Origin of the sequence: Pandoraea oxalativorans (genome assembly GCF_000972785.3) — a bacterium.
Taxonomy (GTDB): domain Bacteria; phylum Pseudomonadota; class Gammaproteobacteria; order Burkholderiales; family Burkholderiaceae; genus Pandoraea; species Pandoraea oxalativorans.
This window is the reverse complement of sequence record NZ_CP011253.3, coordinates 2,700,508-2,815,850: the sequence shown is the minus strand read 5'-3', so window position 1 is coordinate 2,815,850 and position 115,343 is coordinate 2,700,508. Positions and strand designations below refer to the sequence as shown.

General features: G+C 63.4%; 74 protein-coding genes and 3 pseudogenes (2 of these 77 only partly in view). 50 read left to right on the top strand and 27 right to left on the bottom strand.

Going from position 1 to position 115,343, the window contains the following annotated elements; genetic code table 11:
- Positions 1 to 138, bottom strand: the beginning of a protein-coding gene (locus MB84_RS12510) for an ISL3 family transposase (protein WP_046289972.1). Its footprint begins 1,083 nt before the window's first position; 138 of the gene's 1,221 nt are visible here — the first part of the coding sequence; its start codon is at positions 136 to 138; the stop codon falls past the left edge of the window.
- Positions 139 to 288: 150 nt separating this feature from the next.
- Between MB84_RS12510 and epsC the strand changes: the two genes are divergently transcribed.
- Positions 289 to 1,230: a serine O-acetyltransferase EpsC gene (epsC, locus tag MB84_RS12505; protein WP_046292012.1), complete on the top strand. Its 942-nt coding sequence runs from the start codon at positions 289 to 291 to the stop codon at positions 1,228 to 1,230.
- 24 nt (positions 1,231 to 1,254) lie between these two features.
- Here the strand turns inward: epsC and MB84_RS12500 are convergent, their stop codons facing one another.
- On the bottom strand, positions 1,255 to 2,277 hold the full coding sequence (locus tag MB84_RS12500) for a MerR family transcriptional regulator (protein WP_046292011.1): 1,023 nt from the start codon (positions 2,275 to 2,277) through the stop codon (positions 1,255 to 1,257).
- A gap of 218 nt (positions 2,278 to 2,495) precedes the next feature.
- Here MB84_RS12500 and MB84_RS12495 point away from each other — a divergent pair, with 218 nt between their 5' ends.
- The 3 genes from MB84_RS12495 to MB84_RS12485 all read left to right on the top strand — a co-directional run bounded on the left by MB84_RS12495 (position 2,496) and on the right by MB84_RS12485 (position 10,708).
- Positions 2,496 to 5,180, top strand: a complete 2,685-nt coding sequence (locus MB84_RS12495; protein ID WP_084009754.1) for a penicillin acylase family protein — start codon at positions 2,496 to 2,498, stop codon at positions 5,178 to 5,180.
- 360 nt (positions 5,181 to 5,540) lie between these two features.
- Positions 5,541 to 8,807 carry a deaminase domain-containing protein gene (locus MB84_RS12490; RefSeq protein WP_157122707.1) on the top strand — a complete coding sequence of 1,089 codons (3,267 nt, stop codon included), beginning with the start codon at positions 5,541 to 5,543 and terminating at the stop codon, positions 8,805 to 8,807.
- 164 nt (positions 8,808 to 8,971) lie between these two features.
- On the top strand, positions 8,972 to 10,708 hold the full coding sequence (locus tag MB84_RS12485) for an ABC transporter ATP-binding protein (RefSeq protein WP_084009753.1): 1,737 nt from the start codon (positions 8,972 to 8,974) through the stop codon (positions 10,706 to 10,708).
- 86 nt (positions 10,709 to 10,794) lie between these two features.
- On the opposite strand, the gene MB84_RS12480 is transcribed toward MB84_RS12485, so the two are convergent.
- Positions 10,795 to 12,015, bottom strand: a complete 1,221-nt coding sequence (locus MB84_RS12480) for an ISL3 family transposase (RefSeq protein WP_046289972.1) — start codon at positions 12,013 to 12,015, stop codon at positions 10,795 to 10,797.
- 338 nt (positions 12,016 to 12,353) lie between these two features.
- Here MB84_RS12480 and MB84_RS12475 point away from each other — a divergent pair, with 338 nt between their 5' ends.
- The 18 genes from MB84_RS12475 (at position 12,354) to MB84_RS12390 (ending at position 37,549) form a co-directional block, all read left to right on the top strand.
- On the top strand, positions 12,354 to 12,929 hold the full coding sequence (locus MB84_RS12475; RefSeq protein WP_046292009.1) for a Pvc16 family protein: 576 nt from the start codon (positions 12,354 to 12,356) through the stop codon (positions 12,927 to 12,929).
- 14 nt (positions 12,930 to 12,943) lie between these two features.
- A complete protein-coding gene (locus MB84_RS12470; RefSeq protein WP_046292008.1) occupies positions 12,944 to 13,876 on the top strand; it encodes a hypothetical protein in 933 nt (310 codons plus the stop codon).
- Positions 13,877 to 13,898: 22 nt separating this feature from the next.
- The gene (locus tag MB84_RS30960; protein WP_046292007.1) at positions 13,899 to 15,653 is read left to right on the top strand and encodes a phage tail sheath family protein; all 1,755 of its coding nucleotides are present in this window, start codon (positions 13,899 to 13,901) and stop codon (positions 15,651 to 15,653) included.
- Between the two features lie 133 nt (positions 15,654 to 15,786).
- Entirely contained in the window at positions 15,787 to 16,245 is a 459-nt protein-coding gene (locus MB84_RS12460) for a phage tail protein (RefSeq protein WP_046292006.1), read from the top strand.
- Positions 16,246 to 16,397: 152 nt separating this feature from the next.
- Positions 16,398 to 16,862: a phage tail protein gene (locus tag MB84_RS12455; RefSeq protein ID WP_052653264.1), complete on the top strand. Its 465-nt coding sequence runs from the start codon at positions 16,398 to 16,400 to the stop codon at positions 16,860 to 16,862.
- 31 nt (positions 16,863 to 16,893) lie between these two features.
- Positions 16,894 to 17,088, top strand: coding sequence for a DUF5908 family protein (locus tag MB84_RS12450; RefSeq protein ID WP_046292005.1), 195 nt, complete (start codon positions 16,894 to 16,896; stop codon positions 17,086 to 17,088).
- A gap of 3 nt (positions 17,089 to 17,091) precedes the next feature.
- Positions 17,092 to 17,775 carry a CIS tube protein gene (locus MB84_RS12445; RefSeq protein WP_046292004.1) on the top strand — a complete coding sequence of 228 codons (684 nt, stop codon included), beginning with the start codon at positions 17,092 to 17,094 and terminating at the stop codon, positions 17,773 to 17,775.
- A 4-nt stretch (positions 17,776 to 17,779) separates the two neighbouring features.
- The gene (gene vgrG / locus MB84_RS12440; RefSeq protein WP_046292003.1) at positions 17,780 to 19,570 is read left to right on the top strand and encodes a type VI secretion system tip protein VgrG; all 1,791 of its coding nucleotides are present in this window, start codon (positions 17,780 to 17,782) and stop codon (positions 19,568 to 19,570) included.
- Between the two features lie 49 nt (positions 19,571 to 19,619).
- Positions 19,620 to 19,916 (top strand): PAAR domain-containing protein, encoded by a 297-nt coding sequence (locus tag MB84_RS12435; RefSeq protein WP_240493581.1) that lies wholly within the window; start codon positions 19,620 to 19,622, stop codon positions 19,914 to 19,916.
- A 15-nt stretch (positions 19,917 to 19,931) separates the two neighbouring features.
- The gene (locus MB84_RS12430) at positions 19,932 to 20,375 is read left to right on the top strand and encodes a GPW/gp25 family protein (protein ID WP_046292001.1); all 444 of its coding nucleotides are present in this window, start codon (positions 19,932 to 19,934) and stop codon (positions 20,373 to 20,375) included.
- A gap of 60 nt (positions 20,376 to 20,435) precedes the next feature.
- Positions 20,436 to 24,281, top strand: coding sequence for a baseplate J/gp47 family protein (locus MB84_RS12425; RefSeq protein ID WP_046292000.1), 3,846 nt, complete (start codon positions 20,436 to 20,438; stop codon positions 24,279 to 24,281).
- Positions 24,253 to 25,086, top strand: coding sequence for a hypothetical protein (locus tag MB84_RS12420; protein WP_157122706.1), 834 nt, complete (start codon positions 24,253 to 24,255; stop codon positions 25,084 to 25,086). Before MB84_RS12425 ends, MB84_RS12420 begins: the two co-directional genes overlap by 29 nt.
- On the top strand, positions 25,083 to 25,433 hold the full coding sequence (locus MB84_RS12415) for a hypothetical protein (RefSeq protein ID WP_046291998.1): 351 nt from the start codon (positions 25,083 to 25,085) through the stop codon (positions 25,431 to 25,433). The genes MB84_RS12420 and MB84_RS12415 overlap by 4 nt, the downstream gene beginning before the upstream one ends.
- A complete protein-coding gene (locus MB84_RS12410; protein WP_046291997.1) occupies positions 25,430 to 28,012 on the top strand; it encodes a hypothetical protein in 2,583 nt (860 codons plus the stop codon). Before MB84_RS12415 ends, MB84_RS12410 begins: the two co-directional genes overlap by 4 nt.
- A 2-nt stretch (positions 28,013 to 28,014) precedes the next feature.
- Positions 28,015 to 32,109: a contractile injection system tape measure protein gene (locus MB84_RS12405; RefSeq protein WP_046291996.1), complete on the top strand. Its 4,095-nt coding sequence runs from the start codon at positions 28,015 to 28,017 to the stop codon at positions 32,107 to 32,109.
- Positions 32,106 to 33,479: an ATP-binding protein gene (locus MB84_RS12400; RefSeq protein WP_211279371.1), complete on the top strand. Its 1,374-nt coding sequence runs from the start codon at positions 32,106 to 32,108 to the stop codon at positions 33,477 to 33,479. The genes MB84_RS12405 and MB84_RS12400 overlap by 4 nt, the downstream gene beginning before the upstream one ends.
- Positions 33,480 to 33,513: 34 nt before the next feature.
- Positions 33,514 to 36,549 (top strand): hypothetical protein, encoded by a 3,036-nt coding sequence (locus tag MB84_RS12395; protein WP_157122705.1) that lies wholly within the window; start codon positions 33,514 to 33,516, stop codon positions 36,547 to 36,549.
- Positions 36,550 to 36,862: 313 nt separating this feature from the next.
- On the top strand, positions 36,863 to 37,549 hold the full coding sequence (locus MB84_RS12390) for a hydrolase (RefSeq protein ID WP_046291993.1): 687 nt from the start codon (positions 36,863 to 36,865) through the stop codon (positions 37,547 to 37,549).
- A 114-nt stretch (positions 37,550 to 37,663) separates the two neighbouring features.
- Here the strand turns inward: MB84_RS12390 and MB84_RS12385 are convergent, their stop codons facing one another.
- A complete protein-coding gene (locus MB84_RS12385) occupies positions 37,664 to 38,956 on the bottom strand; it encodes an MFS transporter (protein WP_245725547.1) in 1,293 nt (430 codons plus the stop codon).
- A 223-nt stretch (positions 38,957 to 39,179) separates the two neighbouring features.
- Positions 39,180 to 40,118 (bottom strand): LysR family transcriptional regulator, encoded by a 939-nt coding sequence (locus MB84_RS12380; protein ID WP_046293732.1) that lies wholly within the window; start codon positions 40,116 to 40,118, stop codon positions 39,180 to 39,182.
- Positions 40,119 to 40,240: 122 nt separating this feature from the next.
- Here MB84_RS12380 and MB84_RS12375 point away from each other — a divergent pair, with 122 nt between their 5' ends.
- Together MB84_RS12375 and MB84_RS12370 are read left to right on the top strand one after the other, a co-directional pair.
- Positions 40,241 to 41,380 carry an iron-containing alcohol dehydrogenase gene (locus tag MB84_RS12375; RefSeq protein WP_046291991.1) on the top strand — a complete coding sequence of 380 codons (1,140 nt, stop codon included), beginning with the start codon at positions 40,241 to 40,243 and terminating at the stop codon, positions 41,378 to 41,380.
- Between the two features lie 80 nt (positions 41,381 to 41,460).
- Positions 41,461 to 42,906 (top strand): NAD-dependent succinate-semialdehyde dehydrogenase, encoded by a 1,446-nt coding sequence (locus tag MB84_RS12370; RefSeq protein WP_046293731.1) that lies wholly within the window; start codon positions 41,461 to 41,463, stop codon positions 42,904 to 42,906.
- Positions 42,907 to 42,982: 76 nt separating this feature from the next.
- On the opposite strand, the pseudogene MB84_RS31715 reads toward MB84_RS12370, so the two are convergent.
- The 8 genes and pseudogenes from MB84_RS31715 to MB84_RS12340 form a co-directional block, all read right to left on the bottom strand.
- A pseudogene (locus MB84_RS31715) lies at positions 42,983 to 43,102 on the bottom strand (phosphonate metabolism transcriptional regulator PhnF); the annotation flags it as partial.
- A gap of 22 nt (positions 43,103 to 43,124) precedes the next feature.
- On the bottom strand, positions 43,125 to 45,860 hold the full coding sequence (locus MB84_RS12365; protein WP_169835003.1) for an RHS repeat-associated core domain-containing protein: 2,736 nt from the start codon (positions 45,858 to 45,860) through the stop codon (positions 43,125 to 43,127).
- Between the two features lie 41 nt (positions 45,861 to 45,901).
- On the bottom strand, positions 45,902 to 48,409 hold the full coding sequence (locus tag MB84_RS28975) for a toxin TcdB middle/N-terminal domain-containing protein (RefSeq protein ID WP_245725570.1): 2,508 nt from the start codon (positions 48,407 to 48,409) through the stop codon (positions 45,902 to 45,904).
- Positions 48,390 to 50,393: a SpvB/TcaC N-terminal domain-containing protein gene (locus MB84_RS30955; RefSeq protein WP_245725546.1), complete on the bottom strand. Its 2,004-nt coding sequence runs from the start codon at positions 50,391 to 50,393 to the stop codon at positions 48,390 to 48,392. Before MB84_RS30955 ends, MB84_RS28975 begins: the two co-directional genes overlap by 20 nt.
- Positions 50,394 to 50,426: 33 nt before the next feature.
- Positions 50,427 to 53,108 (bottom strand): Ig-like domain-containing protein, encoded by a 2,682-nt coding sequence (locus MB84_RS12355; RefSeq protein WP_046291990.1) that lies wholly within the window; start codon positions 53,106 to 53,108, stop codon positions 50,427 to 50,429.
- A 51-nt stretch (positions 53,109 to 53,159) separates the two neighbouring features.
- On the bottom strand, positions 53,160 to 57,596 hold the full coding sequence (locus tag MB84_RS12350; RefSeq protein ID WP_046291989.1) for a Tc toxin subunit A-related protein: 4,437 nt from the start codon (positions 57,594 to 57,596) through the stop codon (positions 53,160 to 53,162).
- A gap of 94 nt (positions 57,597 to 57,690) precedes the next feature.
- On the bottom strand, positions 57,691 to 62,487 hold the full coding sequence (locus tag MB84_RS12345) for a Tc toxin subunit A (RefSeq protein ID WP_046291988.1): 4,797 nt from the start codon (positions 62,485 to 62,487) through the stop codon (positions 57,691 to 57,693).
- A gap of 281 nt (positions 62,488 to 62,768) precedes the next feature.
- Positions 62,769 to 63,623 (bottom strand): AraC family transcriptional regulator, encoded by an 855-nt coding sequence (locus MB84_RS12340; RefSeq protein WP_046291987.1) that lies wholly within the window; start codon positions 63,621 to 63,623, stop codon positions 62,769 to 62,771.
- A gap of 298 nt (positions 63,624 to 63,921) precedes the next feature.
- Between MB84_RS12340 and MB84_RS12335 the strand changes: the two genes are divergently transcribed.
- The 3 genes from MB84_RS12335 (at position 63,922) to MB84_RS29890 (ending at position 66,437) form a co-directional block, all read left to right on the top strand.
- Entirely contained in the window at positions 63,922 to 64,845 is a 924-nt protein-coding gene (locus MB84_RS12335; RefSeq protein ID WP_046291986.1) for a PhzF family phenazine biosynthesis protein, read from the top strand.
- 149 nt (positions 64,846 to 64,994) lie between these two features.
- The gene (locus MB84_RS12330) at positions 64,995 to 66,095 is read left to right on the top strand and encodes an asparaginase (protein ID WP_046291985.1); all 1,101 of its coding nucleotides are present in this window, start codon (positions 64,995 to 64,997) and stop codon (positions 66,093 to 66,095) included.
- Positions 66,096 to 66,134: 39 nt separating this feature from the next.
- Positions 66,135 to 66,437, top strand: coding sequence for an inositol monophosphatase family protein (locus MB84_RS29890; RefSeq protein WP_046291984.1), 303 nt, complete (start codon positions 66,135 to 66,137; stop codon positions 66,435 to 66,437).
- Here the strand turns inward: MB84_RS29890 and galE are convergent.
- Positions 66,434 to 67,453, bottom strand: a complete 1,020-nt coding sequence (gene galE, locus MB84_RS12320; protein WP_046291983.1) for a UDP-glucose 4-epimerase GalE — start codon at positions 67,451 to 67,453, stop codon at positions 66,434 to 66,436. The genes MB84_RS29890 and galE overlap by 4 nt on opposite strands.
- Before the next feature lie 326 nt (positions 67,454 to 67,779).
- Between galE and MB84_RS12315 the strand changes: the two are divergent.
- The 9 genes and pseudogenes from MB84_RS12315 to MB84_RS12275 form a co-directional block, all read left to right on the top strand.
- Positions 67,780 to 69,570 (top strand): annotated as a pseudogene (locus MB84_RS12315) (ABCB family ABC transporter ATP-binding protein/permease); the annotation flags it as partial.
- A 115-nt stretch (positions 69,571 to 69,685) separates the two neighbouring features.
- The gene (locus MB84_RS12310) at positions 69,686 to 70,183 is read left to right on the top strand and encodes a hypothetical protein (RefSeq protein WP_046291982.1); all 498 of its coding nucleotides are present in this window, start codon (positions 69,686 to 69,688) and stop codon (positions 70,181 to 70,183) included.
- Between the two features lie 287 nt (positions 70,184 to 70,470).
- Positions 70,471 to 71,235: an SDR family oxidoreductase gene (locus MB84_RS12305; protein ID WP_046291981.1), complete on the top strand. Its 765-nt coding sequence runs from the start codon at positions 70,471 to 70,473 to the stop codon at positions 71,233 to 71,235.
- Positions 71,232 to 71,846: a D-glycero-alpha-D-manno-heptose-1,7-bisphosphate 7-phosphatase gene (locus tag MB84_RS12300; protein ID WP_157122898.1), complete on the top strand. Its 615-nt coding sequence runs from the start codon at positions 71,232 to 71,234 to the stop codon at positions 71,844 to 71,846. Before MB84_RS12305 ends, MB84_RS12300 begins: the two co-directional genes overlap by 4 nt.
- On the top strand, positions 71,843 to 73,033 hold the full coding sequence (locus MB84_RS12295; RefSeq protein WP_046291979.1) for a glycosyltransferase family 9 protein: 1,191 nt from the start codon (positions 71,843 to 71,845) through the stop codon (positions 73,031 to 73,033). Before MB84_RS12300 ends, MB84_RS12295 begins: the two co-directional genes overlap by 4 nt.
- 1 nt (position 73,034) lies before the next feature.
- Positions 73,035 to 74,870 (top strand): carbamoyltransferase family protein, encoded by a 1,836-nt coding sequence (locus MB84_RS12290; protein ID WP_046291978.1) that lies wholly within the window; start codon positions 73,035 to 73,037, stop codon positions 74,868 to 74,870.
- A complete protein-coding gene (locus MB84_RS12285) occupies positions 74,867 to 75,871 on the top strand; it encodes a glycosyltransferase family 2 protein (protein WP_046291977.1) in 1,005 nt (334 codons plus the stop codon). Before MB84_RS12290 ends, MB84_RS12285 begins: the two co-directional genes overlap by 4 nt.
- A 74-nt stretch (positions 75,872 to 75,945) precedes the next feature.
- Positions 75,946 to 77,040 (top strand): glycosyltransferase family 9 protein, encoded by a 1,095-nt coding sequence (locus MB84_RS12280; protein ID WP_046293728.1) that lies wholly within the window; start codon positions 75,946 to 75,948, stop codon positions 77,038 to 77,040.
- A complete protein-coding gene (locus MB84_RS12275) occupies positions 77,028 to 77,972 on the top strand; it encodes a glycosyltransferase family 4 protein (protein ID WP_046291976.1) in 945 nt (314 codons plus the stop codon). The genes MB84_RS12280 and MB84_RS12275 overlap by 13 nt, the downstream gene beginning before the upstream one ends.
- A gap of 20 nt (positions 77,973 to 77,992) precedes the next feature.
- Here MB84_RS12275 and MB84_RS12270 read toward each other — a convergent pair whose 3' ends face one another.
- Positions 77,993 to 78,961, bottom strand: a complete 969-nt coding sequence (locus tag MB84_RS12270) for a sigma 54-interacting transcriptional regulator (protein ID WP_046291975.1) — start codon at positions 78,959 to 78,961, stop codon at positions 77,993 to 77,995.
- 242 nt (positions 78,962 to 79,203) lie between these two features.
- Here MB84_RS12270 and MB84_RS12265 point away from each other — a divergent pair, with 242 nt between their 5' ends.
- Positions 79,204 to 80,577, top strand: a complete 1,374-nt coding sequence (locus MB84_RS12265) for a sigma-54-dependent transcriptional regulator (protein ID WP_046291974.1) — start codon at positions 79,204 to 79,206, stop codon at positions 80,575 to 80,577.
- A gap of 10 nt (positions 80,578 to 80,587) precedes the next feature.
- Here MB84_RS12265 and MB84_RS12260 read toward each other — a convergent pair whose 3' ends face one another.
- Both MB84_RS12260 and MB84_RS12255 read right to left on the bottom strand, forming a co-directional pair.
- Positions 80,588 to 81,532, bottom strand: a complete 945-nt coding sequence (locus MB84_RS12260) for a glycosyltransferase family 2 protein (protein ID WP_046291973.1) — start codon at positions 81,530 to 81,532, stop codon at positions 80,588 to 80,590.
- Positions 81,511 to 82,281 (bottom strand): PIG-L family deacetylase, encoded by a 771-nt coding sequence (locus MB84_RS12255; protein ID WP_046291972.1) that lies wholly within the window; start codon positions 82,279 to 82,281, stop codon positions 81,511 to 81,513. The genes MB84_RS12260 and MB84_RS12255 overlap by 22 nt, the downstream gene beginning before the upstream one ends.
- Positions 82,282 to 82,304: 23 nt before the next feature.
- On the opposite strand from MB84_RS12255, the gene MB84_RS12250 reads away from it, so the two are divergent.
- On the top strand, positions 82,305 to 83,918 hold the full coding sequence (locus tag MB84_RS12250) for a hybrid sensor histidine kinase/response regulator (protein ID WP_052653258.1): 1,614 nt from the start codon (positions 82,305 to 82,307) through the stop codon (positions 83,916 to 83,918).
- Positions 83,919 to 84,078: 160 nt separating this feature from the next.
- Entirely contained in the window at positions 84,079 to 85,887 is a 1,809-nt protein-coding gene (locus tag MB84_RS12245; RefSeq protein ID WP_046291971.1) for a thiamine pyrophosphate-requiring protein, read from the top strand.
- Here MB84_RS12245 and MB84_RS12240 read toward each other — a convergent pair.
- On the bottom strand, positions 85,785 to 86,813 hold the full coding sequence (locus MB84_RS12240; RefSeq protein ID WP_046291970.1) for a UDP-glucuronic acid decarboxylase family protein: 1,029 nt from the start codon (positions 86,811 to 86,813) through the stop codon (positions 85,785 to 85,787). The genes MB84_RS12245 and MB84_RS12240 overlap by 103 nt on opposite strands.
- Positions 86,810 to 88,147 (bottom strand): glycosyltransferase family 4 protein, encoded by a 1,338-nt coding sequence (locus MB84_RS12235; RefSeq protein ID WP_084009748.1) that lies wholly within the window; start codon positions 88,145 to 88,147, stop codon positions 86,810 to 86,812. Before MB84_RS12235 ends, MB84_RS12240 begins: the two co-directional genes overlap by 4 nt.
- A gap of 498 nt (positions 88,148 to 88,645) precedes the next feature.
- Between MB84_RS12235 and MB84_RS29885 the strand changes: the two genes are divergently transcribed.
- The 8 genes from MB84_RS29885 to MB84_RS12195 are packed head-to-tail and all read left to right on the top strand — an operon-like array spanning position 88,646 to position 95,043.
- Positions 88,646 to 88,864, top strand: coding sequence for a hypothetical protein (locus MB84_RS29885; protein ID WP_157122704.1), 219 nt, complete (start codon positions 88,646 to 88,648; stop codon positions 88,862 to 88,864).
- Positions 88,861 to 89,892 (top strand): SDR family oxidoreductase, encoded by a 1,032-nt coding sequence (locus tag MB84_RS12225; protein WP_046291969.1) that lies wholly within the window; start codon positions 88,861 to 88,863, stop codon positions 89,890 to 89,892. Before MB84_RS29885 ends, MB84_RS12225 begins: the two co-directional genes overlap by 4 nt.
- 35 nt (positions 89,893 to 89,927) lie before the next feature.
- Complete coding sequence (locus tag MB84_RS12220) at positions 89,928 to 90,227, top strand: DUF2795 domain-containing protein (protein ID WP_046291968.1); 300 nt, start codon at positions 89,928 to 89,930, stop codon at positions 90,225 to 90,227.
- Between the two features lie 36 nt (positions 90,228 to 90,263).
- Positions 90,264 to 90,830 carry a hypothetical protein gene (locus MB84_RS12215; protein WP_046291967.1) on the top strand — a complete coding sequence of 189 codons (567 nt, stop codon included), beginning with the start codon at positions 90,264 to 90,266 and terminating at the stop codon, positions 90,828 to 90,830.
- On the top strand, positions 90,827 to 91,693 hold the full coding sequence (locus MB84_RS12210; RefSeq protein ID WP_046291966.1) for a glucose 1-dehydrogenase: 867 nt from the start codon (positions 90,827 to 90,829) through the stop codon (positions 91,691 to 91,693). Before MB84_RS12215 ends, MB84_RS12210 begins: the two co-directional genes overlap by 4 nt.
- A gap of 33 nt (positions 91,694 to 91,726) precedes the next feature.
- Positions 91,727 to 92,368, top strand: a complete 642-nt coding sequence (locus tag MB84_RS12205) for a DUF4142 domain-containing protein (protein ID WP_052653254.1) — start codon at positions 91,727 to 91,729, stop codon at positions 92,366 to 92,368.
- Between the two features lie 19 nt (positions 92,369 to 92,387).
- Positions 92,388 to 94,817, top strand: coding sequence for a catalase (locus MB84_RS12200; RefSeq protein ID WP_084009747.1), 2,430 nt, complete (start codon positions 92,388 to 92,390; stop codon positions 94,815 to 94,817).
- 1 nt (position 94,818) lies between these two features.
- Positions 94,819 to 95,043 carry a hypothetical protein gene (locus MB84_RS12195; RefSeq protein WP_046291964.1) on the top strand — a complete coding sequence of 75 codons (225 nt, stop codon included), beginning with the start codon at positions 94,819 to 94,821 and terminating at the stop codon, positions 95,041 to 95,043.
- Between the two features lie 11 nt (positions 95,044 to 95,054).
- Here MB84_RS12195 and treY read toward each other — a convergent pair whose 3' ends face one another.
- Genes treY through MB84_RS12160 form a run of 7 tightly spaced genes read right to left on the bottom strand, consistent with a single transcriptional unit; the run spans position 95,055 to position 112,952 of the window.
- Positions 95,055 to 97,667: a malto-oligosyltrehalose synthase gene (gene treY, locus MB84_RS12190; protein ID WP_046291963.1), complete on the bottom strand. Its 2,613-nt coding sequence runs from the start codon at positions 97,665 to 97,667 to the stop codon at positions 95,055 to 95,057.
- Between the two features lie 23 nt (positions 97,668 to 97,690).
- A complete protein-coding gene (gene malQ / locus MB84_RS12185; RefSeq protein WP_046291962.1) occupies positions 97,691 to 99,886 on the bottom strand; it encodes a 4-alpha-glucanotransferase in 2,196 nt (731 codons plus the stop codon).
- Complete coding sequence (gene treZ / locus MB84_RS12180; protein WP_046291961.1) at positions 99,883 to 101,667, bottom strand: malto-oligosyltrehalose trehalohydrolase; 1,785 nt, start codon at positions 101,665 to 101,667, stop codon at positions 99,883 to 99,885. The genes malQ and treZ overlap by 4 nt, the downstream gene beginning before the upstream one ends.
- Before the next feature lie 52 nt (positions 101,668 to 101,719).
- On the bottom strand, positions 101,720 to 103,840 hold the full coding sequence (gene glgX / locus MB84_RS12175) for a glycogen debranching protein GlgX (protein WP_084009746.1): 2,121 nt from the start codon (positions 103,838 to 103,840) through the stop codon (positions 101,720 to 101,722).
- A gap of 3 nt (positions 103,841 to 103,843) precedes the next feature.
- Positions 103,844 to 106,159: a 1,4-alpha-glucan branching protein GlgB gene (gene glgB, locus MB84_RS12170; RefSeq protein WP_084009745.1), complete on the bottom strand. Its 2,316-nt coding sequence runs from the start codon at positions 106,157 to 106,159 to the stop codon at positions 103,844 to 103,846.
- On the bottom strand, positions 106,156 to 109,536 hold the full coding sequence (gene treS / locus MB84_RS12165) for a maltose alpha-D-glucosyltransferase (protein WP_046291960.1): 3,381 nt from the start codon (positions 109,534 to 109,536) through the stop codon (positions 106,156 to 106,158). The genes glgB and treS overlap by 4 nt, the downstream gene beginning before the upstream one ends.
- Positions 109,533 to 112,952: an alpha-1,4-glucan--maltose-1-phosphate maltosyltransferase gene (locus MB84_RS12160; protein WP_052653250.1), complete on the bottom strand. Its 3,420-nt coding sequence runs from the start codon at positions 112,950 to 112,952 to the stop codon at positions 109,533 to 109,535. Before MB84_RS12160 ends, treS begins: the two co-directional genes overlap by 4 nt.
- 307 nt (positions 112,953 to 113,259) lie before the next feature.
- On the opposite strand from MB84_RS12160, the gene MB84_RS12155 reads away from it, so the two are divergent.
- The 3 genes and pseudogenes from MB84_RS12155 to MB84_RS28960 all read left to right on the top strand — a co-directional run.
- On the top strand, positions 113,260 to 113,889 hold the full coding sequence (locus MB84_RS12155; protein ID WP_245725545.1) for a hypothetical protein: 630 nt from the start codon (positions 113,260 to 113,262) through the stop codon (positions 113,887 to 113,889).
- Positions 113,890 to 113,976: 87 nt separating this feature from the next.
- On the top strand, positions 113,977 to 114,561 hold the full coding sequence (locus MB84_RS12150) for a hypothetical protein (RefSeq protein WP_052653248.1): 585 nt from the start codon (positions 113,977 to 113,979) through the stop codon (positions 114,559 to 114,561).
- A gap of 18 nt (positions 114,562 to 114,579) precedes the next feature.
- A pseudogene (locus MB84_RS28960) lies at positions 114,580 to 115,107 on the top strand (malate:quinone oxidoreductase); the annotation flags it as partial.
- A gap of 63 nt (positions 115,108 to 115,170) precedes the next feature.
- Here the strand turns inward: MB84_RS28960 and MB84_RS12140 are convergent.
- A protein-coding gene (locus MB84_RS12140) for an acetyl-CoA carboxylase biotin carboxylase subunit (RefSeq protein ID WP_046291958.1) crosses the window boundary here: on the bottom strand, positions 115,171 to 115,343 show its final stretch. It continues 1,180 nt past the right edge of the window; 173 of the gene's 1,353 nt are visible here — the last part of the coding sequence; its start codon lies off the right edge, out of view; it ends in the stop codon at positions 115,171 to 115,173.

The window sequence follows — 115,343 nt, the reverse complement described above, 5'->3', positions numbered from 1 at the left end:
CTGCTCGCACAGCATCACCTTGGCGGTTGGCTTCAAATAGATCGACAGCGTGCGCCCTGTGCCCTCGGGCCACTCCACGCGTTCGACGGCATAGCCCTGCCAGCCTCCCAGCGACTCCAGCAGCTTGCGATCCAGCATCTCCACGCACTCCTGATGGCAAATTCCTGCCATCAAGAGTACGAAAACTTGTCAAATCCCTCCACGCTATTGCGCGATGAACCAAAAAAACACCGTGCCGGTGGCGGCTCAGGTTCGCCCCGCATCCCAAGCTTCTCAGGAGTCCCCCTCGTGGCAGCGTTCGACATCGACGATATCGTTTCTTCATTGCATTCGGCCCGCCTGCGCTGGCGCGACGGGCAGCGACGCCTGCTCGAACCCGGTGGCCGCGATCTGCCGTCGCGCGAACGTCTTGCGGAGATCGTCGTGCAACTCAAGGGGGCGCTGTTCCCCATGCGTCTCGGCCCGCTGGACCTGCACCAGCAAGGCGAAAACTATTACGTCGGCCATACGCTGACGAGCGCACTGAACGGTCTGGCCGAGCAAGCGCGCCTCGAATGGCGCTACAAGGCGCGTCACGACAACGCCATTACGGCAACGCTCATCGAAGAGCGCGCGCATTCCGCCATTCAGCAATTCGCAGGCAAGCTGCCGGAGATTCGCGACCTGCTCGATCAGGATGTGCTCGCCGCCTATCAGGGCGATCCGGCGGCGGGCAGCGTCGACGAAGTGCTGATCTGCTATCCGGGCATCCACGCGATGATTCATCACCGCATCGCCCACGAGCTGTACCGACTCGAACTGCCGTTGCTCGCGCGCATCATCGCCGAGCAGGCGCACTCCGAAACCGGCATCGATATCCACCCGGGCGCGCGTATCGGCGCGGGCTTTTTCATCGATCACGGGACCGGTGTGGTCATTGGCGAGACGGCCATTCTGGGCCAGCGTGTGCGCGTGTATCAGGCCGTCACCCTCGGGGCCAAACGCTTCCCGGCCGACGAGGACGGCAATCCGCGCAAAGGCCTTGCACGTCACCCGATCGTCGAAGACAACGTCGTCATCTATGCAGGTGCGACGATTCTGGGCCGCGTCACCATCGGCGAGGGCTCCGTCATTGGCGGCAACGTGTGGCTCACGCAAGACGTGCCGCCGTTCAGCAATATCACGCAGGCACGCTCCCGCACCGAAGCTGGCTCGCCGCCGGTCTCCGGCTGCGATAACGATCGCTCCTGATCCGAGGGACGGGGAGGCGCCCCGTCAGGCGACGGCCGGCGGCGCGGCGATGCGCGAGCGCACCTCGGGCGACGCGAGGCACGTCGCCACCGCTTCAAAGCCCGGCGCGCCCGCATACGGCGCGACGCGCACCGGCGGACTGTGATTTGCCGGGCAAAGGACGATGGCTTCGTCGCCGCCGACGGCGCTCAGATCGAGAATCGACGACGAGCGCGTCATCATGAAAAGCGGGTGTGCATGCGTGCGCGCACGCAAGCGCAGATAGCGAATCAGCGCCTCTTGCGTCGGCTGCGCCAGATTCTGCTCGATCATGTCGACGACCAGCGCACCTGCACGATCGGCTTCCAACGCCGTCAGCAGAATCGTCAGTGCATCGGAGGTTTCGGCCCCGTCGTCCGTTAGCCATGTCAGCGCCTGATCGACACGTCGTTGCAGCGCGACGTCGTTCGAAGCCGAGGGACAAGCCGCCGCGTGCAGCGCGTCCAATCGGTCCAGTCCAAGAAACCTTCCGTTCGGCAAGGCTTGCGCCAGACGCATCGCCAATCGTGTTTTCCCGCTACCCAGCGAGCCGATAATGTAATTCAGCGGACGAATGTCGCGCATTTCGAACCACTCACCGCCCCAAGGCCAGGGGAGCTCGAAGGCTACGCTCGGCGCCGCTTGCTCGATGAGGCTTGGCAATTCGCCCTGAGGGGGCATTCTGCCGCGCTCGAGCCCGGCGCGAAGGCTTCGCACCGTCTCCAGTCGACGCAGTCGCTCTCGGATCTCGACGTCGAGCGCGCGTTCGTGCACCTCAAGGGCGCTCGACAACGTTTGCGCGTTGCCCTTCAATACGCTCGCCACCTGCGCGAGGCTCAAGCCCAATGCCCGTAGCGCGACGACCTCGGACGCGCGCGTCATCTCGGCACTGTCGTACGCGCGATAACCGGCCGAGGTTCGTTTCGGCGACAACAGACCGTGCTGCTCGTAAAGTCGAAGCGCCTTGTTCGAGACGCCAAGCCGCCGGGCCGCCTCGGACGCATTCAGGCTCACCGCAGAATCCTTCATCGTTCACCTCTTGATATTGATCGGGGTGACGCCATCGTCGAGCCGTCCCCAGGGGGCGGGTCAAGCCCTTGCGATTTGTCGTGACGATCCACGACCGCTCCATACGCTACGCAAACCCCAGATCAGTGTCGAGTTATCTTCTGAATAATTAACCGACCGGTCGGTTTTTATCATGTTAGGCTTCAATGCGCTTCCTCATAAAAACTACGGAGACATTGATGACTTTGATTTTTCGCTCGCCTGTTTCGGTGAATGCAACATCGACTGGCATTCGACATCAAGCTGCGCGTGCCGGTCGTCGTCGGATTTCGCTGGTGTCTGCAAGCGTCTCGGCGGCGCTGCTGAGTCTGACGCTGGTCGCGCCGGGCGTTGCGACTGCCGCGCCGGGAGTGCCGGTAACGCCGGCGGCCACCGCCGTCGACAAAGTGCCGGGACGCACAGACGTCACCATCAAGCGCGACGAATTCGGCGTGCCGCACATCTACGCGTCGACGACGTACGCATTGTTTTACGGTTACGGCTATGCCATTGCGCAGGATCGTCTGTTCCAGATGGAGATGGCGCGACGCAGCACGCAGGGCACCGTGGCGGAAGTGCTGGGCGAGAAGTTCGTGGACTTCGACAAGTCGATTCGCGGCAACTACTGGCCCGCGTCGATCCGTCGCCAACTGGCCGATCTGCCGCAACGCGAGCGGGATATTCTCGACGGCTACGCCGCTGGGATGAACGCGTGGATCGCGCGGATCCGCGCGCAGCCGGACAAGCGCATGCCCAGGCAATTCAACGACTTTGGTTTCCAACCGACGAACTGGGACGCGTTCGACGTTGCGATGGTCTTCGTCGGCACGATGGCGAATCGTTTCTCCGATGCGACCAGCGAGATCGACAACCTTGCGTTGCTCACCGCACTCAAGGACAAGTACGGCGCGCAGAAGGGCATGGCGCTGTTCAACGAGCTGAAGTGGGTCGTCAATCCGGACGCGCCGTCGACGGTACCCACGTCGGAAGGCACCTACGCAGTGAAGGTCGGCCCGGCCACCGGCGCGCCCATGCAACCGCTCGCACGCTATGACGGACCGGCACCGATGTTCGCGCGTCTGGCACGCGGCAGCGACGGTGTGCTCCTGCATCAGGACACCGAGGCCAATGCCGCGACGATGCTCGCGCAATTTGCCGCGTCGGGCCAGCCGGGTCTGGCCGGTTTCCCCACGACGAGCAACATGTGGATCCTCGGCAAGAACAAAGCGCGCGACGCTCGCGCAATCATGCTCAACGGCCCGCAATTCGGCTGGTTCGCACCGGCCTACACCTACGGCATCGGTCTGCATGGCGCGGGCTTCGATCTCGTCGGCAATACACCGTTCGGCTACCCGTGCATTCTGTTCGGTCATAACGGCAAGGTGTCCTGGGGCTCGACGGCGGGCTTCGGCGACGACATCGACATCTATGCCGAAAAGCTCGACCCGGCCAATCCGAACCGCTACTTCCACAACGGTCAGTGGCGCGACATGGAAAAGCGCGTCGAGATCATCAAGGTAAAGGGCGCTCAGCCGGTCGTGCAGGCGGTGTATCGCACTGTGCACGGCATCGTGATGCAACGCGACGCCAGGCAGCCGATCGCCTACGCCAAAGCGCGCGCGTGGGATGGCCTCGAGGTGCAGTCGCTGCTCGCGTGGACGCATCAGGCGCAGGCGCAGGACTGGAAGTCGTGGACGGCGCAGGCCGCGCGTCACGCGTTGACCATCAATTGGTACTACGCCGACGTGTCCGGCAATATCGGCTACGTCCATACGGGTGCTTATCCGGCGCGTCAGCCCGGTCACGATCCGCGTCTGCCGGTGCCCGGCACGGGCGAGTGGGACTGGAAGGGGCTACTGCCGTTCTCCACCAATCCGAAGGTCTACAACCCGAAGCAGGGGTGGATCGCCAACTGGAACAATTCGCCGCAGAAGGGTTACCCGGCGAGCGATCTGTTCGCGTTCCTGTGGGGCGGTGCAGACCGCGTGGTCGAGATCGATAAACGCATCGAAGCACACGACAAACTCGGTGTCGACGAGATGTGGCAGATCCTCAAGGATACGAGTGCGGTGGACGTCAATCGCAGTCACTTCCTGCCGTTCATCGAACGCGCGACGGCGAACCTCGCGGCCAGCGACGCTCGCCGTCAACTCGCGATGCAACTGAGCGCATGGAATGGCCTGAGTCGCGATGAGAAGCACACGGGCCATTACGACACGGCAGGTCCGGCTGTCATGGACGCCTGGCTGAGCGCCATGCTCAAACGTACGCTCGGTCAGGTGGTGCCCGCCCCGTACGACAAGTGGTTCCTGGCGAGCGGTTACGCCGCCCCGCAGGACGGCCCGACGGGTTCGCTGAACATCGGCAACGGCAGCAAGGTGTTGTACGAAGCGCTGCGCGGCGACAAGGCGGGCGTGCCGCAAACGTTCGACATCTTCGACGGCAAGCGTCAGGACGACGTCATTCTGGCGGCGCTGGACGACACCATCGCGTCTCTCAGGACGAAGCTTGGTCCCGACATGGCGGCCTGGCGCGCGCCCACGGTGCCGCTGACGTTCCGCGCGAGCAACTTCTTCGGCGTGCCCCAAGCCAACGCGACGGAAGCGGTGCGTGCACCCGTCTACATGAACCGGGGCACGGAGAACGACCTGATCGTGTTCGGACCGAAGGGCCGCGCCGCAAAGGTCGAGGCGTTCGACATCGTCGCGCCGGGGCAGAGCGGTTTCATCGCGCCAGACGGCACGCCCTCGCCGCACTACGCGGATCAGGTGGAGATGTACACGTCGTTCGGCCGTAAGCCTCTGTGGCATGACACGGCGGACGTGAACCGGGCGACGAAGTCGGTGGAGCATCTGCGTGTCGAGCGCGTGCCGGAGGGGCAATAAGCCGCACTAGCGGATCAGACAAGCCCCGTCGCGCCGGCGATCACGCACAACGCGACGCCGGCCAGCGGCGGGGTTTTCCACCAAAAATCAGCACGGAGGCGACGAAGGCGAGCGCGACATAGGTAGCGGCATCGGTCCTGGCGGGGAGATGCACCTGCTTCTGGTCGCCGCGATTCGTCGGGGCGTTCCCAATCTCGCAACGAGGTTGGGGCAATCGTCTATTCCGGCACAGTCGCCGGTTCGTTTTAGCAATCGTAGGGCGTGTCGGCGCGATAGCGTTGGTTCCCGTGCCGCGCGCGGCGATCTGTCGTGCCTTCGCACGGCGGCCGCTGGCGGCCCGACGCTCAGGAGAGACGTTCCATGACTCGCATGCACCCATCGACGCCACATCATGCCCATCGTCCCACCACCCACGTACGCGATGCGCCACCGCGCAGGCGCTGCCATGCCCTTGTGCACGATTGGCGTGCCGGGTGCGCATTGCCTCGCCGACATGCGCACAACAGCGCACGCGCACAACGTGGCAACGTCGAGTCGTCGCGTACGACGCATGCCAAAACGCGCAATCAGACGGCCGCCGCCGCTTTCGCCGTGACGCTGCTGGCGGTCGCGAGTGTCGCAAGCGTCGCCAATCTGGCCGCAGCGGGTGCGCCGAGAGGGCCATTCAGCGGTTTGCGGGCGATGGGCAGAAGCCGGACGGCGTCGCCCATCGTCAGCACAGAACGCCCTGTGACACTGGCGCACTCACAGGCCATCGCAGGCATTCGCACGCTGCTGAAGTTGCGCCCTGCACGCGAGCATAACGGCGGTGTTGCCCCGCAATGCCTGCCGTCGCGGAGCCTGTCGGCGATTGGCATTTCGCCAACTGCAGCCGACGGCGACGCTGCGCTGCGCTTGGGACTGTCCGTCTATCGCGAGGACTTGCAGCGGGTCGTCGTCGCCATGATCCGTGATGCCGTGGCCAACGCCGACGCCGACACGCGCGAAGCCTTCGCGAACGCCGAGGTGCTGCGTCCCCGATACATGACGCTACGTGTCGGCCACAAGGGTGCGAAGGGCTGGCCGCCGCCCAGCATCTTCTTCGCGTCGTCCGGCATCACGCTCAACCTGCGCGACGAACAGGGCCGCTGGCGACCCTTCGCGCTCACGCTCGCCGCGCAGGCGCCTGCACTCGTCGTGCCGCTCTCGACCTGCCGGGTGCGTAGTCCGTCCGACGCGGACTGTATCAAGCGAACACTGGGCCCGTTGTTCTGGGGGGATCGCTGGGCGTCGATTGCCGAGAAGATCGACGACACCGACACGTTACGGTTCATATCGATGCGTGCCGGCGCAACGGTGTCGCCGGGATGGCCGTCGCCCGACACGTCCGTGCTTGAATCGCCCGATATGGACGAGGTCGCCGAAATCCTGCTGGAGACGGTGATTCGTGGCGAGCCGTCGAATGAAAGGCTCGGGTCACGTCCCCGGCGAAGTGCGATGAACGACGCGGGCGGCGCGCGGGCACTGGCGACGCGGTTGAGCGCGTCCGGCCTGGAGTGCCTTGCTGCGGTGATCGGTGCGGGCACGCTCGACGACGATGCCGTGGCTTTGCTGCGGCATCTCTGGCCTGCGAGTCCCGTACAGGTTTCCGACGTCGTCGCGCGGCCGCAGCCCCACGCGCTGGCGACGTTCCCGCACGAATCGTTCAGCGGCCCGCTCGGACGTGGCGTGCAATGGATCTTGCCCGCGAACGTCTATGTCGAGTATCGGCCTGACCTCACGCAGAACGGCGTGAAGGTCTTCAACATCGACGGCACGCTGTATGGCACAACCGTTGCGCGCACGCGCAAGCACGCTTCCGACCTGCGTCCGCTAGACCAAATGCGCAATGAACTCGGACCGCTCGCGTTGTGCCGCATTTCGCGCGGCGTCGGCATCGATGTCGACGGCATGTGTCTGGAGTGCCACACGGAGCGGGACGGCGACGTGTCCGTCACAGAGCAGGGGGCGACGGTGGCGCAGCACCAGGTGCTTGAGGCATCGCCGCTGGCGCGTCTACGTGTCGCGGTGTATTCGCAACCGTTCGAAGCAGAGGACGGACGTCGGCAGTTCTTCGCTTTCGGACGTCTGGGCGAATTCGACGCGCAGGGCATCCCCCGGGTGACGTCGAACTCTCCATTGGTGGCGGGTGACGTCTATGCAAGAGAATTGGATGGCGAACTCGGCTACTTCGAGCAGGCGACGACTTCCGGACCGGTGGGCGGACGCCGCGTACGTCTCACGCTCGGAAACATGCATGTCGCGGCGCCATTCGGCACGTATCGCGACCGTCACGAGGTGTTGCACGGCGTGGTGCAGTTGTCGCGTGAGGTCTATTACCGCTTCACGTTGTCCGACGCGGAGGGGGAAGGTGCAGGCGGCATGCCGCAGCGCGTGCGTTTGCAGTATCGCCACGCCGGGAACCGCGATATCCGCGAGTACTGGATCGCACAGCATCATCGCGCGGCGGCGGAGAACGCGAGCGTTCTGCCAACGATCTCCTACGGGGAGACGCGCACACTGTTGCAACTGTATCTGCGCATGTGGGAGCGGGCACCATCGCCGTCCGAGGTGTGGCAGGGTCTGGAGGACATTCCGCTGTCGGTCGCCGACGCCCGCCAGGCGGTGGGGCAGCTTACGCACGCCATCGAGTGGCACGTGGCTTCGGCGAGAGGCGCAGGCGGCGACGAAGTGGACGGTTCCCCCGTGCGCTCATCTCCCGACGTCGATCCTGCATTGCTGCCGGCGTTCAATCGTCTCTGGTCGCATTGGCAGCGCTATCCCGGTCAGGCGGACGCTTTCATTGGCGCCGTGGTACGTGACTTCGTCTCGCGCCCGGCGCCGCTGGCCGTATGGTCGCAACTGCCGTTCACCGCCGACGTGCAAACGACGCGCGATGTCCTCGCCCTGTTCGAGGAGGTCTTCCCCGGCATGCCGGACCTTCAATCGTTGGTCTCGGGCGAGGCCCGGGCCGCGCGTGAGGTCGACAACCATATGCGCCTCGTGTCTCTGAATGCCAACATCGCCCTCGCGGAAGTCACGCTGGCAGATGGCACGCGTACGATCTACTACTGCCTTTCCGGACTCCAGCGGCGTGTGCTGCCGACGAACGCTCCGACGGTGCGATTCGTCGACGCCGGTCGGGCCTATCTGGAACGGGAAAACAACGTCATCACGCAGCAAGGCGACGGTCCGCGCTCGCGAGCGCAGGCGTACCCGACCGAGCCGCCCGAATTACGGTTTGTCGTCGCCGACGCCAACCTGCCGACATTTCACGCGGCGTCCGGCATGGCGAAGTCGCGCACGCTCGACACCGAGCGCCTGATTCTGGCGCAGATCTATGCGGACCATCCGGCGGGCGAGGGCGTCGTTCGCTCCATCGTCATGTGCTCGCGCCTGCCGTTCTGCGACTCTTGTGCGGTAAATCTGGCGATGGTGCCGTATCACTACCCCGATGCGGCGTTGCGCTTCTATTACGTTGCGTCCGGGCCTCTCACCCGGACACCGTCCGAGGAAGCGCCAGCGGTCACGCAGGCTTCGGCGACCGCACTTCCGCCGGACCGAACAGTTGTTCGCGCCAACGACGCACACGTGCATTCGACCCTGTAAGCGCGACGTCTGCGGGTTTTTCCCCTATATTGACCGGTCACGCTGTCGATCGCGGCGTGTGATGCTTTCCCGGGTCGCCAGCACGTGTTGCGGCCCGGCTGCATGACACCTGCATCACGCTTGCATCGCACAGCGATATCTCGGCATTAAGGAGCGAAGAACGCATGACGGCGCCACAGGCTTCCCCGCGCAAACCCGCCATCGGGCTCGGTAGTGCCGCCCGTGATCTTTATCGCGCGCTGTGGCGACATGCGCAGGGTGTGCGCATGCATTTGCTGGGCGCAGCAGGGTTGCTCTCTGCGGCGCAGTTGCTCCGGCTGACCATGCCGTGGCTTGCCGCGCAGGCCATCAATGCGCTTCAGCAGGGCGATATGACGGTCGCGGGACGCTGGATCGTCTACCTCGTCGGCATCTATCTTCTGTCGTGGTTGCTGCATGGCCCGGGGCGAATTCTGGAGCGCAACGTCGGCGTTCGGGTGCGCGTGCGTCTGGCCGATCAGCTGTATGCACGCACTGCCGCCGCGCCGCTGGCGTGGCGAGACGGTCGACATTCGGGCGAGTTGCAGCATCGCATCGTGCAGTCAAGTCGCGCATTGTCGGACTTCGCGCAGAACCAGTTCGGTTATCTGCAAAGCGTCTTCAATTTCGTCGGTCCGCTGGTCGCACTGGCGCTGCTGTCGCGCACCAGCGGTGCGATTGCGGTGACCGGTTACGTTCTCATCGCCATCATCATCCTTCGATTCGACCGTGTGCTGATGCAGCTTGCGCGTGCGGAGAACGATGCGGAGCGTCGCTATGCAGCGGCGCTGCTCGATTTCGTCGGTAACGCGGGCACGGTGATCGGTCTTCGCTTGCAGGCGGCATCGCGCAAACTGCTCGGTCATCGGATGGACGCCGTGATGCCGCTGCGACGCACGGTGACGGTCAACGAGGGGAAGTGGTTCGCCGTCGACATCCTCGGCATGGGCCTCACGTGGATACTCGTCGTGGTCTACGTGCTGCAGTCACGCGAGCCGGGACAGGCGGTGATGCTCGGTACGGTGTTCATGATCTACCAGTATGCGCAACAGGCGGCGACGGTGGTCGGCGCGATGGCGTCGAACTTCCAGAGCTTCGCGCGCATGCACACGGACTACGGCAGCGCCGAGCCGATCTGGGACGCCCCGAGCGATCCGGATGCCGTCGTTGCGGCGGTCATTGCCGACGCACCGTGGCAAACACTGACATTGCGCAACGTCTCGTGGCGCTATGCCGACAATGCGCGCGGCGGGCTGCGTGGCGTCGACCTTACGCTTCGGCGCGGGTCGCGCGTGGCGCTCATCGGTCCCAGCGGCGGTGGCAAAAGCACATTGCTGCGAACGCTGGCTGGTCTGTATCTTCCACAACATGGCGAACTGCTACGCGATGGCAACGTCATCGATTGGTCGGACCTGCGCACATTGGCGACGCTGATTCCCCAGGAAGCCGAAGTGTTCGAGGCCAGCGTCGAAGAGAACCTGACGTTCGGCGAACCCGCCGATGCGCAAGCGCTCCACACCGCCGTGCATGCGGGTGTGTTCGACGATGTGCTGCAACATCTCCCGGATGGTCTGTCGAGCACGCTCAACGAGCGCGGTAGCAATCTCTCCGGCGGTCAGCGCCAACGGCTTGCGCTCTCGCGCGGTGCGTTGGCGGCGCAGGGCAGCTCGCTGTTGCTGCTGGACGAGCCGACGAGCGCACTCGACCCATTGGCCGAAGCGCGCGTGTTCGACCGCATGTATGACGCGTTTCCGACGGCGTGCATCGTGGCGTCCGTGCATCGGCCGAGTCTGCTGAGCCGTTTCGACACTATCGTGGTCATGGAAAGCGGCCGAGTCGTCGATGCCGGTCCGCGAGACGAAGTGCTCGCCCGACGCACGTGATCGCGCGGCGGTAACCCCACGTGCCACGTGGGGGGATGGCGAATGCGCAGCCCGCCGGTCTGATCGCCGACGGGCTTTTTTCAGGTTCATTGAGCATTACCGGGGAAGGCGGCGCGGATTTTGAGGAAGAAGTATTCCTGGTCTCGGTAGCCGTAGGCGCGCCGCTTAATGACCTTGATAGTGTTGTTAATGCCCTCAACGATGCTGGTGTTTAGACGATGTCGGCATCTGGCCAGGATGCCATGCAGATAGCCTTTCAGACGCTGAGCGAAGGTGTTCAAGGGGGCTATTCCGCTTTGCTCGGCCTGCTCGCACCAGTGGTGCCAGGCTTGTTTTGCCCAGGCAGGTCTTCGGTAGAACCAGAGCCGCTTGAGTTCGTCCCTCAGGACATAGACCGTCAGCAGCGGCTGGTTGGCTTGCAGCAATTCGTCGAGCCGGACGGCCTGCTGCCGGTCTAGCTTGTCGCGGTTGCGCAATAACAGCCAGCGGCTCGATTTGATGACCCGGCGCGCGGGACGGTCCTGGCGCAGTTGGTTGGCCTGATCCACGCGCACCCGATCAATGACCTCTCGTCCGTACTTGGCCACGACATGGAACAAGTCATAGACGATCTCCGCCCGTGGGCAGTGGGCCTGGATTTCTAACTCGTAGGCCGTAGTCATGTCGATGGCTACGGCCTTGATGCGTTGGGCGACCCCACGCGGCAATTGCTCGAAGAACGCCCGAGCCGTCTCGCGTGAGCGTCCTGGGCCGATCCACAGCACCTGCCTGCTGATCGGATCGACGACTACCGTCGCGTACCGATGCCCTTTATGCAGGGCGAACTCGTCCATCGCTAAATACTCGATCCTGGACCAATCCGGTTCGCGCACTGACGCTCGGAGCCGGGCCTTGTCCAGCGTCTTGACGGTATGCCAACCCAGCTCGAAGAACCTCGCCACCGCCTGCACGTTGCTCGATTGCAGCAATTGGCTGCAGGCCGCCGCAAGCCGATCCGTCACCCGCTGGTAGCGACCCAGCCAAGTAAGCCGCTCCAGGCGCGGGCCACCGCATTGCTCACACAACAAGCGCCGGCGTGGAACATGAAGAACAACCCGGTACTCAAATAACGGCAGATCTCGCACCCGGCGCACCGTGGTCTCATGGACCTGGCGACATCGTGCGCCGCACTGCTCGCACAGCATCACCTTGGCGGTTGGCTTCAAATAGATCGACAGCGTGCGCCCTGTGCCCTCGGGCCACTCCACGCGTTCGACGGCATAGCCCTGCCAGCCTCCCAGCGACTCCAGCAGCTTGCGATCCAGCATCTCCACGCACTCCTGATGGCAAATTCCTGCCATCAAGAGTACGAAAACTTGTCAAATCCCTCCACGCTATTGCGCGATGAACCTTTTTTCATTGGAAGGCGGTGCAATTCATTACGAATTTTCTCGAGCGCGCTATTCTCCACGCGCTTGTGCTACAGTTCCGCAGCAAAAATCAAAAGCCAACATCCCGGGCGGCGCAAGAACGCTCAGGAATCCAGATCGTCGTGTTTCGCCATACGACACGATGTAAGAAATTTTGCGACACGCCAGTTCCAGTAGTCGAAAGTGCTGTACCGAATCAGATTTTGCAACCGCATTGCGAAAGGGTATCGGGGACCATGATTAACGCTGCTGTGGGGCACCTTGCGGGGCGGCTCAACGAACACTTAAAACAGACGTATACGCTCGACGGCGACATCGTGACGATGTCCGGACTTGTCGACGTGAACGGCCAGGCTGTCGCCAACACCAGCAATCGTCTGGTCGTGATGCTCACGCACATCGAGCGCGACGCCGGTCCGGTGCGCAAGGGCATTCCGGGCGACGCGGGCGCATCGAGCCTGTCGCTCGGCGTGGCACCGTTGTATCTCAATCTCTATGTGATGGTGGCGGCCAATTTCACGGGCGGCCATTACCAGGATTCGCTCAAGCTGATCTCGGCGGCCATCGCATTCTTTCAGCGCAATCCCGTATTCGATCATCGCTCGTCGCCGTCGCTCGATCCGCGCATCGACCGGCTGATGCTCGAGATCGAGAATCTGGATATCCGCGAACTCAGCAACCTCTGGACGATGCTCGGCGGCAAGTATTTGCCGTCCGTGTTGTACAAGGTTCGCCTGATGGCGCCGGATACCGGCGACATTACCGGCACCGTGCCGACCGTGCGTGCGCCGGTTCCGGCGATCAGTCACTGAGCGGACCTGAGGGGATGCCTACCTCTGCTTCCACGCCGGTGGTGCCGGGTTATACACGCCTGTTTACCATCGACGTCACTCACACCTATTGGACGGTGCCGCACCTATGGCTGCGCCATGAAGCCACGCAGGATACCGCCGAGTGGGTTCGCCGTCGCGACCTGCTAGTGCGCCCGCATCGTCAGGGATTGGCGGTCTTCTGCGCTACCGAGCGTCGCGACGTTCTGCTCGACGACCTCCGACGCGGCGACGCAGTGGCAACCTTCAAGTGGTACGCGCAGGACGTCGCATTTTCCCTTTACACGTCGCCGACACCCCCGGTCGCGCAGCAAGGCGCTTCGGTGTGCTTCGTCACCAGCGAAGGGAGCGTGCCCGTCGATGGGCAGACGTCGACACGTCGGTTGCATGCACAGCCTTATGTCGACGCAAGCGACGGCGTGCCCGTCGACGCACCATCGCTCACGCCGTATCTCGCACGCACCGATCGCGTGAATCCGCCGGTGCTCGTCGTCAAGATCGACCTCGCCGATCAGGTGGCGGGCGGCGAGCCGGGAGGCGTCGATTACGTGGCGAATTTCGCCGCCCGAGAGAGTTGCTGGCGTTACTACTACGTGTGTACTGAGGCAGACGAAGGGGCGGACGCGCTGAACATCGTCGATCTGGACGAGAAGGTGAGTTTCGTCACGGCAGGCCGCGAGGCGCGCGCGGGCGGGCGTCACGCCGTGATCTTCGTGAGTGAGCAAGCGATTGCAATGCAGCAGCAATACCCGCAGCGATTTCAGTTGCGGGAACGGGGCCGGTCGGGTGAACGCGTGTTGATCCGGAGACTGCCCAATGCCGACATCGGCAGCCTGACGCAGAAGACGCCGAAGGTGCACAAACCGCAGGACGCTGAACTAGCGGCGCAAAGCCGGGCAGTACTGGTATCCGAGATCTACATCAATTGACATCGATGACCGAGGTGAACACATGGCGCAATACAAAACACCAGGCGTATACGTAGTCGAGCAAAACGCGTTTCCCAATTCCGTGGTCGAAGTCGCCACAGCCGTACCTGCCTTCATCGGCTACACGCAGTTCGCCGATAACAAGGGCACGCCGCTGGCCGGCACGCCGTGGCGTATCAGCTCGATGGCCGAATTCCTCATGTACTTCGGCGGCCCGCCGCCGACGACTTACTCGCTCGACGCGGTGGCCGCAGCGAAGGCACCGGCCAAGCCTGCGGCCGATGCCGCAGCGGGTGATGCCGCCGCTGCACCTGCTGCTGGCGATGCTGCCGCCGCGCCCCCCGCACGTCCTGTCGTCACCGACCTCTTCATCGGTGTGCAGGGCGCGCGCAAGCCGTTCAAGTTCACGCCGCAAGGCATCGAGTACCTGCTGTACTACAGCATGTTGCTTTTCTTCCAGAACGGCGGCGGCCCGTGCTACATCGTGTCGGTCGGCACGTACGATAGCGGCAGCGTCAGCTCCGACGACCTGATCAAGGGCATTCAGTCGCTCGTGAAGGAACAGGAACCGACGATGGTCCTCGTACCCGACGCGGTGCGCCTGTCGCGTCAGGACTGTGCCTCGGTGCAGAAGGAAATGCTCATGCACTGCGGTTACACAATGCGTAATCGCTTTGCGATTCTCGATGTGTTCGGCGGTGCGTGGGACCGTCAGGCGCCGGGCGGCGACTGCATCACCGACTTCCGCGACGACGTCGGTTCCTCCTTCCTCGACTTCGGTGCGGGCTATTACCCGTGGGTCAACACGTCGATCGTGACGGAGAAGGATCTCGACTTCACGAAGCTCTCCAACCTCGACCAACTCCAGGCGCTGATTACGACCGAACTCGATTCGGTGCTCAACCCGCCGGCGCCCGTATCACCGGCCGCGCAAGCCAAGGCCGCACAGGTCAAGTCCGTCCTGGCGAAGCTCACGGGCACAGACGCAGCGAAGACGGGGGCCGCACCGGCGGGTGCAGCGGACGCCGCCGCAGCACCCGCTGCCGAGGGTGACGCAGCCGCCCCTGCGAAGGCGGACGCCACGGCCGCCGCCAAGCCCCCGGCCATGACGAAGGCCGCCATCGCCGATCTGCACAAGACGCTGAGCGTCATCAGTGCGGTCTATGTGCAGGTGCTTCAGGCGCTTCAGAAGAAGATCAACCTGATGCCGCCCGCTGCAGGCATGGCCGGTCTTTACACGCTCGTCGACAACACGCGCGGTGTGTGGAAAGCCCCGGCCAATATCAGCCTGAACGGCGTCGTGTCGCCGTGCGTGAACATCTCGAATGCCGATCAGGAAGACCTGAACGTGCCGACGACCGGCAAGTCCGTCAACGCCATTCGCAGCTTCATCGGCGAAGGCGTGATGGTCTGGGGCGCACGTACGCTCGACGGCAACAGTCTCGACTGGCGCTATCTGAGTGTGCGCCGCACGATGATCATGATCGAAGAGTCGCTGCGCCTCGCGTGCAAGGCCTATGTGTTCGAGCCGAACACGGCCAATACCTGGGTGACGATCAAGAGCATGGTGCGCAACTTCCTCACCAGCGTGTGGAAGCGCGGCGGGCTGGCGGGCGCGAGCCCGGACGATGCCTTCCAGGTCTTCGTGGGCCTGGGCGAGACGATGACCGGCGAGGACATCCTTGAAGGCATGCTCAAGGTGACGGTGCTGGTGGCGGTGAGCCGTCCGGCCGAATTCATCGAGCTGACGTTCCAGCAGCAGATGCAGAAGTCCTGAGCGCGCTCGGGCGCGATCCGCTTGGCCGGACGATAGCCGCTGCGCACAGAGGCGATCGACAGGTGTCGATAGATGCGCGAAACGTGGGCACGGTCCGGCATTTTCCGCATGCAATCAATAGACGAGGTGTGTGATGGCAGACGATGGTTCGAAACAATCCACCACGGTTTGGCCCCTTCCCAAGTTCTACTTTCAGGTGAAGTGGGACTCGCAGGTCATGTCGTTTCAGGAAGTGAGCGGCCTGGACGTGCAGTCCGAAGAAATCAAATACCGTCATGGCGATAGCCCCGAGTTCGCCGTGATCAAAATGCCGGGCATGAAGAAGTACGGCAACGTAACCATGAAGAAGGGCGTGTTCAAGTCCGATAACAAGTTCTGGGACTGGTTCAACCAGATCAAGATGAACACGATCAAGCGGGTGCCGGTGACGATCAGCCTGCTCGACGAAGCCGGCAAGCCGACGATGGTCTGGACGCTCGCCAACGCGTGGCCGACCAAGATCACGGGCACCGATCTGAAGTCCGAAGGTAACGAAGTCGCCATTGAGACCATCGAGATCGTGCACGAAGGGCTGACCATCGCCAATAGCTGACGCGCGCGTGCCGCACTGGTGCGCTCGCCTGGCGGGCCGCCAGCGCCGACCGTCGTCGTGCATGTCCGGGGGATGCGTTCGACGCCGCTCGTGCGCATTTTTCCCCATTTTTCCGATTGTCCCTGCCGTTCCGATTACCAAGCGTGTGCGCTATGCCGTCATCGCCGTTCGATCTCTACCCACCGTCAGCCTTTCATTTTCGCGTGATGTTCGCGTCCACCGCTGGCGCGATGGATGCTTCGTTTCGCGATGTGTCGGGTATCGCGACTGAACTTGATACGGAAGCGGTGCCCGAGGGCGGCGAGAACCGCTTCGTGCATACGTTGCCGAAGGGCGTCAAGCATCCGCATCTGGAGCTCAAGCGGGGGATCGCTTCAATGACGTCGCCCTTGGTGATGTGGTGCCGGTCGGTGTTCGAGGGCGAGTTCATCGTGCCGATCCGGCCGCAGTCGCTGATGGTGCAGTTGCTCGACGAATTGCACCTGCCGATTCGCATCTGGACGTTCGCGAACGCTTTTCCGGTGAAGTGGGAAATCGAGAGTTTCGGTTCGACGAAAAACGAAGTGGCCATCGAGAAGATCGTACTGAGCTACACCTACTCGAACCGCATGGCGTAAAGACAAGTCAAGCGTACAAGGGGATTCGCCGATGCCAATCGAAATCGGTCATCTGAGCATCAAATCGACGGTCGTGCAGCGTGCCTCCGACACCATCGGCGCACTGACGGCGCCGACCGACGAGCCGGGCGTGTCGCGTAGCTTCGACGAACAGGCGCGAGCCGATTTGCTCGCCGAATGCCGTTCGCTGGTGCTCGACCTGCTCGAACGGGCGAAGGAGCGCTAAACCGTGGCATCCAGTCTCACCCGTCGCAAGTTCAGCATTGCGCCGTGCACCGTGTCGGGCGGCCAGATCGCCGTGGAAAACAGTCGCACGCCGTTCGAGGCGCTGATCAATCCGGTCGGCTACAAGCGCAAGCTGAGCATCGAGTACAACAAGAAGCAGACGCTCGGACAGCCGAGCGCGACGCCGCGCTTTAGCGCCGTGCGTCCGGAGACCATCAGCATCGACAACCTGGTGCTCGACAGTACCGGCGTGGTGGAGGGCACCGGCTCGCGCAGCGTAAAAGACATGATCGACGCCATGCTGGCGGTGATCTACAAGTACGACGGCAAGAAACACGAGCCGAATTACGTGCGTCTGTTGTGGGGCACGTTCATTTTCTTTGGACGTGTCGAGTCCATCGGGCTCGACTACACGATGTTCAAGCCCACCGGCGAGCCGCTGCGCGCCCGCGTGTCGCTGGGCGTCGTGGGCTGGGTGAGCGCAACCGAGAGTTCGCTGCGTGCGAATCTCAGCTCACCGGACCTGAGTCACCTCGTGGAAGTCACGGCGGGCGACACGCTGCCGCTGCTGTGCAACCGCATCTATAACGATCCCTCGTATTACCGGGAAGTTGCGCGTATCAACAATCTGACCGGATTTCGCAAGCTGGAGCCGGGCATGATGCTGCGCTTCCCGCCGCTGGTCTGACGCTATGGCCGACTCTCCCGCACTGAACACCAGCGGCGTGCTCAAGCTGACGATCACCAGCAACGGCGCGCCCCTTGCCGATACGATCCGCGTAATTTCGGTCGATATCGAGCGCGCCGTCGGGCGCATATGTCAGGCCCGCATCGAGATCCTCGACGGCGATATGCCCGACAACGACTTTCCGGTGAGCGACATGGACACGTTTGCGCCCGGCGCGGCCATCGTGATCAGCGCCGGCTACGGATCGAATGCCACCCAGATTTTCGACGGCGTGCTGATCCGTCACAGCATCCGTATCACGGGCGGCAACGAAGCCCGGCTCGTGCTGGAATGCCGCCACAAGGCCGTGAAGATGACGATTGGCAGTTACAACGCCAACTACATCGACATGAAGGACAGCGACATCATCAGCCAGTTGATCGGCAAGGCGGGGGCGACGTCCGACGTCGCTGCGACTACCACCCAGCACAAGGAAATCGTGCAGTTCTACAGCACGGACTGGGACTTTATGCTGCTCAGGGCCGAGGCAAACGGCGCGCTGGTCATCGCCGACGACGACGGCAAGATCTCGGTGAAAGCGCCGCAAACCAGCGCAGCCGCCGTGTTGAAAGTGACTTACGGCATAGATCTCATGTCATTCTCGGCCGACATCGATGCGCGCACGCAATTGCAGAGCGTCGTGGCCGCGGCGTGGGACCCGTCCACGCAGGCGATGGTGCAGCAAACGGCGGGGGCTGCGTCGCTCTACGAGCAGGGCAACTTAAGCGCATCGACGCTGGCGAGCGTCGCAGGGCCCGCCACGTTCCGTCTGCAATCGACGGTGCCGGTGCCGTCCGACGATCTCAAGTCCTGGAGCGACGCGACGCAAATGCGCGCCGCACTCGCCCGCATTCGCGGACACATGTCGTTTCAGGGCAGCGCGTTGGCCAAGCCCGGCACGATGATCGAGGTTGACGGCGTAGGCAAACGCTTCAGCGGCAGCGTGTTCGTGAGCGCCGTGCAGCATCGTATTGTCGACGGCAACTGGATCTCCGAAGTTGACTTCGGCATGTCGCCGGAGCGGTTCTCCGAGCGCCGGGGGGCGGGGGACGTCATGGCGTCGGGTCTTGTGCCGGGTGTCGGCGGCTTGCAGATTGGCGTCGTCACGAAGCTCGACGCCGACCCCGAAAGCCAGTACCGGATTCAGGTTGCGGTGCAGGTATTGCAGGCGGAGACAGTCGGTGTCTGGGCGCGGCTCGCGAGCTTCTACGGTTCGTCGGGTGTCGGAGCGTTTTTCATCCCGGAGATCGGCGACGAGGTCATTCTGGGATACCTCAACGGCGACCCGTCTTATCCCGTGGTGCTGGGTAGCGTCTACAGCAGTCAGCACAAAATGCCTTATGAGCTGAGCGCCGAGAACTTCACCAAAGCGTTCTGGACGAAGGGCCTGCTCAAGGTCATCTTCGACGACGACAAGAAGGTCATTACGCTCGTCACGCCGCAGAAGAACACGATCGAGATGAGCGACGACGCCAAGTCGATCTGCCTGACCGATCAGAACGACAACAAAATCCAGATGACACCGGACGGCATCACCCTCGACAGTCCCAAGGACATCGTCATCAACGCGAAGGGCAAGGTCAGCATCAGCGCGGTGGGAAATATCGAGCAGACCGCGCAGGCAGACATCAAGAGTCAGGCGCTCAACATTACCAGCACTGCGAACGTCGGCTTCACGGCCAAAGGATCGGCCACGGCCGAGCTTTCTGCCAGCGGTCAGACGACCGTCAAGGGCGCGCTCGTGATGATCAATTGATCCGCGCCTCACGCGGCAGGAAAACGACACAGGAGATAACGACATGCCCATGGCCGCCAGACTGACCGACATGCACACCTGCCCGATGCAGACACCCGCCGTGCCTGCGCCGATCCCGCACGTCGGCGGTCCGATCATCGGTCCGTGCGTGCCCACGGTGCTGGTCGGCAAGCTGCCTGCCGCCGTGGTCACGGACAACTGCATTTGCGTCGGTCCGCCGGACAGCATCGTCATGGGCTCGACGACTGTGATGATTGGGGGAAAACCGGCCGCGCGCGTGGGCGACACGTGCGCGCACGGTGGCGCAATCGTGATGGGATGTCCCACCGTGATGATCGGCGGCTGAGCGCGGGAGGCACGTTTGAGCACAGATAAATCGTTTCTCGGCACCGGCTGGGCGTTTCCGCCGCGCTTCGGCGACAGCGCGGGCAGCGGCCGCACGCAGATGGTCGAAGCCGAGGCCGATATTCGCGAAAGCCTCGGCATCATCCTGTCCACGGTGCCGGGCGAGCGCATCATGCAGCCGACGTTCGGCTGCGGCATCAAGGCGTACGTCTTCGAAGAAATCAGCGAAAGCGTGATGACCGAGATGCGCGACGCCATCGACCGGGCGATTCTGTTTTTCGAGCCACGCGTCACGGTGGAGCGCATCGAGATCGACGCGTCGAACGCGATGGAAGGGCGCGTCGATGTGCTGATCGATTACACGGTGCGTGCCACGAATACCCGCAGCAACATGGTCTACCCGTTCTATTTCCTCGAAGGCACCAATGTGCCGACGGCGCAGATCGAGCCGCAGCGATAAATCGGCCCGATGTCCCGATAACAAGAAACGTCACGATCCGCGCAACGACAACACGAACCGATGCACAACCTCATCATTCGAGATGGCACCAGTCAGGCGATGCGGGCGCTGCCCCCGTTGCAGGACGGGTATTTCCATCTCGACGAGATGACGTTTCACGAATTGCTCGATGTCGTGGTCGAGTTCGCGGCACTGGTGCGCTTTCATAACGCCGAGGACAAGCCTGATGGCGATTGGTCGCCGTTCTTCCGGGCCGACGAAACCGTCGTCATGAGTCGCATTCTGGCGTTCGATTTGTCGCGCGAGACGGAGCGGTTCGCGCAGTGGTGGCGCGACACCCCGGAATATGACGGCGTGCGCGGCAACGGTGCGGGCATTCGCGCGATGATCGGCGCGTCGCCGGTGCCGGAACTCGTCGCCACGCTCAACGGCTGGTACGTGGCGCTCTCGCAAGCGCAGACGGACAACGGACTGGCGCTGCGCACCGTGCTGCGGGCAGTCATCATGCAACTGAGCCGACGGGCTTCCGGCGTGCCGGACGTGATCGAATCGATGTCGTTGCGCGAACCGCTCGACCCCGTCTGGTCCGAAGCGGAACGCTCGCCCCATGCGCCTGCGGGCACCACCGCTGCGCCTGAACCTGACACTGTGCCGGGCAAGGCCGACGTGCGCGCGGATTTTCACGCGTACATGAAAGCCATCGAGATGGTGCGCAACGAGGCGCTGGCCCGCTTGCCTGCGTCGCTCCAGAGCGGTCATCACGATCCGGCCGTCGGCTTGCTGATCGCGTTCGTCAAACAGTTCGAAAAGCTCCAGAACAAGCTCAACGGGTACACGCAGAAGTTCATCGATTTCTACTACGAACGCATGCTCGGCAGCACGCCGCGCGGCGTGGTGCCCGATCGGACGTGGCTGGTATTGCGTCGCAATCCCGACGCCCGGGACGTCACGGTCCCCGCAGGGACGGCATTTCCTGCCGGGATCGACGCGCACGGTCAAGACATCGTCTACGAGTCGGAAGACGAACTGCGCGTGAGCGGTGCGCGCGTGAGTCGTGTGCAGACGCTGTATCTCGACCACAACGGCTACAGCATGCCGGAGAATCTGCTGGCGGAGGATCCGGACAACGGTGCGACGGGGCGCAAGTGGCCCACAGCGGCGTGGTTCGAAGACGTGCCGTGTGGGCCACCCGGTGTCGAACACCCGCATGCCTGGCCGGTGCTTGGCGCGCCGAAGCCCGGTGCGGGTAACAGTCCGCATAGTGCCGCGCGTGTCGGCTTTGCGCTGGCGAGTAAGGTGCTATTGCTCAAGGAGGGCGAGCGCGTCATCCGGCTGACGATTACGTTTGCCGATGAGCGGCTGGTCACGCAACTCGGGCACATTGCCGACGCCGTATTCAATACGCCGGTCGAAGGTGCTCGCCTGAACGTTGACGGCAGCGACCAAGGACGAGAGGCGGCGAACGATAACCACCTGCGCCGTCAGGATCTTTACCTCAAGATTCTGCGCAGCTTGTTCTCCGTCTCACTGACCGGAGAGAAGGGGTGGATCGATATTGCGGGCTACGTACCGGGACTGCTGGGCAACCAGATGACGCTCAGCTTCGTGCTTGCGCCGGAGGCCCCGTCGGTCGTGCGATATTCGCCGGTGCTGCACGGTGAGAATTTCGACGTCGACACGCCGCTCGTGCGCTGCGTCATCAATCCCGGCGCGTATCTGTTCCCGTATGGTTTGCTGCGCAATCTGCCCGTGACCGGCGCGCAAATCGACGTCGACGCGCATGGCTGTCGCGATCTGGTGCTTTACAACAACATTGGCCAACTCAGCGCGGCAACCCCCTTTGCGCCGTTCGGACCGCTTCCGCGACTGGGGAGCTATCTCGTGGCGGGCAGCACGGAAATGGCGTCCAAGCGCATCACGCGCTTCGGCCTTCGTATCGAGTGGGCGGACCTGCCGCGTGCGACCGGGGGCTTCGGCACATGGTACGACGGCTACGACGTGCGTCTCACGAACGAAGACTACGTGGCGTCGGTCGAGGTGCTGGCCAAGGGCGGATGGTTGCCCGCCGGGGACGCGCCGCGCCCCGTCGTACCGCTCTTTCACACGCGGGTCACACCCAGCAAGGGCGAGCGCATCGACAACGCCATCGTATGGGAGGCGGGTTCGCTCGCGCATCTCTTCGAGCCGGACGAGGGCGTCAGTCCCGCGCATCCGCTCACGTGGGGGCCAGGGGCGAAGAACGGCTTTTTCAAGTTCACGTTTGCTGCGCCCGCATTCGCTTTCGGGCACGACGCGTACCCGCAGGTACTGTCGTCGACGATGCTCGCCAACTCGCGCAAGCGTATGTGGCGCAGACAGCGCCCGATGCCGCGCGCCCCGTACACGCCTATCGTCAACACCCTCTCGTTCGATTACAGCGCGACGGGGGCGATCAGCGTCGACCGGATTGCGAATCGGGACGAAGACGGCCGCTTTCTGCATCTGTTCCCGTGCGGATGGGAATCGCTCGACATGACGAGCTATCCCGCCCCCGAGCTACTCCCTCGCTTCGAAGATGCGGGCAACCTCTACATCGGCATCGATGCGAACGACCTCGGCGACACGCTGACGTTGCTGTTCCAGCTTCGCGAAGACTCCCGGCCGGTGACGGGGGCTGCGGACGACGCCAGCGACAACGCACGGCCGACAGGCTTGCGCTGGAGCTACCTCAGCAACAACGTCTGGAAGCCGCTCGCGCTTCGCGACGTCCTCACGGACGGTACGCACAAGCTCATGACCTCGGGCATCGTGACGTTGCGAGTGCCGGACGATATCGGCAACCGCAACACCGTCATGCCCGACGGACTGTACTGGCTGCGCGTGAGCGCCAATCGCGACATGGAGAAGTATTGCAGCCTTTACGCCGTTCATGCGCAAGCCCTTCAGGTTCGGCGCGGGTCTGATGTGCCGCCGGAAGTGCCGATGGTCCTGCCAGCGGGGACCATCGTGCGCAGCCGACGTCCGCTGCCGGGCATCGTGTCCGTCGTGCAACCGCTGCCGTCGTGCGGTGGCCGGGCACAGGAGACGCGCGAACAGATGCGTACGCGTGTGAGCGAACGGTTGCGCCACAAGCAGCGTGCGGTCACGCCTGCCGACTTCGAGTCGATGATTCTCGAGGCGTTTGCCGAAGTCTACAAAGTGAAGTGTTTCGCAAACCTGTCGACCCGGCACGGACCGGTCGATTGCGTTCGCCCGGGGCAGGCGCTCGTGGTGCCGCTGCCGTACTGGCCCGCGACGAAGGACGGCGAGCAGATGCCGATGCTCGACGGCAACGTCGTCCAGCAGATCGCCGAGTTTGCGAATGCGTTGTCTTCGCCCTGGGCGAGTGTTTCCGTCGAGAACCCGGTCTACGAACGCATTCAGGTGCGCTGCAAGGTGCGCTTCGCCGATCGCGCCGGAAACGGCCACTACCTTGCGCTGCTCGACGCGGCGATTTCGCGCTACCTCACGCCGTGGCAGGACGACGTGGGCTACCGCACGCACTTCGGGTGGTGCATCCGCCAGCACGATCTCGAAGCGTACATCGGCGCGTTGCCCTATGTGCAATACGTCTCGGGCTTTTCGATGCTGCGCATCGCGACGGTCGTCACGGACGCCGATGCGACGGCGGCAGCGGGCACCGACATGCAGACCTTCACGCTGTTCGACACCGCTCGGCGCTCGAACGGTGCCGCCGCGCCGCAGACGGACATCGTTCCGCTGTATCCGTGGAGCATTGCGATCCCGGTGGCGCATCACGCCATCGAAGCCGTTGACGACGACACGGATTACGAGGGCGTGCCGACCACGCTCAGTCAGTTGGAAATCGGCACCACCTTCATTATTTCGGATGACGACCATGAACGGAAAACCGATCGCCCGGCGTAACCGGGATACCTTGCGGCGTAAGTTCGGCAACGGCGAGATGCCGTCGGCCACGGCCTTCTCCGAACTGATCGACTCCATGCTCAACATCGTGGACGAGGGGTTCGACAAGACCCCGGTCGATGGCCTGAAGGTCTCCCAACTCAATCAAGGCAAGTTGCTCAGCTTCTATCAGAACATCGACCTGAAGAGCCCCATCTGGACGATCCAGCTCGACAGCGAAGCGGGCGGACTGGCGTTTGGCAACCCCGACAACCCCAACGCGCTCACCTTGCGACAGTTGGGCAACAAGCCTGTGCGTGACACGGTATCGGGGGCGGCGCAGGGCGCGCCAGCGGCTGCTCCCACTTTCGAATTGGACGTGGCCGGGCGCGTGGTCGCCGACGGACGTCGCGGACGCCCGGGCGCGCGCAGCGTGCAGGCCGACGGCAAGTGGCACGACATCACCGACCCGCTCACAGGATGTCAGGCGTTCGAGATCACCGCCGGTGTCGGCAAACGCGGCAGCGGCAAGTTTGCGCTGATGCATGCCTATGCGGTGATGGCCTACAACGGCAAAGGGGATATCGACTACCGTCAGTCCCATTTCGGCAGCAAGTGCAATCGTCTTCAATTGCAATGGGTCGATGCACCCGACGGCGCGAAGCATAGCTATGTGCTGCAAATGCGCGTCGGCTGTCCGTACGACTCGACGCGGGATGCCGCCGGTGCGCCCAAGACCTGGGTGACGTATTACCTCACCACGCTGTGGTTCGATCCCGACATGACGGGCAGCGCCACCGACCCGGAACCCAAGGGGGCGCAATGACCCACGAGAACGCACGTGCCACGCCCGCAACGGTGGACATCGTCATCGGCACCGACGACGCGCAACTGCTGATGACCGCGCTGGGTGAACTGCCGTTCAAACGTGTCTTCGAACTGATCGGCGCGTTGAATCGCCAAGCCAACGCCGTCGCCCCGGGGGCACCGGTCGTCTGTGCGCTCGACGCGTCGGGCTTCGCGCTCATCGTCGAAGCGCTCGGACATCTGCCGTATCACCGCGTGCATGGGTTGATCGACGATCTGAAGGCGCAACTGCATGCCGCGAGGCATGCGTTTGGCAGCGCGGCGGCAGAAAGTGCGGGCCGTAGGCCAGGGGCGAGGGTGCAATGAACGCCCCGGAGTCCATTGCCCGCTTTGCGCCCGATCCTCAGGGGCTAGATTTCGATGCGCTGCGTCGCGCCGGGATTGCGACGTTGCAAGCGCTGTGCGGCGATCGCTGGACCGATTACAACCTGCACGACCCGGGCGTCACGATCCTCGAACAGCTGTGCTATGCGATCACGGAACTTGGTTATCGCTCGGACTTTCCGGCCGAGGACTACCTGACCGACGCCGACGGACAGATCGATTACCGGCATCACGCGCTGCATCCGGCGGACGAGATTTTTCCGAGCGAAGTCCTGACGTTCGAGGACTATCGCAAGGTGCTTTACGACACGATCCCCGAGTTGGAAGACGTCTGGCTGACGCGTGACGAACGCCCGGGGAGCACCGGCCAGCCCGCGCACGGCTTGTGCCGCATCGCCATCAAACTGAACGATGCATTGCACGACAGTGCCGACGAGGCGTCGCTCGCGCAGATCGAAGCCGCCGCGTGTGAGCGGGTGCGGCAAGTCTTTCACGCGCACCGGAATCTCGGGGAAGACCTGTCGGACGTGAGCGTCGTGCCGGTTCAGCCGGTGTATCTGAGCGGCGATATTCAGATTCACAGCGAGCGCGACCCGGCGTCCATCTTCGCGGACCTCTTCTTCCAATGTGCGCGTGCCGTGCATTCGGGATTTCGCATCGAACGGTATGTGAAGGCGTCCGAAGCCGGTGTGACGCTCGACACGTTGTTCGCCGGACCCCGAACGGTGCACGGATACGTCGCCAGCACGGGCGCGCAGGCGCAGGGCGCACCGGTGGCGGTGGCACGTCTCGTCGGTTTGGTGCAAGCGGTGGACGGCGTGGCCCACGTGCAACGTCTTGCGCTGTGTACCGCCGATGGAACGCCCGTGAGCGGCGACAGTTTGACGGGCGCGTCCGGCACCGTATTGCGCCTGCGGTTTCCCAGCGACACGCAGAGCAATTTCCTGCGACTGCATTTCGCCAGCGGGAAGGCAGGGAGTGGTTCGCATGCGTTGACCTCCGCCAGCGATCATCGACGTGAAGAAAAGTCGCGGGTCGTGCTCGAGGACGCCCGCGTCGCGCTTGCCAAGGCGCGCTTCGAGTTCGATACGCTGCGCAATACCGCGCAGTCACTGACGACCGTGGTACCCGCGCCGACTGGCCAGTCGCGCGAGTTGCGCGAGTACTTCTCGATTCAGCATCATTTTCCGGCGATCTACGGCATCAATCGCTTCGGCGTGCCGCCCACGGCGCCGCTGGAGAACCGTGTCAGTGCGCACCAGTTGAAGGCCTATCTGTATCTGGCCGAACAACTGATGGCGAACTATCTCGAGAACCTGCAATCGGTCGGGCGCCTGTTCTCGGTCGATGCGCTGTACGAGACCTATTTTTCGCAGCGGATCGACAACGAGGCGTTGCCGGACATCGAGGCGTTCTATACCGACGCACCTGACGGCGTCCGCAGCCAGTTGGCCCGGATCGTCTCGCGCAAGGACCGCGCGCAAGACCGTCGCAGTCGGCTGCTCGACGTGCTGCTGGCCATGTACGGCGAGACATACTCCCAGAAGTCCCTGCGTCGATTCGACGATTATCAGGATGTGCACGGCGCGCGCTGGCTGATCGATAACAAGCTGGATTTTCTGCGTCATATTGCGACGCTTTCGCGGGATCGGGCGTCGGCGTTCGATATCACGGCGGCGGGTGTTCGTGCGGACGGACGGCCCAACGTGGCTGGCGTATACGCGAAGATCTCGATCCTGCTGGGCTTGCCTGCCGAGCCCCCCGGTGCACCGCTGAGCGATGCGCTCACGCGCTGGCATCTGCGGTTGCAGGGGGATCGCACGGCGACGAAGGAGAGCTATGAGTTCGCGGCGGCGCGTCTGATCGTGCTCAAGTCTCAGGGCGAGCCTGAGGTGCGCCCGACCGGGGCGCAGGCGCAGCCCGGCGACACGTTGCCTGGCAGACTGCTCGTGCATGGCGTGCGTCTGGAGAATTACATCCTCCGACAGCACGATGACGCGGTGCACGTCCATTTCCGCACACACGATGCGCGTCTTGGCGGCGACGCGCCCGGCGAAGTGCTGCTCGCGCGATTTCATGGCGACGACGCGGTGACTTACGCCGGACGCTATGTCGAAATTCTCCGCGAATTTCTCTGCACGCTGAATCAGGCATCCGAGGGCTTCTATCTGGTCGAGCATGTGCTGTTGCGGCCCAGGCGTAGCGGTGCGACGCGCGACGGAACGACGGCAGAAGCCGACGCGCAGGTGCACGAAGCCGAGTCGTTTTTCAACGCACGGGTGAGCGTAGTCTTCCCCGCGTGGACGTCGCGATTCAGCGATCCGGATTTCCGCCAGTTGGCGCAGGAGACGGTGTGCCGCAATTTGCCAGCGCACCTACTGCCAGAGTTTCACTGGATGGATTACGTGTCCATGCGCGACTTCGAGCATCGATACGGACTCTGGCGCGCAAGGCTGCGGGAGCGGGCAGCCACACCGGACCGGCTTGACGCCGCGAGCGCCAGCTTGCGCACGCTGTTGATGCGACGCCGCCGTGCGCACGACCTGACGTTGTGGGTGTAGCCATGGACACGCGACATCGGATCCGCTCGCTCGATTTCGATCTGACCTTTGCGTCGGGTGGCATGGCGATGTCGCAGGGCGAACCGCTGCGCGCGCTGGTCGTCGACCAGTTGCTGCCTGTGGTGGCGTCGGTGTTGGATGAAGCGACGGGCGATGGCGCAACGGCGGACATCTACCGTATCGACCGGCTCGATGTCGATCTTGGCGAGGTGTACGACGAGGATCTGCCCGAGACGCTGGCGGAGCGACTGGCGCAAGCGCTGGCGAGTGTGTTGGTCATGCAGCAGAACGCGGGGGCGGCGGCATCCGCAACGCACGCGGCGGATCTGATTGCGTTTCTGGCGTCGGGCCACTGGGCGACTCCGGGTGTGGGGCCAGCACCCGCGCAGACCGAACGCGGTGACGCGTCGGGCCCAGACGATGAGATGCGTTGGGACACCGACGCCGGGGTGGCCGATGCTCGGGTGTCCGACGGCCTCGAAGCGCTTCTGGCCCGTGTGCTGGCGGGCGACATTCAGACCGTCCGGCAACGCATTCGCGCAAACGCTTCGCCGGACACGCTGATCCAGCGATTGACGAAGCAGTTTCCTGCTCACGGCGTCGACGCGCTCCTTCGGGCGTTGCGTCCGGCAGAGGCGTCCGGATGGTTGCGACAGCTCGATGCGCTCGATCAGTTGCTTGCGACCGTCGGATGGAACGTGACACAACGCGCCGACGCGCAATCGGCCGCCCGCGCACGATTGCTCGCAATGGGCCTGCTTCCGCCGGATGCCAGCCTGCGCGCCATGCCGTGGCATGGTGTCTGGCAATCGGTGCTGTCGATCGCGCAGACGCGTGGACTGGCGCGCGATGCGTTTGATTTCGTAGCGAAGGTGCGAGGCAGTGTGCGGGCCGACGAAGCGCGCGCGAGTGCGATAGACGCCACGAGGGCGGACGAGACGTCGCAAGCAGGTTCGGAATCCGCCACGATGCTCGACGCTCTGCATCGCGTTGCCGACGCACACGCAAGCGGTGAGGAGACACCCCCCGCGTTTCGCGGCAAAGAATCCGATGGGCCGCTGTACGAGCAGGTACCGACAGCAAACGCATCCCCGCGCCCCTTTCCCTTCACGCAGGCGGGCCTGAAAGCCTTGCTCTCGACCGCCTTGATGCGCGCGCAGGCGAAGCCGCTCTACGGCATCTGGCCGACATTGGTGACCAACGAGGCCGACACCCTGCGCGAAGCGCTGCGCCGCTACCTGTCCGTATCCGATCTGCGCGAGCAAATCGCACTGACATTTCCGGTGTCGATGCTTGAGGACATGTTGGCGCTGCTGTTGGCGGCCCGTCCTGAAGCGACGCAAGAATCGGCGCAGGCGAGTCGCAGACGAGCCGATGCGTACGGCGTTGGGAGACGCCCAGAGAGCACAGTCCATGACATGGGGCGAACGTGGGCGTGGCGAAACGCGTGGTCTCATGACATCGCTGCGGCAGCGGGCATCTCCGATGCCGAGGTGATGCGCGGGATCGGCTTGCGAGACGAAGCACAGCCAGACGTACCGGCGGTTCCTGCCGCCTCGTTCGACGTGCGCGTCGGGGCCGATGTTGCTCTCTCGGGAAGACATGAGGCATCGACGGTTTCGCCTTCCGGCGACTCGATTCCGGACGACCCATCGGACACACTCACACACCGAAGCGTGGGCGATGAGGCGACGTCCGCTGAACCAGCGGCGCGAGCACCGGAACCCGCAATTCCGCCCGCTGTACCCCTCACGTGGCCAGCCGCCGATGACGTCGACGCGCGTGCGGAAGTGACGAGCCGGAATGACAGGCTTATCCGGGCGCTATTGAGCGGTTCGGCCGTGGCGCTTCAAGACGATTGGGCGGATTGGATCGGTCGTGAACGGCACGCGCTTGCGTCCATCTGGCGTCGATACTCGACGTACGACACGGTATTAATGCGCGTCGTGGAGGGCTTTCCGGAAACGATGCTTGTGGATCTGGCAACCGTGACGGTGCCATCCGCAGCGGCGCTTTGGGAGGCGCTCGCCGGGATTTCGGTCGATCGGCTGGCGGATGCGGAACAAGCGTCGGCGAGCACCACGGAACCGCTGCTCCGCGACCCGTCCCTCGTTGGATCACCCGGTCTTGCCGACGCGGTCGGGGTCGAGACTCATGCCGAGTCGAACACACGGAACATACCGTCGCAGACCGACCTCGATCGGTGGAAGCGGGAAGTCTGGCATGCGCTGTTCATGCAATTACGTACCGTTTCGCCGGTCGCGTCCACGTCGTCCACGTCGTCCATGCCGTCGATCTCGTCGGTGTCGTTCGCTGCGCTGGAAGCCATCGCGTTGCCACGTGGGCGGGCAGCGTGGGCGCGTCGGGCGTTTGATCTGTGGGGAGCCACCGTCACAGCCGATACGACCGATTCATCCGATGCCATCGGTTCCTCAGGTACAATCGGTTCGCCGGGCACCGTTGCCCCCTCCCCGAGAGTGGCCGATAGCATGGCGGCCGATGGCCATGTTCTCCGAGCGCCGACGTCATCGATTGCCGATGCAGCGTCTCCAGCATCGGTGGCCGAACCAATGGGCCGCCGCACGTCTACCGTAGCGATCCGACGTCTCGTCCGGCAACGCCAAAAGGTGAATCCACAAGGCGGCGATCTGATCGCTCGCGCTGCGTCGTTGTCCGCCCCTGAGCGACTCGATCTTCGACGCATCGTCACAGAAATAGCTTCGACGCGCGGGTCCGATCTTGCCGGGATCGACGCGCACCACTGGCAAGCCGTCGTCGATACGATGATCGCTGTCAGCGAGTCGATTCCCGACGCGCACAGGGAAGTGCTTTATCGCTCGATTCTCGATAACGCCCCCGACATCGAGGGCGAAGTCGACGTCAGTGTTTTCCCCCCCGATGCCACCGGACGCTATTACGCGAGTGTGGCTGCCGCGCTCGCCGCCGATGCCGTGCTTGACCTTGATCTGTTAGCGGAGTCGGCGATTGCGCAAGTCGCTTCGTCGTCCCCGGACGACCCGGATTTCAATGCACCTTCTCCGTTCCCCCCGACATCCCCAAATCGTCCGCCCGCCATGCCGGAAGACTTCATCGCTTACCTTACCTCCACGGACTTTCGGCGGAGCGGGACCCCGCCTGCCGGGTTCGACATCTGGCTTCGACAGTCGGTTTATTCGGGGGCGCATGTTCTGCGACCGATCATCGCGATGGCCGCAGAAGACGAGGCACTGGCCGAGCGTTGGCTGGATCTGATTGCGCCGCCGCTGTGGCCCGGCATCGCGCGGCTGTCGTCCCGCGACACGCCGCAAGTGGCGCAAATGCTGCGCGTCGCCAGCGACATCACCGATCTGTTCGCCACGAGCGTCGAGACGGTCGCACCGGCGAGTCTGCATCGGGCGCGCTGGCGTTTCCTGTTCCCATGGCTATTTCTGCCGCAGCGTGCGTTCGACGCCGCAGCGTTCGCAACATCGCTCGTGGCCGAACTGGCTCGTCACGCGAACGTCGCCGTGCCGCCTGCGCTCGCCTCACGCGTTCAACAACAAACCGGGATCGATATGCGCACTGCCGACGTCACCGACAACGCCCACCTCTTGCAAATCCCGTTGACGGTGCCTTACGCGGGGATTGTGCTCACCTGGCCGTTCACGTCTCAGCTCTGGAACAGACTCGGCCTCACCAGGGAACACCGGTTCGTCAGCGACGAAGCCGCAGAGCGCGCCATGCTCCTGCTGCACTACGTCGGCTCGGGCCTCACCGAAGCGCCGGAGCCGCATCTGACGATGCACAAGCTGCTTTGCGGACTGCCGTTCACCTCGCCGGTCGCGCGCCATCTCGACATTACGGCAGACGAGTCGGCGATCTGCGACCAGATGCTCGACGTGATCATCCAGCACTGGTCCGCGCTCGGCAACACGTCTCGCGACGGACTTCGGGAAAGCTTCCTGCAACGCGAAGGCCGGTTGTCGCTGGCGGAGGATGGCTGGCATTTGAAAGTGAGACGGGCGCCGTACGACATGCTGCTGGATCGTCTGCCGTGGAGCATTTCGACAATTCGTCTGTCCTGGATGGAGCAGACGCTATGGGTGGAGTGGGCATGACCGATCCATCAGATCGCTTAGATCCGTTAGGCGCGAACGCGGCGAGCCTGGCGCGCGAGATCGACTGGTTCGGTGCCGTGCTGGAGACGCGGCTGCACGCGTACTTCATGCATGAGGGCGTGCCGCACGACATTTATGCCCATACGCCGCCGGATCTGACGCACGATCCGTCGCCGTTTGCCCATGCCCTGCTCGAACACGACCTGGCCGACGATTTCGACGCACGTATCGTGCTCATGCTCGCCATGCTGCCGCACGTCCGCCCGCAGGCGCTCGATCTGCTGTTCACGCAGAACAAGAACACCGAGCGCCAATTCACCGAGTTCGGAGGATGGCGCGCCCAGCATCACAACGGTCTGCTGCCGACCGGTGAGACCGCTGCGTTCGTGCTTGCCGGTGACGACCTGAGCCGCCGCTTCGATGTCATGGCGCTGTTCGACGCGGACCATGTCTTCGCGCGCGCCTCGATTCTGCGACTCGAACGCAGAGCGGATGGCGAACCGGCTCTGGCCGCCGCGTTGCATATCGAGCGGGATTTCCTCGAACGCAGTACCTCAGGCCGCGAGCATAAGCCGGACTACAGCGCCGGATTTCCCGCCAAACGCATCACGACGCAGCACGACTGGAAAGACCTCGTGCTCACGCCGGACGTGATCGAGGAGATCGACCAGATTCGGCAATGGCTCGACGACGGCGAGGGCATCATGCAACGCTGGCAACTCGATCGCATTGTCAAACCCGGTTTCCGGGCCTTGTTCTACGGTCCGCCGGGCACGGGCAAGACGCTCACCGCGACGCTGCTCGGCAAGGCGGCCGGCGTGGACGTGTATCGCATCGACCTGTCGAAGATCGTCTCGAAGTACATCGGCGAGACGGAGAAGAATATGGCAAACGTCTTCGATCAGGCGCAGAACAAACGCTGGATTCTGTTCTTTGACGAAGCCGATGCGCTGTTCGGCAAGCGCACCGAGGGCAGCACCGCCAACGACCGTCATGCGAATCAGGAGGTCGCTTATCTGCTTCAGCGCATCGAAGACTATCCCGGTGTGGTGCTGCTGGCGAGCAACCTGAAAGACAACATCGACGAAGCCTTCGCCCGTCGCTTCCAGAGTGCGATCCATTTCCCGATGCCGGACGAAATCCAGCGGCTGCAACTGTGGCGCAATCTCTTCCCCGCGCGCCGGGGACTGTCGGATGACGTGGATCTGCCCGCGCTCGCGGCCGAGCACGTGCTCTCCGGTGGCGCGCTGCTCAACGTGGCGCGGCATGCCGTCATGTGGGCGGAGCGCGATGGCCGTCACGTCGTGATGCAAAGCGACTTGCTGCGCGCGATCCGACGCGAACACCTCAAGGAAGGACGCACGATCTGATATGAGCCCTGTCGACTTTCTGAGATGTGCTTGCATGCGGATGCCGTTTTTCGCCGCGCTGATCCTGGGGCTTGTCGTTCATGCACCGGCCGTCGGCGCTGAGGCGTTGTCGGCAAGCGCGGCGGGGGCGTCGGCACCGCAAGCGGCGTCTGCCACGGTCGCGCCAACCGTCTCCGCACTCGCTTCGCAACCTGTCGCCGTCAAGGGCGCACCCACGCAAGCCGTCGCGGCGCCCGCTGACGCGTCGACGGCGAAGTTCTCGCGCATGGCACCGCCCATCGGCAGCGATGGCAAACCGATGACGCCCGAGCAGGCATGGCACATCGTGAACACCGTTCAGGTGAAGCCCGAGCCGACGTCAGGCCCGGCCACCGTGTTGATTTCGGCGGATGTCGTGCGGCATCTTGCCCCCGCCACGCGTCGCGCTATCCAGCAGGCTTTGCTCATCATTTACTCGGAAGATCCGGCCTATCTTCAGGCGTACCGCGAGAGCACGCGGCCCTTGTCCGACAACCTTGTCGGCCCGATCACCTTGTCATGGCTGAATCGATTCTGGCTCGACTTCAAGATGCAGCCCGTGGGCAATCTGACGAGCGCGTCGGTGCAAGCGCTGCTGAAGTTTGCGTCAATCGTGCGTGCGCACCCGCAATGGAAGGCCGATCTGGTCGGCGCGGACCTCGGGAAGTGGATCGACGGTTTCGAGCCGAGAGAACAGGCCCGCTACTACCAGATACGTCTCGCGGGCACGGACGACGAGATTGGGGCCATGTTGTGGCTGTATCACCTCGACACCGACAGCAACCGCAATGCAGGTCCCGATCCCGACCGCGCGCTGCTCACGATCTACAACTACACGCTCGACGCCGCCGACTTCACGTTGCTGGCGTCGAAGTCGAAGGTCGTCGACCACCTTTCGGCCTTGCAGGACAAGGCGTATCTGAACCAGCCGCTGTTCGACGCAGCGGTGCTCGATGCGCTCAAGGACCTTGGCAAGCAGGCGGACGCTTATCTGCCTGAAGCGCGCGCAGTCGCGATCACAACGACCTATCAGTTGACGCAGGCCTCGCTTGCGCAACTTCGCAACGACGCCCGTGTGCCTACGCCGGTCATCGATGCCGTTGCCGGGTTGACGGACGAGTACGCGAGTCAGGCGGACTTCAACGAAGCGATTCTAGACGCCACGGCCGACATCAAAACCCCGGTCGATCCTTATGTCCCCGAGATCGTGCGGGCGGCGCAATCGCAAACCACTTATGTGCTGACGGCGCAGGCGCTCGCGGAGCTGGCCTCAAGTCGGAGGAACGAATCGGTGCCGCCGGTGATCCTCGATATGCTCAAGGGGCTGCAGGGATTGCAATATCCCCAATTGTGGTTGTTCGACCGGGCCGTGATGGCACGTTTGCGCGAGGGCGTCGGCGCATGTCCCACGGGAATTCCGGGCAGCGTGGCCGACGCGCGCAAAGTCTCCGCCGAACAGATGCAGCAACTGTCTGCGGTCCTGCGCGATCCGGCGCTGTTCGCGCAACTCGAAGCGCTGTGGCGCAAGGGCGCATGCAGCAACGTCGACGCTTTGTCGCTGCCGCAACTCATGCAGGCGCTGTACGACCGGTTCCGCCCGTCGCTGGTCGCCACCGCGCGAAAGAAGCCCGCGTTCGACCCGAACAAGCCGGTCAGTTGGGACGGCAACGGCTGCGGGTGCGTGCTGGACCGTCTGGACGGAGAGGTGTACGGTTTCTTCCCGTTCTGGATGGCCGGGCCGAAGCAGAACGTCGACTTCAGCACGCTTTCGCGCATTGGCTACTACGGGGCGACCTTCGACGATACCGGACGGCTGGTACAAGCCAACTATGGGGGTAGCTTCGTCGATCTGTCGCAGACATCGGCGTCGTTGCCCGGAGACTTCGTGTCGGTCGCGCAGCGCCATCAGAGCAATGTGCAATGGGTCATTCAGCGCAACGACTGGCGCTCGTGGACCCGGCTCGACAAGGACCGTAAGGTCGCCGTCCTCAATCGTCTGAGCGACGACATCGTTCGGCTGCTCTCGACCGGACTGAAAAACTGGACCGCCGCCGTGTCGAGTCACCTTCCATTCGGCACGCGCTTTGCGCCGACCAACGGCAGCGGCGTGGTGCTGTTCTTCGACGGCTATCCGGAAGACCCGGTGTCGGTGCAGGCCTTCAACCAGTTCGTGGATCAGTTACGTAGCCGTTTGCGCAAGGCAAGGGCGGGGGATCGCATCGACGTCATGTTGCGGCACGACCGCGTCGGGCATGGCGTCTACAGTTATACGAACCTCATGCAACTGGTGGCGGACAGCGACAAAAATGCCGTGACGGACCTGCTGGCCCGCGTCGACCGCGACCGGAAGCGTCGGCCGAACTTTCTGGTGCTGCTCGATGAGCCGACCACCGATTCGAAGAAGGCATTGCGCGAATCGGTCGAAGCAGGGCTGCACGGTCAGGAGCGCATGACGGTACTGCGCCAGATCGTGCCCGTCATCACGTTCGACAACGACAACTGGCAGCAACTGCAAGACGATATCGTCTATGCGCAGGACAATTTCGGCGGAATCGGCTTCTGGCCTATGCCACTGAGCGTCACCGGTGCGACGCAGAAGACCGATCCGGCGACGCCGACGCTCGACGCGCTCGTCCCCAAGGCGATGGAGGGTGTGCAGGCCTGCACGCTGACGCGCAGCATCAGTGAGTGCATTGCGGATCACTACCAGGATCCGCCCGGCGCACAATCGTCCGCCGTGTGCAAGACGGTCTGCGAGAACCTCTACGCGTTCCGGCTCGCGACAAAGCTCGTGTTGCTGTTGCTGGTCGGGTGCGGTGTGGCGTACTACGCGTCGTGCCGCTGGCGGGAGTGGATGGCGCGCTACCATCACGCACCTGCACTGGTCGTGGCCGCCGTATGGATTCTGCTGGGACTGGCGTTGCTGTTCTGCGATCCGTTCCTGCGATGGCTTGCGCGCGGCTACATGATCCCGATTTTCCTGGTGCTGTTCATCATTGCAGTGATCGCCTGGTACCAGTACCGGCTCAAAGCGCGCGACGATCAGCCGTAATGGGTCTTGACCGATCGTCGTCAGCGATTAACCACCGAAACAAGAAAGGCCGCGTCTGCGCTCTATGCCGCAAAGGCAAACGGCAGGAACTGCGCTGTGCTCGCGCCGGACACGGAAGCGCGTCCGGCCGAGGGCGGGGACCGGTGAGCAGCCAACGGCGAGGCGGCCACGCGTTGACGGATGGCCACGCGCGGCGCCGCCGTTTTGAGGACTAATACCATCAGGTGATATTCCGGCATCCCCCGGGTCGACTAGTCTTTCGTCGGGTTGCACAGTGCACCCGCGCGCAACGTAAAGTCAAAGGACCCTGACCATGTCGAATCCCAAGCTCGAAGTCTTGACCCCTCAGAACAGCCAGCTCATCATCATCGACCACCAACCGCAAATGGCGTTCGGTGTTCAGTCGATGGACCGCCAGGCGCTGAAGAACAACGTGGTCGGCCTGGCCAAGGCCGCGAAGATTTTCAATATCCCGACGACGATCACGACGGTCGAGAGCGAATCGTTCTCCGGCTACACCTATCCGGAAGTGCTCGACGTATTCCCCGGCGCGAAGACCCTTGAGCGCACCTCGATGAACTCATGGGACGACCAGAAGGTGCGCGATGCGCTCAAGGCCAATGGCCGCAAAAAGGTGATCGTCGCGGGCCTGTGGACCGAAGTCTGCAATACGACCTTTGCCCTGTGCGCGATGCTCGAAGGCGACTACGAAATCTACATGGTCGGCGACGCCTCGGGCGGCACCAGCAAGGAAGCGCACGATTTCGCCATGCAGCGCATGGTGCAGGCGGGCGCAGTCCCGGTCACGTGGTTGCAGGTACTGCTCGAATGGCAGCGCGACTGGGCGCACCGCGATACCTACGATGCCGTGATGAAGCTCGTCAAGGAACACGCCGGTGCTTACGGCATGGGGGTCGACTACGCCTATACGATGGTGCACAAGGCTGCCCAGCGCACGTCGGACACGCACGAATCGCTGGCCCCGGTCCCGGCGCGCTAAGTTGCCGGCGGCCGTGACTTAAGACAGGTCGGACTCGGCGACGAAACGAAAAAGCCACCAGCAACTTACGCTGGTGGCTTTTTTGCGAGATGACGGGGTATTCGGACCGGCGGATCAGTCGTCCAGCGGCAACCCGCTACGGTCCTTCACCAGCGCGACGGCGACGACCGAGACCAACGCACACGCGATCATGAAGAAGACCACCGGCACGTAGCTGCCACCGAAGTACGCGACGAGGGCGGTCGCGATCAGCGGCATCGGCCCCCCCACAAGCGCCGCACCGATCTGATAGCCGAGCGACATCCCGGTGTAGCGAATCGATGGCGGGAACGCCTCGGCGAGCAACGTGCCGATCATCGAGCCATAAGTCGTCCAGATCACGCTCAGGCCAACGCCCACGGCCACCGACGCCAGCAGAATCGACTTCTGATTCAGCAACCAGAAGTACGGCCCGATCCACACGATGAACGCGACCGTGCCCCACAGGAAGACCTTCTTGCGCCCGATCTTGTCCGACAGATGCCCGAAGTAGAGCATGAACGGGAAGGCAATCAGCGCACAGACCAGCACGATGTTCAGAATTTCCGAGCGCTGGAAGCCGTGGCCGATCATGTACGAGATCGTGAACGTGGCGTACAGGAAAAACGTCGACGTCTCCACGACCTTCGCACCAATGGCGATCAACACCGAGCGCCAGTGATCCTGCAAGGTTTCCTTGAGCGGAATGCGCGTCTCAGTCCGCGTGGCCATGATCTTCTTGAACGACGGCGTCTCGCCCACGGCGTTACGAATCCACATGCCGATCAGCACGAGAGCGATGGAGCCGACGAACGGAATGCGCCATCCCCAGCTCTGGAAGTCGGCGTCGCTGATCGAGTTGCTCAGCAGCGACGTGATGATGTTGCCCAGCGCCAGCCCGAGCACGGCACCCGTCTGCGGTACGGCACCGTAAAAGCCGCGACGGTGGCGGGGCGAATACTCAACCGCCAGCAACACGCCGCCACCCCATTCGCCACCCAGCGCCAGCCCTTGCATCAGCCGCAGCACGCAGAGCAGTATCGGCGCCCACACGCCGATCCGGTCGTAATTGGGCAGCAAGCCCATGAGTACGGTCGACATGCCCATCATCGTGAGCGTGATGGCCAGCGTCTTCTTGCGGCCGACGCGGTCGCCGATGTGCGCGAAGATCACACCGCCCAGCGGACGGATGACGAAGGCCAGCGCGAACGTCGCCAGCGCCAGCAGATTGCTGACCAGCGGGTCGGTGCTCGGGAAGAATTGCTTCGCGAAGATGATGGACGCCATCGTTCCGTAAAGGAAGTAGTCGTACCACTCGATGGTGCTGCCCACGGCGCTGCCGAGGAGTGCGCGCCGACGCTCGGCGTCGGGCACCATCGCTTCTTTCATTGCTGAGCTCAGGCCGGGGGTGCCTGCGCTGTTGGGCGCTATTCCGCTCATTGTCTCCACCTTGTTTTTTTGATGACCGGACGAAGTCTACAAAGGCGGGAGACGCCAGTACACTGAACGTTTGCGTTAGCGCTATAACTTTTTCTCAGAGCAGACGTCAGCGTCGCGTCCCTTCGCCATGCGAGGGACGCATACCTGCGACGCGGTGGCGAGCAAGCGCTGCTTATTCGCCCCGGGCGGCGCCCTTCGCGACGATTGCGTCCATCAACATCTGCGCGCCGTGCGAGAGCGGGGCACCGCGCCGCGTGACCAGCTCGTATGGCTCGCTGAGCGACGACAGCGTGAGGGGAAGCGTGCAGGCGATGCCATGTCCGGTATGGAAGCGCGCCACGTCGATCGACACCAGCGCCACCAGCGAGGGGTTCTTCTGGAGCAACGACACCGTCGCAAAAGCGGACGTCGTTTCCAGTAAATGCGCGGGAAACCGCAGCCCGGCATCATGAAACTCCCGCTCCAGCAGCCGTCGCATCGGCATGTTGGCCCGGTAGACGACCCAGCGGTAGTGCGCGAGATCTTCCAGCGACACGTGAGCGGCATTGGCCAGCGGGTGTGCAGTATTGGCGATGACGGCGAGCGTTTCGTCCTGAACGAAGGTGCTGTCGTAGAGGTAGGGCGTCTGGCTGACGCTTGTGCGGCACACGGCGAGATCAAGTCGCCCGGCGTCGATCTGACTGAGCAGGGCGGCGCTCGTATCTTCCACGATTTCAATCGACATTTCGGGCTGCGCCTCGCTCACCGCCGTGATGGCGTCGGTGAGCAGCGGCACGGCCCCCATGATCACGCCCACCGACACGCGCCCGCCATGTCCGCGCATGATCCCGACCATCTCTTCGCGCAGGTGCGCCAGATCCGACTGGATCAGACGCGCGTAGCGAATCACACAGTGCCCGACGGCGTTCGGTTCGAGGCCGCGGTTCGAGCGTTCGAACAGCGCGGTGCCGAAGGTCGTCTCGATCTCATGCAATGCCTTGCTGGCGCCGGGTTGCGTCATCGCGAGCTGTTTGGCCGCGCCCAGCAACGAACCGTGCTCCTCGATGGCGATGAGCAACCGGAGTTGCTTGACGTGCAACCGGGAGATGATCGAATTGAGCGAGGGGGGCATCATTGTCTTGATGAAAAGTTATATCGCTATCAAATGCTGTCAATATCGCCGCAGTGCGACGGGCCATACACTGCGAAATCTCTGCGTGAGCATAGCCTTCCTATAACTTTTCGTCATCCACTATGTCCCTCATCAACTACATCACCCAGATCCAGTTCGGCTTCGACTCGATCCGGCTTCTCGCGAGCGAGTGCGAGCGCATCGGCATCCGCCGCCCGTTGGTCGTGACGGACGCGGGCATTCGGGCAGCCGGTTTGCTCAACACCGTATTGAGCGCGCTGGGGCAAGGCGAGTCGGTGCCGGTCTTCGACGGGACGCCGCCCAACCCGAACGAATCGGTCGTGCGCGAGGCGGTCGCCATGTACCGGGCGAACGCATGCGATGGCGTGATTGCACTCGGCGGCGGCTCGTCCATCGACCTGGCCAAGGGGGTTGCGGTGTGTGCAACGCATGAGGGGCCGTTGCAAAGTTTTGCCGTGATCGAAGGGGGCGCGGCGCGCATCACGTCGGCGACGGCCCCGGTCATCGCGATTCCGACGACCGCCGGTACCGGGAGCGAAGTCGGCCGTGGGGCCATTCTGATCCTCGACGATGGCCGCAAGGTCGGGGTGATCTCGCCGTATGTCGTGCCGCGCGTGGCGATCTGCGATCCGGCGCTGACGCTGGGTTTGCCTGCCGGAATGACCGCCGCGACGGGCATGGACGCCATCGCGCACTGCATGGAAACGTTCATGGCCCCGGCGTTCAATCCGCCCGCCGACGGTATCGCGCTCGACGGCCTGTGGCGCGCCTGGCGGCACATCGAGCGCGCAACCCGCGAGCCGTCCGATCGCGCGGCGCGCCTGAACATGATGAGTGCGTCGATGCAAGGTGCGCTCGCTTTCCAGAAGGGACTCGGCTGCGTGCACAGCCTGAGCCACTCGCTGGGCGGCATCGATCCTCGTCTGCATCACGGCACGCTCAACGCTATCCTGTTGCCTGCCGTGATCGTGTTCAACCGCACGGCACCTTCGATGCAAGAGGATGCCAAGCTCGACAGGCTGGCGCAGGCCATGAGGCTTGCGTCGGGCGACGACGTCGGTCCTGCGATTGCCGCGATGACCGCAAAACTCGGCCTGCCGGGCGGACTTGCGGAACTGGGGGTGACTCGCGAGCAGTTCCCGCGCATCATCGAGGGTGCGCTGAAAGATCACAGCCACAAGACCAACCCGCGAGATGCCTCGGCTGAGGATTATCGCGAGATGCTGGAAGCGTCGATGTAATGCGCAGCGAGGCGTGCGCCGGGCCGATGGCCATCGGTTCGTACGCCTTGCCTTTGCCCAATCATTCTCAGGAAATTCATATGGTTACGTCAGGTTATACAGACACCAAACTTCTGATTAACGGCGAGTGGTGCGATGCCGCCAGCGGCAAGACGCTCGACGTCGTCAACCCGGCGACGGGCAACGCCATCGGTAAAGTCGCGCATGCGGGCATCGCCGACCTCGACCGCGCCCTCGACGCTGCCCAGCGCGGTTTCGCCACGTGGCGCAAGATTCCGGCCGCCGAGCGCGCCGTGACGATGCGCAAGGCCGCTGTCCTCGTGCGCGAACGCGCCGATTCGATTGCGCGCCTCATGACCCAGGAGCAGGGCAAGCCGTTCGCCGAAGCACGTATCGAAGTGCTCTCCGCCGCAGGCATCATCGAATGGTTCGCCGACGAAGGCATGCGCGTGTATGGCCGTGTCGTGCCGTCGCGCAATCTGAATGCGCAGCAGACGGTACTCAAGGAGCCGATCGGTCCGGTCGCCGCCTTCACGCCGTGGAACTTCCCCGTCAACCAGGTCGTGCGCAAGCTGAGCGCTGCGCTGGCCTGCGGCTGTTCGTTCCTGGTCAAGGCGCCGGAAGAGACCCCGGCGTCGCCTGCCGCGCTGCTGCAAGCGTTTGTCGACGCGGGTGTACCGGCCGGTGTGGTGGGGCTGGTCTTCGGCGATCCGGCCGAGATTTCCAGTTATCTGATTCCGCACCCGATCATCCGCAAGATCACGTTCACCGGCTCGACGCCGGTCGGCAAGCAACTGGCCTCGCTGGCCGGTCTGCACATGAAGCGCGCAACGATGGAGCTGGGCGGTCACGCGCCGGTCATCGTGGCTGAAGACGCCGACGTCGCGCTGGCCATCAAGGCAGCGGGTGGCGCGAAGTTCCGTAACGCCGGTCAGGTGTGTATCTCGCCCACGCGTTTCCTCGTGCACAACAGCATCAAGGACGAGTTCGCGAAGGCGCTGGTCAAGCACGCCGAATCGCTGAAGCTGGGTGACGGTCTTGCCGAAGGCACGACGCTCGGCCCGCTCGCCAACGCACGTCGCGTCACGGCCATGAGCCGCGTCATCGAAGATGCACGCAAGACGGGCGCGACGGTGGCGACGGGCGGCGAGCGCGTCGGCACGTCGGGCAACTTCTTCGCACCGACGGTCCTGACCGACGTGTCGTTGGAAGCCGACGTGTTCAACAACGAGCCGTTCGGTCCGGTGGCGGCCATCCGCGGCTTCGATAAGCTCGAAGACGCGATTGCCGAAGCGAACCGCCTGCCGTTCGGTCTGGCCGGTTACGCATTCACGCAATCGTTCCGCAACGTGCATCTGCTCTCGCAGCAGTTGGAAGTGGGCATGCTGTGGATCAATCAGCCGGCCGCGCCGTCCCCCGAAATGCCGTTCGGTGGCGTGAAGGATTCGGGCTACGGTTCGGAAGGCGGACCGGAAGCGATGGAAGCCTATCTCGTGACGAAGGCCGTTTCGGTCATGGCGAACTGATGTCATTGAGGTGATGGCGGGACCGGCGGCGCGGCATCGATATCGTTCAATGCCGTCGTCGCCGGTCCCGCGCTGCTTAGGTCGACGTATCGACCGTCAACTGGACACGGTCTGCAGCGAAGTGCGTGATGCCGTATTTCATCGGCACGCGGTCGAGATCGACGTCGACATTCTCGACCCAAAGCACCGGTTGCTGGGTGTCGGCCTGTCCGAGCGCATCACAATTCGACGGGCGCCCGGATGACTTGCACGGTCATCGCCAATTTCCGAACTGTGCGGTATTCGGACATGGTGATGGGGAAGTAATTCGGACCGGCATCGTCAACGGACGTGTCCATCCACGCGGCATGCGCCTGCGCCGACGGCTTAGCGCCCACGTCGTCGAAGTTCTGGTAGTTTCCGTTGGCGTCCTTGCTGTAGACGAGAAATTCCACGGGAACGCGTTCCGGGCCTTCCATCCGTGCCCACTCCAGCCCAATTTTCGAGACACGACGAAAGAAGGCATTGTCAAACGCGACTTCCAATACCGAGTCCAGTGTGTCCCCCTCCAGAGGCTTGCGGACCTCCCGATCGCGAAGGTCATGGGCGTGCTGGCGAAGCCGCATGTCCGCCCTGCCTCGACCGGCGATGTTCCACAGTCTGCCGCCCGAATTTATCGAGAGATTCTTTTTGACTATCTTTTGCAGGTGCGCAAATCGGCCATCTTCCGTGTCGTTGCCAAATCGGTGATGCATGGATAGGGTGTCGGCACGAGATTGCAAATGGGTGGACCAGCGTTGCAACAGCGAAGCGGCAGTTTGCGCATGAAAATGCGGGACGTATCGCATGAGCCGCTTGACATGTTTGCGCTTGACCTCGATACCTTTCTGGATTTTTTTCAATGCGCCACGATCCGTGATGCCGAGTGCTCCGTTCAAATCGTTAATACGGAACCTGACGAGATCGCCGGACTGATGTACGCGGTTATACACTTCGAGATATGGGGCTCGGACATCAGCCATCCCGTACACCATGGTGACGGCTTGCCGACCGTCGCGATCCGCAAGCGTCAGCGGATTGTTGGCGACAAAACGATAACGATTCAGGCCGTCGACGTTACCCGCGGGGTCCGGGTTGAGCCAGCGATGCAGCCAGGGCGCGTGATAGCGCTGCCCGTAGTAACTGAGTCCGGTCGCGTCTTGTTCGTGCCCGGCATACCGGATCGTGCGGTACCCGGCGGCGATTTCGCTGGCGGCCGCGCGCCACGAAGTGCCGCCGAAGGCATAGTAGTTCTCGCGAGAAACGACGTCTGCATTCGCGTCGATTTCCACGGTGGCGCTCTCCAGATGGTCGGCAAGCACGTAGCGGACTTGATGGTTCTCGACTCGCGCAGGTAGCCCCGCCTCCCAAACGTATACCTGTACGCGCGTCCGGCCCGCATCGAGCATGGCGACATGCATCACCTCGCCGGTGGCACTGTCCCGGCGCAGCTCCAGTCCGTGAAGATAACGGGTCTCGCGCACATTGACCGTGGACGCGGCAAGTCTTGTGCCGACTTTACGCACGCGGTCGCCTTGCGCGTCGTAGACATAGCGCTCTTCGTCTGCGGGGCCGTCATCGCGTGTCATGAACGTGACGGCCGCAAGTCGATTCGCGGTGATCCAGCGGATCGGCTGGCCGGTGGTCAGCGTCAAGGGATTGCCGCTGGGGTCGAACGACGCCTCAATGTCAGGCTCAGGCGAGCCGCTGTCCCACAACACGCTTCGGTTGCTCATTCGCGATACCGCAAAGCGTTGTTTCCAGCTCTGGCCTCGTGTGTCGGAAGTGTGCGCCGCCTCGACGAGATTGCCACCTGCGTCGTAGGAGAACGTCTGCGTGTAGGGCGTAGTTCGCGTCGCGTCAGGTACGGGGATCCAATCCGGCAATCCCGGGAAAGGGGGACGTGTCGCGCTCTCGCGCCCGGTGGCTTCGATCAGTTGGGAAAGCGAGTCATACGCGAACGTCTGCATGCCGTCGACGCGTCGATTTCGCCAGAATCGCACCGGGACCATCGCATCGGTAATTTTGACGACATTGCCCGCAGGATCGTATTCGTAGCTCACATCCTGGAGCGACGCACCGTCGGAAGTTTGGCAGGCGATGCGCGAGAGCCGTTCCGATGCCGTGTCGAAGATGGCGTTTTGCGTCACGCCGTTGCCTAACGTCTGCGCAACGATGCGACCGAGAGCGTCAACGGTTACATCGACTACAAGTGTTATTGCCTCACCGTCACGCGGCTCCCATGTGCTGCCGCGCAGCGTTGCGTCAACTGCGTAAAGATGCCGCTGGGTATTGCCGACGGCGTCGGTCTGAGAGACGAGTGCATCGGTCGCGTCGTACTGCCAGCAGGTTTGGTATGTGATGTCTTCTAACAGGGCGTCGCGCTCGTCGATGTCTTCTGGCCAGTCGGGCGCATCGAGCGTAGCGAGAAATCGGCGCTGTTCGGAGAGCGGCTGCCCGCTCAGACCGAACGAAGGGAACGTTACCGTTCCGGCTTCGTCGTCGAGTCTGACGATCTGGGCGCATCCATTGCACGCTGCGCTCGAAGCGTCCCCATAGGTCGTGCGACTGACGTAGCGCTCAGCATCTCCCAACGATTGCTCCAAGGTGGCGATCTCGCGCAATTGATCGTCGTAGGCGACACGCTTGCGTGTTCCTCGGGCATCCCAGACGAGGAGGGGGTGTCCCGCATCACCAACGAGCGCTATTTTGGGTCCCCCATCCGCATTCTCGGTGCGTAACGAATGCCCGGAGAGACTGAATATCGCCCGCTCGTTGGGCGAGCGATGCGCCCCTTGCACCAGCCGTGCGTCCCAAAGCGCAACGACGTGCGAGCGTGCGTCCCGGACTTGCCGCTCAGGTCTGGCCTGGGGTGGATCATCCGCGTAGCGCCGATGATAGCTAACGGTGCGCACCGGACGGCCGCGGGCATCCACGGCGGATAGCGTTGGCGTGTGGGCGTGGAGTCTGGTGTCCATCATTCGAGCTCATGCGAAGTATCGTTTTCGTCTTCGGAGACCGTATACCAGGCCCAATAGGTTTGTCTGCGCAGGTATCCGGGTGCGGTCAGCGTGACGGTGGGGCGGCCCAGCGGGTCGTAATGCTGGCGGTCATGGCAAGCGAAGTCGCGTAGCGATTCGTCGCGCACATAGACCGGGCTGTCGGCGAAGTACGGGCGGTAAACGCGCACTGGCAACCCTTTGTTGTTGTATTCCACGCGCTCGCTTACGCGCCAGCGCTGTTCGGCGTAGTGAGTCAACGGCTGTTGGTCCGGGCCTAGTGCCAGGCCGCCGTCGTCGAGCACCTGATAGGCCTCGCCTGGCGGGGCGAGCTGCTTTTGTTGCAGGGCGCGCCCAAACCCGTCCGAGTCCGTCAACCGCATCCGAATCTGCTGTGCCGGATCGTCCGGATAGCGGTCCGCCTCCAATAAAACCGCGTGTGGTGGGCGTCGCTGAGCGGCGAGCAACGCCTGCGCGACCGCGAACGGCATCGCGACGCCCGACGCCGGTTGCGCACCGTCTGCCGCAGAGGTCGCGTCGAATGTTGCCAGCGCCCTGTGAGCGGTCTTGCGTGCGCTCGCTCGCACATGGCCGTCGGGCAGGATCCATCCGGAGGCGACCCACTCCGACGTGAGCCGCGCGTCCAATCTCGCCTCATCGACCCGGCCCATCCAACTGAGCGCATCTTCGAAGGCCGCGTACGCAGCGCCCTGCAATGCAGCTTCCGGATCTGCGATGGCGTCCGTCGGCGACGCGATGTCGCGAACGTAGTCGGACAGCGGCATGAATCCTGCGGGTTCGCCATGGACCGTGCCGTGGAGGCTGGCGGCCTGAAGTCGTCCGAAGGCATCGTAGCGGGCTTCGTGCGTGTTTTGATTCGGATCGACGATGCGCTCGGGCAGCAACGTCCGGTAATCGTATGTCGTCTGTGTGATGCAGCCATCCGGTGTGGTTATGCGAGTTGCGCCGAAGTGATACGCGTCGTATTCGAGCGTCGTCTGGCCAGATGCGCGCGTTTCTCGATAAGCCACGAGTTGGTGGAAGTCTTCGAGCGGTGCGAATGTAGGAAACTGTCGATGCACTGCCCAGAGTGTCATGGCCTGCTCGCTCGGAAACGCCTGCATGGGCACATATCCTGCGGCCGCGAGCTCAATGTTCAATGCTTCTGCGGTGAGCACATCGTCATAGGCGGTGAGGGCGTGGTCGTCCAGTTCGGCGAGTTCGATGTATTCCGGTAACGCGGCCAGCGATGGGGTGCCGTCGTCGTCTTCAAAATAATGGACTTCGGACATTGCCGCGAGTTGGCGTTCGTCGGCCTGATTCAACGGACTGTCGGTCGCAACGAACGCTTCGTAACTCACCGATGCGGCCGTGAGACCGTCAAAGCCGAAGACCAGCGCGTTCTCACAAGTACGCCATGGAATCGAGACACGCCATGCGTCATCCCGATCCACGTCGTACCGGGCGGCTCGGGTATCGGTGACGTACCACTGCCGTTGCGCAACGTCGTGCGCGTCCTCCCACCAGCGAGTGGACACTGCGTCGTTCTCGCCGAATGGCGACGGATTGTTGCGGCGAGCGTAGTACACAGCGGCGCCGTGTAAGGCCGCCCCGTTCCTGTCCCAGCGCAACCCCAGCGTGTGTTCGCAGCGGGGATCCGACGGCTGGCGCTCGTAGACTAACATGCGACTTTCCGCAACGAGAGGACGCACGACGGCATATCGCGCGTGTGCGCTGCGCGCCTGCTTCAGGCGCACGAGATATCGCGTATCGGTCACCGAGAAGGGGAACGTGCCCTGAGCGTCAAGACCAAAAATTTCCGTGTGCGCGACGTGGCCGCTCAGTGCTCGTGCCATGTCGTGGCGCGTTTCGTCGTCCCAGTCGTCTGCGGGGGTGTCGCTGTTGTCGCTGTCATCGAAATGGCAGCGGAGCGTGGGACCCAGTGGGACCGCTTCGGCGTCGCTGGCGTCGTAATCGCCGGTGCAGGGCCGGTCGTCGCATCCGACGTGGTACCACGTCTTCGTCATTACGGGTGCTGTGAAACCCGCTTCGGCCGCCGCGTCTTTGGGGGTTAATTCGGTATCGTATTGCAGCACCAGCCCGAAGCCTTGCAGTTCCCGTTCGATGGGATCGTAGTAGCCGTGACGGTACTGAAATCGCTGACACGACTGTGCGCTGGAAATCTGATCGGTCTGTCGTTGCTCGACGACGACGTGAAGCGGGAAAGGAATACCACTCCGCGCGACGTTTCCCTCGCCTTGATAATCGCGTTTCTCGTCGAGCCACTCCTGAGCCGAACTACGGAATCGCACATCTCCAGCGGTGCCCATGTTGTTGTCGCTCGACGTGAGTAAATAGGGCTTACCGGCGCGAGCGAAGTCGCAGACCCAATGGCGAGGCGACATATGCGGCACGCTCAGGACGAGGCTGGGGCAGCCGAGACCGTTGATGTCGGCAATGCTGACTTCACAGGTCGGAGCGTACACAACGCCATCGGGCCACGCGAGCTTGCGTATGCTCGACCAGCCATTGCCGCTCTCGTTCAGGAAGATTGCGACGCCGTCCGGCTGGAGATAAATCAGGTCGGCAGGGCCCGAACCATCGAGGTCGACCAGACGCACGCGGCTGGCATCGAATTCGTCCGGCCAGGTTGGCGGGTTGCCGAATGGACGCGCTGCGCCGAATCGTCCCCAGATTGGGCCAGACGGTGATTTCGTCGTGACGCACGCGCACGAGGTGCGGTTGGCCTGTGCCCAGGATGTCGCTCAACGCGACCAGTTCGCTGCGATCATCGGTGCGGCATGGCAATGCATGGGGATGAGGGATATCGACCGGCGCTGCGAACCCGCGCTCGCGCCGGTTGGCGTATAAGCGCACGCTGCGCGGGCCGATCAAGGCGAGGTCGGGCAATCCCGCGCCCATCATGTCGGCGAGTCGCCCGTCCGGATGGGCGAACTCCGCCGGGAAGGCCGCAAACGGGACAAATTCCGACCATTGTCGGTCCGGCCTCAGGGTGAAAAATCCGGCCAGACCCGGTGTGGCGACAACCCAGTCAAGGCGTCCGTCCCCTGTCATGTCCACCAGATGCGTCGAGATCGGCGACGCCGCGTTGCGTGGCGGGATTCGATCCAGTAACTGCGCGGGCCCGTAGGCGACGGCGTCTTCGTTGCTATCGTTGCTGTCGTCCGCTTCGGCGCGCAGCGGCTCACGGTAATACCAGCCGTCAATCGTCTCGTACAAAATCCCCGGAACACCTTCGCCATACAGGTCGACGAGTTGATACCGAATCCCATCGTTCAGGCCCGGCATCGTGGGAAGGGGCTGGAACGTCGCTTCGTCAGGTGGCGGGAATTGCGTGTAGTCGAACTCGACGGGGGCGGACCACGTCGGGTCCGACCGAGCGTCGTAGCCGATGTCGTGTACGGCGACGAGCAACGAACGAATAGGACTCTCGTCGTACTCGATGAGCAGGCGTCGGACCAATGCCGGAGTGTTCCCGAGTTCGGCGAAACGGTGAAACATCAGCACCTGACGGCACAGCCATCGGGTGCGGCCTTCGACGCCAAACGCAAACGAGGAGAAGGGGTCGGCGCGTTCCGGCCTAGGCAGGTCGGTGTCGTAGGGAGGGACGTCTTTCATGCCGGTGGGACGCTCACCATAGTCGAGTACCAGCTCGAAGCACCATGCGTCGTCGGGTGGCGCGTCGTCCAGCAGGGTCGTTGGGATCACGCTTGCATGGAGGTTGCCGTAGCAGACACGGTCAAGGTAGACACGCGGCGCGAGGTTCTCGACTGCATCGCCCATATCGACGGCATCGACCGTATCGACCGAGTACCGATAGCGGATTCGCTCGCCATTCGGAGCGACGGACTCCTCCAGCCACCACTCGGCGATGCGCCGGGTGACGGTGCCATCCTCTCCTGTCACCCTGGGCGCTTCGGTGCGCGCCGTCTTTCCATAGACGTGCACATTGCCCTGTTCGTCATGAATCAGCCAGAACCAGGCCGTGGCGTTGCGCCACGATTCGATCCGGTCGTTGCTCCCTTGCACGCGAGTGAAATGGCGTGTGACGGTGTACTCACCAGTGATCGTCGCTCCACGAAACGCCGACATTTTTCGTGAGACGATGTTGCCATTCAGTCCGACCTCGGGGATGAGCACGTCGCCGTCAGGTGCGACGAACTCGTCTGTATCGTCGTATGCCGGAGTGCGCTTGCCGGTGCGCCGGGCGATGCGCGGCACGCCCACCTGCCATCCCTGCCCGAACTCCGATCTTCCGCCCTGACTGCTGTAGCTAAGCGACATGTCAGGTGTGAATCCGCGTCCGGCCGAGATTGGAAGCGCAATGACCATCGACGCGGCGCCTGAGGCGCCCACGGCGCCCCAGCCCTTTCCGAGGCTCTGAATCGCGCCGCCGCCCTTGGGAAGGGAGGGGGCGGCGATGCGCGCGGCGTAGGTATCGTTGGTCATGGTTATGGTCATGATGGGCGTCGCAAACGGGGCTCACGTCCAGGTTAGGGCCACGTTGCAAAGCTGGACGACTATGCTGTCCTTTACACCGCGAATGAGGGTAAGCGGGCGGCGTTCAGCTCGGGTCGAGCGCACTCTGGCCATGGCTGTCTGTCCGTATTCGATCGGAAATATCTCGATATCTAACGGGGCACCGGTTCCGCGATAGATCGAGTATTGCTCCCACGGCTCCTTGTTCGTATAGGTCGGCCACTGCAAGTAGATCCACTCGTTGATCGGTGCCTCCTGGACCGGTGCATAGATCAGACGGGTCGGCTTACCGTCCGTTGCCTGTGGGTGGTGCTCTACCGTTTCCGTATCGACGTCGAAATGCCACAGCCCGCCCATTCTTCCGCCCGCTGAAATTCGAGCGTGCACGACACGGGAGTAGTCGCCTGGTGGCAGCAGAATATCGAGTGTCGCGGAAAGTGTGCGATATGGCGCGTCCTGGTGGATGATGGCCTTGTAAGGACCCAGCGTCGAGCCGTCGTGGAGATCAAGTACGACGTCGACATCTCCCGGGTCGATATTTGGAAACTGCCCATCAACCGTGGCGTAGCGTTGGGCCAGGACAAACACCCGCAAAGTCGGGGTGGCGTAAGGTATCCCAAGGTCTGGCCTGCCCGGGAAAATGTGCGCGATCACACAGGTAAGGCTCGAGCGCGACGGGGGCCTGCGATAACGGATGCCTGCGGTCACAGGGCTTGGGCCACCCACGATGGTTATGCGGGCATCGTCGTGAAATTCCTTCCTGTGCATGTGGAAAGTCGCGGGAAACGTTGTACTGCCAGTTGCGTCGGTGATTTGTGCGTGCTCGATATTCAAGGTCATGTAGTTGCTCGAAATGGCGGTGTCGGGGACGAGATTGGTTAGCGCACACGGCACGCCGGGCAGGGGAGACCCATCGGAAATGGCGCGTGCCTGAACGACGATGGAGTGCGTCGTGGGAGCCAGCGTTTGATCGGTCGGTCCGAGGACGAAGTAATCACCTTGCATGCTGGTTTCGCTGCCGGGCAGCGCCACCAACTCGAATGCTTCGGGTACAACGGTGCCGCTCAGTACGGGCGGCGTCTTCCACGGTTTGCAGGTGAATATGATGTCGAACATCTGCGATATCGCGTCACCCGACGCAACGACAGTCCATTCGAGTCCGTCTTTCGTGAGCTCACGTTGCACTCCGGGCGCGGGCGAGAATGTCAGGCTGCCACTTGCGCCGGATGCACTGTGAAAGGCGTAGTCGAGCGACACCATCTCGCCCAGCGACACGTTTGCGTCCTGCGGCTTAAGGGTCAGCTTGTGCGCCGCAGTCTCAGGAAATAGCAGCACCCGGCCATACTCCGAGTCAACGCGCTCGCCATCGACAAGAAACTGGAACTGCTCCCACGGCGGAGACGCAATCGTTTGCACGCTGATCGATTCGAGATCGGGCACCTCGTTGTAGGGACCTTCAACCGAGACGGTGACGTTTGCGTCTGCCGTTGGCCGAAACTCGAAGGTGGCCCAACCGTCGCCATCCGTGCGTGTTTCCGTGGCAGACGCACCGTCCACGCGCCACTGAACGGGGGTATCGACGGCAGGCATGTCCGTGATGGCACTGACCACCTGTGCACGGACGACCGCCGTTTCCTGCAGCGCTACACAAGGTTTATAGTCGGGCGCTACGCCAGCGCCGATCAACAGCTTGAAGTCGCCTACCAGCAAGGCGGGCAGCGCAAAAGGTGGCGCGTGATGAACGCTCTCGATCAGAATTTCGTGCACGCCCCCGGACGTGGCATCGCACGTCAAAGTCCATGGGGACTGAACATGTTGTGCGTCGTCATCGGGTGTGGCTTCCGTTGGCGTGAGCGTCAACTTTTGTTCGTCTGCCGCTGCCTCGTCTCGCCAGTAGGCGTACACAAGCGTTCCCGGGTTTCCCGCCGCCGTGTCGCCAGCCCAACCGCAGGCGTCATCGACGGACAAGGCGAGGCGGTGCTCCGCGCCCTTACATACCGGAATCTTGCCATCGATAAGCCAACGTGCGGCTACGCCGTCGAGGGAGACAGAAGAGTGCGCGGCATTCAGCGACAACGGACCATGAAACAGCCCGACCGACATGCCGGGTGTGCCGACGCTGCCAGGGATTTCTCCGCAGATGTGGACTCGCCCGAGTGCGCTTGGCCAGTCGGGGCCGTCTTCCGGGACTGCGGAGTCGGGATCCTCGGCGGGGGCAAGCGAGGTGCCGTCGGGCTGCCGCCCCGATGCCAGTCGAAGCTCGAGTTCGTTGTCCTGGGCGCCTGGACCGAAGGTGGTGTCGAGTGTCAGCCACGGCGCCGCTCGCGCCTGCGACCCGTCACCCGGTGTCGGCAGGATAAGCGAGGAGAAGCGCGCAGACGGATAGCAAAAAAGCTGAGCATTCGGTTCCGGCTGTCCGGGACGTGTCGTTGGTTGATAGTAAAGGTCCAGACGATAACCCAGTCCCGGGGCGGTCAACGCCTTCGCATTGATCGGCATGGTAAAGCGCGCGGAGACCAGCGTGTTTTGCAGGATGTCGAAGTAGGTGCGTCCGCTTGTTGTCTCTCTTCGATAGAAGCCGCCGCTAATGCCATTCAACGGTTGCCAGCCGTCTCGCCAGTCAGTGCCGATGTCGGCATACGGAAGCAGATTGCGCCCGGTCTTGCGTTGATTGATGCGGGTCATGATGGTCTCCGGCGTTGTCCGTGCTGCTGTGTGCTACCAGCGAACTTCCCTTTACGATTGCTGCGATTGCGGCGATTGCCCCTTCATCAGGTCTTCCACCTGCGCCGCGAAGTCGGCGCCGCCATCGACAGCCGTGTATTCGATGTGGAGGATCAGATCCGACATCGCATCGATGACTTCCATCTGTTTATCCGAGCCATGACGGGGGAATGCGACTTGCCACGTCGATATCGCGCCCATGCGCTCGAAAGGCTCGTACCGGTCGTTGTCGAACAGGAAGCGCATGCCTGTGCCGTCGTCGTCGAGGCCTTCCGAGATGGCGACTTGCGGCGTGAGGCGCAGGTTATGCCGAACGTTCTCAGGACTGGCGTCGTCATGCGTTGGGTCGTAGACGTATTGCACCCCGCGGATGTCGGGCTTTACCACAATCAGGCTCGACGTCTGCGTGAGCGTCATGTTCAAGGTCTGATACGGACCGATCACTGCAGGTAAGGTGACGGCCACGCGGCGCAATTGGCGCAAATACAGACCTGGATGATCTTCGTCGAACAGGTAACTGGTCAGTGGAAATTCAAAGGCGCCGCTTTCCTTTAACGACGCCTTCGCCGCGTTCCACCCGTCCTCGCCGAGCAAAGTCTTGATCGACACGATCTTCTTGACGACCAGACGGCGTTCGTGGCGATGCAGGAACGACGACTCCATTTTCAGAAGCGTCAGGGACAGCGCTTCACCCGCCGTCAACCCGTAATAGTTGTCGAACCAGTTGCCAGGCTGAATAAAGTTCGTGTCGTAGTCTCCGATCTCGTATTGCCAGCCGGCCTGAGCCGCCAGACACAGCGCGTTCGTGGCGTCGTATGCCTGGAAGTAGAACGTTGCAGTGCGGCTTAGTAGCCAGCGGTAAAGCGATGTTTTGCTGCCGCGCGTTTGCGACAGGAAGGTGTACATTTCTTCGGCCTGTGCCATGGCGCGCGTTTGTTGCGCCAGCGATGTCCGGCTCGCTTCGATTTGGATTTCCTGCGCGGCGATCTGGGTGTCGATCATGCGCATCTCGGCATCGGCCGTGTCTCGTTGGAACGCCCACTCGGCGCGACGACGGCGGAACGCTTCGGTCCTGTCGTGCGAGGCCGACTCCATCGTGAACAGCTTCGCGTTCGTGTCCAGCGCAAGCACGGTTGCTTTGGCCAGGGAACCCCAGCGGGCTCCGCCACTGGAGGTGCCGAAGATGTTCGGGGCAAGGTCGGCCAGCTTCGACGTCGTATTGAACACCTCCACCATGCCGGTCAGCAGACGTGATGTCGCCAATCGATCGTTCGAGAGAATCTCCAATGGAGAAAGGTCTTCGTCATATAGCCGCTTGTATCGGTCGTAACGGATATGCACGGTATCTCGCGAAGCGCGCAGCGTGACGTTGACAGCTTGCGCATGCCGAAGCATTTCCTCCTGCAATTGCAGCGTGAACTGCGACATCTCCATGAGTTGCTGTTGCAGTAGCGTCTCCTGTTCGGTTCGATCTCCCTGTTCCATGTACTGCCGCACCAGATCGCCAAACCGGCACAAGGTATTCACTGCCTGCTGCGCGCGCGGCAAGATCGACATGAAGCGATAGGGCAGTACGAGCGTGTCGTTGCCGAGATCGCGGCGATGAAAGCCCCCGTCTGCGGCTTGTGCGCGAAGGAGGTCGGTTGGATGAATCGGCGGGTCGAAAAGTGGCAATTGCAGTGGTTTGCCATCGATGGTGAGGTGATTGCGCAGGTTGGATAGCCGGGAAGCCAGCGTTTCCCACATGCTCAGCAAGTCGGTGTTCAGCGGAAGACGAAATGCCGGATGTGCCAGAAGATCCGCGCCCAGCGCACCGCCCGCCCGCGGCGCAAGATTAGCCAGTGCCTCGTCAGACACACCCGCCTCGATAGCGGCGAATCGTTGCGTATCTTCCTGGTTATCGAGTTCGGTCAGCGAGGACGGTGTCCACTGTGCGGCGCTCTTGAACACCGGTGCCTGTCCCATCAAGCGGGAGGCGCGCAGATATAACATCTTCGCCTCGGTAAGGCTGTCACGGGAGACCTGGCGATAGAGCATATCGGCCCAGGCGACGAGGGTTTCGACATAGTCTCGAAAGATGCGCTTGCGATAGTGCACCGGCGCGCTGTAGGCAATCGCGTCCGGGTCGGCGGGTGCACTGATTTCGTGATTGGGATCTCCATCCTCGATCAGTGGGCGCACCCGCCAGTAACGCGGCGTATCCGTTTCTCCCGGATTCAGCGGTCTGCCAGGATCGAACAGGAAATTCAGCCATTCGAGCGCATCTTCGTGGCTCATCTCGTCCTTGAGCTGATTGGCAACCAGATGCGGCAGGTGAAAGAAGATCTCCCAGAAATAGCGGCCGTTGGCACCATTGAAGTCGAGGACAACAGGCGCCGAACCTGCGTTGAAAGGAGGCTCGGGCGTGTTTTGGGCGTCCCATCCCAGCAGGTGCTCGAGAGACACGGACGCACGTTGAATCAGCGTCCCCGAGAATGTCGTATTCAGACGCACGCGCTCCGGCGCGAAATCGGCGGCCGCAAACTCGAGGAACTGGCTGCCCTGCAATCCCGCGACAATCGTGGGATTGACCGACGGCTTGGCCTTCAGGTGGACCTTGTAGGTGTTGCGCCCAAGCGCGACGTCCGTCGCACCAAAGGAGAAGGTATGGACGGTTTTCGTCGGATCGCCCGTCCCGTGCGTTGACCGCTCGGCGATACCGCCATTCACCGTAAGCGGCTTGGACCAGACTTGAGTGCCTTCGTGAGCCAGGGAGAAATTGGTTCGGAAAGGCTGGGCGTTATAGGAGAAGTGAACGCCGGACACACGGCACTTCCAGCCGGCGTCGGAAAGCTCGGTGGAGACAAACGTAAAACCTGCGCCAGCCAGGCATTCCTCTTGTGTCAGGTTCGCTAGCGCTTTGAAGACCTCGTTGTCGATCTCGAAATATCGACGACGTTCCCAAATCAGCTCCCTCCAGTCGAACGTCACAGAAAACAAGTCCCGGAACTGAAGGGTCACGTAGCCCGCGAACATGAGTCCTAGCTCAAGGGTTGCGCCGAGTTTGCCGGACGGCAGAACTTTGAGATCGATCTCGGCGAGCAGTCCTCTGTCCGCAGGTCCTTGCACGCGTTCGACGATCAGTCGCAACCGTCCGCCATTGAACGGGAAATAAAACCGCGTGGCATAGCATCTGGCCTCGATATCGAGATGGCCTTGCTTGACGCCGTCGCGGTTCGACACAAAGTAGGCGGCCCCTAGCGAAAGTTCCGAAGCGAACCCGGGAACGCCCGCGCGCCCCGATGTCTCCTTGATGACTTCGATTCTGTCGAGCGTCAGATCCTCGGCCTCGACGATATCGTCAATCGAGGCGGCTCGACTCTGAAGGATCGCCGACGTCTGGTAAATCGATTGTGTGAGGATCTTGAGCGTCGCAATCTGTTTCGCCGTGAGCGTGATCGGATCGAAAATCGGATCCCACGCGTGATAAAGCGCAGCGCTCTCACCGGTGGCAGGCACCAACGCTACCGCGAGTGCCGATTGGCGTCGATCGAACGATTCGAAACCCATCGCCAGGAGGTTGAATTTGGCGTCTTTGGCATCTTCCAGATCGCCCACCGCCTCCGCGGGCGACCAAAGGCCGTTCAAGTCCAGATAGGCGTACTTCAACGTAAAGCGCCACACCGTGGGGCTCGACGGGCGTTCCGGAATTTCCAGACGCTCGACCCATACGATGAAGAGACGACCGTTGATGCACACCGGCCGAATGTGGGTGACGTCGCCTGACATCTTGACGCCGATCGCCTGCCATTCGCCCCAGGTCGTGGGACTCAGAGACGTTTGTCCTTGTCGCAACGTGACATCGGCCCGGCGCCAAAAAAACTGAGGCGGCGCTGTTTTCTGCTTGCCGATGAAGAAATAGGGGGCGTCGCGAAAGTTCAACCCGTCGATGTAGCCGCTCACAACATCGAGGTTTGCTACGTGCTCGAAGGAACGAAGGTAAGTCAGGATGGCGGCGCGAGCGCGTTCCTTGTTGAGCCGGGCCTGATGAAGGTCGGTCTCCAGGGTGCGAAAGAACCCGCTCTTGGACAGGCGCAATGTAGGATCGAGGTAGTTCTCCGGGTAAGAGCGCAGCAACTCGGCGCCAGACCAGATGTCGTAACGCGATTCCCAGTTGCGCCAGTAGTCGAGCACTTCGGGATCGACCGGATCGACGAAGCCCGGTTCTTCACCGGCGAAAGCGCCGTGAATGTAACGTTGCAACGATGCGATAAGTTCGGCTACGACCGAGGTGGTGGGCGCGATCTCCACCTCGTGATCGAGCAAATGGTAGTGACTAAGGTCGGCGGGCGTAACAGGCGTGCCTTGCGCGATGTCCGCATTGACCACAACTTGCCCGAGGTAGAAGTCGACCATGGCGCTCTGGCGGGCTTTGGCCAGCGACGCATTCATGCGTTGAATGTCGTTCATGGCAGGACTCCGTGAAGGGATACATGTCGTGGTGGACAAGGGCGTCGCCGTGACGGCAGCGGATCGCTCGCTTGTGTGGGGCTAATGGACGTCGTCAGGCCGGTGATATCACGGGTCGCATCCATCTGACGTGCCGCGGATCGATCAGACGTATGCCGAGCGAGAAGATGGCATCGGACGACGGCTCACGCTCGCACGTCAGCCACCACGTCACGCCTGCCGCCTTCATCGGTACGGCCTGCAGATAAGTCGGCGTCGACGACAAGCCCTGACCGGTCGGGTTGGCGCCGTCCCACGTCAACACGACGGCCTGATCGACAAGGAAGGTCTGACCTGGCTCGGGTTTGATATGCAGCGCGACGGGGCCACGTCCGACGGTGAACGACAGCGTGTCGGACACAGGTTCGCCGTCGAGTGTAATGATCCATTTCGGTTCGGGCACGACGGTGATACCGAACGATTCGCTCGATTGCGTGCCATTGATGCTCGCAGTGATTCTCATGTCGCCGGGCTTCGCCAGTGACACAGCTATCCGGGTCTGGCCGGCGAGATCGGTCAACCGATTCTCGGTTTGCTCCCCATTGATATCCCAAGTCACAGGCAGGAACCTGACGGGAGGCGGGTCGCGTTTACCGTCGTCCACGCCCGGATACTCCCCGGCTTCGACTCGCATCGAAACAAACGCGAATTTCTGCGGATTCTGGATATGCCGCTGCTCGGACGGACTGAGCGGCACGATGGTCGGTGCGTCGACGATCTCGAAATTCGCGCTCACGCTGCGCCCGTCTATCGACGCGGTGACGCTCAGAATGCCGACGCCTGTCGGCTCCACTTCCAGCACTGCGATGCCGTCCTGATCGGATTCCGTTGGCGGCAGTTCTTCGTCGTTGACCGACCAGCTCACGTTCACTTTGGGTTCAGGCTCGCCGCTCAGCGACAACACGGTACAGATCAGCTTGGCGGGGAGGTTCGCGAGATTTGGCGTCATCAGGCGAATGCCGTATGCACTGTCGATGAACGGGCGATCTACAGAAATGACGTTCGGCAGGAGCGTGTTCACTCCAGCGTACTCGGCGCGCACCTCCGTCGTGCCGGGATATCGGCTGACGACGGTATTTCTTGCCCAGCCATCGCTGCCCGTGCGGGTCGCCCGATGCTGTACGCGTCCAGGGCCCGATCGCACAGACCAGTGCACCTCACGGTTAATGCCGGGGTTTCCATAATTGTCGTGAACGAACACTCGAATGTCGGCACCTTCGCGCTCGCCGGCGAGAATCTCCACATCGTCGTCAGGAAAAGTGTCATAAGGCTTGAGCGAGGCTTCGTGAGCATCGATTCGAACCGCGGGCAAGGCGAGGCGCTGATCCAGACCGATCGTGCCGAATATGTGCGCAGTTCCCATCGACAGTCCCGCGTGCAGGGTAACGTAGGCGATGCCGTCCACGTCGGTGGTCGAAATATCCGAGTCGATAAAGCCGGCACCGCTGAGCGACCATCTGACGGGCGCTCCGGATATCGGCTGCCCGGCGAGATCTCGGATGGTCAGCGCAAACTGTGCTTCGGTGTCGACCTGATCGTCACCCCTGACGACCAGGGACTCGTGCGATACCGTACTCGAACTGGTGACGCTCTGACCGACTTCGGGTACCACCGCGCGCTGCCCGCGACGCTCGGCCTGAGCGGCGGCGCTCAGGCAACTGAACGCGTCTCGAATCGCGCGACGATAGTCCTGCGCTGTCGCTGAGTCGGATAGGCGGCCGAGGCCGTCAAGGGCGACGACGCTCAGCCCGGTTCGCTCGGCGAGATCGAGAATGCGCAGTAATCCCGAGAACTCCGAGAGCTTACGCAAGATGCCGATAGGGCTGACGATCAACGCGGCATCGAGGACATCACGTGCACTCGCACCGACGAGCGCGGTGACCTTGCCGGCTGCGGCGTCGCGCATCAGCCGTGCGTAGGCACTGCCTTCGGCGAGCGCTTCTTCGTTAATGACGCCGGGGGTGTTGACGAGCGCCAGATAGTCCAATAATTCAGCAGGCGCACGCAAGCCGCGGTCGATCACGTCGCGATAGGTCTGGAGGTGATAGAAGTCGCCGAGGCCTGTGGCACCGGGTGAGAAGCCGAATGCATCCGGCTCGCCCGAACTCAAGTGGCGTGCGTTCTGTGCGTGACGCCATAACAGCGCGCCATCGAGGGCGAAATGCCTGACGATGTCGGCTTGCCGTCTCAACTCGCCGAGCTTGTGCAGCATGATCTCGGACGATGCGTAGCCCGCCTGGTCGTCTTCGAGCTCGCGTGGCCAGGCGAGACGTGTCGCGAGCTGAGCACGAACGGAGGCGGCGGTGCGCTCCGGTTTTGCTTCCCATGCCCAGCGCAGTAGGTCATAGACGCTTTGCTGTGCCCAATCGATCAACGGCAGCACCAGCTCACCGGCAATGCCCAGATAGCCCGAAATCCGCGCTTCCACCACACTGCGTTGTGCCGCGCGGGCGCGAAGAATCACGGCAGTCAGCATCGTGCTGATCTCGGCTTGCTCGACGTCTGCCGTTACCCGGAAGATAGGCCCTTCGATTCGGCGTCGAGGCGACGACTGGCGAGTATGTGTGCAAATGCCGAAGTCTCCGTTGAACAACGCGGCAACCGCGGCGCTGACGATATCGGAGACGCTTGCCTCGTAGTCGGCGTCGCTACCTGAGATGTGGTCAAGCACAATGCCGTCGGGATCGGTCAGCTCGGACAGCACGCAAAGCCAGTTCGGTCGAATCACGTCCCCGTCTTCGTCTTCGTCTTCCTGTCCCGTCCGTAAGTGCGGCATCGGAATCGTTTGAGGCACGCCGGCTTCGTAGAGCATCGAAGGCGTAATGCGAACGCCGTTCACCTGGCTATGAAGATCGGCGATCAATTGCCGCTGGGAATCGCCTGCGATTTGCGGCGTCGAATCCGCACGCAAATGCTGCACCATCCATGCGACGTCGATGCTTTTGGCGCGGCACCAGCGAATACAGCCCTCGACCGCAATCAATGCGCTCAGAAAGTCGGTCTCGCCGAGGGCGGGTCTCGAGTGAATTTGAGGCACACCGACCATCTGCCGTACCACGGGAGCGCCTTCCTGACTCAGGGTTTCGAGCAATCCTGTCAATACGACCGGCGAGATGCCGAGGTATTTCGCGAGGTTAGTGACACGATAGAACGCAGAGACGACCTCAAGTGTGCACGTCAGCGGGCCATTGCCGAAACTCGGCGCGATCGAGCGCGTGAGGTAGCTGAAGGCCTCCGGATCGAGGCCGAGTGCCGAACTGATGTGCTCGACTGTCCGGCGGCTGTCATCGTCCTGGGGCCACCGCCGGGTCAGCAACGGACTGCCGTCGAGTACCAGCGGCATCGAATGCCGATGCGGCTCGTTGAAGACGCGATCGAACTGGGATGGCGAGTCGTCCCCCTGCCCATAAGGCGCCAGCGTCCCGGTCCACGCCGCGAAATCTTCCGCGGTGACGCCATATCGGGATTGCATTTCCTTGAAGATGCCCAGTGTGCGCAATGTGTTCGTCGTGATCGTGACGGGGGCGTCGAGTCCTTGGGCCTTGTGGGAGGCGACCAGCAGTCGGTCGGTAGCCGCATACGACAGTTCGAGCCAGCGGCTCAACCGAATCAGCCGGTGAATGCGGTCGGCGCGACCGTCGTCAAGATGTTCCAACCAGTGCGCGGGTTCCGTGTCGACGGGCTCAGCAGTGTCTTGCGCCCGATAGGCTGTGGTCGGCGTGCCTTGCCTGATCTCGATGGCGGGGTCGGCGCCGCCGTTGATGTATACCGCCCCGAACCCGGCCCCGGACACGGGCTCAAGGCCGACGATGTTGTCGGACGCCACGGGGGCTGCCGTTTGTACCGCGAACAGGCCCGCAAAGTCAGTGCTGGGGGTTTGCGTGCGCGCGCAAAAGACAGCGGTGTCCTGGAGCGCAGCAAGGCCACTGACGCCGTATGTGTCGCGGTAAAACCTATCGGCGGCATTGATCTCACCCGACTGACCGCGATAGAGCGTCTCCAGCAGTAGATCGCGACGTGCGGGGCCGAGCGGCAGGCTGAGCAGCATGGCATCGTCGCCCCAGGAAGTCTGCATGCCTTGCCGGACGAAGTAGTGGTAATTCGGATCGGCTTGCCGCGACACTTCACCCAGTGTGAGCGGCTCGCCGCCGGCCAATTGAAGGATATGGCCGATCTGGGTTGTCCAATGTTCATAGGGCATCGACATTGGATAGCGCACGGTGGACATGGCGAGATCGACGTCCGGTGTCGCCTCATCGCCCGACAATACACGCAGATACGCTGAAATCGCATACTCCAGTACCCGCGCCGACGCGTCGAGTGTTGGCATCTCGCCGTTGAGCGCCTGATCGTCGATGACTTGGTCGCCGATGTCGGGGCGGCGTTCGTCGAGTCTCAGCTTGAAGTCCGCCAACGCACCCGAGCTTTCCAACTCGCAGGCGCGACGAAATAACATGAGCAGATAGGCAACGGGCGACGTGCGGGCCTCAATGGCATTGGGCTTTGCCATGGAGCTCCAGTCTTCGTCGAATAGATTGCCGTATACGGGGCCACTCGCGAGCGCTTCCATGCCATGCGCGAAGTCGGGCGCCAGACCTGGTGTACGGACCAGTTCCTGCTCACGAAAACGCCTCGCCACGGCGATCCCGGCACTCACCGCGCGCTCATGAACTTCGCGCGCCTCGTCGATGTGCAAATCGGGATTCATTTCAAGCATGCGTCGCAGCGGCAAGCGTCCCAGGGCGACGACGTTTCCCGCCATCTTCGTCAAGTGACGAGACATCGAGCGCGATGCCGTGAGCCGACCCAGTAGCGGACTCGTTTCATGCAATGAGCGCGGTTTGCGTGCCATCGGCGTCTCCCTCGTGCGCTGGGGCGCGTATGCCAAGGCTTCCCGCCGCGTAGAGAGTGCCGACGCGCGGGTGGTCAGGGGCGCAAGACGCGCCGGTGCTGCGTGCAATCTGGAATTGCTGTGTCGCTGAAATATGTGTCGTGAGGATCGTTTTGCAGAGGTTGTCCGACTATCGTCGGCTCACTGCACGCCCAAAACAACTGTCAACGTTGACAGGAGACGCCGCCAATTTTTTGGTTCACCGTGGAAAATCGCGGAGGTTTTTGAACAGCCTGGGAGGATCAATCGATACGCGGAGCGCCTTGCTTGAAGGCGTTCGGCGGCGCGTACCCGTGTTGCCTGAAGAGTCGTGCGAGATAGGACGGTGAGTCCAGTCCCACAGCCGCCGCGACGGCAAGCACCGTCATGCCGGGGGCGCGCAGCAACGTTGCCGCGATTTCCACGCGGCGTCGCGACTGGTAATCGACGACGGACTCGCCCGTGGCGTCCCGAAAGATTCGCGTCAACGTGCGTCGTGACAGGCCAAATTCATAGGCGATGCGATCGAGCGTCATGGGCTCATCGAGCGTTGCATCCAGAAACGTCCGGATATCGCGCACGATCTCGGCATGGGCATCGCTACGACATTGCGGGATCGCAGCAGACGTCAGACCGGCTTCGACGCAACTCGCAGCCACCGTACGCACCGCGAGGTCCGCCCGGAAGGCGGCCAGCTCAGGGAATGGAGCACCGTTTGTCGTGCGCGTGTCGTCTGCGACACGAACCGCATCGAACAGTGCCAGCGGCGCTGACCAGATCGAGATGCGGTTGCATGCGAGCTTGCGTCGTGCCTTGCGTTCGCAAAAGGCAACGAAATCGCTCGCGACATAGACGGCCACGTGTTCCTGCCCGGGCCGGTGGCCCCGCGTATCGTGAACACGCCGCGGCGGCACCACGACGAACGACTTCGGTGCGACGCGCACCGGCGCAACATTCGACTCGACGTTAAGCACGAGTTGCCCGGTCCTGGGGAGGAGAAACATGTACTCGTCGTCATGCGCATGAGGGGGCGTGCGATATTCACCGACGCTCACATGCCGGACATCGGCGACGCGATCTCCGTACAAATGACGCGATGCGGTGGGATAAAGGTTCACTTTCGATTCCTTGGCGGGTCAACCCGAATGGCGACGTTGCCGGATCATATTCCGGCGTGCAGGCGGCCAGTATAGGCTTTGTCCAAAACGTCAGTGGAACGGTGGGGAGCGTCATGGCACACGCGACGTATTCTCGTCATTCGACGCGATACCTCGGGAAATCGCCGATGCGCATGCGCCATCCGCTTACCGGCCCGAGCGAGGTATGGCCCGATCGGACGCACGGACTGGCCCGATTGAAGGCGACCGCCGTTCCGACGTCGGGCATGCTTGCGCCACTTGCCATCAGGAGTGTCCGATGACCACCTCAAGCCTGGTTCCCCCCAGCATTCCCTCGCCCGCGGCAGCCGCACCGGATTTGCGCTTCGTCAACGTGTTCTCCGCCGGTGCCGGTGGCGGCAATCCGGCCCCGGTCGTGTTTGACGCAGACAGCCTCTCGTCCGACGACATGATGGCAATTGCCGCGCGTTACGGCCATGAAAGCGCCTTTGTCTGTCGAGCCAGCGACCCGCGCAATACGGTTCGTCTGCGCTTTTTCGTCCCGGCGCATGAGATGGAGATGTGCGGGCATGCCACGCTCGGCGCGATGTGGCTGTTGCGTGAAGCGGGGCGCTGGACGACACCCAGTGCGACCGTGGAGACGCTGAGCGGTCGGGTCGATGTCCGTTTCGACGAGGCGACGCAGCGCATCGACGTCGGTCAGCCGCGAGGCAGCGTCGAACCGGTAGCGGCCCCGACGCTCGTGGCCGCCATTTGCGAAGTGTTAGGGATCGGCGCGGACGATCTGGCGCCCATGAACATCGTCAACGCCAGTACTAGCCGCACGAAGACGCTCGTGCCCCTTCGGGCCGTCGAAAAACTGAACGCGCTGACGCCGAAACTCAGCGCAGTCGCTGCGCTGTGCGACGCCGTCAATTCGACCGGGTTGTATCCGTTCGCCGTCGAGCGCAAGCGGCCACTGGTGTTGCAGGCTCGCCAGTTCCCGCGTTCGTCGGGCTATCCGGAAGACGCCGCCACGGGCATCGCGGCGGCGGCCACGCTTTACGGCGTGCTGCATTACGGGCTGCTGGCAAACGGCGAGTCGACTGTGCGCATCTATCAGGGCTTTGCCATGGGACGTCCGTCCTGCATTCGGGTGGCGCTACGCGAACCCGGCAATCGCGAGTCCGGCTGCTGGATCAGCGGCGCAGTGGAGTTCGCCATGCTTGAGCCGCACGCTTGAGCGGGCAGACCTCACCCGACGACAACTGAAACGTCGACCTCGTGGGAATCTTCAGCCTCTTCCTTCGCAGTTCAAAAATTGTCAATATGTCGGACGTCACGCCAGCCCTCGGCGCGATGCTTGATAAACGACATAACAGGAGCGAATTCATGACATTGTCGAAGACCCCTCAGCAGGTTCTGATGCACTCGATTGCAATCGCCGCATTGACGTTGAGCGCTGGCGGCTACGCCTTGACGGCCGCCGCGGCCGGAACGGAGTCACCCAAGCCGCGCATTCTCGTACTCGCGACCGGCGGCACGATCGCCAGCACGGGCGACGCTCGCTCGGCCATCGGCTACAACGCCGGCGGCGTGACGGGCGAGCAACTGACGGCCAGCGTGCCCGGTCTGGACAAGCTGGCCACGATTAAAGCGGAGCAGATTTCGAACATCGGCTCGCAGGACATGAACAGCAAAGTCTGGTATCAGCTGGCCGCGCGCATCAAGCAGGCGTTCGAGCGCAACGAGGCCGACGGCATCGTGATCACGCATGGTACCGACACCATGGAGGAAACCGCGTTCTTCCTCGATAACGTGCTCGCTGCGAGCCAACCGGTCGTGCTGGTCGGTTCGATGCGTCCGAGTACGGCGGTGAGTGCCGACGGCCCGGGCAATCTTTACGAAGCTGTCGAAGTAGCCGCCAGTGCGCAGTCCCGCAACCGGGGTGTGCTCGTCGTCCTGAACGACACGATTCACTCGCCGCGCTGGGTCACCAAGACGAATACAACGTCGGTGCAGACGTTTCAAAACCCGAACGGTGGCCCGCTCGGGTACGTCGATCCTGCGTCGATCCGGTATCTGGCCGCAGCCCCGGCGGGTCGAAAAGGCTCACTGGCAGTGCCCAACGCTGGTCTGCCGCGCGTCGACATCGTCTACGCGCATGCCGACATGGACGCCACCCAGATCGACGACGCGGTGCGACACGACGCCAAGGGCATCGTGCTCGCGGGCGTGGGCGATGGCAATGCCTCCAAAGCGGCACTCGACGCGCTCGAAGCCGCTGCGCGCACGGGCATCGTGGTGGTCCGGTCGTCGCGCGTGGGCGCCGGGTTCGTCAACCGCAACGTCGAAGTCTCCGACGACAAGACGGGGTTCGTCGTCTCCTACGATCTGAATCCGCAAAAGGCCCGAGTGCTCACGCAACTCCTCATCGGCAATGGCGTCAGCGCCGCTGACAAAGTGCAAAAGGCATTCGACGCCACGCATTGACGGGCGTCCTTCGCCGCTTTCAGCCGGACTGACCTTGATGTGACGTCGGCGTGTCGCCGTCCAGGTCAGTCCGGTGTTGAATACGCGTTAAGGACGTCCGGCTGGGGCGTAGCCGAGTATCGGTGCGCCACCATCGGCCTTGGCTTCGCCGCGCTCGGCTTCGTCGATGGCTATCTCGAAAAGCACACAAGCATCCGGGATATCGCGGCTGGGTCGGTCATTTGCCGTGAAGCGGGGCTTAGTGTCCATGCGCGCGGGGCATATCACACGGGCGGTCAGACGATCTTCGCGGGGACCGTCGAATTGTCCACCGTGGCGGGCCGCCATCTCGCGCTCGACTAGCGATAGCCGGTCGGGTTGTTCACCTGCCAGCGCCAGTGGTCGCGGCACATCCGCTCGATGCCGTGTCTGGCTTCCCATCCGATCAGGCGGCGTGCGAGCGACGTTGACGCGAAACAGCAGGCAACGTCGCCGTCGCGTCTCGGCGCAAGCTCGTACGGCACTCTCCGGCCACACGTGTTCTCGAACGCCTTGACGAGTTGCAGAACGGTGTAGCCTCGCCCGGCACCCAGATTGACCGTGAATCCGCGGTCGAGACGCCTCAACGCGTCGAGCGCCATCAAGTGGCCTTGCGCCACATCCATCACATGGACATAGTCGCGCATGCCCGTGCCGTCCACGGTGTTCCAGTCGCCACCGTAGACCTTGAGCTTGGACTCCTGGCCCAGGGCCACCCGGGTAACGAAGGGCATCAGGTTGTTCGGTGCGCCAACGGTGTCTTCGCCGATGCTGCCGCTATCATGCGCACCCACAGGATTGAAGTACCTCAGCACGGCAATGCGCCATGCGGAATCGGCGCGTGCCGCATCGCGCAGCATGGCCTCCGCGAACAGCTTCGTTTGCCCATAAGGACTCACGGCGGACAGCGCGCATGACTCGTCGATGGGAATCCGTTCGGGATTGCCGTACACCGCGGCGGACGAACTGAAGACGAGATCGTGAACGCCATGCGCGCGCATGGCCCGAGCCAACGTCAATATGCCGCCAACGTTATTGCAGTAGTAGTCGACCGGGCGTTTCACCGACTCGCCCACGGCCTTGAGCGCCGCGAAGTGAATCACCGACGAGATGTCGAATGACCTGAACACATAGTCGAGGACTTCGGCAGAACACACGTCCCCCTGGATGAACACCGGCGAGCGTCCACAGATGCCGGCAATGCGGGAGATCACCGTCTCGCAACTGTTGACGAGATTGTCGAGGATGACCACATCGTAGCCATGCTCCAGCAGCGTCACACAGGTGTGCGAACCGATATACCCGGTGCCGCCCGTGACAAGCACAGTCTGTCCACGCATGATTCGAATCCTTCGGTTGGCGATGTCGACGGGGCGGACGGCCTCGGCGGGGGAGCCGACCGGGCCGCTCAACGACGTCAAGCAATCATCGTGCCGCCTGAAGAAATCGGTGGCGGGGCGTCGGCGCCTGCCTGTCGCGCCAGCGCTTGCGTCCAAATTGCATCGCTTTGCAGTTTCCTCCTGCCGATGTTCATGCCAATGGGCCAGACGCCACGCCCACACACTGGTACGGCTCTTGCAGCGTCCTGAGTTTGCGTCGCCCTGCGCAATCGATCAGGGTGCCTTAATTCAGGCCGGGCGCGGTCCGACGCCCCATCATCCAGGACATGCAAGCACAACCGAATCACACTCCCCGCAACGTACGATGGCAGATCGCCTCCTATCTATGGGACGCAGTGCAAGCCCACGGATGGCGCGTGGTCGTCGCGCTGGGCCTGCTGGTGGCTGCGAAGCTCGCCTCCGTATCGGTCCCGGTGCTGCTCAAACACATCGTGGACGAACTCAGCGTCGCGAACGTCGCCATGCTGCCGGTCTTCCTGATCCTCGGCTACGCGCTCATCCGTTTCATGGCGAACGCGTTCAACGAGGTGCGGGACGGCGTGTTTTCCGACGTGACGCAACGAACGGTCGCCGATCTCACGGTGAAGACGTTTTCACACCTCCATCATCTGGGCGCGCGCTTCCAAGCCCAGCGCGAAACCGGCGCGGTCATCCGGGATATGGAAAAAGGGACGACGGCCGTCGGCTTCCTGCTGGGCGTGTCGCTCTTCGCCATCGTGCCGACGCTGGTCGAAATCGGTCTGATTCTGGTCATCATTGTGCGCAACTACGGCAGCGGCTTCCTGACGATCATCGCGGCGACGTTTATGACTTATGCCGCATGGACAGCCTATGCCGCACGCCGACGCATGCGTGTGCAAAAGCAGGTGAATGCGCTCGAAGCGACGCAGAGCAGCCGCATCGTCGACAGCCTGTTGAACGCCGAAACGGTCAAGTATTTCGCCCGGGAATCGTTCGAGACGGAACGTCTGCGCGGCGTAGCGCACGAGTGGTCACAGGCGGGCGTGGCCAACCAGTCGGCCCTGTCGGCACTTCACATTGGACAAAGCGCATGCATCGGTGCCGGGATCGCGGCCGTGATGTTGCTCGCCGGGGAGCACGTGCTGGCGCACACGATGACCATCGGAGATCTCGTGCTGATCAATGCCTACATCATTCAAGTCAGCCTCCCACTCAATGCGCTGGGTTTTGTGTTTCGCGAGACCAACGACGCCATGACCAACATCGAGCGTCTTTTCGCGCTTCTGTTCGCCAAAGGACGGCCGGACGAAGACGGCGACGCGCCCGGTGCCCGTGCGTTGGTCGTCAAAGGGGGCGCGATCGAGTTCTCCGGCGTGGACTTCAGCTATGAGCCGGGTCGGCAACTGCTGTATGACGTTTCGTTTCACGTCGGGGCCGGGAAGACGCTCGCGATTGTCGGCGGCAGCGGTTCGGGCAAGTCGACATTGGCGCGTCTGCTATTTCGTCTGTATCAGCCCGACGCGGGCACCGTGCGCATCGACGGGCAGGACTTGCGTGAGCTCACGCAGCAGAGTCTTCGCGACGCGATCGGTATCGTTCCGCAAGACACCATCCTCTTTAACGAAACACTCGCCTACAACATTGCCTACGGCCGCCCCGGTGCGACGCGCGCCGACGTCGTGAAGGCGGCGCGCAGCGCCCAGTTGGCCCCGTTCATCGAGGCGCTCCCCGACGCTTATGAGACGCGCGTCGGCGAACGGGGCATGCGGCTCTCCGGGGGCGAACGGCAGCGCATTGCCATCGCCCGCGCGCTGCTCAAAAGCCCGCCGATCATTGTGTTCGACGAGGCGACGTCGGCGCTCGACACGCGCACCGAGCGGGCCATTCAGGACGAAATGATGCAGCTCGCCGAACATCGCACGAGCCTGCTGATTGCCCATCGGCTATCGACGGTCGTCGGGGCCGACTGGATTCTGGTGATGGAGCACGGGCGTCTCGTCGAGCAGGGACGTCACGACGATCTGCTGGCGCTGGGCGGCGTCTACGCACAGATGTGGCAGTTGCAGGAACAGGAGCGCGAATTGGAACAGATCGAGCAGGACACCATCCTGAGTCCCGCGCCCGTCTCCGCTATCCCATTGCCAGCCATGCCCCAATCGCAGCCCGGCACCACCACGGCCCAACACCCTTCGGAACCTCACCGCCTCTGACATGACACGCTATCAAGGAAGCCACTTCGCAGACCGCGCAGCCGCCGTCGCGGCGCTCGAACTGCTGATGCCCACGCTGCTGAATGCCCTGCAAAACGAAACCGTCGGGCAAAGCGGATGCCTTCACATCGTGGTGATGGACCCCGCCATGGGCCCGGACGTCGCTACGTTCGAAGAATCCATCCTCTATGAACTGTCGCTACCCGATCCGAAGCAATGGGACGCGGACTACGGCGCTTACGCGCGTGCGAAAGCGCGCGTCTCATGGATGACCGGCAAGGACAGCCGGGTGGTGCAGTTGTGCGAGCCGTATCGCCTGAGGTGTGGCGACACCAATCTCTGGGGCAGCGTGGCCCAGCACGGCATCGTCGTGGCCGTGTCCGGCGCACAGCCGCATTTCGACGAAGCGCTCGCAGGGTGTGTCGCACATTGCTTGCGTGCCGTTGCGCAGCATCGCGCCAACGCCACCGGCGAGACGTTGGCGTTGGCGCCGGACTAACGCACCGGCAGCGCGGCGACGCCAAATTACATCGGGCTGGCAGAAAGGCAGGCCGCGCATACACGGATGGCGGGACAAGCCCGTCGGCGGCACCGTCCTCGGACGCCCGTGCCGTCACGCAATGCCATAGAAAACAACGACGTACCCAGACACTTTCGCGGAGTGCACGACACGTGCTGCATCGCTGGCACGCAATTCGCTCTAGGAGAGACAGTCGCTTGTGGCATCAAGCGTCGAGCCATCCGAGTGCCAGTCCAGCGCATTCATAACGTCTCACGGGAGCCCGCATGTCAGTCAAAGTAGAGCGTGTTGCGCGTCCAAACACCGATCAGCCACTGCGTGGAAGGTGTGTCCTCGTTACCGGTGGTGCGCGCGGTCTGGGCGCGGCCATTTCAGAAAACCTCGCGCTCGCCGGCGCTCGCGTCACGATAGCAGACGTCGACCGGGCATCCGCGGCCACCACATGCGAGACGCTTGCCGGGCGCGGGTTGGATGTCTCGTTTCAATGCTTCGACGTCCGCCATGAAGCGTCCGTGACCGAAGCGGTCCACGACGCGCGCACCGCCATGGGCGGCCTCGACGTGGTCATCAACAATGCGGGCATCGATATCACGGCGCCGGTCGACGAAGTGGGCGCGACGGCATGGCACGACGTGCTCATGACCAATCTCTTCGGGCCGTATCTGATGTGCCACGCCGCCGTGCCGATGATGCGCGCAGGCGGCGGCGGTCACATCGTCAACATCGCCTCGACGGCAGCCAAGCGCGCGTGGCCGAACGCCTCTGCGTATCACGCCACCAAATGGGGCCTGCTCGGGCTGTCGCATGCCTTGCATGCCGAGCTGCGCGATGCGGGCATCAAGGTCTCGGCCATCGTCGCCGGTGGCATGCGCACCCCGTTCCTGCTGGATCGCTTCCCGGACATCGACGAAACGACGCTGCAACCGCCTGAAAACGTGGCGAATACGGTGCGCTTCGTCCTGATGCAGCCCGACGGGACGGTCATCCCGGAGGTCATGGTCTTGCCGATGCGAGAAACATCATGGCCATGATCGGCGGCCATGGCACTGTCGACGGCGCCATCTTGCTCGATAAGGACGGTACCCTCGTCGACGACGAGCCCTTCAACGTCGAACCCTCGCGTATCCGGCTCGCGCCGGGCGCGGAGCAGGCGCTGAGCGAGTTCGCGTCGCTTCGCTGGCCGGTTGCGGTTGTCTCCAACCAGCCGGGCGTGGCGTTCGGGTATTTCGACGAAGCGTCGCTGCACGCGGTGCGCGTCCATCTGGCGCGTGTCATGGCGCGTTTCGGCGTGGATTTTGCCGGGTTCTTCTACTGTGCGCACCACCCGCAGGGGCGCGACGCCGCTTATCGCATGACCTGCGCGTGCCGCAAGCCCGCGCCCGGTCTGCTGCAGGCGGCCGCCCGACACATCGGCGTGCCGTTGTCCTCATGCTGGATGATCGGCGACATTCTCGACGACGTCGAAGCGGGCAATGTCGCCGGATGCCACACGATTCTCGTCGACTGCGGCAACGAGACCGTCTGGCAGCGCGGCGCCCACCGTACCCCGGATCACACCGTGGCGAGCATCGACGCAGCGGCCCGGATTATCGCGGCGCATGCAACCGACGTGGCGCTCGCGAATGCCGGGAGGCCGTCATGAGCTTCTGGCGGGCGGCGCGACGCATCTTATGTGTGCGACTCGATAACATGGGCGATGTGCTGATGACGACGCCCGCCATGCGAGCGCTCCGGCAATGCGGTGACGGACGTCATCTCACGTTGCTCACGTCCTCGTCCGCGGCGAAACTCGCGCCGCACCTGAACATGGTGGACGACGTGTGGGCGTTCGATGCTCCGTGGGTCAAACACCCGGTCGCGTCGAGTGTCGACACCGATCTGGCGACGATCGAACGATTGAGGGCAGGGCGGTTCGACGCCGCCGTCATCTTCACCGTCTACTCGCAAAGTCCGTTACCCGCCGCAATGATGTGTCGGCTGGCGGGCATTCCGTTGCGTCTGGCGCATTGTCGTGAGAATCCCTACGCGCTGCTCACCGACCGAATCGCCGAGACCGAGCCGCACAACGGCACGCGCCATGAAGTGCAGCGTCAGTTGGCGTTGGTGCGATCCGTCGGCGCGCTGGCGTCGGACGAACGGCTCGGATTCGACGTGCTGCGTCGTGACCGCCTCACTGTCGCCGAGCGGCTGGCCGCCGGGCGAGCGCACCGCACGACAGGCCGGTGGCTCGTCATTCATCCGGGAGCGACCGCACCGTCGCGCCGCTGGCCCGCCGAGCGCTTCGCAGAAGCGGGGGCGCAACTGGCGCGTGACTTCGACGGCATCGCTGTCACGGGCGGACAGGACGAGCAGCCGCTCGTCGCCACCGTCTGCGCACGCATCGGCAAGAAGGCGTTGCCGCTCGCGGGTGCGTTGTCGCTAGGTGAGCTCGCAGCGCTGATCGAGCGCGCCGACCTGCTCGTCGCCAATAACACCGGGCCGGTGCACATCGCCGCTGCGCTCGGCACGCCGGTCGTCGATCTGTATGCGCTGACCAATCCGCAGCATCGTCCGTGGCAAGTGCCGCATCGCGTGCTCAATGTCGATGTGCCATGCCGCAACTGTTATCGCAGTGAATGCGCCCAGCCCGGCCACCCCTGTCTGACCGGCGTGTCGCCGGACGCCGTGGTGGCGGCGGCCCGTCAGTTGGTCCCCGCCGGCGCCTCGAAATACCTTCCGCCCGTCGTTTTGCCCGGTCCGCTGCCGCAAGGCTTGCAAACCACTCACGCGCCGGATCCGACGCCGAACACCTCACATGTAATCCCGCAAACGCTTACGAGGAGCCGCTGATATGCCGTCGCCTGCCACGCACTACACCCTCGGCATCAACGCCGCCTTTCACGACAGCGCTGCATGCCTCATTCAGGACGGGCAGGTCATCGCGGCGGCCGAAGAGGAACGCTTTACCCACGTCAAGCATGGCAAGCGCCCGGTGCCGTTCTCCGCATGGGAATTGCCGTATCACGCCATCGACTACTGCCTCCAGGTCGCCGATATTGAAATGCGCGATGTCCAGGACGTCGCCTATGCCTACGATCCGTGGCTGCAAGTCGCGCGCGGGGCGATCCCCGGGCTCGACCTGAGCGACGAAACAGGCGACCCGCGCAGTGCTTTCATGCAGTTGCCCCTGATGCCGTCGGCGCATGCACGTCCGACCGGCGACGGCTCGCCGTGGGATCCGTTGTTCCTGTCGTATATCGTCAATGCGCCGCGTCAACTCGCCGACGGTGCGCCACACCATCTGCAAAATCGGTTTCGCGGCTTGCGTCACGACGGCCCGTGCAAGTGGCACAACGTTGAACACCATCTCGCGCACGAAGCGAGCGCGTTTCTGGCAGCCCCGTTCGAGCGGTGTGCCGTGCTCACTATGGACGGACGCGGTGAGGTCGCGACCACCAGTTACGGTGTGTTCGACGGCGCCCGGTATAAGCGCATCAAACAAATCGACCTGCCGAACTCGCTGGGTTTGCTCTACGAGCGCATTACCTGGCATCTCGGATTTCTCCATTCGTCGGACGAATACAAGGTGATGGCGCTTGCATCGTTCGGGAAACCGTCGCTCTTGCCGGAAATGCAAGCGCTGGCAAGCTACGGCGGCAACGGCGCCTATACCGTCTCGGACCGCGATCTGACCGAACTGCTCGGCCCCGCACGGCAGCGCGGGTGGCCATTGGAGGCGAGACACTTCGACATCGCGCGCTCGTTACAGGAGACGCTGGAGTCCATCGTTCTGGACATGACCCGCTGGTTGGCGCAAGAGACCGGCGAGCGCTGTCTGGCCATGGCCGGTGGCGTTGCACTTAACTGCGTCATGAACGCGCGGGTGCGCGACGACGGGCCTTTCGAGCAAGTTTGGGTTCAACCGGCGGCGGGCGATGCCGGGACAGCCCTGGGCGCGGCATTATGGGTCGATTTCGAGCAACGTGGGACGCGCAGCGACTGGCGCATGGAGCACGCGTATCTCGGTCCCTCATACGGAGAAGCGGAGATCGGGGCTTTTCTCGACGAGGCCAAGCTTCGCTACCGTCGTCTCGACGACGTTGCCCGCGAAACGGCAGCATTGTTGGCCGAAAATCGTGTCATCGGCTGGTTTCAAGGACGTATGGAGTTCGGGCCACGGGCCCTTGGCGCGCGCTCGATTCTGGCCTCACCGGTCGACCCGGGCATGCAACAGCGGCTAAACCAGATCAAGGATCGCGAGGACTTCCGACCCGTCGCGCCGGTCGTGCTCGAAGAGAAGGCGCATGAGTGGTTTCAGGCGAAGCCACGGCGCACATCGGAAGCACGCGCCTCGCTTCAGGCGCATGAGGCGCACGACGCTTTGTACGCACCGTACATGCTCTTCGTCTACGGCATCGCCCCCGGTCGGGCGGCGCGGATTCCCGCCGTATGCCATGTCGACGGAACCGCACGAGTACAGACAGTCAATGCGTCGCAAAACCCGCTCTATCACGCGTTGCTCACCGAGTTCGAGGCGCTGACCGGCGTACCCGTGCTCGTCAACACCTCGTTCAACACGCGTGGCGAGCCGATCGTGTGCAGCCCGCGCGACGCCATCGAGTGCTTCTGGGCCTCGCCACTCGACGCACTGGTGATCGGTCCCTACCTTCTGGAGAAGCCGCAATGACGCTAGCGCAAGCAACGACGGATGCCGCCATGGTCGTCTCGGTCGTGGTGCCCACCTGGCGACGGCCCGACATGCTTCGCCGCTGTCTGACGGCGTTGTGCGCGCAACGATTCGACGCGCACGCGTTCGAGATCCTCGTTGCAGATGACGGGCCGGACGACGCCACGCGTGAGGTTGTCTTCGAGTTTCAGCGCCAGACGCTTGGCGCGCCACGCCTGATCTATCTGCCCATCGTCGACACGCAAGGCCCTGCGGCGGCAAGGAATGCCGGATGGTGGCATGCGCAGGGTGCCATCGTCGCGTTCACGGACGACGACACGATTGCCGACCCGTTGTGGCTGCGCGGCGGATGTGCGGCGCTTCTTCGCGAGCCGGAGGCCGTTGCCGTGGCGGGCGACATCGACATGCCGATTTCCGATCCGCCGACCGACTACGAACGCGACGCCAGCGGTCTCGCCAATGCGGAGTTCGCCACGGCAAACTGCTTCGTGCGACGCGACGCACTGGTATCCGTGGGCGGCTTCGACGAGCGGTTCACACGCGCATGGCGCGAGGATGCCGATCTGATGTTTGCGTTAGGCACTCTCGGGACCGTCTCCCGCGCACCGGATGCGCGCGTTCTGCATCCGGTGCGCCCGGCAAAGTGGGGCGTCAGTGTCGGTCAGCAATCCAAGGTGTTCTTCGATGCCTTGCTCTACAAGAAGTACCCGACGCTGTACCGCACGCACATTCGTCCAACGCCACCGTGGTTGTACTACATGGCCGGTGGCGCGTTGCTCGCGGCAATCGCGCTGCTGGCTTTCGCGCAATACCCGTTGGCGGCCGCTGCGCTCGTCGTTTGGGGGGCTGCGACCGCTGTGTTTTGCGTCAGACGCCTGCGAAACACCTCGCGAACGCCCGCGCACGTCGCGGAGATGATCTGGACCTCGATCGCCATTCCACCGGTTTCGCTGTACTGGCGGGTTCGCGGCGACCTTCACTTCAAGGTGCTATTCCTATGAGCCGACTTCGAACGTCGATGGCGCAGTATCGTTTGCCACAGGCGCCGCACGCGGCTGCGGCCCTTCCTGCGCAAATGGCGCTCCCGACGCTTGGCGCACATCGACGCATCGTCGTGTTTCGCGCATTGCAGCTCGGCGACATGTTGTGCGCTGTACCCGCGCTCAGGGCGCTTCGTCTGGGCGAACCGTCGGCGCGTATCACGCTTGTCGGGCTGCCCTGGGCCGAGGCGTTCGCGACCCGGTTCAAGGACTATATCGACGATTTTCTGCCGTTTCCCGGTGCGCCGGGTTTGCCCGAGCAGGGCGTGGACGTCGGGGAACTGAGCGCGTTCGAGCGTCGCTGCCGTGAGCGTCATTTCGATCTGGCGGTGCAATTGCACGGCAGCGGCACGCACTCCAATGCTATCGTGAGCAGAATGGGCGCGACGTGCAGCGTAGGGTTCATGCCGCAAGCGGACACCTCATCGATCGCGCCGGCGATCATGGAAAACGGCGTGGATCAGGGCCTGCCGTGGCCTGAATCCGGTTCGGAAGTCCATCGATGTCTGGCGCTGGTGCGGGCGATGGGCTATCAGGACTGGGGCGATCACCTCGAATTCCCGCTCGCGGCCCTCGATTACGCGACGTTTCACGTGCTATGCGACAAGTTTCGATTGGAGGCGGGCCGCTTCGTCATCGTTCACGCCGGATCACGCATGCCGTCCCGGCGCTGGCCGGTCGAGCGTTACGCCAGCATCGTGGACAAGGTGACGCGACAGGGCTATCGCGTGATTCTCACCGGAGGCGCGCAGGAGCGCGAGATCGCCGAAGCGTTGACAGCGCGTGCGCGCGAGCCGGTTGTCGACTTTTGCAGCAAGACGTCGCTCGGCACGCTCGCAGCACTCATCGCGCACGCGCGGCTGCTGATTTGCAACGACACCGGCGTCTCGCATATTGCGGCTGCGCTAGGTACGCGCAGCGTAGTCGTCGCCTGCGGCAGCGACGTGTCGCGCTGGGCACCGCTTAACGCTGAGCGGCACCACGTCGTCGCGAAGTTTCCGGCCTGTCGGCCCTGCATGTTTCATACGTGCCCGTATGGCCACGAGTGCGCACATGACATTTCCGTCCCGGAAGTCATGCGGCACGTGAACGCCTTGCTTGCAGCGGGAGGGCCGGAATGCGACGGTTGAAAGTGCTTACGTGGCAGGTGCACGGCAACTACCTCTTTTACCTCTCGCACGCGCCGCACGATTTCTATATCGTGACGAAGCCGGGCAATCCTGCGGGTTACGCCCGCTGTGGCGGGGGATTGCCATGGGGGCCCAATGTTATCGAGGTGCCGTATCAGGACGTTCCACAAATGGCGTTCGATTGCGTGCTGTATCAGCATCACCGTCACTTTCTGAAGGACGGGCCGTTGCTGTTGAGCGATGCACAGCAACGCTTGCCAACGGCCTTCGTCGAACACGATCCACCGCAGGAGCATCCGACGAACACGCGTCATCCTGTGCAGGACCGCAATGTCATGCTCATTCATGTGACGCCGTTCAATGCGTTGATGTGGGATTCGGGCGACACACCCGTTCGGGTCATCGAGCATGGCGTGAAACTGGTCGAGCCGGTCGACTGGCATGGCACCCTGCCCAAGGGCATTACGGTGGTCAATCATCTTGCCCGGCGGGGTCGGCGGCTTGGCGCCGACGTGTTCGAGCAATTGCGCCGCGAGGTCCCGCTCGATCTGGTCGGCATGGACGCGCAGGCGCTCGGCGGCATCGGCGAAATCACCGCGTCCGAACTGCCGCGCTTCATGTCTGCCTATCGCTTCTTCTTCAATCCAATCCGCTACACCAGTCTCGGGCTCGCCGTGATCGAGGCGATGATGGCTGGTCTGCCCGTGGTGGCGCTCGCCACGACGGAGATGGCAATGCTCATTCGCTCCGGACATAACGGTGTGGCCGATACCCGGCCGGAGGTGCTTGTCGATGCGATGCGTCGGCTCATACGCGACCCGTCGCTCGCCGGCGAATGGGGACAGGCAGCAAGGCGCGATGCCGAAGCGCGCTTCAACATCGGCCGTTTTGCGCAGGATTGGGACCGCGCGTTGCGCGATCTGTCGCAATGACGGCAGATCGTGCGCTGCCGTCAGGCGACTTCAGCGGGCGCAGCGACGTCCGTCATCAGCGCCAGCCGGTTGTAGAGTGTCTTGAGACTGATGCCGAGCGCCTTTGCCGTGCGAGGCTTGTCGCCGTCGAAATATCGAAGCGACGCAGCGATGAACGCTTGCTGCGCTTGCGCAAGCGTCGCACCGATGGGAATGCTGAGCGCACCGTCGAGGACTACCTCGCGTTGTTTCGGTACGGGCAACGGCTGTAAATCGAGGTCGACGTCGGCCATGATGAACGCGCGCTCGATCGTGTTGTGCAATTCGCGCACGTTGCCCGGCCAGGAATGACGGCGAAGCACCGTCAACGATTGCGACGTGAGGCGTTTGCCGGTGCCACCGGACGCATTGAGACGGTCGACGTGCGTTTGCGCGAGCGCGAGCACATCGTTCTCGCGCCGTCGTAGCGGCGGCACGTAGAGCGTGAACGCAGCCAGGCGGAATAGCAGATCTTCACGCAGGCGACCTTCGCGCACGGCGCGCCCCGGACTGGCATGGGTCGCCGCAATGATTCGTGTATCGAAGCTCACGGGGTCATAGCCGCCAACGCGCACCACCGTGCGGGTCTCCAGTGCGCGCAGCAACTTGACCTGCAGGGCCATCGGCATGTCCTGAATTTCGTCGAGAAATAGCGTGCCGCCGGATGCCGCTTCGAAGAAGCCGGTGTGCCGAGACACCGCGCCGGTGAAGCTGCCGCGCTCATGGCCGAACAACTGCGATTCCGCCAGTTCCTGGGGAATGGCAGCGCAATTGATAGCAACGAAAGGGGACGAACGACGCGCACTGGCGTCATGCAGAGAACGCGCGACAACTTCCTTGCCGCTGCCGCTTTCGCCAACGATCAGCACGCTGGCAGGCACGCCGGCAAACCGTTCGATTCGGCTACGCAGTTCCGTTACACCCGGCGAATCTCCCGCGAGTCGCGTGCGAACTTCCTCATGCACTGTCATGCATCACTCCCTGATTGCCCCGACGGCAACGTCCGGTAAAAGCCGGATCTGTAAGACGGCGCTGACAGACGCTCGTTGATTTTCGATCTATAAAGGGTAACGCATCGAGCGCAATCACGGATTGATTGTTTGGGTACCCGATGCATTTCGGATAGTCACATTGCATGGACGGACAGGCAACCAGTGAATCTTCGCAATGTCTGAGCGTTGCGATAGTTGCAAACATACAGGGGCTTTGAGCAATGCCGTACATTCTCATCGTCGAGGACGACGCAGATACGCGCGACATGCTTCGTGCGTTGGTACAGTCGCAACAATTGCACTGTGACGCTGTATCCACGCTGGGAGAGGCACGAGAACGCTCGGCGGCGCGGGTGCCGGATCTGGTCCTCACCGACCTTGTCCTCCCTGACGGCAGCGGGATGGACCTTTTGAGCGAGTTTCCTCAGGCGGCCAGCGTAGAAGTGGTGCTGATGACAGGTCACGCCAGCCTCGAGACCGCCATCGACGCACTACGCCGGGGTGCCGCAGACTATCTCGTCAAACCGATCAATGTGCAGCGCCTTAACGGCATTATTGCGCGCGTGCCTCGCACGGACGAGCTTCGCGGCGAGATTCTCACGCTGCGCGCGCAACTGCAGGAACTCGGACGTTTCGGCCGTATGCTCGGCAATTCGCCGCCGATGAAGGAGGTTTATCGGTCCATCGGCCGTGTCGCGCCAAGCGAGGCATCGGTGTTCCTGATGGGTGAGTCGGGCACCGGCAAGGAGTTGGCCGCGCAAACCGTTCACGATCTGAGTTTGCGACGCAAGGGCCCGTTCGTCGCAATCAACTGCGGGGCGATTGCTGCAAATCTGGTCGAGAGCGAAATGTTCGGGCACGATCGCGGCAGCTTCACGGGGGCGGATCGCCAGCACAAGGGCTTCTTCGAGCGCGCCGATGGTGGCACGCTGTTTCTGGACGAAGTGACCGAGATGCCGCCCGAGTCGCAGGTCAAATTGCTGCGAGTGCTTGAGACCGGGAAGCTGATGCGTCTGGGCTCGACGCAGGAAATCAATGTCGACGTGCGCATCATCGCGGCGACCAACATCAACCCGGAAGCTGCCGTGGCCGACGGCCGTTTCCGCCTCGATCTTTATCATCGCCTGAACGTTTTCCCCATCACACTCCCACCGCTGCGCGAACGCGGCGGCGACATTCAGATGCTCGCGAAATCGTTCCTCACTTCGTTGAGCGAGACGGATGGCCGACCCATGTGGTTCAGCGATGAAACCCTCGATGCTCTCAGCACGTACGACTGGCCGGGCAATGTGCGCGAGTTGCGCAATCTCGTGCACCGGGCACACATTCTGAACGACGGCGACGTGATCGAAACGTTACCGCAGCCTATCCTGGCCGAGCTGGACGACGCCATGGTCAACGACGACAGCGTTACCGTCCCGCTCGATACGCCGCTCGAGGAGATGGACCGGAAGTTGATTCTGGGCACACTGGAGCGATGCGGCGGGGTGAAGGCGAGGGCGGCCGAAATGCTCAATATCAGCCTGAAGACCTTGTATAGCCGACTGGCCGAACCTGTGGAGAAGGACGACGGGCCGGCGCCGCGTCATCGATGATCGACGGGCGTCACGTCGCGGAAATCGGCGCTGTGGACTCGGCTTCGTCCGCTTCCACGCGACGGCGCATCGCTTCCACACGCTTGGGAATGACAGTACGCTCACGCATCGTCCACGGCAGGCCTTTAAGGGTGCGTACCCAGCCTGCCATGCCGCCAGCTTCACGCCAGACCTTCGGTGCAAGACGCCACGTCTGCCGCAACGCCGCACCGAGCGGAAAGCGCAGCCATGCAGTCCATACGGCATTGCGGGCAAGCGTGGCGCGCCGTGCGGGAACGTCGCGCACGAGCGAAGGATAGTGGTGCACCGTCAACTGGTCGCTATAGACGAGCGTCCAGCCACGCGAGGCGATGTCGAGCGCCAGCAAGGATTCTTCGCCACCGAGAAAGAACTTCGGATGGTAGCCGCCGCCGGAGACGAAGGCGGATTTGCGAAATACCGTCGCTCCGGCAAGCATGCCGAGAATGGTGGGCCCGGGTTGACGCGGAAACTTCTCAAGCGGACTGCGGCGCATGCGTCGACTGGTGTCGTCTTCGCGGCGCTCGACACCGACGAGTACGCGCGCCGTCATCGCACCGATGTGCGTATGCTTGTCGAGGCAGTCGGCGGCGAGGCACAGCGAGCCGGGTTCCCACCACGTGTCGTCGTCGCAAAATGCGACGTAGGGCGTTCCGGCCTGACGCACACCGATATTGCGCGCACACGCGCCCAGATTGTCCGTCGAGCGGAGCAGCGTGACGTTAGGGAACTGCGCCCGCACCATGTTGGCCAACGCAGGACCGGAGCCGTTGTCTACGACAACAATCGCCGGACGCTCCGGCAACGATACCAGCCGCCGTAACGTTCGCCGCAGTTCGAACGGCCGCCGGTACGACAAGACCACGACGGTCAGACGCGGATCTCGCGAAGTGGTGACACGCGCGGGAGTCGCACTTAAAGCGGGACAGGAGACCATTGCAATTGCCAATAACTCTCGGAAGTATTCAGATCGATCAGCGCCTCCGGGTCAAGCAGACCCAATTGGCTCTCGTAGGCCTGCATCGCCTCGACTTTATCGGCGGCGCACTGGCCGCAGGCGATGTCCGGTGGCACCGGATCCGCGCGCCGCGCGCTGTAGCCTTGTGCCCGCCATGCAGCGATTCGTGCTGCCACGAGTCCGGCGAGTCGGCGGTACGGCATGTCTTCGTAGAACCACCACCGACCAAGCTCCGCGACGCTCGCCTCCGCCTCGGTCATGTCGCCTGCGAGCGCGTGCGTTTGCTCGTGCATCAGGCGCCATACCGCGTCGAACACCAGCGCATGATCGCTATGAAACAAGCCGAGCGGGGCCAGCACACGGCGTTCCGGGTACTTGTCGAGGATTTCGCGCAGGGCAGGCGCAATGACCTGCGGTGTGTCTGCGTCGACGTATTGACGGTCGAGAAACGGCAGCCAGACGGGTTCTGCACGGAGTTTGTCGAGCGCGCACAGGTCTTCGAGATGGCGCGCCTGCATCGCTTCACGCCCCGAAGCGAATCCGGCCGCCCGATCCCACGGCGGGGCCGGGGTGCCCTCGGGCGGCACGCCCGCAAAAACGGTCACGACGACCGTGCCCGGTGCGGCAGCCATCAGGCGTGCGCAACTGAAAACCGCGTCGTCAAGATGAGGAGAGATGACGAGCCATTTCGATGTTTCCCAATGCTCGGGCGGGTAACTTTCTGTCATGTGGGAGATCCCCAATCGTTGCGGTGGCCATTTTGAAAAGCAACTTCCATGCCGGACGATGGACATCGATCCTGGCGCGACTTTTCCGTTCCGGCGACGCCCGCACCCGTGACCGGCGTGTGCTTGGCGCCGTCCCCAATGCGATCCTGAGCGTCGACCGCGACCTTCGCGTAACGCAATGGAATCCCGCTGCGGCAAGGTTGTTCGGCGTCCGCGAGGCCGATGCCATCGGCGCCCCCGTGGGACGATTCGTCGCCAGGCACTGGCTCAGACGTCACCCGCTCAGACGCCCTGAGAATCTCGATGCTGCTGCGGCGTCGATGGTCGATCTCGTGTGCGTGCGCGCCAACGGCAAGCCATTTCGCGCCACGTTCTCCAGCGCGCCCTTGCTGGGTGAGAACGGTGAGTGCGTGGGCGCTACCGTCCTGCTGCGCGACGAAGGTAGCAAGCACCTCGATAACCGCCGCATCCGCCAATCCCTGCGAGGGGCGCGCGACGAACGCGATCAGGCCGACACATCCAATCGTTTGAAGGACGAGTTGCTTGCGACGGTGTCACACGAATTGCGAACGCCGTTGAATGCCATTTACGGGTGGGTGGAAGTACTGCGGCATCCCTCGGCGCAATCTATGCGGTCGCAGGCCGTGGACGCCATCGATCGCAGCGCGCGCTCGTTGGCGCACATGGTCGACGACATACTTGACGCGTCGTCTCTGGCCACAGGCAAACTCCGTCTGGACCGCGCGTTGGTGGACGTACAACGCATCGTGCATGACGTTACCGTGACGATGCAGACGACTGCGTCGGCGCAAGGCGTAACGCTCGCTTCGAGCGTTACGGCCGCAACCGGTCTCCTGTTGGGCGACGACGAGCGATTGCGCCAGATGCTGACGAATCTTGTGTCGAACGCCATCAAGTTCACGCCCGAGGGCGGACATGTCAAAGTGTCGCTCGAACAGGAGGCCCACTGGCTGCGTCTTTCGGTGACCGACACAGGGCAAGGGATCGACGCCGAATTCCTGCCTCACGTCTTCGATGCGTTTCGGCGGGAGTCCGATTCGCCGGTGTCTCCGCGCCGAGGCCTGGGGCTTGGCTTGTCGATTGTGCGCCACATTGCCGAGCTTCACGGCGGCAGCGTCGAGGTGTCGAGCCGTGGCGTCGGGATGGGCAGCCGCTTTACCGTCCGATTGCCGGTTGAGGGGACGGTCGCTGCCGGCCTTGCCGTCGCTGCGCCTGCCCCACTGCTGTGGCCGAGCGCTGTGCTCGAAGGTCAGCGTATCCTGCTCATCGACGATGACCTGCCATCGCGCGAGAGTCTTGCTGCGGCCTTACGTGCGCTTGGTGCGCAGGTCAGCGAGGCTGTGAACGGACGCGATGGACTGGCGGCGATGCAGGACGATTCACCGACCATCGTGCTGTCCGACCTCGCCATGCCGGACGGCGACGGATTCTGGCTGATGCAGCAGCTCCGCGAGCGCTTCGCAATACGCGACGCTGTGCCAGTGGTGGCCGTGACCGCTCACGCAGACAACGCGCAACGGCGTCACGCCTATTCTGCAGGGTTTCGGGCCTACGTCGCCAAACCCGTCGACGTCAGGGCGCTGGCCCGCCAGATTCTGACGCTCACCTCGCCATGACCCGGCAGCGCAGCGTGCCATTTTTTCAAGTTTCCTGTGGAAACTACCCGTTGGCTCGCCGCTGGGCGCGCTGGCGGCCGCCGGAGCCGCAGCGCCGGAGGTGACATCGGACGCGGCATGAACCTTGCGGCGACGATGGTTTTACAGGGAGCGCATCGTCATGACACAGACCGTGGGGGATTTTCTGCTTGAGCGGCTCCGACTTTGGGGCGTACAACGGGTCTTCGGCTATCCGGGAGACGGTATCAACGGCATCGTGGGCGCGTTCGGCCGCTCGGAGAACGACCCGGCCTTCGTGCAGGTGCGACACGAGGAGATGGCCGCGTTCATGGCCTGCGCCCACGCGAAGTTCACGGGTGAGACGGGCGTCTGCCTCGCGACTTCGGGACCAGGGGCGATTCACCTCCTCAATGGCTTGTACGACGCGAAGGCAGACCATCAGCCGGTCGTGGCCATTGTCGGGCAGCAAAAGCGCGCGTCGCTCGGCGGTGACTTCCAGCAGGAGGTCGATCTTCACGCCCTGTTCAAGGACGTCGCACATGAATACGTGCAAGAGATCGTCACGCCTGCGCAGGCGCGGCACGTCATCGATCGCGCGTTTCGCATTGCTCATGACCAGCGCGCGGTGACTTGCATCATTGTGCCTAACGACGTGCAGGACCTGCCTGCCGTCGACGTCCCGCCACGCGTTCACGGCACGGTGCGCAGCGGCGCTATTCGTGACGGCGTGCGCCTGCCGCCACGCCACATCGTGCCATCCGACGCAGAACTCGACGCCGCCGCTGAGGTGCTCAACTCAGGCAATCGCGTGGCGATGCTCGTCGGTGCAGGCGCACTCGGTGCCGGAGCGCGCGTCATCGAAGTAGCGAACCGTCTTGAAGCGGGCGTGGCCAAAGCGTTGCTGGGCAAGGGCGTCATTCCCGACACGTTACCGTGGGTGACCGGCGCGATCGGCCTGCTCGGCACGCAGCCGAGTTGGGCATTGATGAACGAGTGCGACACGTTGCTGATGATCGGATCGGGGTTTCCATACGCCGAATTTCTGCCGGAAGAAGGGCAGGCGCGCGGCGTACAGATCGACATCGACCCGCGAATGCTGAGCCTGCGCTACCCGATGGAAATTGCGATGGTCGGCGACGCCCGCGCCACGCTCGAAGCTTTGTTGCCGCGACTCCATGTACGCCAGAACGACGACTGGCGTCAACGAATCCAGGAGCAGGTCGCGCGATGGTGGCGTGTCATGGACCGCCGGGCGGCCTCCGACGCGCAGCCGATCAACCCGCAGCGCGTGTTTCGCGAGTTGTCGCATCAGTTGCCGGACAACGCGATCGTCACCGCCGACTCCGGCACCGCTGCCAACTGGTACGCACGCGACGTGCAACTTCGCGACGGCATGATGGGGTCGTTGTCAGGCGGTCTTGCGTCGATGGGGGCGGCCATGCCTTATGCGCTGGCGGCGAAGATGGCCCATCCTTCGCGTGTGGTGGTCGCGCTCGAGGGCGACGGCGCAATGCAGATGAACGGCATCAACGAACTGATCACACTCTCGACGATGTGGCAGACGTGGGAGGATCCCCGTCTGGCGGTACTCGTGCTGAACAATGGCGATCTGAACGAAGTGACCTGGGAGCAGCGCGCACAGGAGGGCGATCCGCGTTTTGCGGTTTCGCAATCGCTGCCGCCGTTTGACTACGCGGCGTACGCCCGGCAGTTGGGGCTGGTCGGCATCCGTGTCGAAGATCCGGCCGATCTGAGCGCAGCCTGGCACGAGGCATTCACGGCGGACCGGCCGGTCGTACTGGATGTCGTGACCGACCCGAACGTTCCGCCGATTCCGCCGCACATGACGATGGAAATGTTGCGGAATTACACCGGTGCGTTACTGCGCGGGGATAGTGAAGCGGTCGGCGTCGCACGTTCGTCCATGCGCGAGACCTGGGAGACCATCGCCAGCCGCTGGGAGAAGTAACGGGCGGTGCGGGCGAGACCTTCGGCGAGAGGCGTCGATGGCGACCACGCAAGACAGTCGCGCGCGGCGCTCAGGTCGGGACACCGCCGGCGCGGGTCGTCGGACGGCAGTGGGCGAAGCTCGATGGACGCCGTCGATCCGGTGGCGAGCAGCACTTCACGTGCGACTTCCAGCATCGTGAGTTCGTTGTCGCTGCCGAGGTTGACGGGCGCTTCCGGCGGCACATCGGTCTCCATCAACCGGATCAGGCCGTCGACGAGATCGTCCACGTAACACAATGCGCGGGTCTGCGTGCCGTCGCCATATATGGTCAGTGATTCACCGCTAAGCGCCTGCGTCATCAGATTGGAGATCACCCGACCGTCCAGCGGATGCATGCGAGGCCCATAGGTATTGAAGATACGGGCGATGCGCGTGGCAACGCCATGCTGGCGGTGATAGTTGACGAACAGCGTTTCGGCGCAACGTTTGCCTTCGTCATAGCAGGCACGCAATCCGATCGGGTTCACGTTACCCCAGTACGATTCCGTCTGCGGATGCACGCCGGGATCGCCATATACCTCGCTGGTGGACGCTTGCAGAATGCGCGCGCCCGTGCGTTTGGCGAGTCCCAGCATGTTGATTGCGCCATGCACGCTCGTCTTTGTCGTTTGGACGGGGTCCCGCTGATAATGCACCGGCGACGCCGGACATGCGAGGTTATAGATCTCGTCCACTTCGACATAAAGCGGGAAAGTGATGTCGTGACGCATCAGCTCGAAGTTGCCGGCATCGAGCAACGGTGCGATGTTGTCTTTTACACCCGTGTAGAAGTTGTCGACGCAGAGCACGTCGTGTCCGGCAACGACAAGCCGCTCGCACAGATGCGAGCCGAGAAATCCCGCGCCGCCGGTCACCAGCACGCGCTTGCGGTGCAGTTCTTTCATCGGACGCTCTCCTTGAGTACGGGGCTCACCGGCGCCGCCGGTCTGACGGCCATCGTGCGAACGGCCGGGAGAGGCACGATATTGGCCGGACTGCGCTGCGGATTGAGCACACGCGCGTACACGGCGCAGAGCTGGTCGGCCACGCCGCTCCAGGTGAAGTGCCGATTGGCGCGCTGCGCGCCCGCCAGCCCCAGCCGGTGCGCAAGGCACCGGTTGTCTCGCAGTTGGGCAAGACGTCCGGCAAGTGCATCGGGTGCCTTCGGCGGCACGAGGAAGCCGGTCTGCGCGTCAACCACCGTCGTGCGGATGCCGCCGACATCGCTGCCGATCACCGGGGTCGCGCAGGCCATGGCTTCGACGGGCGTAATGCCGAACGGCTCGTACCAAGGTGTGGTGACGAACACGTCCGCCGCGCTATAGAAGTAGCGCAGTGCCCCTCGGTCCCGACGTCCCACAAAATTGACGTGGTCCGCCACGCCCAGTTCGTCGGCCAGCGCAGCGAGGCTGGCTAACGCTTCGCAGCGCTCCAGATTCACCTCGTAGTCCGGTCCGCCGACGATATACAGCTTTACCCGACGCCCACACGCGACTTCGTGGACCAGCAGACTCACGGCGCGAATCACGTTGTCGATGCCTTTGCGCGGCACCAAGCGGCCTAGTTGGAGTATTGAAAACTCGTCGTCTCGCCAACCGAGCGCGGCGCGCGCCGCAGCGCGTGGGACGGGATGGAACTCCTGTGCGTCGAAGCCACAGGGAACGATCTCGATGCGCCGCGGGTCTGCGCCGTAGAGCGTTACCAGATCGGCTTCGTCCTGCGGGCATTCTGCGATGATGGCGTCTGCCGTCTGAACCAGCGCATTTTCAATATCGATGCGCTCATCCGGGAACGTATCCGATGCCCCCTGGCAGCGACGTCTGACGTGCCCCAGCGCGTGAAAGGTGACGACGAGCGGGATATCGAGCACCTGGCGGACGCGCAAACCGACCTGACCCGACATGAAAAAATTGGCGTGCATGACGTCGTATCCGGGAGACGCCTGTGCACAGTGGCGCACCATGAACTCCGCGAACGCTGGCATGAACGGCAGCAATTGCTCCTTGGGCACCTCGCAGGGCGGCCCGGCAGGCACGTGAATCACCCGGATGTTGTGGCCGACGGGGACGATGTCCGGCAACGACGTGTTATCGCGCCGTGTGAAGACGTCGACCCGGTAACCGCGCGAAACCAATTGTTTGGCGACGTTCGCGACGTAAATGTTCTGACCGCCGGCGTCGACGCCACCGATGGCGGCCAGCGGCGAAGCGTGCTCACTGATCAAAGCTATTTTTTGCATGACGTGTGACTCCGGCTATGCAGGGAGCGTCGGACTTCGACGCCGTCATGCCTTTGGTGCAATTGGCGTGCCATGCGACGCCGGACGTCGCGAAGCGCTGTCACATCCTCTGTCGCGAATCGCATTTCACGACGTGCAACGCTTCTCATGGGGCGATGCGCTCCGCTGACGCTGATCGTTCGCGGGCCCGCAGCGCGTTTGCCGGTCGTGAGGTCACCGGGCTTTCTTACAAAACGTTGGACAAAAGGCCGGGCAACGCTTCACGAGCCGACACGATTCATGCACCGTGCCATCCGTGAGCGTGAGTTCGCCTTCGTCAAACCCGCCGTGCGACGCCCGTCAGCGGGTCGCCTCCCGGGGTCGCCACCTTTACGCGGATTTGCTCGTTCGCCTGACGAACGCCCTGCGGTGGCATGGAACGCGACTTGCATCGCGTTGGATGACGTAGCGGCAGTTTCCACATTTCGCGATGCCGCCCATAGAACTTCGGAGGTCAGCATGTCCAACGCCAATTCGCCACCACCGCTTCACTTCTCGCCTGCCGTGGTTATTCCTCCGTGGACGTGGGTACCCGATATTCCTGCCGAAAGAGTGCCTTATGCGCCTTTGAAAAAACCAGTGATCGTGCCGGAAGGCGATACCGGTATTCGACCGGTCCTGCCATTGGAATGCGGCCCGTGCATCCGCTCGCCATCAACTAAGGAGCGTCGCTCATGAGCTACACATTGAAGCCGCTCGCAGAACAAGTGATCGTGATTACCGGCGCGACGAGTGGTGTAGGCCTCGTGACAGCGCGCAAGGCCGCGCGACGCGGCGCGAAGCTCGTGCTCGTTGCACGCAACGAGGTGGCGCTCGACCAACTGTGCGACGAGATTCGCGAGCACGGCGGTCAGGCGATCGCGGTGAAGGCCGACGTCTGCGACGCGGAGCAGATGCGCAATGTTGCCGTGAAGGCCATCGAAGCGTTCACCGCGTTCGACACCTGGGTCAACAATGCCGGGGTATCGATTTTCGGTGCCGCGTCGGACGTGCCGCTCGACGATCAGCGCAAGCTTTTCGACACCAACTATTGGGGCGTGGTCCATGGCTCGCTGGTTGCGGCCGAATACCTGCGCGGCAAGCAGGACGGTGTCGGCGGCGCAATCGTCAACATGGGCAGCGAAGCGTCGGACGCGCCCATCGCGCTGCAAAGCGCCTACGTTGCGTCCAAGCACGCGGTCAAGGGATTCACCGATTCGCTTCGTCTCGAACTGGAGTCGGTACAAGCGCCAGTGAGCGTCACGCTCATCAAACCTGCGGCGCTCGACACGATGTTCGTCAAGCACGCAAAGAATTATCTCGACGTGGAGCCCAGACTCCCGCCGCCGATTTACGACCCGGAACTCGCCGCCGACGCCATTCTTCATGCCGCCACGCATCCGCACCGCGATCTGTTCGTCGGCGCGGCCGCCAAGCTGATGTCGTCCAGCGCCTATCACGCCCCGGGTCTGTTCGACCGCATGGCGTCGAACCTCTTCTCGCGCTCGCAACGGACCGACAAGCCAGCGCGGCCGCGCGAAGAGAATGCGCTGCACGCGCCGGGCCGGGACATGCAGGAGCGCGAAGGCATGGACGGCGTCGTCTTTCGCAGTTGTCCGTACACGGCAATGGCCAAGCGTCCGCGCCTAAGTGGAGCGCTCGCCATCGGCGCCACCGTGCTCGCCTGCGCCGCGCTCACGCGAATGCGTCGGCATGCCGCCGGTTAATCCTGACACCCTCGCAACCGAAAGGAGCCAACACCATGACGTCTCATCATCCGCAGCATACCGGTCACGAACTGAGCCGCACGCGCTCGCATGAGGGCGACCGAGCCACGCGCGACAAGGGCGGGCATCAGACCGGTCACAATCAGCCGCCGAGTCCCGTCGACGTGCAAAAGGCGCTCAAGGGCATGGATTACCCGTGCAGCAAGGCGGAGCTGCTGGCCTGCGCGCGCGATCAACATGCGGACCGAAAGGTACTCGACACGCTTCAGCATATTCCGGATATCGAGTACAAGTCGCCGGCCTCCGTCTCGAAGGAACTCGGCAAGTTGATGTGATCGTCTCATCGATCGATGGTCTTCCGGAGGCGAACGATGGCAACCATTGTGGCGGGACGTTTCGACACGTTCGATCAGGCGGGCGAAGTTGCGCGCCGCCTTTATGCACGTCATTTCAGCGCGAGCGACGTGTCTATCTTCTTTCTCAATCCGGCCGGTCAGCATGCCCGCTTTCCGATAGGCGGCGACATGCATGCCGATCCGGGTGCACGTCCGGGCGGAATCGGCGCACTGCTGGGTCTCGTGGGCGGGCTGATCGTCGGCGGCGGTATCGGCGTGACGATCCACCGGTTTGGCGTGCAATGGTGGCCCATCCCGCTCATCGGGGCACTGGTCGGCGCTTACGTGGGCGCGCTCGCAGGCGCACTGTCACGCATGCGTCAGCGACGTGCTCAGGCACAAGCGTATGACGCACGCGACGCCGGTGTCATTCTCGCCGCCCACGTAAGCGAGCAGACGGCCGACTCGGCCATGACGGTCCTTCGCAATGCCGGGGCCGAAGACATCCAGCATACCGAGGGCGTCTGGGAGGGCGGCGAATGGCGCGACTTTTCGCCCCTTGCGCCCACACAGCCCGCAACACATCAGGAGCCCGATTTATGACATCGAATCAGCAAGCCAAGACACCCCCCGCGCAAACGCAGTCGCATCAACCCGGCGTAGAAGCCGAGATGGAACCGAAGCCGCAAGACACCGCCAAGGAGTACGTCGGCAGTGGCAAGCTGATCGACAAGGTGGCCATCGTGACGGGTGGCGACAGCGGCATCGGACGTGCTGTCGCGGTCGCCTTCGCGAAGGAAGGCGCGGACGTCGCCATCGTCTACCTGAAGGAGTCGGAAGACGCTGCGACAACGCGCGAACTGATCGAAAAGACGGGGCGTAAGTGTCTGACCATCGAGGCCGACATCGGACAGCGGGATCGTGCGCGCGAAGCCGTCGACAAAGCCGTGAAGGCGTTCGGTCACCTGGATGTACTGGTCAACAACGCGGGCGAGCAGCACGTTCGCGAAGACCTGACCGAAATCTCCGAAGACCAGTTGACCCGGACGTTCCGTACGAACGTATTCGGCATGTTCTTCATGACGCAAGCCGCGCTCATCCATATGAAGCCGGATGCGCGCATTGTCAATACGGCGTCCGTCACCGCCTATCAGGGCAACCCGGTGCTGCTCGATTACTCCGCGAGCAAGGGCGCCATTGTGTCGTTCACGCGGGCGCTGGCCGCCAATCTTGCGCCGAAGGGCATCTACGTGAACGCTGTCGCGCCCGGGCCGATCTGGACGCCGCTCATCCCGTCGACCTTCAGCGCAGATCAGGTGGCGAAGTTCGGCGCAAACACGCCGCTCAAGCGTCCCGGGCAACCGGACGAGCTTGCCGCGAGCTACGTGCTGCTCGCCTGTCGCGACGGCAGCTACATGACCGGGCAGACGCTGCATCCCAATGGCGGTACCGCTGTGGGGGGATAGTCACGTCGCGCTACGATTCTCAGGAGGTTCGTCATGAAAATCAGACATCGCAGCCAAGGTCGCTTCTACCGGCGCGCTCACCAGCGTTTGTATGGCGTGCTGGCGGAACTCGCACTGGTGACCCCCATGCTCGCCGTCGCACAGACGCCCGTCACACCGCGCGAACCGACGCCCGCCGGTGCGGACGTGGTCGATCCGGGCAAGCCTCGCGACGCCGGGCCCATGACGCATGCGCCGGGTGGCGTCGACGCATCGTTCGTCGATGCCGCAGGGCGCGCCGGCATGCTCGAGGTGCAGGCCAGCCAGTTGGCGCTGGAGCGCTCGCCGAGTACCGACGTCAAGATCTTTGCCCGCCAGATGGTGGCCGACCACACGAAGGCCGGCAACGAGTTGCAGCAGATCGCCGCCCGCAAGGGCATCCGGGTGCCTGCGGCAGCCGAGGTCAATCCGGAATTGCAGACGCTCACCAATAAGCAGGGCCGCGAATTCGACGTCGCCTATGTCGCAGCCGCAGGTCCCGCAGCGCATCAACAAGCCGTTCGCTTGTTCGAGCAAGAAGCCGATGCCGGTCGTGACCCCGAACTCAAGGCATTTGCGCGCAGCACCTTACCGATATTGCAACGCCACCTGACGATGGCCCGCAAGCTCGCGACCTCGGTCGCCAGAGCGCATTGAGGCATTCAAGGAGACATTCATGACTCGCCGAAAGACACCGCATTCCACCCCGCAATCCGGATCGCCTTCGAAGCAGGCTACCGGCAACGCCTTGGCCACGGAGAGTGGATTCCGGCAGTCCGACGGCGGGCCCGCTGGCGCGCCCGGGGCGAGCAAAGACCCGGGCGTCAAACGCTCGCACGAGTTGGGTCAGACCGTCGACGCCATGCCGTACAACGCTGAGAAGGCCAGCGAGTATGGCCTTGGCGCCGCGAAACCCGAACCGGGACAGACGGCAAAGTCGCCATCGTCCCACGCGCGCGCCAGCACGGTCGGCGAGCGTCTTGCGACGGGGAAAACAGGCGGTCCAGCAAAGCCCGGCGTGAACGCCGTGGGCGGCGATCTGACCCGCGTTCGAGCCGATGCCGAGGGCACGCCGCTCACGACGAATCAGGGCGTGCCGGTCGCGGACAACCAGAACTCGCTCGTCGGCGGCATGCGTGGCCCGGCATTGCTTAAGGACTTCGTGCTGCGCGAGAAGATCACGCACTTCGACCATGAGCGCATCCCGGAGCGTGTGGTGCATGCACGCGGATCCGGCGCGCATGGTTATTTCGAATCGTACGACGCGCTCGCAGAACTGACCTGCGCCGCGCCCTTTGCAGCGGCAGGCAAGCGCACGCCGGTCTTCGTGCGATTCTCGACGGTCGCAGGCGAGCGGGGTTCGAAGGATACCGCGCGCGACGTGCGGGGCTTCGCCGTCAAGTTCTACACCGATCAGGGCAACTGGGACCTGGTCGGCAACAACATGCCGGTGTTCTTCATTCAGGATGCGATGAAGTTTCCCGACCTGGTTCACGCCGTGAAGCCCGAGCCGCATCACGCCATGCCGCAGGCGGCGTCGGCACACGACACGTTCTACGATTTCATCTCGCTCTCGCCCGAATCGACGCACATGATGATGTGGCTCATGTCGGATCGCGCCATCCCGCGCAGTTTCCGAATGATGCAGGGCTTCGGTGTGCATACCTATCGCTTCGTCAATGCAAGCGGTGAGTCGAAACTCGTCAAGTTTCACTGGACGCCGCGCTTCGGTACGCACTCTCTGGTCTGGGACGAAGCCGTAAAGATCTCCGGCGCCGATCCGGACTTCCATCGGCGCGATCTGTGGGAATCGATCGAGAGCGGCCAGTATCCGGAGTGGGAACTGGGCGTGCAGGTCTTCAGCGAAGCGCAGGCCGACACGTTCAGCTTCGACGTGCTCGACGCCACTAAGATCGTGCCGGAAGACCTGATTCCTGTGACGCCCATCGGCCGTATGGTGCTCGAGCGCAATCCCGACAACTTCTTCGCGGAGACGGAGCAGGTAGCGTTTTGCGTCGCCAATGTCGTGCCAGGGGTCGATTTCACCAATGACCCGTTGCTGGCCGGACGCATCCACTCGTACTTCGACACGCAGATCACGCGGCTAGGTGGACCGAATTTCCACGAATTGCCGATCAATGCCCCGGTCACGCCCGTGCAGAATCATCAGCGCGACGGCATGCATCGTCAGACGGTCCATCGCGGGCGAGTGGCGTACGATCCGAATTCGATGGGCGGCGGTTGCCCGTTCCAGACCGGCTCGGCAGGGTACCTCCCATTCCCCGAACCCGTGCCGGAGAACGGGGTTGAAATGCGTGGCAAGCCTGCTAGGTTCGCCGAGCATTTTCAACAGGCGACGCTGTTCTACGAGAGTCAGTCCGCCGCCGGCCAGCGTCACATCGTGGACGCCTTTCGCTTCGAGCTGAGTCACGTTACGGTGCCGGGCATTCGCCGTCGTATGCTGTCGATGTTGCGCAACGTGTCGGAACCCATGGCGGCGGAAATCGCCAGCGGGCTTGGCATGCCGCTCCCGGATCCGATGCCCCCGGCCGCCGAAGCGCCCGCGGCCCCCGAGGTCGACCGGTCACCCGCGCTGGCAATGGAGGCGCATCCGGGCGAGGCAGGCATCGCGTCTCGCAAGATCGCCGTGCTGGTCGCCGATGGCACAGACGCCGAGGTCGTGAGAGAGGTGACCGAATCGTTGACCATCGAACATGCGGACGTTCGCCTCGTTGGGGAGCACATCGGTATTTGCGACGCGGCGGATGGCGGCACGATCGACGCGGACGCAGCGCTCGACAGCCAGCCCGGCTTCCTGTTCGACGCCGTCGTGATCGCGCCGGGCGATCCGGCGGTGGACAGGTTGTGCGCGAACGGGCATGCGCTGGACTTCGTCCGCAATCAGTTCCGTCACTGCAAGACGCTATTGGCGATTGGCGCAGGGAAACGACTGCTCGACGCCGCAGGAATTGCGCCCGAGGACGGCGATCCGGGCGTATTTTTTGGTGCAACGCCGGATGCGCAAACGCTCGATGGCTTCGTCGAGGCCATTGCGAAGCACCGGCATTTTGCACGGGAGGAGAGCGCCGCATGGCCAAGGATTTGATATGGCAGCCGTTCTGACATTTCGGTATCGCAATTTCAGCGTCATCTGCTCGGCCTTGCCCCATCGGGGCGGTGGGTACCACGGCAAGGCGTTGGTGCAGGCAGGCGATGGCATGATCCGACATCATGAGGTCGAGACGCTGAAGGACGACGTACACAGCGATGAGCAAACGGCGCTCGATGAGGCCGCGGTCATGGCGCGCGAATGGATCGATCAGCAGTATTGATGGCGCCGTGCTCACTCCGGCGTGAGCAGTGCCACCGGCAAGGCAGCCAATATGTCGGCGAGCGGCAGCATGCCGCTCGCGGTCGCGGGAACGCGCACGCCGTCGATCAGGCCTCGCCAGCGAGGCGCGCGTGACAGCACGCTCACGTCCACGACGGTATCCTGCCAGTCCTGCACCCGGACTCGGGGAACGGGACTGGCTGCCGTCGACAGCACCCCTAGTTGACGCGTCGCATGCCGGGTGGCGACACAGACCACCGGACTGCCTTCGCCCGGCGCAGGCACGCGAGCGAAGGCCACGACCTGCGCCGCGCACGGACCGTGCGTCGTCAGCGCAACGTAATCGCCCAGCATGAAGGCAGGCGCGAATTGCTTACGCCGGTGCAGCAAAGCACACAGGAGCGAGCGCTTCACGTCGCCGTCGCGCCAGCGATCCATCAGCGAATGCCACTGTTGATCGTCGGGCAACGCGCCGGGCGTGGACGCGTCCGCCATCTCCGCACTGAAATGGACGGCACGCCGATTATCGGGATCGACCAGCGTCTGGTCCCATCGGAGACTCGCCTGATACGTGTCCGGTACGCCCGGGCAGGTCATACGGAGGAACAATTGCGTCAGACCGTTTAGCGCGCCTGCGGGGCCAATGGCGTCGGAGAACGTCTGAATCGAGTCGACGAACGACGTTGTGCCCATCACGCGTTCGAGGAAGGCGTCGCAAGCCGCTTCATACTCGGCGTCTGGCGCGAGCCACGACGTTCGTATGCCAGATTCGCGCATCGCCTTGCGTTGCCACTGCGCAATGCGTTCGACGAACGCCCTCAGTGCCGCCGTCGTCGGCACGGAATGCCACGCGCAAGGCCATGCGCCGACGAGCGTCTGGTAGAGCATAAGTTCGTGCGCGACATCAGGCGCATCAGGCGCCGCCGCTCGAAAGCGATCGTTCTCCGCCCGCCATGCGCTGACGGTTTGCGCCCATCCGTGTGGGATCTCGGAGAGCACGGCAAGCCGTGCGCGGACGTCTTCACCGCGTTTGTGATCGTGCGTGGCCGTCGATAACATGGCGCGAGGCCAGTGGCTCGCCCGATAGGCGTTGATCGCATGGAAATCGGCGAGCGGCATCGACAGATGGGCCGCATTGCTTCCCACATCGTTTCGCGATAGCAGACGTCCCCAGCGATATCCCGCCGTGTCCTCGACCGCCTTGGCGGCCAGCGGTGCGGTGATCTGCGCGAAGCGAATCCGAAGGTCGCGATGCGGTCCGCTTGGTTCGCCCGCGTCGCTGTCGGCCGACGTCAACCACATGACGAGCAGCGCAAGCGCCGCGTGATCCAGCGGATGCAGCAGACGCTTTGCGCCGCTCATCGCCGTCGTCAGCACGTTATTCGGGGCCTCGGCGGCATTCGGCCAGTCCGGATAGCAGCGGTAGACAGGAAACGACGCGGCCAACGCAATGGTGCAGCGTCTGAAGCAGGCGATGCCTGCGTCGCGGGCCCGGCCAGTGGGGTCGGCGTCGATCAGCGATGTGAGCGCCTTGATTACCCGATTCATCTCACTGCCAAAGCGCTCGTCGATCAGTTGCAGACGCGCGTCGCGCACGTGCGCACCGAAATTCTGTGTATCGCCCGTCGTGTTACGCCAAAGGGCGCAGAGTTCCGTGGTGCCGTCTCCATGGTGCAGCAATGCGCCAACGTCGTTCATGAAGTCGTAGCCGGTCGTGCCGTCGGTTTCCCAGCGGGTATCGAGACGTTCGCTATCCATCAGGATCTTCTCGACGACGATCCATGGTTCGCGTCCATCGGCGGCTTCGCGCAGTGCGGTGCGCAACCGCCGGCAGTACGCGCCGGGGTCGCTCAGGCCGTCGACATGATCGATGCGAACACCGTCGATCACGCCATCGGCAAACAATCGCAATAGCAGGCCATGGACGGCGTCGAAGACTTCCGGGCGCTCGACACGCACCGCCACCAGCGACGTGATGTCGAAGAAGCGCCGCCAGTTCAGCGCATCGCGCGCGAGCGGCCAGTGCGTCAGATGGAAGTGCTGGCGCGCAAGCACCCGCCGCCAATCCTGTTCAGTGCGTGCAGCTTCTGCGAGGGCGACGGTCTCAGGGGCGAGCGGCCAGCGCGCGCCGTCGTACGCGAGCGACGCGTTTCCTCGTGCGTCCCGAACGACTGAGAGCTTGCGCTGCGACAGGATGTCCGCGAGCGGTTCGGGCAGCACGGGCAGCAGCACCTTGCCAGCAGGCACGTCGGCATTGCCATCCCAATCGATATCGAAATAGGGCGCATAAGCGCTTTGCTGACCACGACGCAAAACATCCTGCCACCAGCGGTTTCGGTGCCCGTTTCCCATGTGATTGGGCACGATATCCACGATCAGTCCGATACCGTGCGCCTTGAGACTGTCCCGTAAATGACGCAGTCCGGCTTCGCCGCCCAACGTCTCGCTGACGGTGCAAGGGTCGACGACGTCGTAGCCGTGCGTGGACTCGGGGGAGGCTGTCCAGACCGGCGACGCGTAAAGATGGGAGATGCCAAGCGTTGCGAACGCGGGTACGTCCCGCATGGCATCTGCGAACGTGTAATCGGCGTTGAATTGGATACGCAGCGTAGCAAGCGGGATCATGACGGCTCCGGTTCAATGCCAGTTCACTTTCGGCCGGCGGCAGCCCGCACACGGGCAAACCGGGCAATACGCGAAGCCACGTCCGGTGTGCCGAGCAACACGTCGACGGGTGCACCCAGGCGGCGTCGCCAGTTCGGATGTTCGGTCGTCGTGCCGGGCAGGTTATCGGCTTCCTTTGCGCCGATCGCGTCGGCGATGGGAAGCAGCACCAGCGGGGAGGGCGACTGCGCCACGAAACTTACGATGGCGTCGAGCGGTGTCGTCGTTGGGGCGCGTCCTGGGGGGCTGGCGACGTCGCTCGTCATCTCGGCCGACGCCGCAGGCGCGGCGGCGCGACCGCTGTCGTTGACGACGCCAGCGGCACTCATCGCGCGCCATAACGCGGTGCGATCCTCGCGGCGGTGCCGTCGGGCGAGGCGCGCATCCATCGACATAGAGGCCAGACGGGCGCGCCAGGCGATGTCCCGGCCCGTCCACCACCCCACGACGGTCGGAAGATCATGGGTACTGGTCGTGGCGACGGCATCCGCTCGCCATTGGGACGGGTCAAGAAACGCCGGTGTCTTTTTCGACTGCGTGGGCGACGGTGCGCTGCGCGCAAACCAAAGGACATCCGTTCCCAATACCCCCTGCGTCGCCACACGCGCCCGAAAGTCGCTGGGCACTGTCCCGAGATCCTCACCGACCATGAGCGCGCGATGTCGCGACGATTCGAGGGCGACGATCGCCAGCAAGGCGTCGAGCGGATAGCGCAGATACGCGCCAGACGCCGCCGGTGCCCCGTCCGGGCAAACCCAAAGGCGCGACAAACCGAGCACATGATCGATGCGTACGCCCCCGGCAAACGCAAGCGCTGCGCGCAGTGTCGCGATAAATGGCCGGTAGCCATGCTGATGCATGGCCCACGGCGAGAAGGTTGTCAGTCCCCAGACCTGTCCTGCCCGATTGAAGAGGTCCGGCGGCGCGCCAAGCGACACGCCCCGGAGCAAATGCCCCGGGTCGGCCCACGCCTCGCTGCCCGTTGAGTCGACGCCAACCGCCATGTCCGCGATCAGCCCGATCCCCATGCCCGCGTCGCGAGCGTTCCCCTGTGCGCGTTGCAGCCCCTCTAGTGCCAACCATTGCAGGAAGACGTGAAACGCCACGTCGTCGGCATGTTCATAAGCCATACGCTCCACTTGCGGTGCCCATGGAGAGCGCAGGCCTACAGGCCAGCGTCGCCAGTCGTCGCCATGCGTCGAATGCAGCCGTTGGTGGAGCATTTCGAAGCGCGCGTGCGCTTCCAGCGAGTCCAAGCCGTCCCGGCGAAAGCGCTTCAGTGCGCTGGTTTGCCCGGCGGACAACCAGTGCTCGCGAAGGTCGTACAAATGACGCAGGACTTGCAGGCGCGCCGCAGAGGCGGCGGGCCAGTTCACCAGCCGCTGGCGCTCCCGCTGTGCGTAGCCCGGCACCAGTCGCAGCCTTCGTGCCGCCTCCTGCGCCTCGGCCTCGCCGCACAGCGCGGCCGGGTCGATATGCGCGACGTTGTACCACTGGCGATTCGACGGCGAATACGGACTGAACTGCCCGGGGCGCGCGCTGAACATCGCATGCGCGGGGCTGATAGCGAGGGCCTGCGCACCGTGTTCTGCGATGGCGGACGCTGCGTCGGCCAGCGCGCCGAAGTGTCCGAGACCGCCGTCGCCCTCCTGGCGCAGTCCGTAGAGCGGAACGCTCATTCCCCACTCACGTGCGTCAGACGGCAACCGATGCGCGTGCGGCGGCGCGACGATCACCGAATACACGTTGTTGCCGAGTTCCAGCCGGTGATAGCCCGCCACGTCGATGGGCGGCAGCAGCGATGCACCGGAGTCCGGGTCGACCTCGGTCATACCGTCGACGACCCCTTCGGTTTCGAGATGCACCCGATAGGCCAACCGCTTGCGCCCGGCGATGAGCGACAGCGCAGGCAGCGTCGCGGGTATGCCGACGCGCGTCACGATCTGTACGTCGTCCGACAGTGACGCGGGCGAATCGAGAAACGCCAGACTGTCGCGGCACTGCGCGGCATTGTCGCACCGCAGTCCCATCGCGTCGAGCAACGCGCGCAGCACATCGGGCGTTACGGTATGGGTCTGGCCATCGGCATCGTCCCAGCGCACAAGAAACCCGGCGCGCTGAGCGAGCGTCTGCACAGCATCTTGCGACGGAGGTGACAGCAAGGATGCGGTCGTTGTCATAAGGGTTCCTCCAGCCACGCGACACAGGCGTGGGCGCACAGCGTGCCGGTCGACAGGTCGTGGATCGCGTGCGCCGGTGTCTGGCAAAGGGTGACGCCTGTCGGCGAATAGGGCGCGGCGTCGATGACGACACGCTGGTCACCGAGATTGAGCAGGATGACGAGCAACGCACCGTTGCCGAGACGCCACCGGGCGCATAGCGCGTGAGCGTTGAGCACGTCCACGCCAGCGCTTGTCGCACCGGGCAAGCCCGGCACGATCCATGTGCGCCGCATTTCGATCAACCCGCGATACCACGCCAGCCAGTCATTGGCTGTGGCCGACACGTCTTCGCCCGGCCACAGGCAGGACTTCGCAAACGTTTCGGGGTCGTTCGGATCGGGCACGGCAGCTTCGGTTGCCGCACCCAGGCGCGCAAACTCTTCCCGGCGCCCTTTGCGAACGGCGTCGGCCAGCTCGCCCCGATAGTCGGTGAAGAACAGGAATGGCGTTACGCTCGCCCATTCCTCGCCCATGAATAGCATGGGAATCTGCGGGCACAACAGCAACAGCGCGACGGCAGCCCTCAGTGCGTCCGGGTCCGCGAGCGCCGTGAGCCGGTCCCCAAACGGCCGGTTACCCACTTGATCGTGGTTCTGCAAGAAACCGACGAACGACGTCGGCGGCAGGAAGCTGCTCGGCTCGCCGCGATGCTTGCCTAGCCGCTCGATCTGCTCCCCCTGAAACGCAAACCCTTCGGCCAATGCGCGTGCCAGATGCGCCACCGGATCGTCGGCGAAGTCGGCGTAATAACCGTCTCGCTCGCCGGTCAGCAGCACATGGAGAGCATTGTGAAAGTCGTCGTTCCATTGGGCCGCCGACGTTCTCGCGAGCAAGCCCGCCGCGTTATCTTCGTTTTCGAAGATGAGATGGACGCGACGGCCCGGTTCGCGCGCCGCGATTTCGTCATGCACGCACGTGCTCAGCGTCTGCACGAACGCGTCGCTGCCGATGGCGTGTACCGCGTCGAGCCGCAACCCGTCCACCCGCATCTCGAAGAGCCAGTACAAGGCGTTCTGGATGAAGTACTGACACACGGACGGCTCAATGAAGTTCAGCGCCGGTCCCCACGGCGTGTGCTTCGTGTCGTCGAAGAACCGGGCAGCGTAGGCCGCAAGATAGTTGCCGCTCGGCCCGAAGTGGTTGTAAACGACGTCGACGAACACCATTATCTCCTCGGCGTGCGCCGCGTCGATGAGGGCCTTGAACTCGTCCACGGTGCCATAGGCGCTTTCCGGCGCGAAAGGCAACACACCGTCGTAGCCCCAATTGCGCTGGCCCTCGAAGGTGCCGAGCGGCATCAACTCGATGGCGTTCACGCCAAGCTGTGCGAAATAGGCCAGACGCGCCCGAACCCCGTTATAGCCGCCGAGCGCGCCGACGTGCAATTCGTAGATGACGGTCTCATGCCACGGTCGTGCCCGCCATCCCGTGGTCTGCCAAACGTAGCCGCGCGGATCGACTACGACGCTCATGTCGTGCGGACCGCCGTCCTGCGCTCGCGACGCAGGGTCCGGCACGCGTTGCCCGTTAGGTAGCACGAAGGCGTACCGGCTCCCGGCGATGCACGGCGCCGTCAGCTCGAAATGACCGCCGTCGACCGCCTGCATCGGCACGGGCGCATCGCCCTCGATGACCAGTTGCATGGCGCTCACGTCGGGCGCCCAGATGCGAAAGCGTGTGGTGCCATCGGCCTGAGCGGCAGCGCCGAATGGAAGCGGGAAAGCGAAGGTCGATGTCATGGGAGGCTCGGGGATAGCGGGGGGCGGAAAACGGGGGAGCGGGTCGGGCGCATCAGGCCGCCGCGTCGCGATCGCCACGCCACCGGCCGGTGACGACCATTGCGGCGTGCGCCTCGATCTGTACCCCCTCACCATCGAGAGGCGTCGCTTCGCGTGCCGGATCGGCCGAATCGAGATGCAACTGCCAGTCGCCCCCGGGTGGTGGCCAGCGAAACAGCAGCGGCACGTCGGCGGCGTTCATCATCAGTAATGCGATTTCGATGGTGCCGTCGTCGTGCCGCACGGCGCGACGCAGCACCAGCGCGCGGCCCGTGGTGTTGTGCCAGTCTTCGTCGGCCAGTTGTAACCCGCGCTCGTCGTACCAGGACACGGTTTCGAAGTCGTCTTCCACCCACTCCCGCTCGTGAGAAAAGCGAAGTATGCGCAGCAGCGGCAACTCCCGTCGCAACGCGATTGCCCGCGCCGTAAAGCCGGTCATGGCGACGGCTGGGGGCTGCGCCGCCGCGCGCCAGTCGAGCCACGAGGTGCCGTTGTCCTGACAGTAGGCGTTGTTGTTGCCGCCCTGAGTGCGGCCGAACTCATCGCCCGCCAGCAGCATGGGTGTGCCGCTGGCGAACAGTAACGTGAGCAGCAACGAGCGTTGAACACGCTCGCGCAACGCCACGATCTGCGCGTCCTCGCTCGGTCCTTCTTCGCCCCAGTTGGCGCTGAAGTTCTCGCCCGCGCCGTCGTGGTTGTCCTCGCCGTTGGCCTCGTTGTGACGCTCCGCGTAGGTCGTCAGGTCGGCCAGTGTGAAGCCGTCGTGCGCGGTGACAAAGTTGAGCGACGCCCATGGCTTTCGCCAACGGCGCGCAAACAATCCGGCTGAGCCGAGCAGACGCTCTGCAAGGTCGGGACGGATGCCGTCGTCCCCGCGCCAGAAGCGGCGCACCGTGTCGCGGAACTGGCCGTTCCACTCGGCGAAGCCGGGGGGATGTTGTCCCAATTGGTAACCGTCCGGCCCGATGTCCCACGGCTCGGAGATGAGTTTGGTACGCGCGAGCACCGGATCCTGACCGATGGCGTCGAAGAATCCCGCGCCGGGATCGAAGCCATCACCCTCACGACCCAGCGTCACGCCCAGATCGAAACGGAAGCCGTCGATCTGCATCGTCTCGACCCAGTAGCGCAGCGAGTCCATCACCATCTGCAACACGCGCGGATGCGACAGGTTGACGGTGTTGCCGCAGCCGGTGTCGTTGATGAAATAGCGTTCGTCGCCCGGCACGAGACGGTAGTAGCTGGCGTTGTCCAGCCCCCGCCAGGACAGCGTCGGTCCGAGTTCGTTGCCTTCGCACGTGTGGTTGTAGACAACGTCCAGAATGACTTCGATGCCCGCTGCGTGCAATGCCCGGACCGCGCGCCGCATGGCGTCGGTGCCGCCGTTGCCGAGATAAGACGCTTCGGGTGCGAAGAACGCGAGCGTGTTGTAGCCCCAGTAATTGCGCAGCCCGCGGTCGACCAGCATCCTGTCGTGCAGGAACGCGTGCACCGGCAGCAATTCGACTGCGGTGATGCCAACCCGATGGAGATGCTCGATCAGTCGCGGCGACGCCAACGCTTCGAATGTGCCGCGCAACGGCTGACGCAGGCCGTCTATCTGCATGGTCAGCCCGCGCACGTGCGCCTCGAGAATGACGGTGTCGTCCCACGCGGTGTGCGGGCGTGTGTCGTGCCGCAACGTGTCGGGCGCTTCGACGACCACCGCCTTGGGCATGGCCGGTGCGCTGTCGCGCCGGTCGATGGACAGGTCGGCTTTGTGCGAGGACACGCGGTAGCCGAACAGCGCATCGGACCACCGCACTTTGCCGAGTAGTGCCCGCGCATACGGGTCGAGCAATAACTTGGCGGGATTGAAGCGATGCCCTTGCTCGGGCGCGTACGGGCCGTGCGCGCGATACCCGTAGACGAGTCCGGGCCCCGCGCCGGGCAGATACCCATGCCAGATCTCGTCGGTGCATTCTGGCAGCGGCAGGCGCCTGAGTTCCTTACGCCCGCGCTCCTCGAAGAGGCACAGTTCGATCCGGTGCGCATTGGCCGAGAAGACGGCGAAGTTGACGCCCAGACCGTCCCACGTCGCGCCAAGCGGCGTCGGTCGTCCAGGCTCCAGTCGTTCGACGTTCGAGTGGGGCATCGGCTATCTCTCCGGGGCCAGCACAACGCAGCCCAATGGCGGTAACGTCAGATTCAGCGATTCGGCATGGCCGTGCGACGAGATTCCTTGGGTCGTGACGCCGCCGCCATTACCGACGCCACTACCGCCGTAGCACGTGGCGTCCGAGTTCAGAACCTCGCGCCACCCGCCGCGCATGGGGACGCCAATCCGATAGTCGTGCCGGGGAATCGGTGTCAGGTTGACGACCACGAGGCAGACGTCATCGGGCGGCGAGCCTTCGCGCGAAGCGCCGAAGCGCAGATAGGCCAATACGCTGTTGTCGCGGTCGTTGCCGATGACCCATGCGAAGCCCGATGCGTCGGCGTCGAGCCGATGCAGTGCGCTCCGGTCGCGGTAGCTCCGGTTCAGGTCGCGCACCCAGCGCTGCACGCCGCGACTGGCCGGGTCATCGAGCTGCGACCACGGCAACGGGACATCATGGTTCCACTCGGCGCGCTGAGCGAACTCGCCGCCCATGAACAGCAACTTCTTGCCGGGATGCGTCCACATAAAGCCAAGGTATGCGCGCAGATTGGCGTGCTTTTGCCAGTCGTCGCCCGGCATGCGGCCGATCAGCGAGCCTTTGCCGTGCACGACCTCATCGTGGGAAAGCGGCAATACGAAGCGCTCGGAGAACGCATAAACGAGCCCGAAGGTCAGATCGTCGTGGTGATGACGGCGGTACACGGGGTCGCGCCCCATATAGCGAAGCGTGTCGTTCATCCAGCCCATATTCCATTTGTAGTCGAAGCCAAGTCCGCCCTGCGACACCGGCGCGCTCACGCCGGGCCATGCCGTCGACTCTTCGGCGAACAATGCAGCCCCGGGCGCATGCTCGGCGACGCGCTCGCTCAATGCCTGCAAGAAGGCGATGGCTTCGAGATTCTCACGGCCGCCATACCGGTTCGGCACCCATTCCCCTGGACGGCGGCTGTAGTCGCGATACAGCATGGACGCCACGGCATCGACACGCAGGCCGTCGACATGAAAGCGGCGCAGCCAGTCCAGCGCGCTACCGATCAGAAAGTTGACGACCTCATGGCGTCCGAGGTTGTAGACGCTGGTCTTCCAGTCCTGATGAAAGCCCTCGCGCGGATCGGCGTGTTCGTACAGCGCCGTGCCATCGAAATGCGCAAGCCCATGAACGTCGGACGGAAAGTGCGCAGGCACCCAGTCGAGAATGACGCCAAGTCCCGCACAATGCGCGCGGTCGATGAGGCGCGCCAGTCCGGCCGGATCGCCGAAGCGCGCCGTCGGTGCATAGAGACTCAGCGGCTGATAACCCCACGACCCGGCGAACGGATGCTCGGTCACGGGCAAAAACTCGATGTGCGTGAAGCCCATCGCGTGCACATAGGGAATCAAGCGGTCGGCGAGGGCGTCCCAGTGCGACGACGGCGCGCCGTCGGCTTGCGCCGGTAACCACGACCCCGCATGCACCTCGTAGATAGCGACCGGTGCGCCAGGCGCAACGCGACGGGCACGCTCGGCCAGCCATGCGTCGTCGTGCCAGACGAACGGCGCATCGGACGCCACACGCGACGCTGTCGCGGGCGGCACTTCGGTCATACGCGCGAGCGGATCGGCCTTCAGGGGCAGCACCGTTCCGTTAGCGGCACGGACCTCGAATTTGTAGCGTTCGTCGGCGGTGAGATGCGGCACGAACAACTCCCAGACGCCCGCGCCGTAGCGTAGCCGCATCGCATGGCGACGACCGTCCCAGCCGTTGAAGTCGCCCACCACAGAGAGCCGGCTCGCGTTCGGCGCCCACACGGCGAAACGAACTCCGTCGATATGGTTCACGGTCATGGGATGCGCGCCGAGGCAATCGCCGATGTGCCAATGACGCCCCTCCTGCAGCAGGTGTAGATCGAGGTCGCCCAGCAGCAAGCCGAATGCATAAGGGTCGGCGGTGATCTGACGCGCCGAAGGCCAGTCGATATGAAGCCGATAGTCCGGCGGGGCATCCGCCTCGTCCGATGCATCGGCAGACGCAGGCAGCCAGGCGACGAACAGGCCGTCGGCATGGACACGACGCATCGGAATTGTCTGCGCATCGTCCGAAGACAAGGGTTCGACGGCGACGCTCATCGCACCCGGCAGGAAGGCACGGACTGTCCAGCCACCGCCATCGCGATGTGGCCCCAACACGGCGAACGGGTCCGGATGATAGCCGCCGACCAGTGCTTGAATGTCGTGCTGCGGTGTGACTGGCAGTCGATCCGGCCCACCGCCTTCCGTATCTGGGGACGGAGGCGATTGCGCCGAGGACAGGGTGCGCGGCTGGGCACGGCTCATGAAACATCCCCCCGTTCGTCGAGCAGGCGCGCAGCGAGCGCTTCGAAGCCCGCGAGCGGCATCCACAGCCATGCAGGCCGGTTGGTGCATTCGTAGACGATCTCGTAAGCGGCTTTCTCAAGCAAAAAAGCATCGAGCAGTGCGCGATGCGCGAAGGTCTCTGCCAGCGACGGCGCGCCATAGGCGACGGCGTTGCCGTAAGCGTCGAGAAACGTAGCCGCCGCGTCTTCCATGATGCGTTGCAACTGTGCCGAACGCCGCGCCAGCATCGGCGTGGGCAGCGGCTCCTCCGAGTTGGCGACCGAGCGGCCCAGATAGTCGAGCGAGCGCAAGAGTCCTGCCACATCGCGTAGCGGACTCGTTTTCTCGCGCCGCACCGCGACCTCACGGGCGGGTTCGCCTTCGAAGTCGATGATGAAGACATCGCCCGGGGTGACAAGCACCTGACCGAGATGGAAGTCGCCGTGTACGCGCTCGCAGAGCGTGCCGCGCCCGTGTGCGAGCAGACGGGGGACCAGCGCCATGATGGCGTCGCGCCGGTCCAGAAGCGACGCAATGGCAGCGGCTTGTGAGCCGCGCTCCAGTGCGTCGGCCATCGCCGGGGCGGTATGCGCTTCGAGCAGCGAGAACGCCTGCGACACCATCGTCTGCGCGGAGGCGATCCAGCGGGCCACGATGTCGTCGTCGGCGATGACGGGCGAGAAGGCATCGTCGTCGGTGTCCTGCGCGAGGACCAGATGCATCTCGCCGAGGCGTTTGCCGATCTGCGTCGCGAACTGAAGATAGGGCGCGGCTTCGTCCCGGGTTTCACCGGCGCTGACGTCGTCGTGCGAGAGCGCTTCGATCAGTCGCGAAAGCGTGTCGTAAGCCCAACTCCAGCCATTGCCCTGATTCCCGACAAAGCGTTGCAGGATCGCCAGCGTATGCGGATTACCATCGGCATCGAGATGACGGACTTCGCCCAGCCACTGGGGCGAATTGGCGAAGCCGCACTCGCTCAGTCGGCGCAGCATCTCCGCTTCGGGGTGCACCCCGGGTACGATCTGACGGACCAGTTTGAGCGCCAACGCGTTGCCCATCGCCAGCGAACTGTTGGTTTGCTCGACGGCCATCCACTGCGTCGCTTCGCCCGGCGGGATCGCCTCGTCGGCCAGGACGTCGGCGCTTTCGAACTCGAAAGTGCCGAGATCGCCTTGTGCGTCGGCACCCGGTGCACTTTGCGCAGGCATCCGGGCGTTCGACTGCATCAGAGATGCGAGGGTCGGCCCCAACGTTTCGCTCGCGAAGGCGTCGACAAGGAAGCCGACACGCCGACCGCGCCGCACGCGCGCCAACGCCAGTTGGATCGGCAGCGGCCGCATACCGACGTGTTCCCAGACAACGGTGAGTGGCAGCAGATACGTTTGCGTCTTCCGCTCGCCGTCGACATCGAGTTGTACCTCGACTTCACCAAGCCAGATCGGGGCGTCGTCGGCATTCATGCTGTCGACGGGGGCGATGGACGTCGTGCAACGAAGCCGGGCAGCATGCAGCCGGGCGTTCTTTGCCGCGAACCATCGACGCCTGGGCAGATAGCGCGGCAGGATGGTTTTCGAGATCGTGTCGCAGGTTGCAACGTCGAGCAGCGGTGCATCGGCGCGCCAGACGAAGGTCGTAAATTCGGGCAATTGCTCGCTGGCTTCGTCGTTCCAGCGGGGCGCCTGCGTCGCTTCTGTCAGCTCGAACCAGTAGAAGCCATAAGGCGGTAGCGTCAGCAAATAGGTCAGTTGCCCGATGGCGGGGAAGGCAGTGCCACCGAGCAGTTCCACGGGTGTGCGCCCGGCGTAACGGGACAGGTCAAGCTCGACGGCCTGCGACGCGCGGGAGAGATTGGCAACGCACAGCAGCGGCGGTTCTTCGTCGTGCTCGCGCAGGTAGGCGAGCACCTTGCGGTTGGTCGGATGCAGAAACTCGATGGTGCCCCGGCCGAACGCGCGACGCGAGCGGCGTGTCGCGATCAGGCGTCGCATCCAGTTGAGCAGCGAATGCGGATCGCGCGCCTGACTCTCGACGTTCACCGATTCGTACCCGTACAGCGCGCCCTGAATGGCAGGCAGCGTGAGCAGTTCGGGGTCGGCGCGCGAAAAGCCGCCATTGCGGTCGTAAGACCATTGCATCGGCGTGCGCACGCCGTCCCGGTCGCCCAGGTGGATGTTGTCGCCCATGCCGATTTCGTCGCCGTAATAGATCACCGGTGTGCCGGGCATCGAGAGCAGCAGACTGTTCATCAGCTCGATACGTCGCCGGTCGCGCTCGAGCAACGGCGCGAGCCGCCGCCGGATGCCGAGGTTCAGCCGCGCGCGGCGGTCGGACGCATAGACCTCCCAGAGATAGTCGCGTTCGCTGTCGGTCACCATTTCAAGCGTCAGTTCGTCGTGATTGCGCAGGAAGATGGCCCATTGGCAGGCGTCGGGAATCTGTGGCGTCTGGCTCAGGATGTCGGTAATCGGAAAGCGATCTTCGCGCGCGATGGCCATATACATGCGGGGCATGAGCGGGAAGTGGAACGCCATATGGCATTCGTCGCCCGCTCCGAAGTACTGTTGCACGTCCTCCGGCCACTGATTGGCCTCGGCCAGGAGGAGCCGGTTGCGGTACTTCGCGTCGAGGTCCGCACGAATCCGCTTCAAAATGGCGTGTGTCTCGGGCAGATTCTCGTTGCTGGTGCCTTCTCGCTCGACGAGATACGGCACGGCATCGAGCCGCAGGCCATCCACGCCCATACCAAGCCAGAAGTGCATGACGCTGAGCACAGCGCGCAGCACCTGCGGGTTGTCGAAGTTCAGATCGGGTTGATGGGAGTAGAAGCGGTGCCAGTAATACGCGCCCGCGTTCGGCTCCCACGTCCAGTTGGAGACTTCCGTATCCACGAAGATGATGCGCGTGCCGTCGTATTCACGGCCGGTGTCGGACCAGACGTAGAAGTCGCGATGCGAAGTGCCCGGCCGCGCCGCGCACGCGCGCTTGAACCACGGGTGCTGATCCGACGTGTGATTGATAACAAGTTCGGTGATCACACGGATGCCGCGTGCATGGGCTTCCGCTATGAGGCGGCGCACGTCGGAAATCGTTCCGTAATCGGGGTGCACACCGCGATACTCGGCAATGTCATAGCCGTCGTCTCGGCGGGGCGACGGGTAGAACGGCAGCACCCAAAGCGTGTCGACGCCCAGTTCGGCGATGTAATCGAGCTTTTCGATCAGACCGGCGAAGTCGCCGATACCGTCGCCGTTGGCGTCGAAGAACGACTTGATGTGCAACTGATAGATGACCGCGTCCTTGTACCAAAGCGGGTCGTCGCGCAGCGGCGCGATGCCGAGCCGGGGTTCTCGTTTCATGGGGTCTCCGCGGATTCGTCGTTCGCGTTTGCTGAGCGCGCCGGGCGCACCGACCAGATCGCATACGGCGCATGCGGCGGCAGATGGACCCGCTGGTGTTTCGCATGCCATTCGAACTGCGTGCCGTCGAGCAGATTTTCGACGGCCAGCGGCGCATCGTCTGGGAGTGTCCAGCGCCACAGCGGAAGTTCTATCGTGGCGTCATGCGGCTGTCCGGCATCGAGGTTGATCGCAACGAGTACGACGTCGGACCGTGTCGGCGTGGCTTTCTCGAAGTACAGGACGTGCGGGTTGTCGGCGTTGAGGAACGTCACGCCGCGATGCGTCTGCAAGGCGGGATGTCGGCGACGGATGCGGTTGAGCACCGTGATTTCCCTCACGATGTTGCCGGGGCGCTGCCAGTCCCAGGCGCGGATCTCGTACTTCTCCGCGTCGAGATATTCTTCGCGGCCGGGCAACGCGGTCGCTTCGCAAAGCTCGAAGCCGCTGTACATCCCCCACAAACCCGAGAGCGTCGTCGCCAGTGCCGCACGCGCCAGATGCACAGGGCGGCCGCCGCGTTGCAGATGGTAGGGGTTGATGTCCGGCGTATTGACGAAGAAATGCGGACGGAAGCACGCAGCGATCTCGGGTTGCTGAAGCTCCGTCAGATAGTCGGTGATCTCGTCTTTCGTCTCTCGCCAGGTGAAATAGGTGTACGACTGCGAGAAGCCGATCTTCGCCAGCCGGTACATGAGCTTCGGCCGCGTGAAGGCCTCGGAAAGAAAGACCGTACGCGGATGCGCCGCCCGCACGGAGCCGATCAGCCACTCCCAGAAGGGCAACGGCTTGGTGTGCGGATTGTCGACCCGAAAGAGATCGATCCCTTCCGAGATCCAGAACAGCACAATGTCGCGCAGCGCAAGCCACAGCGCGGGCACGGCATCCGGCGCATAGAAGTCGACGTTGACGATGTCCTCATACTTCTTGGGCGGGTTTTCCGCGTAACGCAGCGAACCGTCCGCCCGCCAGTCGAACCAGCCCGGGTGCTCGCGCAACCACGGATGGTCGGGCGAGCATTGCACGGCGAAGTCGAGCGCGATGCGCAAGTGATGCGCTTGCGCAGCGTCTCGCAAACGCCGGAAGTCGTCGAAGGTACCGAGCGCCGGGTGAATCGCGTCGTGGCCGCCCGTGGCGTCGCCAATGGCATAGGGGCTGCCGGGATCGTCTGGCTGGGCATCTAGCCGGTTGTTCTTGCCCTTGCGGTGCGCCTGTCCGATAGGGTGGATGGGGGGCATGTAGAGCACGTCGAAGCCCATGTCGGCAATGGCGGGCAAGCGCCGGATGACGTCATCGAACGTGCCGTGCTTTGTCGCGTCGCCGCTTTGCGAGCGCGGAAACAGTTCGTACCAGCTGCCGAAGGCGGCTTCCGGCGGTTCCACGTCAAGTGCAAGCACCGGCGACTCGATGACGAAGGGACGATAGCGGGCGGCCGCAACGGCATCCTTTGCCGAGGGGGCGCTCAACGTCGCATAGGCAATGGACGGCGCCTGCGCTTGCGCGAGCCTGGCGACGGCCTCGATGGCTTTGCGCACTCTGGCGCTGGAGGCCTGACTCGCGATGTGTGTGAGGTCTTCGATGCCTTCCTGAATCTCCAGCGACACTGGCTGGCCCGCGTCGAGCTTCTTGGCCACTTCGATACACCAGTTCACATAAGGGTCGCGCCATGCTTCGATCCGGTACTCGTGACGGCCCAGACGCGTCGGACGGAACTCGGCTTGCCACCGGTCGTTGCCGAGCGGGGTCATGGGCGTTTCGCGCCAGACATTCGTGTCGAGGGGCCGCCAGCGCAGCACGGCGCTGGGCTGTGCGTGGCCGTCTGTGAAAACGTCTGCGGAAATCGACACGGTTTCGCCTACCACCGCGCGCGCGGCAAAGCGGCCCCCGTCGAGCGATGGCGAGACGGACTCGATCACGACACGCGACTGCGCGGCCGCTTCACGCACGGCGCGGCGGTCGGCCTCGCCAAGTGCACCTGATCTGGCCTTCGGCCAGACGTGACGCGACACATCGCGGTCCATCTCCGCTTTCCAGATGCGGACTTCACCCGGCGCGAGCGCAATGTGGGTGAGGGTTTCCGGATCTCCGAGCGCATTGCCCTGGGCGTCCAGCGGCGTGAGCCTGACGCGATCGACGCTTGCGCAGGCCGCCATCGGCCACGTCGCAGCGTGCGTCAGACTGTGATTGACAGCGACGACGCGACCGTCCGTCGCACCGGGGATTTCCTGCGTAAGCAATGTAATTGCAGCGTTGCCGCCCGACAGGCACCGCAACACTGCCGCGCCATTGCGATGCGCTGACGCGCGGTCGTCGTCCGCCGACAACGCAGGCGTCGATCGTTGCGCAGCCGCGATGAGGCTGAGGCGTCGGTTGCCAGCCGCCACGATCTGTCGAAAGTCGATCTCATGGAGGGAATCGGGCGGGGTGCCGTCGCCAGGCGGTCCAACATCCGGTACCGCGCGCGCGGCATGCGCATGCCCGAACTCCATACCGGCAGGCATGAGGATGCCGTCCCCCAACTCGAACGCCAGTTGCAGCGCCCGCGCACATTCGAGCACGTTGTGGCTGCGCGCGACGAGATCGTCCGACGTGTCGAAGGGATCGCCTGCAAGGGCGATACGCCATGCGCAACGTGCAAGATCGGCGTGTTCGTCATAGAGCCATGCGGCGCGCATGTCCCACCAGCAGGACGACAGGAAGACGCCATCGAAGCCAGCGGCGGCCGCGGCGATCATCTGGTCGCGCGGGAGACCCGGTGTCCAGCCGAACCATTGCAGCGCCGGGTAGTGACGCCGCATATCGACAATAAGACGTTGCCACGCCGCCGTCGGCCTGGCGTCCAGATGATGCAGACAGAAGCCGTTCGCCCCCTGGTCGGCAAGCTTACGGAGTCTGGCGTTTAGCGGATCGGGAAGATTGGTCGAACCAAGCGCCCCCGGTCGGGCGTTCTCAGCCGACGAATGGCGGGGAAGGGCCAGTTGAAGCGGGGCGCGCGGCGGATGACGGGGGTCCGGCGGGTCGTCGTTGGTGCCAGGTTCGTTGGCGTCCGGTGTCTGCGCCGGTGAGGTGGACGCGTCCGCGTCCACGCTCGCGCCGGACGTGAGCGTCGCACTGAGCGCAACGTCGAGTGCCAGGCCCTGCCGGTGGCTGACGTCCAGATGACCGGGGGGCATCTGCGTAAAAGCCGCCTCGTCGATCAGCAGCCTCGAGAATCCCAGTGAAGCAACCCGCTCGACCAGTGACGCCCAGTCCTGCGCGCCGGGCAGGGGACTCGCCATCAATGCGTAGATGCGTGGCGGATCCACGCCGACACGGACGTCAGCGGACGTACTCGGCCCCGTCTCCGGGACGTACTTTCGCGACAGCGAGTTGGACATTGCGACGAACTCCCGAGCCCTGCCGGGCAATAGATATCGTCATCAATGCAAATTCCGTGCCTTGCCCGCGGCCCGCAAGTTATCGGCGGCCCGCAGTCGATGGGCCGGAGACTATTGGCACGCGTTTGTAGAAAGTGCGTGAGCCGGACGGGGCAATCGAAGGGTACGACATCAGCATCGGGCATGACGGCGGCGCGCTGCGTCGCCGGACGCAGTCGCTGCAAATACCCGCGCCAGCGTGTGACGGCACGATCCTTGCGTCCTCCGAAAATCGAAGTTGGCCCCTAACCATTGCTGAAGGAGAGAAATGATGGCGTCTACGAAGAAACAACCAAGCGAGCAAGGCATTCGCGAGCTTCTATTTCAGGCTTACGAGACCGAGCTGGGTGGAGAAAAGGTCTATGAAACCGCGCTCACGTGCGTAAAAAATGCAGACCTTCGGAAAGAATGGACGGAATACCTCAGTCAGACAAAGAATCACCAGCGCGTGCTTTTAAAGGTTCTGACGGCGCTCGGGCTGAATCCGCAAGAAAAGACGCCCGGACGTGAGGTTGTGGCGCATCACGGAGCCTCGCTTGTCAAGGCGATGACGTTGGCCGCCGGATCCGGCGACGCAGCACTGGCGGAAATCGCCGCAGCCGAGTGTGTCGTGCTGGCGGAAACGAAGGATCACCAGAACTGGGAACTGCTTGCCACGGTCGCCGAGAAATCGGGAGGAGAACTGTCGAAGGTCCTGGCCGAAGCCGTGAAGGCGGTCGAGCATGAAGAAGACCACCATCTGTATCACACGATGGGCTGGGCTCGCGAACTATGGATTGACACGTTGGGATTCCCGGCGGTATTGCCGCCACCCGAAGAAAGGAAGCACGTCGAATCGGCCATCGGTGCGTCGCGCGCGGAACAGGCGCGCGAGAAGATGGTTTCGCAACGTCATTGATCGTGTCAGGCGAGGGCGGAGCGCAGAACGTACCGCCTTGCCCTCGACTGTCACATTGCTCACCGTGCCTGCCATGCTTCGGACCCCTTGACTTCAGACCTGTCGGACTTTGTCGATCTGTACATCCGCTACTGGATCATACCGGTATGGCTGCTGGCGGGGTTTGCCGACTGGGTGTGCCACCGACGCTCGCGTATCGAAGAAAACGCAGGCACGAAAGAGTCTGCCATGCACGTCGCGCAAATGCTGGAAGTGGGTATTCCGCTGATGATCGCATTGCTCTTTCAGATCAACCCGATCGTGATTGCCATTATGGTTTTGGGGATCGTGCTTCACGAATTTACGGCCCTATGGGACGTCCACTATGCAAAGCAGCACCGGGACATTTCAACGATCGAACAGCATATCCATAGCTTTCTCGAACTCTTGCCGATCTGCGCAGTGACTTTGATCATCGGCGTCAACGCTGGCGAGTTGTGGAACACGCTGGCCGGAGGCGTGACGTCCGACCTCTCAATGTCGCCGAGCGCCGTGCCGTTGGCATACACGCTATGCGTGCTCGTGGCGGCAGTAATCTTTGCCGCGTTGCCCTACACCGAAGAGTTGATCAGATGTCTGCGCTATCGCCACCGGGCATCATTGCGACGCGCGAAAGACGTTCCCCGTGAGTAAAACGCATCGCGTCTCCATATCACCCAGGCCATCAACATCGACGAGAACTTCCAGATCTCGCGCCAGTTCTGGTCGCATCGGGTCCGTCAGGGCGTGCTGGGCAATCCACGTGAATTCATCAACTCCACGCCGCACATGAACCTCGTGTTCGGTGCAGAGAGCCGCGAGTTCATCAAGAAGCGCGTGGAAGCCTTGAAGGCGTCGCCGCTGTTCGCTGGCATGGAAATGACGACCGACCCGGCGAAGATCGCCGAGTGGATCCCGATCATGATGGAAGGCCGCAAGCCCGACGAAGTGGTCACCGCCACGCGCTCGCCGCTCGGCACGGACGTCAATCTGGGCGAAATTACCCGTCAGTTCTACAAGCACCTGACCGAAAAGTTCGGTGTGAAAGTTTCGACCGGTTACGAAGTGCGTTCCATAACCCGCAACGAAGACGGCAACTGGCGCGTGTGCGCGTTCGATATGAACGACAGCTCGAAGATCCAGACGGTGGACGCACGTAATGTGTTCACCGGCGCGGGCGGCGCTGCACTCCCTTTGCTGCAACTGTCGGGCATTCCGGAGGCCAAGCAATACGGCGGTTTCCCGGTGGGCGGCGAGGTCGGTTCAATGACGTGCGGCAGCGAGAATATCGGCCCCCAGCCCGGTGTGGATGTGTCCGAGCTGAAAATGCTCGTCGTCAAGCACCTGGAGCGCGAACGGGATATTCGTTTTCACCCCGCGGATTTCGGTCGCGCTCAACGCTTCGCGCATCCGGCGAATCGCCGCGGCGCGGTCTG

Coding starts and splice junctions, on each gene's coding strand:
- MB84_RS12500 (WP_046292011.1), bottom strand. CDS start 2,277: ATGAAGGATTCTGCGGTGAGCCTGAATGCGTCCGAGGCGGCCCGGCGG.
- MB84_RS12495 (WP_084009754.1), top strand. CDS start 2,496: ATGACTTTGATTTTTCGCTCGCCTGTTTCGGTGAATGCAACATCGACT.
- MB84_RS12490 (WP_157122707.1), top strand. CDS start 5,541: ATGACTCGCATGCACCCATCGACGCCACATCATGCCCATCGTCCCACC.
- MB84_RS12485 (WP_084009753.1), top strand. CDS start 8,972: ATGACGGCGCCACAGGCTTCCCCGCGCAAACCCGCCATCGGGCTCGGT.
- MB84_RS12480 (WP_046289972.1), bottom strand. CDS start 12,015: ATGCTGGATCGCAAGCTGCTGGAGTCGCTGGGAGGCTGGCAGGGCTAT.
- MB84_RS12475 (WP_046292009.1), top strand. CDS start 12,354: ATGATTAACGCTGCTGTGGGGCACCTTGCGGGGCGGCTCAACGAACAC.
- MB84_RS12470 (WP_046292008.1), top strand. CDS start 12,944: ATGCCTACCTCTGCTTCCACGCCGGTGGTGCCGGGTTATACACGCCTG.
- MB84_RS30960 (WP_046292007.1), top strand. CDS start 13,899: ATGGCGCAATACAAAACACCAGGCGTATACGTAGTCGAGCAAAACGCG.
- MB84_RS12460 (WP_046292006.1), top strand. CDS start 15,787: ATGGCAGACGATGGTTCGAAACAATCCACCACGGTTTGGCCCCTTCCC.
- MB84_RS12455 (WP_052653264.1), top strand. CDS start 16,398: ATGCCGTCATCGCCGTTCGATCTCTACCCACCGTCAGCCTTTCATTTT.
- MB84_RS12450 (WP_046292005.1), top strand. CDS start 16,894: ATGCCAATCGAAATCGGTCATCTGAGCATCAAATCGACGGTCGTGCAG.
- vgrG (WP_046292003.1), top strand. CDS start 17,780: ATGGCCGACTCTCCCGCACTGAACACCAGCGGCGTGCTCAAGCTGACG.
- MB84_RS12435 (WP_240493581.1), top strand. CDS start 19,620: ATGGCCGCCAGACTGACCGACATGCACACCTGCCCGATGCAGACACCC.
- MB84_RS12425 (WP_046292000.1), top strand. CDS start 20,436: ATGCACAACCTCATCATTCGAGATGGCACCAGTCAGGCGATGCGGGCG.
- MB84_RS12420 (WP_157122706.1), top strand. CDS start 24,253: ATGAACGGAAAACCGATCGCCCGGCGTAACCGGGATACCTTGCGGCGT.
- MB84_RS12415 (WP_046291998.1), top strand. CDS start 25,083: ATGACCCACGAGAACGCACGTGCCACGCCCGCAACGGTGGACATCGTC.
- MB84_RS12410 (WP_046291997.1), top strand. CDS start 25,430: ATGAACGCCCCGGAGTCCATTGCCCGCTTTGCGCCCGATCCTCAGGGG.
- MB84_RS12405 (WP_046291996.1), top strand. CDS start 28,015: ATGGACACGCGACATCGGATCCGCTCGCTCGATTTCGATCTGACCTTT.
- MB84_RS12400 (WP_211279371.1), top strand. CDS start 32,106: ATGACCGATCCATCAGATCGCTTAGATCCGTTAGGCGCGAACGCGGCG.
- MB84_RS12395 (WP_157122705.1), top strand. CDS start 33,514: ATGCGGATGCCGTTTTTCGCCGCGCTGATCCTGGGGCTTGTCGTTCAT.
- MB84_RS12390 (WP_046291993.1), top strand. CDS start 36,863: ATGTCGAATCCCAAGCTCGAAGTCTTGACCCCTCAGAACAGCCAGCTC.
- MB84_RS12385 (WP_245725547.1), bottom strand. CDS start 38,956: ATGAAAGAAGCGATGGTGCCCGACGCCGAGCGTCGGCGCGCACTCCTC.
- MB84_RS12380 (WP_046293732.1), bottom strand. CDS start 40,118: ATGCCCCCCTCGCTCAATTCGATCATCTCCCGGTTGCACGTCAAGCAA.
- MB84_RS12375 (WP_046291991.1), top strand. CDS start 40,241: ATGTCCCTCATCAACTACATCACCCAGATCCAGTTCGGCTTCGACTCG.
- MB84_RS12370 (WP_046293731.1), top strand. CDS start 41,461: ATGGTTACGTCAGGTTATACAGACACCAAACTTCTGATTAACGGCGAG.
- MB84_RS30955 (WP_245725546.1), bottom strand. CDS start 50,393: ATGACCAACGATACCTACGCCGCGCGCATCGCCGCCCCCTCCCTTCCC.
- MB84_RS12355 (WP_046291990.1), bottom strand. CDS start 53,108: ATGACCCGCATCAATCAACGCAAGACCGGGCGCAATCTGCTTCCGTAT.
- MB84_RS12350 (WP_046291989.1), bottom strand. CDS start 57,596: ATGAACGACATTCAACGCATGAATGCGTCGCTGGCCAAAGCCCGCCAG.
- MB84_RS12345 (WP_046291988.1), bottom strand. CDS start 62,487: ATGGCACGCAAACCGCGCTCATTGCATGAAACGAGTCCGCTACTGGGT.
- MB84_RS12335 (WP_046291986.1), top strand. CDS start 63,922: ATGACCACCTCAAGCCTGGTTCCCCCCAGCATTCCCTCGCCCGCGGCA.
- MB84_RS12330 (WP_046291985.1), top strand. CDS start 64,995: ATGACATTGTCGAAGACCCCTCAGCAGGTTCTGATGCACTCGATTGCA.
- galE (WP_046291983.1), bottom strand. CDS start 67,453: ATGCGTGGACAGACTGTGCTTGTCACGGGCGGCACCGGGTATATCGGT.
- MB84_RS12310 (WP_046291982.1), top strand. CDS start 69,686: ATGACACGCTATCAAGGAAGCCACTTCGCAGACCGCGCAGCCGCCGTC.
- MB84_RS12305 (WP_046291981.1), top strand. CDS start 70,471: ATGTCAGTCAAAGTAGAGCGTGTTGCGCGTCCAAACACCGATCAGCCA.
- MB84_RS12300 (WP_157122898.1), top strand. CDS start 71,232: ATGATCGGCGGCCATGGCACTGTCGACGGCGCCATCTTGCTCGATAAG.
- MB84_RS12295 (WP_046291979.1), top strand. CDS start 71,843: ATGAGCTTCTGGCGGGCGGCGCGACGCATCTTATGTGTGCGACTCGAT.
- MB84_RS12290 (WP_046291978.1), top strand. CDS start 73,035: ATGCCGTCGCCTGCCACGCACTACACCCTCGGCATCAACGCCGCCTTT.
- MB84_RS12285 (WP_046291977.1), top strand. CDS start 74,867: ATGACGCTAGCGCAAGCAACGACGGATGCCGCCATGGTCGTCTCGGTC.
- MB84_RS12280 (WP_046293728.1), top strand. CDS start 75,946: ATGGCGCTCCCGACGCTTGGCGCACATCGACGCATCGTCGTGTTTCGC.
- MB84_RS12275 (WP_046291976.1), top strand. CDS start 77,028: ATGCGACGGTTGAAAGTGCTTACGTGGCAGGTGCACGGCAACTACCTC.
- MB84_RS12270 (WP_046291975.1), bottom strand. CDS start 78,961: ATGACAGTGCATGAGGAAGTTCGCACGCGACTCGCGGGAGATTCGCCG.
- MB84_RS12265 (WP_046291974.1), top strand. CDS start 79,204: ATGCCGTACATTCTCATCGTCGAGGACGACGCAGATACGCGCGACATG.
- MB84_RS12260 (WP_046291973.1), bottom strand. CDS start 81,532: ATGGTCTCCTGTCCCGCTTTAAGTGCGACTCCCGCGCGTGTCACCACT.
- MB84_RS12255 (WP_046291972.1), bottom strand. CDS start 82,281: ATGACAGAAAGTTACCCGCCCGAGCATTGGGAAACATCGAAATGGCTC.
- MB84_RS12245 (WP_046291971.1), top strand. CDS start 84,079: ATGACACAGACCGTGGGGGATTTTCTGCTTGAGCGGCTCCGACTTTGG.
- MB84_RS12240 (WP_046291970.1), bottom strand. CDS start 86,813: ATGAAAGAACTGCACCGCAAGCGCGTGCTGGTGACCGGCGGCGCGGGA.
- MB84_RS12235 (WP_084009748.1), bottom strand. CDS start 88,147: ATGCAAAAAATAGCTTTGATCAGTGAGCACGCTTCGCCGCTGGCCGCC.
- MB84_RS29885 (WP_157122704.1), top strand. CDS start 88,646: ATGTCCAACGCCAATTCGCCACCACCGCTTCACTTCTCGCCTGCCGTG.
- MB84_RS12225 (WP_046291969.1), top strand. CDS start 88,861: ATGAGCTACACATTGAAGCCGCTCGCAGAACAAGTGATCGTGATTACC.
- MB84_RS12220 (WP_046291968.1), top strand. CDS start 89,928: ATGACGTCTCATCATCCGCAGCATACCGGTCACGAACTGAGCCGCACG.
- MB84_RS12215 (WP_046291967.1), top strand. CDS start 90,264: ATGGCAACCATTGTGGCGGGACGTTTCGACACGTTCGATCAGGCGGGC.
- MB84_RS12210 (WP_046291966.1), top strand. CDS start 90,827: ATGACATCGAATCAGCAAGCCAAGACACCCCCCGCGCAAACGCAGTCG.
- MB84_RS12205 (WP_052653254.1), top strand. CDS start 91,727: ATGAAAATCAGACATCGCAGCCAAGGTCGCTTCTACCGGCGCGCTCAC.
- MB84_RS12200 (WP_084009747.1), top strand. CDS start 92,388: ATGACTCGCCGAAAGACACCGCATTCCACCCCGCAATCCGGATCGCCT.
- MB84_RS12195 (WP_046291964.1), top strand. CDS start 94,819: ATGGCAGCCGTTCTGACATTTCGGTATCGCAATTTCAGCGTCATCTGC.
- treY (WP_046291963.1), bottom strand. CDS start 97,667: ATGATCCCGCTTGCTACGCTGCGTATCCAATTCAACGCCGATTACACG.
- malQ (WP_046291962.1), bottom strand. CDS start 99,886: ATGACAACGACCGCATCCTTGCTGTCACCTCCGTCGCAAGATGCTGTG.
- treZ (WP_046291961.1), bottom strand. CDS start 101,667: ATGACATCGACCTTCGCTTTCCCGCTTCCATTCGGCGCTGCCGCTCAG.
- glgX (WP_084009746.1), bottom strand. CDS start 103,840: ATGCCCCACTCGAACGTCGAACGACTGGAGCCTGGACGACCGACGCCG.
- glgB (WP_084009745.1), bottom strand. CDS start 106,159: ATGAGCCGTGCCCAGCCGCGCACCCTGTCCTCGGCGCAATCGCCTCCG.
- treS (WP_046291960.1), bottom strand. CDS start 109,536: ATGAAACGAGAACCCCGGCTCGGCATCGCGCCGCTGCGCGACGACCCG.
- MB84_RS12160 (WP_052653250.1), bottom strand. CDS start 112,952: ATGTCCAACTCGCTGTCGCGAAAGTACGTCCCGGAGACGGGGCCGAGT.
- MB84_RS12155 (WP_245725545.1), top strand. CDS start 113,260: ATGATGGCGTCTACGAAGAAACAACCAAGCGAGCAAGGCATTCGCGAG.